100 protein-coding genes and 1 riboswitch (1 of these 101 cut by a window edge) are annotated in these 114,562 nt (G+C 72.9%); of the genes, 28 read left to right on the plus strand and 72 right to left on the minus strand.

All coding sequences use genetic code 11. From position 1 onward, the window contains the following. Positions 1–276: 276 nt before the first annotated feature. The 3 genes from ACIF6F_RS28245 to thyX form a co-directional block, all read right to left on the minus strand. Positions 277–1,962, minus strand: coding sequence for a ribonuclease J (locus ACIF6F_RS28245; RefSeq protein WP_399952621.1), 1,686 nt, complete (start codon positions 1,960–1,962; stop codon positions 277–279). A 107-nt stretch (positions 1,963–2,069) separates the two neighbouring features. Then, positions 2,070–2,969 carry a 4-hydroxy-tetrahydrodipicolinate synthase gene (gene dapA, locus ACIF6F_RS28250; RefSeq protein WP_399952624.1) on the minus strand — a complete coding sequence of 300 codons (900 nt, stop codon included), beginning with the start codon at positions 2,967–2,969 and terminating at the stop codon, positions 2,070–2,072. A 202-nt stretch (positions 2,970–3,171) separates the two neighbouring features. Next, positions 3,172–3,930: an FAD-dependent thymidylate synthase gene (gene thyX / locus ACIF6F_RS28255; protein ID WP_399952627.1), complete on the minus strand. Its 759-nt coding sequence runs from the start codon at positions 3,928–3,930 to the stop codon at positions 3,172–3,174. Positions 3,931–4,124: 194 nt separating this feature from the next. Here thyX and ACIF6F_RS28260 point away from each other — a divergent pair, with 194 nt between their 5' ends. Then, positions 4,125–4,361, plus strand: a complete 237-nt coding sequence (locus ACIF6F_RS28260) for a hypothetical protein (RefSeq protein WP_399952630.1) — start codon at positions 4,125–4,127, stop codon at positions 4,359–4,361. Between the two features lie 95 nt (positions 4,362–4,456). Beyond that, the gene (locus tag ACIF6F_RS28265) at positions 4,457–5,020 is read left to right on the plus strand and encodes a hypothetical protein (RefSeq protein ID WP_399952633.1); all 564 of its coding nucleotides are present in this window, start codon (positions 4,457–4,459) and stop codon (positions 5,018–5,020) included. A 35-nt stretch (positions 5,021–5,055) separates the two neighbouring features. Here the strand turns inward: ACIF6F_RS28265 and ACIF6F_RS28270 are convergent, their stop codons facing one another. From ACIF6F_RS28270 to eccD, 6 genes are all read right to left on the minus strand, one after another. Continuing rightward, positions 5,056–5,508: a hypothetical protein gene (locus ACIF6F_RS28270; RefSeq protein WP_399952636.1), complete on the minus strand. Its 453-nt coding sequence runs from the start codon at positions 5,506–5,508 to the stop codon at positions 5,056–5,058. A gap of 7 nt (positions 5,509–5,515) precedes the next feature. After that, positions 5,516–6,265, minus strand: coding sequence for a 4-hydroxy-tetrahydrodipicolinate reductase (gene dapB / locus ACIF6F_RS28275; protein WP_399952639.1), 750 nt, complete (start codon positions 6,263–6,265; stop codon positions 5,516–5,518). A gap of 78 nt (positions 6,266–6,343) precedes the next feature. Beyond that, complete coding sequence (locus tag ACIF6F_RS28280; protein WP_399952642.1) at positions 6,344–7,723, minus strand: M16 family metallopeptidase; 1,380 nt, start codon at positions 7,721–7,723, stop codon at positions 6,344–6,346. Beyond that, positions 7,720–9,987: a polyribonucleotide nucleotidyltransferase gene (locus ACIF6F_RS28285; protein ID WP_399953045.1), complete on the minus strand. Its 2,268-nt coding sequence runs from the start codon at positions 9,985–9,987 to the stop codon at positions 7,720–7,722. The genes ACIF6F_RS28280 and ACIF6F_RS28285 overlap by 4 nt, the downstream gene beginning before the upstream one ends. 283 nt (positions 9,988–10,270) lie before the next feature. Further along, complete coding sequence (rpsO, locus tag ACIF6F_RS28290) at positions 10,271–10,558, minus strand: 30S ribosomal protein S15 (RefSeq protein WP_360628148.1); 288 nt, start codon at positions 10,556–10,558, stop codon at positions 10,271–10,273. 169 nt (positions 10,559–10,727) lie between these two features. After that, positions 10,728–12,206, minus strand: a complete 1,479-nt coding sequence (eccD, locus tag ACIF6F_RS28295) for a type VII secretion integral membrane protein EccD (protein ID WP_399952647.1) — start codon at positions 12,204–12,206, stop codon at positions 10,728–10,730. Between the two features lie 191 nt (positions 12,207–12,397). Between eccD and eccCa the strand changes: the two genes are divergently transcribed. Next, the gene (gene eccCa, locus ACIF6F_RS28300) at positions 12,398–16,351 is read left to right on the plus strand and encodes a type VII secretion protein EccCa (RefSeq protein ID WP_399952651.1); all 3,954 of its coding nucleotides are present in this window, start codon (positions 12,398–12,400) and stop codon (positions 16,349–16,351) included. A 129-nt stretch (positions 16,352–16,480) separates the two neighbouring features. Continuing rightward, positions 16,481–16,720: a DUF397 domain-containing protein gene (locus ACIF6F_RS28305; RefSeq protein WP_399952654.1), complete on the plus strand. Its 240-nt coding sequence runs from the start codon at positions 16,481–16,483 to the stop codon at positions 16,718–16,720. A gap of 92 nt (positions 16,721–16,812) precedes the next feature. On the opposite strand, the gene ACIF6F_RS28310 is transcribed toward ACIF6F_RS28305, so the two are convergent. From ACIF6F_RS28310 to eccB, 4 genes are all read right to left on the minus strand, one after another. Beyond that, positions 16,813–17,103, minus strand: coding sequence for a WXG100 family type VII secretion target (locus tag ACIF6F_RS28310; RefSeq protein WP_399952657.1), 291 nt, complete (start codon positions 17,101–17,103; stop codon positions 16,813–16,815). 55 nt (positions 17,104–17,158) lie between these two features. Continuing rightward, positions 17,159–17,497 carry a WXG100 family type VII secretion target gene (locus tag ACIF6F_RS28315; protein ID WP_399952660.1) on the minus strand — a complete coding sequence of 113 codons (339 nt, stop codon included), beginning with the start codon at positions 17,495–17,497 and terminating at the stop codon, positions 17,159–17,161. Between the two features lie 141 nt (positions 17,498–17,638). Continuing rightward, on the minus strand, positions 17,639–18,958 hold the full coding sequence (mycP, locus tag ACIF6F_RS28320) for a type VII secretion-associated serine protease mycosin (RefSeq protein WP_399953048.1): 1,320 nt from the start codon (positions 18,956–18,958) through the stop codon (positions 17,639–17,641). Positions 18,959–18,971: 13 nt separating this feature from the next. Further along, on the minus strand, positions 18,972–20,540 hold the full coding sequence (gene eccB, locus ACIF6F_RS28325; RefSeq protein ID WP_399952664.1) for a type VII secretion protein EccB: 1,569 nt from the start codon (positions 20,538–20,540) through the stop codon (positions 18,972–18,974). A 230-nt stretch (positions 20,541–20,770) separates the two neighbouring features. Between eccB and eccE the strand changes: the two genes are divergently transcribed. The 3 genes from eccE to ACIF6F_RS28340 all read left to right on the plus strand — a co-directional run bounded on the left by eccE (position 20,771) and on the right by ACIF6F_RS28340 (position 26,532). Beyond that, entirely contained in the window at positions 20,771–22,063 is a 1,293-nt protein-coding gene (eccE, locus tag ACIF6F_RS28330; protein WP_399952668.1) for a type VII secretion protein EccE, read from the plus strand. Beyond that, on the plus strand, positions 22,063–22,779 hold the full coding sequence (locus tag ACIF6F_RS28335; protein ID WP_399952671.1) for a hypothetical protein: 717 nt from the start codon (positions 22,063–22,065) through the stop codon (positions 22,777–22,779). The genes eccE and ACIF6F_RS28335 overlap by 1 nt, the downstream gene beginning before the upstream one ends. A 522-nt stretch (positions 22,780–23,301) precedes the next feature. Beyond that, a complete protein-coding gene (locus ACIF6F_RS28340) occupies positions 23,302–26,532 on the plus strand; it encodes an SCO5717 family growth-regulating ATPase (protein WP_399952674.1) in 3,231 nt (1,076 codons plus the stop codon). A 75-nt stretch (positions 26,533–26,607) separates the two neighbouring features. Here ACIF6F_RS28340 and ACIF6F_RS28345 read toward each other — a convergent pair whose 3' ends face one another. The 9 genes from ACIF6F_RS28345 to rimP all read right to left on the minus strand — a co-directional run bounded on the left by ACIF6F_RS28345 (position 26,608) and on the right by rimP (position 38,025). Then, positions 26,608–27,564: a bifunctional riboflavin kinase/FAD synthetase gene (locus tag ACIF6F_RS28345; protein WP_399952677.1), complete on the minus strand. Its 957-nt coding sequence runs from the start codon at positions 27,562–27,564 to the stop codon at positions 26,608–26,610. Between the two features lie 146 nt (positions 27,565–27,710). Further along, positions 27,711–30,635, minus strand: a complete 2,925-nt coding sequence (locus ACIF6F_RS28350) for a serine protease (protein WP_399952682.1) — start codon at positions 30,633–30,635, stop codon at positions 27,711–27,713. Between the two features lie 407 nt (positions 30,636–31,042). Then, the gene (truB, locus tag ACIF6F_RS28355) at positions 31,043–31,948 is read right to left on the minus strand and encodes a tRNA pseudouridine(55) synthase TruB (protein ID WP_399952684.1); all 906 of its coding nucleotides are present in this window, start codon (positions 31,946–31,948) and stop codon (positions 31,043–31,045) included. Then, complete coding sequence (gene rbfA / locus ACIF6F_RS28360; RefSeq protein WP_399952687.1) at positions 31,945–32,385, minus strand: 30S ribosome-binding factor RbfA; 441 nt, start codon at positions 32,383–32,385, stop codon at positions 31,945–31,947. The genes truB and rbfA overlap by 4 nt, the downstream gene beginning before the upstream one ends. A 36-nt stretch (positions 32,386–32,421) precedes the next feature. Beyond that, positions 32,422–32,715 carry a DUF503 domain-containing protein gene (locus tag ACIF6F_RS28365; RefSeq protein WP_399952690.1) on the minus strand — a complete coding sequence of 98 codons (294 nt, stop codon included), beginning with the start codon at positions 32,713–32,715 and terminating at the stop codon, positions 32,422–32,424. 178 nt (positions 32,716–32,893) lie between these two features. After that, entirely contained in the window at positions 32,894–35,983 is a 3,090-nt protein-coding gene (gene infB / locus ACIF6F_RS28370) for a translation initiation factor IF-2 (RefSeq protein WP_399952693.1), read from the minus strand. Positions 35,984–36,133: 150 nt separating this feature from the next. Continuing rightward, the gene (locus ACIF6F_RS28375) at positions 36,134–36,409 is read right to left on the minus strand and encodes a YlxR family protein (RefSeq protein WP_399952697.1); all 276 of its coding nucleotides are present in this window, start codon (positions 36,407–36,409) and stop codon (positions 36,134–36,136) included. A 132-nt stretch (positions 36,410–36,541) separates the two neighbouring features. Then, positions 36,542–37,525, minus strand: a complete 984-nt coding sequence (gene nusA / locus ACIF6F_RS28380; RefSeq protein ID WP_399952701.1) for a transcription termination factor NusA — start codon at positions 37,523–37,525, stop codon at positions 36,542–36,544. Positions 37,526–37,527: 2 nt separating this feature from the next. Continuing rightward, on the minus strand, positions 37,528–38,025 hold the full coding sequence (gene rimP / locus ACIF6F_RS28385) for a ribosome maturation factor RimP (RefSeq protein WP_399952704.1): 498 nt from the start codon (positions 38,023–38,025) through the stop codon (positions 37,528–37,530). 159 nt (positions 38,026–38,184) lie between these two features. On the opposite strand from rimP, the gene ACIF6F_RS28390 reads away from it, so the two are divergent. From ACIF6F_RS28390 to ACIF6F_RS28405, 4 genes are read left to right on the plus strand one after another with little or no spacing between them, the layout of a single operon-like run. Next, positions 38,185–38,820: a hypothetical protein gene (locus ACIF6F_RS28390; RefSeq protein WP_399952707.1), complete on the plus strand. Its 636-nt coding sequence runs from the start codon at positions 38,185–38,187 to the stop codon at positions 38,818–38,820. Continuing rightward, positions 38,817–39,275 carry a ferritin-like domain-containing protein gene (locus ACIF6F_RS28395; protein WP_399952710.1) on the plus strand — a complete coding sequence of 153 codons (459 nt, stop codon included), beginning with the start codon at positions 38,817–38,819 and terminating at the stop codon, positions 39,273–39,275. The genes ACIF6F_RS28390 and ACIF6F_RS28395 overlap by 4 nt, the downstream gene beginning before the upstream one ends. A gap of 16 nt (positions 39,276–39,291) precedes the next feature. Continuing rightward, positions 39,292–40,185 (plus strand): aminoglycoside phosphotransferase family protein, encoded by an 894-nt coding sequence (locus ACIF6F_RS28400; RefSeq protein ID WP_399952713.1) that lies wholly within the window; start codon positions 39,292–39,294, stop codon positions 40,183–40,185. Between the two features lie 57 nt (positions 40,186–40,242). After that, positions 40,243–41,331 carry an SPFH domain-containing protein gene (locus tag ACIF6F_RS28405; protein WP_399952717.1) on the plus strand — a complete coding sequence of 363 codons (1,089 nt, stop codon included), beginning with the start codon at positions 40,243–40,245 and terminating at the stop codon, positions 41,329–41,331. A gap of 375 nt (positions 41,332–41,706) precedes the next feature. On the opposite strand, the gene ACIF6F_RS28410 is transcribed toward ACIF6F_RS28405, so the two are convergent. The 11 genes from ACIF6F_RS28410 to ACIF6F_RS28460 form a co-directional block, all read right to left on the minus strand. After that, positions 41,707–43,404 (minus strand): proline--tRNA ligase, encoded by a 1,698-nt coding sequence (locus ACIF6F_RS28410; protein WP_399952720.1) that lies wholly within the window; start codon positions 43,402–43,404, stop codon positions 41,707–41,709. Between the two features lie 81 nt (positions 43,405–43,485). Then, a complete protein-coding gene (locus ACIF6F_RS28415; RefSeq protein ID WP_399952723.1) occupies positions 43,486–44,076 on the minus strand; it encodes a GNAT family N-acetyltransferase in 591 nt (196 codons plus the stop codon). 96 nt (positions 44,077–44,172) lie between these two features. Continuing rightward, entirely contained in the window at positions 44,173–45,015 is an 843-nt protein-coding gene (locus ACIF6F_RS28420) for a GNAT family N-acetyltransferase (protein WP_399952726.1), read from the minus strand. A gap of 168 nt (positions 45,016–45,183) precedes the next feature. After that, positions 45,184–46,341, minus strand: a complete 1,158-nt coding sequence (ispG, locus tag ACIF6F_RS28425) for a flavodoxin-dependent (E)-4-hydroxy-3-methylbut-2-enyl-diphosphate synthase (RefSeq protein ID WP_399952730.1) — start codon at positions 46,339–46,341, stop codon at positions 45,184–45,186. Between the two features lie 178 nt (positions 46,342–46,519). Then, positions 46,520–47,821, minus strand: coding sequence for a M50 family metallopeptidase (locus ACIF6F_RS28430; protein ID WP_399952733.1), 1,302 nt, complete (start codon positions 47,819–47,821; stop codon positions 46,520–46,522). Next, the gene (gene dxr / locus ACIF6F_RS28435; protein WP_399952736.1) at positions 47,818–49,068 is read right to left on the minus strand and encodes a 1-deoxy-D-xylulose-5-phosphate reductoisomerase; all 1,251 of its coding nucleotides are present in this window, start codon (positions 49,066–49,068) and stop codon (positions 47,818–47,820) included. Before dxr ends, ACIF6F_RS28430 begins: the two co-directional genes overlap by 4 nt. A gap of 21 nt (positions 49,069–49,089) precedes the next feature. Further along, complete coding sequence (locus tag ACIF6F_RS28440) at positions 49,090–50,667, minus strand: hypothetical protein (RefSeq protein WP_399952739.1); 1,578 nt, start codon at positions 50,665–50,667, stop codon at positions 49,090–49,092. Between the two features lie 72 nt (positions 50,668–50,739). Further along, positions 50,740–52,683: an acyl-CoA dehydrogenase family protein gene (locus ACIF6F_RS28445; RefSeq protein ID WP_399952744.1), complete on the minus strand. Its 1,944-nt coding sequence runs from the start codon at positions 52,681–52,683 to the stop codon at positions 50,740–50,742. 263 nt (positions 52,684–52,946) lie between these two features. Beyond that, positions 52,947–54,392 carry an aldehyde dehydrogenase family protein gene (locus ACIF6F_RS28450; protein ID WP_399952747.1) on the minus strand — a complete coding sequence of 482 codons (1,446 nt, stop codon included), beginning with the start codon at positions 54,390–54,392 and terminating at the stop codon, positions 52,947–52,949. 210 nt (positions 54,393–54,602) lie between these two features. Next, complete coding sequence (locus ACIF6F_RS28455; protein WP_399952751.1) at positions 54,603–56,183, minus strand: PucR family transcriptional regulator; 1,581 nt, start codon at positions 56,181–56,183, stop codon at positions 54,603–54,605. A gap of 140 nt (positions 56,184–56,323) precedes the next feature. Further along, entirely contained in the window at positions 56,324–58,687 is a 2,364-nt protein-coding gene (locus ACIF6F_RS28460) for an ATP/GTP-binding protein (RefSeq protein WP_399952754.1), read from the minus strand. Positions 58,688–58,908: 221 nt separating this feature from the next. On the opposite strand from ACIF6F_RS28460, the gene gabT reads away from it, so the two are divergent. Beyond that, complete coding sequence (gene gabT, locus ACIF6F_RS28465) at positions 58,909–60,243, plus strand: 4-aminobutyrate--2-oxoglutarate transaminase (protein ID WP_399952759.1); 1,335 nt, start codon at positions 58,909–58,911, stop codon at positions 60,241–60,243. A gap of 425 nt (positions 60,244–60,668) precedes the next feature. Further along, the gene (locus ACIF6F_RS28470) at positions 60,669–61,199 is read left to right on the plus strand and encodes a phosphatase PAP2 family protein (RefSeq protein ID WP_399952762.1); all 531 of its coding nucleotides are present in this window, start codon (positions 60,669–60,671) and stop codon (positions 61,197–61,199) included. Here ACIF6F_RS28470 and ACIF6F_RS28475 read toward each other — a convergent pair. The 8 genes from ACIF6F_RS28475 to ACIF6F_RS28510 all read right to left on the minus strand — a co-directional run bounded on the left by ACIF6F_RS28475 (position 61,168) and on the right by ACIF6F_RS28510 (position 70,915). Next, positions 61,168–63,057, minus strand: a complete 1,890-nt coding sequence (locus ACIF6F_RS28475; protein WP_399952765.1) for a chitinase — start codon at positions 63,055–63,057, stop codon at positions 61,168–61,170. The two genes, ACIF6F_RS28470 and ACIF6F_RS28475, sit on opposite strands and share 32 nt — an antisense overlap. 20 nt (positions 63,058–63,077) lie before the next feature. Next, a complete protein-coding gene (locus tag ACIF6F_RS28480) occupies positions 63,078–63,551 on the minus strand; it encodes a hypothetical protein (protein ID WP_399952768.1) in 474 nt (157 codons plus the stop codon). A gap of 164 nt (positions 63,552–63,715) precedes the next feature. Next, entirely contained in the window at positions 63,716–65,134 is a 1,419-nt protein-coding gene (locus ACIF6F_RS28485) for an NAD(P)/FAD-dependent oxidoreductase (protein WP_399952771.1), read from the minus strand. 51 nt (positions 65,135–65,185) lie between these two features. Further along, positions 65,186–65,980, minus strand: coding sequence for an ABC transporter permease (locus ACIF6F_RS28490; RefSeq protein WP_399952774.1), 795 nt, complete (start codon positions 65,978–65,980; stop codon positions 65,186–65,188). Beyond that, complete coding sequence (locus ACIF6F_RS28495) at positions 65,980–66,909, minus strand: ABC transporter permease (protein ID WP_399952780.1); 930 nt, start codon at positions 66,907–66,909, stop codon at positions 65,980–65,982. The genes ACIF6F_RS28490 and ACIF6F_RS28495 overlap by 1 nt, the downstream gene beginning before the upstream one ends. Beyond that, positions 66,906–68,057 (minus strand): ABC transporter ATP-binding protein, encoded by a 1,152-nt coding sequence (locus tag ACIF6F_RS28500; protein WP_399952783.1) that lies wholly within the window; start codon positions 68,055–68,057, stop codon positions 66,906–66,908. The genes ACIF6F_RS28495 and ACIF6F_RS28500 overlap by 4 nt, the downstream gene beginning before the upstream one ends. 43 nt (positions 68,058–68,100) lie before the next feature. Beyond that, positions 68,101–69,348, minus strand: a complete 1,248-nt coding sequence (locus tag ACIF6F_RS28505) for a spermidine/putrescine ABC transporter substrate-binding protein (protein ID WP_399952788.1) — start codon at positions 69,346–69,348, stop codon at positions 68,101–68,103. Positions 69,349–69,400: 52 nt separating this feature from the next. After that, on the minus strand, positions 69,401–70,915 hold the full coding sequence (locus ACIF6F_RS28510; protein ID WP_399952791.1) for a gamma-aminobutyraldehyde dehydrogenase: 1,515 nt from the start codon (positions 70,913–70,915) through the stop codon (positions 69,401–69,403). A gap of 174 nt (positions 70,916–71,089) precedes the next feature. On the opposite strand from ACIF6F_RS28510, the gene ACIF6F_RS28515 reads away from it, so the two are divergent. Both ACIF6F_RS28515 and ACIF6F_RS28520 read left to right on the plus strand, forming a co-directional pair. Beyond that, positions 71,090–71,641, plus strand: coding sequence for an NADAR family protein (locus ACIF6F_RS28515; protein ID WP_399952793.1), 552 nt, complete (start codon positions 71,090–71,092; stop codon positions 71,639–71,641). A gap of 376 nt (positions 71,642–72,017) precedes the next feature. After that, positions 72,018–73,628 carry a TROVE domain-containing protein gene (locus tag ACIF6F_RS28520; RefSeq protein ID WP_399953052.1) on the plus strand — a complete coding sequence of 537 codons (1,611 nt, stop codon included), beginning with the start codon at positions 72,018–72,020 and terminating at the stop codon, positions 73,626–73,628. Here ACIF6F_RS28520 and ACIF6F_RS28525 read toward each other — a convergent pair. After that, a complete protein-coding gene (locus ACIF6F_RS28525) occupies positions 73,577–74,269 on the minus strand; it encodes a DUF4190 domain-containing protein (protein ID WP_399952797.1) in 693 nt (230 codons plus the stop codon). The two genes, ACIF6F_RS28520 and ACIF6F_RS28525, sit on opposite strands and share 52 nt — an antisense overlap. Positions 74,270–74,379: 110 nt before the next feature. Here ACIF6F_RS28525 and ACIF6F_RS28530 point away from each other — a divergent pair, with 110 nt between their 5' ends. The 5 genes from ACIF6F_RS28530 (at position 74,380) to ACIF6F_RS28550 (ending at position 79,449) form a co-directional block, all read left to right on the plus strand. After that, a complete protein-coding gene (locus tag ACIF6F_RS28530; RefSeq protein ID WP_399953055.1) occupies positions 74,380–75,405 on the plus strand; it encodes an adenosine deaminase in 1,026 nt (341 codons plus the stop codon). Positions 75,406–75,426: 21 nt separating this feature from the next. After that, entirely contained in the window at positions 75,427–76,167 is a 741-nt protein-coding gene (locus tag ACIF6F_RS28535) for a glycerophosphodiester phosphodiesterase (protein WP_399952799.1), read from the plus strand. Positions 76,168–76,220: 53 nt separating this feature from the next. Next, positions 76,221–77,414, plus strand: a complete 1,194-nt coding sequence (locus ACIF6F_RS28540; RefSeq protein WP_399952802.1) for a sensor histidine kinase — start codon at positions 76,221–76,223, stop codon at positions 77,412–77,414. Beyond that, positions 77,411–78,094, plus strand: coding sequence for a response regulator (locus ACIF6F_RS28545; RefSeq protein WP_399952805.1), 684 nt, complete (start codon positions 77,411–77,413; stop codon positions 78,092–78,094). The genes ACIF6F_RS28540 and ACIF6F_RS28545 overlap by 4 nt, the downstream gene beginning before the upstream one ends. A gap of 170 nt (positions 78,095–78,264) precedes the next feature. Then, positions 78,265–79,449 carry a serine hydrolase domain-containing protein gene (locus tag ACIF6F_RS28550; RefSeq protein ID WP_399952808.1) on the plus strand — a complete coding sequence of 395 codons (1,185 nt, stop codon included), beginning with the start codon at positions 78,265–78,267 and terminating at the stop codon, positions 79,447–79,449. 9 nt (positions 79,450–79,458) lie between these two features. Here ACIF6F_RS28550 and ACIF6F_RS28555 read toward each other — a convergent pair whose 3' ends face one another. Further along, positions 79,459–80,637 carry a PotD/PotF family extracellular solute-binding protein gene (locus ACIF6F_RS28555; protein ID WP_399952811.1) on the minus strand — a complete coding sequence of 393 codons (1,179 nt, stop codon included), beginning with the start codon at positions 80,635–80,637 and terminating at the stop codon, positions 79,459–79,461. Positions 80,638–80,742: 105 nt separating this feature from the next. Continuing rightward, positions 80,743–82,182 carry a gamma-aminobutyraldehyde dehydrogenase gene (locus ACIF6F_RS28560; protein WP_399952814.1) on the minus strand — a complete coding sequence of 480 codons (1,440 nt, stop codon included), beginning with the start codon at positions 82,180–82,182 and terminating at the stop codon, positions 80,743–80,745. 169 nt (positions 82,183–82,351) lie between these two features. Here ACIF6F_RS28560 and ACIF6F_RS28565 point away from each other — a divergent pair, with 169 nt between their 5' ends. From ACIF6F_RS28565 to ACIF6F_RS28590, 6 genes are all read left to right on the plus strand, one after another. Then, on the plus strand, positions 82,352–82,855 hold the full coding sequence (locus ACIF6F_RS28565; protein WP_399952817.1) for an Lrp/AsnC family transcriptional regulator: 504 nt from the start codon (positions 82,352–82,354) through the stop codon (positions 82,853–82,855). Then, entirely contained in the window at positions 82,840–84,219 is a 1,380-nt protein-coding gene (locus tag ACIF6F_RS28570; protein WP_399952820.1) for an aspartate aminotransferase family protein, read from the plus strand. Before ACIF6F_RS28565 ends, ACIF6F_RS28570 begins: the two co-directional genes overlap by 16 nt. A gap of 251 nt (positions 84,220–84,470) precedes the next feature. Beyond that, positions 84,471–85,256 carry an ABC transporter ATP-binding protein gene (locus ACIF6F_RS28575; RefSeq protein WP_399952823.1) on the plus strand — a complete coding sequence of 262 codons (786 nt, stop codon included), beginning with the start codon at positions 84,471–84,473 and terminating at the stop codon, positions 85,254–85,256. Beyond that, a complete protein-coding gene (locus ACIF6F_RS28580) occupies positions 85,238–86,305 on the plus strand; it encodes a hypothetical protein (RefSeq protein ID WP_399952826.1) in 1,068 nt (355 codons plus the stop codon). The genes ACIF6F_RS28575 and ACIF6F_RS28580 overlap by 19 nt, the downstream gene beginning before the upstream one ends. A gap of 24 nt (positions 86,306–86,329) precedes the next feature. Next, complete coding sequence (locus tag ACIF6F_RS28585; RefSeq protein ID WP_399952828.1) at positions 86,330–87,421, plus strand: LOG family protein; 1,092 nt, start codon at positions 86,330–86,332, stop codon at positions 87,419–87,421. A gap of 92 nt (positions 87,422–87,513) precedes the next feature. Further along, positions 87,514–88,425, plus strand: coding sequence for a hypothetical protein (locus ACIF6F_RS28590; protein WP_399952831.1), 912 nt, complete (start codon positions 87,514–87,516; stop codon positions 88,423–88,425). 48 nt (positions 88,426–88,473) lie between these two features. Here ACIF6F_RS28590 and ACIF6F_RS28595 read toward each other — a convergent pair whose 3' ends face one another. From ACIF6F_RS28595 to rpsB, 9 genes are all read right to left on the minus strand, one after another. Next, positions 88,474–89,502 (minus strand): ABC transporter ATP-binding protein, encoded by a 1,029-nt coding sequence (locus ACIF6F_RS28595; RefSeq protein WP_399952834.1) that lies wholly within the window; start codon positions 89,500–89,502, stop codon positions 88,474–88,476. After that, the gene (locus tag ACIF6F_RS28600) at positions 89,502–91,109 is read right to left on the minus strand and encodes an ABC transporter permease (RefSeq protein ID WP_399953058.1); all 1,608 of its coding nucleotides are present in this window, start codon (positions 91,107–91,109) and stop codon (positions 89,502–89,504) included. The genes ACIF6F_RS28595 and ACIF6F_RS28600 overlap by 1 nt, the downstream gene beginning before the upstream one ends. 68 nt (positions 91,110–91,177) lie before the next feature. Next, on the minus strand, positions 91,178–92,278 hold the full coding sequence (locus ACIF6F_RS28605) for a thiamine ABC transporter substrate binding subunit (protein ID WP_399952837.1): 1,101 nt from the start codon (positions 92,276–92,278) through the stop codon (positions 91,178–91,180). An 84-nt stretch (positions 92,279–92,362) separates the two neighbouring features. Next, positions 92,363–92,473: riboswitch (TPP riboswitch) on the minus strand. 19 nt (positions 92,474–92,492) lie between these two features. Further along, positions 92,493–93,605: a 23S rRNA (adenine(2503)-C(2))-methyltransferase RlmN gene (gene rlmN, locus ACIF6F_RS28610; protein WP_399952840.1), complete on the minus strand. Its 1,113-nt coding sequence runs from the start codon at positions 93,603–93,605 to the stop codon at positions 92,493–92,495. A gap of 174 nt (positions 93,606–93,779) precedes the next feature. After that, positions 93,780–94,847, minus strand: a complete 1,068-nt coding sequence (locus tag ACIF6F_RS28615; RefSeq protein WP_399952843.1) for a phosphatidate cytidylyltransferase — start codon at positions 94,845–94,847, stop codon at positions 93,780–93,782. Next, the gene (gene frr, locus ACIF6F_RS28620; RefSeq protein ID WP_399953061.1) at positions 94,847–95,404 is read right to left on the minus strand and encodes a ribosome recycling factor; all 558 of its coding nucleotides are present in this window, start codon (positions 95,402–95,404) and stop codon (positions 94,847–94,849) included. Before frr ends, ACIF6F_RS28615 begins: the two co-directional genes overlap by 1 nt. Before the next feature lie 49 nt (positions 95,405–95,453). Continuing rightward, positions 95,454–96,233 (minus strand): UMP kinase, encoded by a 780-nt coding sequence (gene pyrH, locus ACIF6F_RS28625; protein ID WP_399952846.1) that lies wholly within the window; start codon positions 96,231–96,233, stop codon positions 95,454–95,456. 156 nt (positions 96,234–96,389) lie between these two features. Continuing rightward, positions 96,390–97,226 (minus strand): translation elongation factor Ts, encoded by an 837-nt coding sequence (tsf, locus tag ACIF6F_RS28630; RefSeq protein WP_399952848.1) that lies wholly within the window; start codon positions 97,224–97,226, stop codon positions 96,390–96,392. A gap of 135 nt (positions 97,227–97,361) precedes the next feature. Beyond that, positions 97,362–98,231 carry a 30S ribosomal protein S2 gene (gene rpsB / locus ACIF6F_RS28635; protein WP_399952851.1) on the minus strand — a complete coding sequence of 290 codons (870 nt, stop codon included), beginning with the start codon at positions 98,229–98,231 and terminating at the stop codon, positions 97,362–97,364. A 269-nt stretch (positions 98,232–98,500) separates the two neighbouring features. On the opposite strand from rpsB, the gene ACIF6F_RS28640 reads away from it, so the two are divergent. Continuing rightward, positions 98,501–99,115, plus strand: coding sequence for a murein hydrolase activator EnvC family protein (locus tag ACIF6F_RS28640; RefSeq protein WP_399952854.1), 615 nt, complete (start codon positions 98,501–98,503; stop codon positions 99,113–99,115). Here the strand turns inward: ACIF6F_RS28640 and ACIF6F_RS28645 are convergent. The 18 genes from ACIF6F_RS28645 to proS form a co-directional block, all read right to left on the minus strand. Continuing rightward, a complete protein-coding gene (locus ACIF6F_RS28645; protein WP_399953064.1) occupies positions 99,069–99,626 on the minus strand; it encodes a TetR/AcrR family transcriptional regulator in 558 nt (185 codons plus the stop codon). The genes ACIF6F_RS28640 and ACIF6F_RS28645 overlap by 47 nt on opposite strands. Before the next feature lie 51 nt (positions 99,627–99,677). Further along, the gene (whiG, locus tag ACIF6F_RS28650) at positions 99,678–100,514 is read right to left on the minus strand and encodes an RNA polymerase sigma factor WhiG (protein ID WP_399952857.1); all 837 of its coding nucleotides are present in this window, start codon (positions 100,512–100,514) and stop codon (positions 99,678–99,680) included. Between the two features lie 215 nt (positions 100,515–100,729). Next, complete coding sequence (gene dprA, locus ACIF6F_RS28655) at positions 100,730–101,890, minus strand: DNA-processing protein DprA (protein WP_399952860.1); 1,161 nt, start codon at positions 101,888–101,890, stop codon at positions 100,730–100,732. 55 nt (positions 101,891–101,945) lie between these two features. Next, a complete protein-coding gene (locus ACIF6F_RS28660; RefSeq protein ID WP_399952862.1) occupies positions 101,946–103,556 on the minus strand; it encodes a YifB family Mg chelatase-like AAA ATPase in 1,611 nt (536 codons plus the stop codon). Next, positions 103,556–103,954, minus strand: a complete 399-nt coding sequence (locus ACIF6F_RS28665) for a YraN family protein (protein ID WP_399952865.1) — start codon at positions 103,952–103,954, stop codon at positions 103,556–103,558. Before ACIF6F_RS28665 ends, ACIF6F_RS28660 begins: the two co-directional genes overlap by 1 nt. A gap of 199 nt (positions 103,955–104,153) precedes the next feature. Further along, positions 104,154–104,462 carry a DUF2469 domain-containing protein gene (locus ACIF6F_RS28670; protein WP_006139554.1) on the minus strand — a complete coding sequence of 103 codons (309 nt, stop codon included), beginning with the start codon at positions 104,460–104,462 and terminating at the stop codon, positions 104,154–104,156. A gap of 55 nt (positions 104,463–104,517) precedes the next feature. Next, positions 104,518–105,051 carry an NUDIX hydrolase gene (locus ACIF6F_RS28675; protein ID WP_399953066.1) on the minus strand — a complete coding sequence of 178 codons (534 nt, stop codon included), beginning with the start codon at positions 105,049–105,051 and terminating at the stop codon, positions 104,518–104,520. Between the two features lie 19 nt (positions 105,052–105,070). Next, on the minus strand, positions 105,071–105,835 hold the full coding sequence (gene lepB / locus ACIF6F_RS28680) for a signal peptidase I (protein ID WP_399952868.1): 765 nt from the start codon (positions 105,833–105,835) through the stop codon (positions 105,071–105,073). A 45-nt stretch (positions 105,836–105,880) separates the two neighbouring features. Further along, complete coding sequence (gene lepB / locus ACIF6F_RS28685) at positions 105,881–106,753, minus strand: signal peptidase I (protein WP_399953069.1); 873 nt, start codon at positions 106,751–106,753, stop codon at positions 105,881–105,883. Between the two features lie 183 nt (positions 106,754–106,936). Continuing rightward, entirely contained in the window at positions 106,937–107,743 is an 807-nt protein-coding gene (gene lepB, locus ACIF6F_RS28690; RefSeq protein WP_399952872.1) for a signal peptidase I, read from the minus strand. Positions 107,744–107,828: 85 nt separating this feature from the next. Further along, the gene (gene lepB, locus ACIF6F_RS28695; RefSeq protein WP_399952875.1) at positions 107,829–108,572 is read right to left on the minus strand and encodes a signal peptidase I; all 744 of its coding nucleotides are present in this window, start codon (positions 108,570–108,572) and stop codon (positions 107,829–107,831) included. Positions 108,573–108,616: 44 nt separating this feature from the next. Then, positions 108,617–108,967, minus strand: coding sequence for a 50S ribosomal protein L19 (gene rplS, locus ACIF6F_RS28700; protein WP_388522843.1), 351 nt, complete (start codon positions 108,965–108,967; stop codon positions 108,617–108,619). A gap of 133 nt (positions 108,968–109,100) precedes the next feature. Continuing rightward, on the minus strand, positions 109,101–109,922 hold the full coding sequence (gene trmD, locus ACIF6F_RS28705) for a tRNA (guanosine(37)-N1)-methyltransferase TrmD (RefSeq protein WP_399952879.1): 822 nt from the start codon (positions 109,920–109,922) through the stop codon (positions 109,101–109,103). Then, a complete protein-coding gene (rimM, locus tag ACIF6F_RS28710; RefSeq protein WP_399952882.1) occupies positions 109,922–110,467 on the minus strand; it encodes a ribosome maturation factor RimM in 546 nt (181 codons plus the stop codon). Before rimM ends, trmD begins: the two co-directional genes overlap by 1 nt. Before the next feature lie 81 nt (positions 110,468–110,548). Beyond that, positions 110,549–110,788 (minus strand): RNA-binding protein, encoded by a 240-nt coding sequence (locus tag ACIF6F_RS28715; RefSeq protein WP_007266827.1) that lies wholly within the window; start codon positions 110,786–110,788, stop codon positions 110,549–110,551. A gap of 2 nt (positions 110,789–110,790) precedes the next feature. Beyond that, the gene (rpsP, locus tag ACIF6F_RS28720; RefSeq protein ID WP_399952887.1) at positions 110,791–111,231 is read right to left on the minus strand and encodes a 30S ribosomal protein S16; all 441 of its coding nucleotides are present in this window, start codon (positions 111,229–111,231) and stop codon (positions 110,791–110,793) included. Between the two features lie 226 nt (positions 111,232–111,457). Further along, positions 111,458–112,054 carry a hypothetical protein gene (locus tag ACIF6F_RS28725; protein WP_399952890.1) on the minus strand — a complete coding sequence of 199 codons (597 nt, stop codon included), beginning with the start codon at positions 112,052–112,054 and terminating at the stop codon, positions 111,458–111,460. A gap of 182 nt (positions 112,055–112,236) precedes the next feature. Next, on the minus strand, positions 112,237–113,649 hold the full coding sequence (gene proS, locus ACIF6F_RS28730) for a proline--tRNA ligase (RefSeq protein ID WP_399952893.1): 1,413 nt from the start codon (positions 113,647–113,649) through the stop codon (positions 112,237–112,239). A 133-nt stretch (positions 113,650–113,782) separates the two neighbouring features. Here proS and ACIF6F_RS28735 point away from each other — a divergent pair, with 133 nt between their 5' ends. Further along, positions 113,783–114,466 (plus strand): methyltransferase type 11, encoded by a 684-nt coding sequence (locus ACIF6F_RS28735; protein ID WP_399952896.1) that lies wholly within the window; start codon positions 113,783–113,785, stop codon positions 114,464–114,466. A 7-nt stretch (positions 114,467–114,473) separates the two neighbouring features. On the opposite strand, the gene ftsH is transcribed toward ACIF6F_RS28735, so the two are convergent. After that, positions 114,474–114,562, minus strand: partial view of an ATP-dependent zinc metalloprotease FtsH gene (gene ftsH / locus ACIF6F_RS28740; protein WP_399952899.1) — the 3' portion only. 1,873 nt of this gene lie beyond the right edge of the window; 89 of the gene's 1,962 nt are visible here — the last part of the coding sequence; the start codon falls outside the window, past its right edge — the gene reads right to left on this strand; the stop codon is at positions 114,474–114,476.

A 114,562-nucleotide genomic window follows, 5' to 3' on the forward strand; every position in this document is an offset into this window, starting at 1 on the left:
GCCCTCCGGGCGCTTCCTTCGTTTCCGACTCTATCAGATCTTTCCGACCCGATTTCCTCGGCGCTTTCCGGTTCCAGCGGCGTTTCCGTCGCTTTTCCCTTTCGGCGGTTTCAGACTCTAGCAGGTTTCCCCGGTCTGAATTCCCACCCCCAGCAGAGCGGTTCGGGCACAGGTGTGTGCCCGGGTCTTTCTGGGGTGAGGCCGTAAACGTACTGGAGCGGGGCCCCCGGATGCAAATCCGGTTGCCCCGCTCCGGTGCGGAGGGGTACGAGGGCGTCAGACCTCGACCACGACCGGGAGGATCATCGGGCGGCGGCGGTAGCCGTCGGAGACCCATTTGCCCAGCGTGCGGCGGATGAGCTGCTGCAGCTGGTGGGGCTCGACGACGCCGTCGGCGGCCTGCCTGGCGATCGCCTCCTCGATCTTCGGGACGACGGCCGCGAAGGCCGAGTCCTCGATGCCGGAGCCGCGGGCGTGGATGTTCGGGCCGCCCACGACCTTGCCGGTGGTGCTGTCCACCACGACGAAGACCGAGATGATGCCCTCGTCGCCGAGGATGCGGCGGTCCTTCAGCGAGGACTCCGTGACGTCGCCGACCGAGAGGCCGTCGACGTACACGTAGCCGGCCTGGACCTTGCCGGTGATCCGGGCCCGGCCGTCGATCAGGTCGACGACCACGCCGTCCTCGGCGATGACGATGTGGTCCTTCGGGACACCCGTCATCGCGCCGAGCTCGGCGTTGGCGCGCAGGTGGCGCCACTCTCCGTGGACCGGCATCAGGTTGCGCGGCTTGCAGATGTTGTAGAAGTACAGCAGCTCGCCGGCCGAGGCGTGGCCCGAGACGTGGACCTTGGCGTTGCCCTTGTGGACGACGTTGGCGCCCCAGCGGGTCAGGCCGTTGATCACGCGGTAGACCGCGTTCTCGTTGCCCGGGATCAGGGACGAGGCCAGGATCACGGTGTCGCCCTGGACGATCCGGATCTGGTGGTCGCGGTTGGCCATCCGGGAGAGGGCGGCCATCGGTTCGCCCTGGGAGCCGGTGCAGACCAGTACGACCTCGTGGTCGGGCAGGTCGTCGAGGGTCTTCACGTCGACGACGAGGCCGGCCGGGACCCGCAGGTAGCCCAGGTCACGGGCGATGCCCATGTTCCGGACCATGGAGCGGCCGACGAAGGCGACCCGGCGGCCGTACTCGTGGGCGGCGTCCAGGACCTGCTGGATCCGGTGGACGTGGCTGGCGAACGAAGCGACGATGATCCGCTTCTGGGCGCCCGCGAAGACTCCGCGGATGACGTTGGAGATGTCGCGCTCGGGCGGGACGAAGCCCGGGACCTCGGCGTTCGTGGAGTCCGAGAGGAGGAGGTCGATGCCCTCCTCGCTCAGGCGCGCGAACGCGTGCAGGTCGGTCAGCCGGTTGTCCATCGGGAGCTGGTCCATCTTGAAGTCGCCGGTGGCGACGACCAGGCCCGCGGGCGTGCGGATGGCCACCGCGAGGGCGTCCGGGATGGAGTGGTTCACCGCGATGAACTCGCAGTCGAAGGGGCCGAGGTTCTCCCGGTCGCCCTCCTTCACCTCAAGGGTGTACGGACGGATGCGGTGCTCCTGGAGCTTCGCCTCGATGAGGGCGAGCGTCAGCTTGGAGCCGATCAGCGGGATGTCCGCCTTCTCCCGGAGGAGGTAGGGGACGGCGCCGATGTGGTCCTCGTGGCCGTGCGTGAGGACGATGCCCTCGATGTCGTCGAGGCGGTCCCGGATGGACGTGAAGTCCGGCAGGATCAGGTCGATGCCGGGCTGCTCCTCCTCGGGGAAGAGGACGCCGCAGTCGACGATCAGCAGACGGCCGTCGAACTCGAAGACGGTCATGTTCCGGCCGATCTCGCCGAGGCCACCGAGCGGGGTGACGCGCAGGCCGCCCTTGGGCAGCTTCGGCGGGGGGCCGAGTTCCGGATGCGGATGGCTCAAAAGTCTCTCCTCACCACGCGCGCCACGTACCCCTGAGGCACGTGGCGCGCATGACATTCGTGCACTTGCTGTGTGTGTTTGTGGTTATTCAGTTGTGAAGTCCGTGGTCAGAGCTCTACCCCGCCGGCGGCGAGGTCGAGCTTGAGCTGTGCGGTCTCCTCGTCCGTGAGCCCGATCATCGGCAGCCGGAGGGGGCCGCCGGGCAGGCCCTGGAGGGCGAGCGCGGCCTTGGTGGTCATGACGCCCTGCGTGCGGAACATGCCGGTGAAGACCGGGAGCAGCTTCTGGTGGATCTCCGTGGCCTTCTGCACGTCGCCGCTGGTGTGGGCGTCGAGCATGGCGCGCAGGTCGGGGGCCACGACGTGGCCGACGACCGAGACGAAGCCGACGGCGCCGACGGAGAGCAGCGGGAGGTTGAGCATGTCGTCGCCGGAGTACCAGGCGAGGCCGCTGCGGGCGATCGCCCAGCTGGCGCGGCCGAGGTCGCCCTTGGCGTCCTTGTTGGCGACGATGCGCGGGTGCTCGGCCAGGCGGACGAGGGTCTCGGTGTTGATGGGGACGCCGCTGCGGCCGGGGATGTCGTAGAGCATGACGGGCAGCTCGGTGGCGTCGGCGATGGCCGTGAAGTGCCGGACCAGGCCCTCCTGCGGGGGCTTGTTGTAGTACGGCGTGACGGCGAGCAGGCCGTGGGCGCCGGTCGCGGCGGCCTCGCGGGCCAGCTCGATGCTGTGGTGGGTGTCGTTGGTTCCGATTCCGGCCACGACGTGGGCCCGGTCTCCGACGGCCTCCAGTACGGCTCGTACGAGGTCCTTTTTCTCCGCGTCGGTGGTGGTGGGCGACTCGCCGGTGGTGCCGTTGATGATCAGGCCGTCGTTGCCGGCGTCCACGAGGTGGGTGGCGAGGCGCTGGGCGCCGTCGAGGTCAAGCGCGCCGTCAGCCGTGAAGGGCGTGACCATGGCGGTGAGGACCCGGCCGAAGGGGGTCTGCGGAGTGGAGATCGGAGCCATGGGTAACACGCTACTCGCTGCTCTGCCCGCGGTGTCCCCTTGGGGGGACGTGTGAACCTACCGGCCTTGGCCGGGGGTGTTTGGAGCCCGGCACTGCCTGCTCGGGGGTTCAAGCAGTGCCGGGTCCGTTTGATCAGCCTAGATGAACTTCACGAAACGTCGCAATACGGACACTTCGGCGGAGTTTCCGAACATCAGTGCGCTAGGGCGCCACGCGTCCGTTCTTGTTGAACGCGGCGTACGTGAGGGGCATGAGCCTGGCCCAGTGCTCCTCCATCTTCTCGCCGACCATCTCGATCTCCCGCTGCGGGAAGGACGGCACCGCGGCCAGCTCGTGCTGGGTCCGCAGGCCGAGGAAGTGCATGAGCGAGCGGGCGTTGCAGGTGGCGTACATCGAGGAGTACAGGCCCACCGGGAGCACCGAGCGGGCCACCTCGCGGGCGACGCCGGCGCGCAGCATCTCCTGGTACGACTCGTACGCCTGGCGGTACGAGTCCTCCATGACGCGGCCGGTCAGCTCGTGCTGCGCCTGGGTGCCCTCGACGAAGACGTACTTGCCCGGGCGGCCCTCCTGGACCAGCTTGCGGGACTCGTCCGGGACGTAGAAGACCGGCTGGAGCTCCCTGTAGCGGCCGGATTCCTCGTTGTACGACCAGCCGACCCGGTGCCGCATGAACTCGCGGAACACGAAGATCGGGGCGCTGATGAAGAAGGTCATCGAGTTGTGCTCGAAGGGGCTGCCGTGGCGGTCCCGCATGAGGTAGTTGATGAGCCCCTTGGAGCGCTCGGGGTCCTTCTGGAGCTCGTCCAGGGACTGCTCACCGGCCGTCGACACACGGGCGGCCCACAGCACGTCGGAGTCGGTCGCGGCGTGCTTGACCAGCTCCACGGTGACTTCGCTGCGGAAGCTGGGCTTCGGGTCGGCTTCGGGGGTCTCGCTCACCGGCGGGGGTCCTTCCATTCGCATCGCACGGGCGGCGCCCACTCTACGGCGCCGCGCCGACAACACCGCACAGCCGGCCCAGGGGCACGAACTTCGGCGAATTCGCCGAAACAGGGCACCCATCCGGCCCGCCGTGCGTCTGACATCACGACAGCACCACACACCGTCCGCCCCCGTGACCCGGAGGGTCCCAGCCTTGAGGAGGCGCCCCCATGTTCCGCCGGCGCGAGTCCGTCCCGTTCGCCTTCGTCGCCGAGGCCGACCGTTTCCGCAGTAACGTCACTCCCCCGCCGCGCGAGAGTCTGAGCAGGACTCAGATCGCCGCCCGTAGTCTGGTCGGGCTCACGGTGGTGGCCGGACTCGTCGGCTCCCTGCTCTTCGGCATGCCGGCGCTGCAGCCCCGGAAGCCCGGCGCGGCGCCGCAGTCCGCGGCCTCCGAGGGGCGCTGACACCATCCGGACCCCCTGGGGTGGAAGGCCGACCACGGGCTGGATAGCCTCACCGGCACAGCCCAACCGAATGTGCATGTGAGTGAGGACCAGCCGTGCCCCTGCCCTTCCTGACGGCGGACAGCGCATTCGACGCGCACGAAGACACCCAACTGCCGCTGCCCCACGAGGACCACGACCGCTGGCGGCGGCCCTACCGGCCCGGCCCCTGGCGCGTGGCCTTCGGAGCGGTGCTGCTGCTCGTCGGCTCGTTCATGCTGCTCGCGACCATGACGGTCGCCTTCGTCGGCGAGGCCGTCGGCGCGCTGATCTGCCTGGGTGCCGCCTCGCTGGTGATCGGCTCCGCGCTGCGGCTGCTGCGCGCAGGCGTCTGGGTGAGCCGCGCCGGACTGCGCCGGGTGTCGTTCCTCGGCACCCGTACGGTCGCCTGGCAGGACCTGGGCGAGGTGCGCACGGTGCAGCAGCCGGTCCGCTGGCTGGGTCTGCCGCGTACCGTGCAGGGCCAGGCCCTGACGGCCGCGACGCGTTCCGGCGGTGAACTGCCGGTGCTGCTGACCGACCACAACGCCGACTTCCTGTCCCGTACCGAGGCCTTCGACCGGGCCGCCGACGCCGTGGAGGCGTGGGCGGCCGAGTACCGGCCGGCCGGGGCGGCGTAACGGCCCCGAGGAACCCCCGGAAGCCCGTACGCGCCTCAGGCGCGTACGGGCTTTCCGTCGTGCAGCGCGATGGCCCGCTGCATCGCCTTGCGCGCCCGGGGGGTGTCCCGGGCGTCGTGGTAGGCGACGGCGAGGCGGAACCAGCTGCGCCAGTCGTCCGGGGCGTCCTCGGTCTCGGCCTTGCGGCGCGCGAAGACCTCGTCGGCCGAATCGCGCAGGATCCGGCCGTACTGGTCACGGGCCAGCTCGTCGACCGGCAGGCCGCCCTCGGCCTCAAGCTCGGCCGCGAGGCCGTTGGCCCGGCTGACGAACTGGGTGTTCTTCCACAGGAACCAGATGCCGATGACCGGCAGGATCAGCACGGCCACACCGAAGGCGACAGTGAGGGCGGTGCCCTGCCGGATCAGCATCAGGCCGCGGCTGCCGGCCAGGACGAAGTAGACGACCAGGACGGCGGCCGTGATGAAGTACGTGATCTTCGCGCGCATGGTGGGCCTAGAGGTCGAGGAAGTTTTCCAGGCCGAAGGTGAGGCCCGGGGTGTCCACCACGCGGCGCGCGCCGAGCAGGATGCCCGGCATGAAGCTGCTGTGGTGCAGGGAGTCGTGACGGATGGTCAGGGTCTCGCCCTCGCCGCCGAGCAGTACCTCCTGGTGGGCCAGCAGGCCCCGCAGGCGGACCGCGTGCACCGGGACGCCGTCGACGTCCGCCCCGCGGGCGCCGTCGAGCGCCGTGGCGGTGGCGTCGGGCTGCGGGGCGCAGCCGGCCTCGGCGCGGGCCGCGGCGATCAGCTGGGCGGTGCGGGTGGCCGTGCCGGAGGGGGCGTCGACCTTGTTGGGGTGGTGCAGCTCGACGACCTCGACCGATTCGAAGTAACGGGCGGCCTGGGCGGCGAACTTCATGGTGAGGACGGCGCCGATGGAGAAGTTCGGCGCGATGAGCACTCCGGTCTCCGGGGAGGCGGCGAGCCAGGTGTTCAGCTGCGCGAGGCGGTCCTCGTTCCACCCGGTGGTGCCGACGACGGCGTGGATGCCGTGGCGGACGCAGTAGTCGAGGTTCTCCATCACCGAGGCGGGGGTGGTCAGCTCGACGACGACCTGGGCGCCGGTCTCGGCCAGCGTGTCCAGACCGTCGCCGCGGCCGAGCGCCGCGACCAGTTCCATGTCCTCGGCGGCCTCGACCGCCCGTACGGCCTCGGAGCCGATCCGGCCCTTGGCACCGAGGACCGCCACGCGCAGCTTGCTCATTGCTCTTCCTTCTACGAGGTACGGAGTGCGAGGGGATTTCTGCGGGAGGTGCTGCGGGGGAGGTCTCCCCCGCGGTGCTTACGCGACCGCTTCGTCCAGCCGGGCGGCCTGCTTCTCCTTGAGCGGGCCGATGACCGAGAGCGAGGGGCGCTGGGCGAGGACGTCCCGGGCCACCGCGCGGACGTCGTCCGGGGTGACGGCGGCGATGCTGGTGAGCATGTCGTCGACCGACATCTGGGTCCCCCAGCAGAGCTCGCTCTTGCCGATCCGGTTCATCAGGGCGCCGGTGTCCTCCAGGCCGAGGACGGTGGAGCCGGAGAGCTGACCGATGGCGCGGCCGATCTCCTCGTCCGTGAGCCCCTCGGAGGCGACCTTGTCGAGCTCGTCGCGGCAGATCCGCAGCACGTCGTGCACCTGGTTGGGGCGGCAGCCCGCGTACACGCCGAAGAGGCCGCAGTCGGCGAAGCCGGACGTGTACGAGTACACGCTGTAGGCCAGGCCGCGCTTCTCCCGGACTTCCTGGAAGAGGCGGGAGGACATGCCGCCGCCGAGGGCGGTGTTCAGCACGCCCAGGGCCCAGCGGCGCTCGTCGGTGCGGGCCAGGCCCGGCATGCCGAGGACCACGTGGGCCTGCTCGGTGCGGCGGCCGAGCAGCTCGACCTTGCCGGCGGTGCGGATGCGGCGCTCGCCGGCGCGCGGGCCGATGGGCTCGGCGTCGGTGCGGGTGAGGGCGCCGGCCTTCTCGAAGGCGGCGCGGACCTGGCGTACGACCTTGGCGTGGTCGACGTTGCCCGCGGCGGCGACGACCAGGTGGGTGGGGTCGTAGTGCTTCTTGTAGAAGCGGGCGATCTGGTCGCGGCCGAGCGCGTTGATCGTGTCGACCGTGCCGAGGACGGGGCGGCCCAGCGGGCTGTCGCCGAGCATGGTGTGGGCGAAGAGGTCGTGGACCATGTCGCCCGGGTCGTCCTCGGTCATCGCGATCTCTTCGAGGATGACGCCGCGCTCCGCGTCGACGTCGGATTCGAGGATCAGCGAGCCGGTGAGCATGTCGCAGACGACGTCGATCGCCAGCGGCAGGTCGGTGTCGAGCACCCGTGCGTAGTAGCAGGTGTACTCCTTCGCCGTGAAGGCGTTCATCTCGCCGCCGACCGCGTCGATGGCGGAGGAGATGTCGAGGGCGGACCGCCTGGCGGTGCCCTTGAAGAGGAGGTGCTCCAGGTAGTGGGTGGCGCCGTTGAGGGTGGGCGTCTCGTCACGCGAGCCCACGTGGGCCCAGATGCCGAAGGTCGCCGACCGGACCGAGGGGAGCGTCTCGGTCACGACGCGCAGGCCGCCGGGGAGGGTGGTGCGCCGGACGGTGCCGATGCCGTTCTCGCCCTTGAGCAGGGTTTGGGTACGGGCGACGGCCCGCCCCTCCGAAGAGGTGCGGGCCGTCACACGGGAACTACGCGACGTCACTTGTCGGAGCCCCCGGCGGAGCCGGTGTCGGAGGCGGTCTTGTCAGCCTCGGCGCCCGCGGCGGAGCCGCCGGTGGACTCGGTCTCGCCCTCGATCACGGGGATCAGGGAGAGCTTGCCGCGCTGGTCGATCTCGGCGATCTCGACCTGGACCTTGGAGCCGACCGCGAGCACGTCCTCGACGTTCTCCACGCGCTTGCCACCGGCGAGCTTGCGGATCTGCGAGATGTGCAGCAGGCCGTCCTTGCCCGGGAGCAGGGAGACGAAGGCACCGAAGGTGGTGGTCTTGACGACCGTACCCAGGTAGCGCTCGCCGACCTCCGGCATGGTCGGGTTGGCGATGCTGTTGATCGTGGCGCGGGCGGCCTCGGCGGCCGGGCCGTCGGAGGCACCGATGTAGATGGTGCCGTCGTCCTCGATCGTGATCTCGGCGCCGGTGTCCTCCTGGATCTGGTTGATCATCTTGCCCTTGGGGCCGATGACCTCACCGATCTTGTCCACCGGGATCTTGACGGTGATGATCCGCGGGGCGAACGGGGACATCGCGTCCGGCGTGTCGATCGCTTCCATCATCACGTCGAGGATGTGGAGGCGGGCGTCGCGGGCCTGCTTGAGGGCCGCGGCCAGGACGGAGGCCGGGATGCCGTCCAGCTTGGTGTCCAGCTGGAGGGCGGTGACGAACTCCTTGGTGCCGGCGACCTTGAAGTCCATGTCGCCGAAGGCGTCCTCCGCACCGAGGATGTCGGTGAGGGCGACGTAGTGCGTCTGGCCGTCGATCTCCTGGGAGATCAGGCCCATGGCGATGCCGGCGACGGGGGCCTTGAGGGGCACACCGGCGTTCAGCAGCGACATGGTGGAGGCGCAGACGGAGCCCATGGAGGTGGAGCCGTTGGAGCCGAGGGCCTCGGACACCTGGCGGATCGCGTAGGGGAACTCCTCGCGGGTCGGGAGGACCGGCACGATGGCGCGCTCGGCGAGCGCGCCGTGGCCGATCTCGCGACGCTTCGGGGAGCCGACGCGGCCGGTCTCGCCGACGGAGTACGGCGGGAAGTTGTAGTTGTGCATGTAGCGCTTGCGGGTCACCGGGGAGAGGGTGTCCAGCTGCTGCTCCATGCGGAGCATGTTGAGGGTGGTGACGCCCAGGATCTGGGTCTCGCCACGCTCGAACAGCGCCGAGCCGTGCACGCGCGGGATGGCCTCGACCTCGGCGGCGAGGGTACGGATGTCCGTGATCCCGCGGCCGTCGATGCGGACCTTGTCCTTGATGACGCGCTCGCGGACCAGGGCCTTGGTCAGGCTGCGGTAGGCGGCGGAGATCTCCTTCTCGCGGCCCTCGAAGGCCGGGAGGAGCTTCTCGGCGGCGAGCTCCTTGACGCGGTCGAGCTCGGCCTCGCGCTCCTGCTTGCCCGCGATGGTCAGCGCCTGGGCGAGCTCGCCCTTGACCGCGGCGGCCAGCGCCTCGTACACGTCGTCCTGGTAGTCCAGGAAGACCGGGAACTCGCCGGTGGGCTTGGCGGCCTTGGCGGCCAGGTCGGCCTGGGCCTTGCAGAGGACCTTGATGAACGGCTTCGCGGCCTCGAGGCCCGCGGCGACGACCTCCTCGGTCGGCGCCTCGGCGCCGCCCTTGACGAGCTGGATGGTCTTCTCGGTGGCCTCGGCCTCGACCATCATGATCGCGACGTCGCCGTCCTCCAGGGTGCGGCCCGCGACGACCATGTCGAAGACGGCGTCCTCGAGCTCGGTGTGCGTCGGGAAGGCGACCCACTGGCCCTTGATCAGCGCGACGCGCACGCCGCCGATGGGGCCGGAGAAGGGCAGGCCGGCCAGCTGGGTGGACGCGGACGCGGCGTTGATCGCGACGACGTCGTACAGGTGGTCCGGGTTGAGCGCCATGACCGTGGCGACGACCTGGATCTCGTTGCGCAGGCCCTTCTTGAAGGACGGGCGCAGCGGGCGGTCGATCAGGCGGCAGGTGAGGACGGCGTCCTCGGAGGGGCGGCCCTCACGGCGGAAGAAGGAGCCGGGGATCTTGCCCGCGGCGTACATGCGCTCCTCGACGTCCACCGTCAGGGGGAAGAAGTCGAGCTGGTCCTTGGGCTTCTTCGACGCGGTGGTCGCGGAGAGGACCATCGTGTCGTCGTCCAGGTACGCCACGGCGGAGCCGGCGGCCTGGCGGGCCAGGCGGCCCGTCTCGAAGCGGATGGTGCGGGTGCCGAAGGAGCCGTTGTCGATGACGGCCTCGGCGTAGTGGGTCTCGTTCTCCACTAGCGTTTTCTCCATTTTTCGTCGTCTCCGTCCTCCACCCGTGTGGCGGGGGACGGTTTTGGAGAAGCGCTCCTGGGTGCGGGCCGGTCTTCGATCGAAGCACCCGGTGCGGGGCCCCGCGGGCTCTCCGGATGCCACTACCGAGGACCGGCGTGCGTGTGGAGGGCGCTCCTCCTCTTCAGTTGTCCGTGTTGCGACCAGACTACAAAGCGTCCGGTACGTCCCGCACGTACAGCAAAGGGAGCGGTCCCCTAAGAGTGGGAACCGCTCCCTTCACAGCGTCTTACTTGGCGCCGGCCGCACCGCGGCGGATGCCGAGACGGTCGACCAGCGTACGGAAGCGCTGGATGTCCTTCTTGGCCAGGTACTGCAGCAGGCGGCGGCGCTGGCCGACCAGGATGAGCAGACCACGGCGGGAGTGGTGGTCGTGCTTGTGGGCCTTCAGGTGCTCGGTGAGGTCCGAGATGCGGCGCGAGAGCATCGCGACCTGGACCTCGGGGGAGCCGGTGTCGCCCTCCTTGGTACCGAACTCGGCGATGATCTGCTTCTTCGTGGCGGTGTCGAGCGACACGTGCACTCCTCTGTGGTGTCTGAGATTGCCGCCGAGTGCCCCAGGTCTACATCTCTGGGGAGCTTCCGTGACTCGGGAGGCGGGGTCCGCCGGGCGCTGCTCCCGGAAAACCGGGAACGCGTACACAGACGGCCGTCACACAGCGTACCAGGCGTGCGCCCGGACGGTCTCAGCTGGTGAGCGAGCGGGCCCGGGAGTACACGTCCAGGACGGCCAGGCAGAGCGGCACCAGGCTGAGCAGCACCGCCGCCTCGGTGAGGTCGAGCAGGCGCCCCCAGAAGGGTGACAGACCCTTGCGGGGGATGACCAGTGAAATTCCGGTGAGCAGGGCCGCGCCGGCGGCGACGCAGGCGGAGAGCCAGATGGTGCGGAGGTCCAGGGGGCCCCGGTCGCCGTACTGGACCAGCTCGCGGAGCAGGTCGTACGGGGGGTTCAGGGCCATGCCGAGGATCAGCAGGGCGACTGCGGCGAGGCCGGCCGCCAGGGCGCAGGCGACCTGGGAGGTGTAGCGGAAGAGGCGGGCGCGCAGGAGCATCGCGAGGCCGGCGGCCAGGGCGAGGAGCTTGCCCCAGGTGTTGTCGGAGAAGCCGAGGACGGCGGCGGAGCCGACGACAACGGCGGCGGAGCCCGCGACGAGGCCCAGCAGCATCTCGTGGCCGCGGCGGGCCTGGGCGGCGATGCGCTCGGCGTCGACCGGGGTGGTGTCGGCGCGGTCGGCGCGGTCGTCGGCGTCGGGCGCGTCGTAGGCGTCGGCGGCGCTGCGCGGGGCGGCGTACCCGATGGGGAGCCGGGCGAAGCGGGCGGACAGGCCGGGCAGGAAGGCCACCAGGCCGATGGCGACCGGGGCGCAGACGGCGGCGGTGGCGGTGGCGGAGGCCTCGGTGAGGATGGCCGCGAAGGTGGCGAGGGTGCCGGTGGCGGCCAGGAAGGTGGCCGCGACGAAGGGGGCGTCGCCGCTGGGGGTGAGCGCGACCAGGGCGACCGAGGCGGTCAGCACGCAGACGCAGCCGAGCAGGAACTGGAGGCGGCCGGGGCCGTCGCCCGCGGCGGGGGCGATGATCCCGGACCCGGCGATGAGCAGGTGGGGCAGGGCGCCGAGGCCGAGGGCGACGGCGGAGCCGCGGTCGTCGTAGACGCGGGCGCGGACGCCGGCGCAGGCGGTCAGCAGGATGCCTGCGGCGCCGGCGACGATGCCGGGCAGGCCGTGCATGTCGTGGCGGACCGGGTCGGCGTACCAGAGCACGAAGCCCAGGAGGACGAGGAGCAGGACGGCTCCGGCGAGGCCGGCGCCGCGCAGCATGTCGTCGCTCCAGCGGTGCCGGTCGCGGACGACGGCGGAGGCGACGGCGTCGGAGACGTCGTCGAAGACGGCCGGGGGCAGCGACTCGGCGAAGGGCCGCAGGCTGAGCAGCTCGCCGTCGAGCACCTGCTGGGCGGCGAGGGTGCGGGCGCCGTCGAGGACGGTGCCGTCGCGGCGGACCAGGTGGTAGCCGGCCGGTGAGCCGGCGGGCTGGGTCTGGCCGGTCAGCCGGAGGAGCTCCGGGTAGACGTCGGCGACGGCGATGTCCTCGGGGAGCGCTACGTCGATGCGGCTGTCCGGAGCCACGACGGTGACCCTGCAGAAACCGGTCGATGCGGCCGTACTCACCTGGTTGACCCCCTGATTCGCGGTTGCGCACGCTGCGCCGGTGGTGCGCGGCGCCACCCTACCGGGCGGTGGTCGGACGGTCGGCAAGTAGGATCACCGGCTGCGGCGGGATCCCCCTGGAGCCCGCGCGCAAGGAGGGCCATGGGGGCGCCGGATGACGTCCCGTCCGTTTTCAAGGGATTGATGCTCCGGTGAGCCAGATCGTCGTCAAACGCCCGCCGCGGTCCCTGCCGCCCGAGGTCCCGTCGGACGAGCTGAGGCTGGAGGCTCCACCGGAACTCCCGCGCGGGCAGCAGGAAGGCATGCTGATGCAGCTCCTGCCGATGCTGGGCATGGGCTCGTCGGTGGTGTTCTTCTTCATGCCGAACGCGCACCCCTTCATGCGCATCATGGGCGTCCTGATGCTGGTGTCCACGGGCGCGATGGTGGTGGCCCAGATCGTCCGCCACCGGCGCGGTGCGCAGGGGCAAATGGCGGACGTGCGCCGGGACTACCTCAAGTACCTGGCGCAGACGCGCCGGCAGGTGCGGCGTACGGCGCGGGCGCAGCGCGACGCGCAGCTGTACCTGCACCCGGCGCCGGAGCAGCTGTGGTCGGTGGTGGCCGAGGGCTCGCGGGTGTGGGAACGCCGGGTGGGCGACGGGGACTTCGGGCAGGCCCGGCTGGGGCTGGGCGCGCAGCGGCTGGCCACTCCGCTGGTGGCGCCGGAGACGGCGCCGGTCGACGAGCTGGAGCCGCTGACCGCGGGCGCGATGCAGCGGTTCCTGGCGGTGCACGCGTACCTGGACGGCCTGCCGGTGGCGGTGTCGATGCGGGCGTTCTACCACGTGACGGTGTCCGGGGAGCCGGAGTCGGTGCGGGGTACGGCGCGTTCGCTGGTGGCCCAGCTGGTGACGCTGCACTCCCCCGAGGACCTGATGGTGGCCGTGGTGGCGGCTCCGGGTGCGGTGCCGGCGTGGGACTGGGTGAAGTGGCTGCCGCACACGCAGGTGCCGGGTCAGGTGGACGGTGCGGGCACGAAGCGGCTGTTCGGGGACGACGTCACGGAGTTGGAGGGGCTGCTGGCCTCGCGGCTGGACGGCCGGCCGCGGTTCAGCAGGGACGTGCAGCCGGTGCTGGACCAGCCGCACGTGGTGGTGGTGCTGGACGGCGCGACGGTGCCGCCGGACTCGGTGTTCGCGGCGGCCGAGGGGCTGCAGGGCGTGACCATCGTCGAGGTGGTGCCGGGCGAGCTGGACGAGTTGCGGGGCGGGCTGTCCGTACAGGTGCGGCCGGGCCGGCTGCGGCTGGAGTCGGGTGCGGGTGTCGCGTACGAGGGCGTGCCGGACGTCCTGTCGCTGCCTGCGGCGGAGGCGCTGGCGCGGCAGCTGGCGCCGCTGCGCACGGGCGGTGGCGACGAGGACGAGCCGCTGTTGGCGAACCTGGACTTCACCGATCTGCTGAACCTGGGCGACGCCGCGTCGATCGACGTGGCCCGCACGTGGCGGCCGCGGTCGGCGGGTGAACGGCTGCGCGTGCCGATCGGCGTCGGCGAGGACGGCGCGCCGGTGATGCTGGACCTCAAGGAGGCGGCCCAGGAGGGCATGGGACCGCACGGCCTGTGCGTGGGTGCGACGGGTTCCGGCAAGTCGGAGCTGCTGCGGACGCTGGTGCTGGGCCTGGCGGTGACGCACACCTCGGAGACGCTGAACTTCGTCCTGGCGGACTTCAAGGGCGGTGCGACGTTCACCGGGATGTCGCAGATGCCGCACGTGGCGGCGGTCATCACGAACCTGGCGGACGACCTGACGCTGGTCGACCGGATGGGCGACTCGATCCGCGGCGAGCTCCAGCGGCGCCAGGAGCTGCTGCGTTCGGCGGGCAACTACGCGAACATCCACGACTACGAGAAGGCGCGCGCCGCGGGTGCCCCGCTGGAGCCGCTGGCCTCGCTGGTCCTGGTCATCGACGAGTTCAGCGAGCTGCTGACGGCGAAGCCCGACTTCATCGACATGTTCATCCAGATCGGCCGGATCGGCCGGTCGCTGGGCGTGCACCTGCTGCTGGCCTCGCAGCGCCTGGAGGAGGGCAAGCTGCGCGGTCTGGACACGTACCTGTCGTACCGGATCGGTCTGCGGACGTTCTCCGCGGCGGAGTCCCGGACGGCGATCGGCGTGCCGGACGCGTACCACCTGCCGTCGGTGCCGGGTTCCGGCTATCTGAAGTTCGGCACGGACGAGATGACGCGCTTCAAGGCGGCGTACGTGTCGGGTACGTACCGCTCGGGCGGCCGGGAGCTGTCGGTCGGGCAGTTCCCGGTGGAGCGGCGGCCCGCGGTGTTCACGGCCGCTCCGGTGCCGGTGGTGTACGCGGCGCCGGACCCGGCGTACCTGGCGGCGGCCTCCCGGCGGGAGGACGACGCGCTGGCGGACACCGTGCTGGACGTGATCGTGGCGCGGCTGGAGGGGCAGGGCGTGCCGGCCCACCAGGTGTGGCTGCCGCCGCTGGACGACGCGCCGCCGCTGGACCAGCTGCTGCCGGCGCTGGCGGGCTCGGCGGAGCGGGGGCTGCACGCGGAGGGGTACACGCGGCCGGGTGGTCTGGTCGTACCGCTGGGTCTGATCGACAAGCCGTTCGAACAGCGGCGCGAGGTGCTGTACCGGGACTTCTCGGGGGCGGCCGGCCACCTGCTGGTGGTGGGCGGCCCGCAGTCGGGCAAGTCGACGCTGCTGCGGACGCTGGTGTCGGCCTTCGCGGTCACGCACACGCCGCGCGAGGTGCAGTTCTACGGGCTGGACTTCGGCGGTGGCGGCCTCGCGGCGGTGCAGGACCTGCCGCACGTGGGCGGGGTGGCCTCGCGCCTGGACCCGGAGCGGGTGCGGCGTACGGTCGCCGAGGTGGCCGGCGTGCTGAACCGGCGGGAGGAGTTCTTCCGGGCCAACGCGGTCGACTCGATGGCGACCTACCGGCGCCGCCGGGCGGCGGGTGAGCTGCCGGGCGAGGTGTTCGGCGACGTGTTCCTGCTGGTCGACGGCTGGGGGGCGTTCCGCAACGACTACGAGCACCTGGAGCCGGTGGTCGCGGACATCGCGGCGCGCGGTCTGGGCTACGGCATCCACGTGGTGCTGACGGCGTCCCGCTACATGGAGGTGCGGGCGGCGCTGAAGGACCAGATCCTGGGCCGGCTGGAGCTGCGCCTCGGCGACGTCATGGACTCGGAGTTCGACCGCAAGGTCGCGGCGAACGTGCCCCAGGGTGCGCCGGGCCGGGGCCAGGTGCCGGAGAAGCTGCACTTCATGGCGGCGCTGCCGCGGACCGACGGGCGGACCGGCGCGGACTCGCTGCCGGAGGCGACGGCCGCGTTCGTGGAGTCGGTACGGACCTCCTGGGCCGGTCCGGCGGCGCCCGCGGTGCGGCTGCTGCCGCGCAAGCTGCCGGCGGACCGGCTGCCGAAGGGCTTCGAGTTCCCGCAGCACGGCATCGCGATCGGCATCGACGAGACGGACCTGGAGCCGGTGTTCGTCGACTTCGAGACCGATCCGTTCTTCCTGGTGTTCGGTGAGAGCGAGTCGGGCAAGACGGCGCTGCTGCGGCTGATCGCGAAGCAGATCGCCGAGCGCTACACGCCGGACCAGGCGCGGATCGTGGTGGGAGACTACCGGCGGACGCTGCTGGAGGCGGTGCCGGAGGGGCACCTGCTGGAGTACGCCCCGATGGCGTCGTCCATGCAGATGCACATGGAGGCCGTGGCCACGGTGATGGCCAAGCGGGCGCCGAAGGCCGACATCACGCCGCAGCAGCTGCGCGACCGCAGCTGGTGGTCGGGCCCGCAGCTGTTCGTGGTCGTGGACGACTACGAACTGGTCTCGTCCGGCACCGGGAACCCGATGGCCGGGCTGGTGGAGCACCTGCCGTTCGCGCGGGACGTGGGCATCCGCTTCATCGTCGCGCGGAGCTCCGCGGGCGCCTCGCGGGCGGCGTACGAGCCGTTCATCCAGCGGGTGAAGGAGCTGGGCGCGCAGGGTGTGGTCCTGTCCGGCGACCGGAACGAGGGCGACATCCTCGGCGGTGTGCGGGCCCGCCCGCTGCCTCCCGGCCGGGGCACCTTCATCTCCCGCAAGCGCGGCAACTCGCTGGTGCAGCTTGGCTGGCTGCCGGACCGGTGATCCGCGCGGGCCGCGCCCCCGGGTGCCGGGGGCGGCTGATCGCGTACCGCTGACGCGGCCGGCGGGGCGGAAGTACGATGCCGGACGAGGCTGTTCGTACTACCCGCTCCGCCGAAGGGAACCGCGCCGATGGCCGACGCACGTGAGAAGGACGAGCTGTACGCCCTGGACATCTCGGGGGTGGAGTGGCTCAGCGCGCCCGGGACGGAGGAGCACGAGGAGCGGGTCGAGATCGCGCACCTGCCGGGCGGGGCCGTGGCGATGCGGTCCTCGCTCGACCCGGAGACCGTGCTGCGGTACACGGAGGCCGAGTGGCGCGCGTTCGTACTCGGGGCCCGCGATGGGGAGTTCGACCTGAGGCGGCCGTGAGCCGCGGCCCGGGCCGTCCGGGCACACGAGAGGGGCACGCGCCCGGTGCGCGTGCCCCTCTCGTGTGTGCGGGGCCCGGGGCCCGGCGCGGGTCAGATCATGCGGAAGCGGGCCGCGTTGCCCTTGTCGGTGTCCTGGTAGCCCACGAGGGAGCTGTCGAGCAGGTTGGCGATGTTGCCGAGCTTGGCGTTCATGCCCGCCATCTCGGTCGAGACGACCTGCTGGATCTCCAGGTACGAGGTCTTCGCCTCACCCTCCCAGGACTCGGCGACGGTGCGGACCTGGGCCATGAGGGCGTCCAGCTCCTCCGTCAGCTTGTGGCTGGTGGTGCGGACGTCACCGGCGGCGGTGGAGACGGTGTCGTAGTTGACTGCGAAGGACATGTCGGTCTTCTCCCGTTGGAATGCGGTGGTGGCGGCTGCGGATCTGCGGCACGGATCACATGTCGAGGATGGCGCTGCGGCCGCCGCCCGCTCCCTGGTCCGCGTTCACCCTGCGGATGTCCGCGATGCGCTGCTGCTCCTCGGCCGTGAAGCCCTTGACGCTCATCCGCATGGCGTCCTCAAGCTCGATGAGCTTGGCCTTGATCTTGTTGAGGTGCTCGTTCACACCCCGCTGGAGGGAGTCGTACTCCTGGCTCGCGGCGCCCTGCCACCCCGCCTGGATCCGGTCGACGACGTCGTTGAGCCGGCCGATCCGGGTCGAGAGCTCCGTGTGGTAGCTGAAGATCTCGTCGGCAAGCTTTTGCTTCTTGACGTCGTCGACTGCGAGGTTCATCGCCATGGTCCGTGCTCTCCCGTCATCACACTTGTGAAGTCGCCTGCCACTTTAGCCACTTCATACGACAGGCCCAACAAACACCCCAGACGCCCGTGACGGGGGCTGCGGTTCCCCGTCTGCAAAGCAGCGCAGGGGAGTTCAGGTGCCGGTGACGGTGCTCCGGTGACGCTTGCGGCGCAGGTCGCGCAGGACCGTCGCGCTGCCCGCGATCACGGCGATCAGCACCGCACCGATGCCCAGGGCGTAGGTGGCGTAGCGCTCGTCGCGCTCCTGCGCGGTCTCGGCCGTGGAGAGGTGCGCGGCGTCGGGGGCGACGGCCGGGGGCGGGCCCGGGTCGGGGGTGGGTGCCTCCTTGGGCACCTGGTCCTCGGTGAGGGCGCGTACGGGGTCGACGACGCCCCAGCCGACGAAGTTGTCGTGGCCGTTCACGGAGCGCTCCGCGGTCTGCTCGATCTGCGCGATGACCTGGCGCGGGGTCCAGGTGGGGTGCTTGGCCATGAGGAGGGCGGCGACGCCGGCGACGTAGGGGGCGCTGAAGCTGGTGCCGTTGTCGACGCACTGGCCGTTGCCGGGGACGGTGGAGACGATGTCGACGCCGGGTGCGGCCACGCCGACGAAGGCGCCGGACTGGGAGAAGGCGGCCCGCTCGTTGTTGCGGTCGGAGGCGGCGACGGCCAGCACGCCGTCGAAGGCGGCCGGGTAGGTCTTCTTCTGGTCGCCGTCCAGCCCGTCGTTGCCCGCCGAGGCGACGATCAGGACGTTCTTGTCGACGGCCCGCTTCACGGCCTGCGCGAGCTCGGAGGCGGGCGGCAGCGGCTTGTCGGTGTCCTGGGAGATGTTGATGATCCGGGCGCCCTGGGCGACGGCGTGGTCGATGGCCTCGGCCATGGTGGCCGCGTTCCCGCTGTTCCGGTCGTCGTTCTGCCGGATCGGGATGATGGTGGCCTCGGGGGCCAGGCCGACGAAGCCGGTGCCCTCGCGGGGGCGGGCGGCGATCAGTCCGGCGACCTTGGTGCCGTGGCCCACCTCGTCGTCCGTGCCGTCCTTGCCCTTGTCGAGGAAGTCCCGGCCGGCGGCCGTGTCGAGGGCGTCGCGGAGCTGGGGGTTGACCCGGTCGACGCCGGTGTCGATGACGGCGACGCGGACGCCCTTGCCCCTGGTGTCCTGCCAGAGTTCGTCGAGCAGGACGCGCTGGAGGGCCCAGGGGCGGCCGGCGATCTGCTTCTTCATCGGGAAGCTGCACTCGCCGGCCCCGTCGAGGGCGGGGCGGGGGGTGGCGACGGGCCCGGTGGCCGGGGTCCCGGAGGGGGCGGGTGCGGCGGGTGCGGACTTCGGTACGGCCGCGGGCGCGGCCGGTACGGCGGCCTGCGCGGCCGGTGCCGTGGTGAGGACGGCCGGTGCCGCGGTGAGCGCGAGGGCGGCCGCCGCCGACGCGGCGCGCCGGGAGGTCGTACGGATCACGTCGGCCTCCCTACGAACCCTGCGGCTGGCGCGCGCTGTTGGTGTCCAGGCGCGGGCCCTTCGAGAGGAACTCCGACCAGGCCATGGGCACCAGGACCGGCACGACCTTCTCGTAACCCAGCCGGATCTGCGCCTGGCTGGGCTCCGGGCGGCCTTCCTCGTCCTTGCCCTTGTTCTCGCCCGCGCCGATCTCCGAGAGGTCCGCGTCGCTGTCGCCGTTCGCCTGCATCGCGTACCGCAGTCCGGTGTCGGTGAGCAGGAACAGCGAGCCGTCGGGACGCGACTGGGTGCCCCGGACCTGCGTGTACAGCAGGCCGGTGCCGGGCGTGACGTACGTGCTGGTGCCGGTGGCGGTGATGTCCACCGGGAAGCCGGTGCCCGCCCAGGTGCTGAGGGTGGGCCGGCCCTTGGAGTCGACCTCGCGCAGCACGTTGCACACGGTGTCGCGCAGCTCGGAGCGGGAGGTGTCCGAACCCGCGGCGGCCTTCGTACGGTTGACCTGCTCGGCCTTGCGCTGCGGCCAGCGGGCGTCGCCGGCGAAGGCGGAGCGGCCCGGGTCGATGGACTGGAGGTCGACGTCGCGGGCCCGGCCCGCCATGTCGAGGCGGTCGGTGGCCGGGGAGTTGATGAGCAGCCAGGCGGTGAACTCCGAGACCGGCGACACCTTGCCGGGCAGCACCACGTAGTGCTGCGGGCCCGAGCCGGTCTGGGCGCGGAGCACCATGCCGACGCGGTTGTCGGCGGTGGCGAGGCCGGGGACCTTCGCGTCCTCGCCCGGTCGGCCGGGCAGGGCCGGGAACTCGACGGGCGTGCCGGAGCGCAGGGTGTCCAGCCACTCGGCGGTGACCTGCTGGGGGCGGCCGTCGCCGACCAGGGCGCGCGTGAGGGTCTCGCGGTCCTCCTTCGGACCGCCTATGGCGTACCGGGTGCCGGCCGCGTCCACCAGGTGGCGGACCTTGTCGGGCCCCTGCACGTAGAGGACCTGCCCACCGGTCAGCCGCCGGGGCCCCTCGGTGAGGCCCGCCTCGCGGTCGGCGAGGACGAAGGCGGCGGTCTGCGTGCCGTGGCCGTTGCCGCCGGGCTGCTGGCAGACCGCCCAGCGCTTGGCCGTGCCCGCGTCCTTGGCGGTGGGCAGCCGGTCGGGGGCGTACGGGATGCCGAGGATCGGCCCGCGGGGCGGCTTGCTGGCGTCGAGGATCTCGTCGCTGACCTGGATGACCTCGAACTGCTGGGGCGTCAGCAGCAGGCGTGCGGAGGCGAGGTTGAGCACCGGGTGCAGCAGGGTCTTCCGGTGCTTGCCGCTGCCGGTGGTGAGCACCACGTACCGGGTGGTGGAGTCCTTGCCGACTATGACCCTGGTGCCCGGGGTGTCCCAGCCCTTGGGCGCGTTGGGCTTGAACATGCCCCAGGCGCCGAACCCGGCGAGCACCAGCGCGCCGACGACCATGCCCGGCACGATCGCGCGCAGCGGGCGCGGGGCGCCCTCCTCGGTCCCGGTGGCCGAGGGCTGGAGGAACGCGGCCACCGTCCGCCTCTTCGCAAAGGTGTACGCGTTGAGCTCGTCCCGCCGTGATGCCATGACCGCTCGCTTCTCCCCGCTTCTCCCGGCACGGCCCGCTCGGCGGGAACGCTCCCCGGGCCTGGACTGCCGGACCGGCCCCCTACTATGCCTGTTGATCGACGGCGCCCGGGTGGCGGGTAGGGTGAGGCCGCCGCCCCGTCCCTTCCGTACCGGGGCGGTCAGGTTTCATTGGGGCGGATTGGGTGATTCCGGAGTGCGCGGCTCTCACCCGGGGAGGGGCGCGAGAGATGGCCACCGCGACGGAACCACGGGTCGGGGGCACGGAGCCGCGCGTTGCCGAAGCCGGTTCGGCTCGGGGCGCGGTGACGCCGCGTCCGAAGTCGACTCCGGGGCGTTTCGGCCCGTTCCGATTGCAACAGGTCGTGCTGCTGGAGGTCGCCGCGGCGCTGCTGGTGGTGGCCTGGGTGGTCGACCCCATGCTGCTCGTGCCGGCCGGTGCGGTCGCGGCCGCGCTGCTGCTGCTCGCCCTGGTGCGCCGTCACCAGCGGTCGCTGCCGGAGTGGCTGGGGACCGCGATGGCGCTGCGCGCCCGGCGTCGCAGGGCGGCCTCGTTCACGGTGCCCGCGGGGACCGAGCCGGGGCTGGCGCCGGTGGTGGAGGCCGATCCGGCCCTGCGCACGTACACGTTCAGCGACCGGGACCGGCGGCCGGTGGGCATCATCGGCGACGGAACCTTCCTGACCGCCGTGGTGCAGGTCGACCTGGAGGCCACCGCGCTGCGGCCGGACCGCTCGGCGCGGCCACTGCCGCTCGGCATCGTCCGCGACGTGCTGGAGACCGACGGCATCCGCCTGGAGTCGGCGCAGCTGGTGCAGCACACCCAGCCCGCACCCGCGCCGCACCTGCCCCAGCAGTCGATGGCCGCCCGCAACTACGCACCCCTGCAGGCGCAGACGGGCACCCCGGCGGTCCGGCTCACCTGGATCGCCCTCAAGCTCGACCCCGAGCTGTGCCCCGAGGCGGTCGCCGCGCGCGGCGGCGGGCTCGCGGGGGCGCAGCGGTGCGTCGTACGCGCCGTGGACCAGCTCGCCAGCCGGCTGACCGGCGCCGGGTTCCGCGCGACGGTGCTGACGGAGCAGGAGCTGACGGCCGCGCTGGCCACGTCGACCTGCGCCAACCCGATGGCCATCACCCAGGCAGGGCGCTCCGGGACGCCGGGCCGGCGTACGGAGGAGAGCCCGCGCAGCTGGCGCTGCGACGACCGCCGGCACACCACGTACTGGGTGTCGCGCTGGCCCCAGCTGGGCGGCGGCGCCGCGCCGCTGCCGCAGTTCGTGGCGCTGCTGACGTCGGTCCCGGCGCTGGCGACGAACTTCAGCCTGACACTGGCCGCGAGCGAGCGGCAGGAGGTGACGGTGACCGGCCACGTGCGCATCACCGGACGCAGTGACGCGGAACTGGTGGCCGCCCGGCGGGAGCTGGAGCGGATCGCCCGCGGCGTGAAGACCGCGCTGGTACGGCTCGACCGCGAGCAGCTGCCGGGTGTGCTGGCCTCGCTGCCGCTGGGAGGTGCGCGCTGATGGGCCGCGGTCTTCGGCAGCGGGTGGGGTACGGGCTGGTGGGACCCCGCCGGGAGCGGCACGCGGTGTCGTTCGAGGAACTGGACGCGCTGGCGGTGCCGGTGGCGGACGACGGTGTCGTCATCGGGGTGGATTCGGGGGGCCGGCCCGCGGTGCTCGGGCTGAACCGGCCCACGCCGTATGACGTCACGCTGGTGGGCGGTCTGTGGACGGCCCAGGTGCTGGCGCTGCGGGCGGCCGCGACCGGGGCGCGGGTCGCCGTGGAGACCGGGCGCGCGGCCGTGTGGACGGCGCTGGCCCAGTCCGCGGGCGGCGGCCAGCCGTGCGTCACGCTGCACGACGTGGGCCGGGTGCCTCCGCAGGGCGCGTCCGCGGGCAGCCCCGTGCTGGTGGTGCGCGACTGCGGGATGCGGCCGCCGCGCGGACGCGTGGTGGCCGGGCCCTGGCAGTCGGTGCTGACGCTGCTGCCCTACCTGAGCCCGGCCGCGGCGCGCCTGCTGGAGCAGTCGGCGCTGGTGGGCGTCCAGCGGGTGTCCCCCGACGAGGCGGAGCAGGTGGGCCGGCTGATGGGCCTGCCGCGGTCCGCGGTGGACGCGCTGCCGACGCTGGGCGAGGGGGTGACCCTGTGGTGCACCGGGCGGGACCGGCAGTTCGTGATGACGCAGGGCACGGAGGCGGAGAGCGGGCTGCTGGGTGCGGCGCGGCGGATCGACTGACGAGCGGCCGGGGGGCGGCTGGGTGGCGTGGTGCCGGGCGGTGCGGTGCGGGGGGCGTGGTGCCGGGCGATGCGGGGTGGCGTGGTGCCGGGCGGTGCGGGGTGGCGTGTTGCTGCCCGGTGCTGCCCGCTGTGGTCTACCCGTTCGGATGACGGTGGTCGGCGGCCGTCGGCCCGTGCCGGTGGGTGCCGGGGCCCGGTGACGCCCGTCGGCCGGTCCCGGCAGGTGCTTGCGGGCCGACGGGGCCGGGTCCCGGGCGCGCGGCGCGATTAGGCTGAACGTGGGCGCGGGGGCCGGGCCGGTGCCGGGCCGCCGTGACCGGCGGGTCCGGTGGCCGAGGAGGTCCCGGGGTGACCCGTGGAGGCCGCCGAGGGGCAGCCCGGGGGTGTGCGGGGCCGGTAACGGTTCGGTGCCGATGCTCCCGGCCCGGGGCGGTTTCGGAGACGGTTCAGTGGCAAGGCCTGTGCCGGGCGCGCCCATACGAGTACCGAGTGCCGGTGCTCGGACAGAGCAGGAGGATTTGTGAACAGCGATCGGAACGAGAGCCGCGGCGGGTCGCGTGACGTCCCGACGGACGATCAGTCCGACGCGGAGCCCGAGCTGACGGGCGAGTTCACCATCGACTACACGCCGCCGGCCTGGTACACGCAGAACGCCGCGCCGGGTCCGGTGCCGGGGGTTCCGGTGCCCGGTCTGCCGCCGGGCAGCGGATTCGAGCCGAACTGGGCCCCGCGGGACGCGGGTACGGGTGCACCGGCTGCGGGGGCTGCGCCGGATGCCGGCCCCGCGCCGGTGCCGGGTGGCTACGCGCCGGGTGCGGGGGCCGACGGCGTGCCGGGTGCCGGTCCGGTGCCGGGTGGCTACGCGCCGGGTGCCGGGGCCGACGGCGTGCCGGGTGCCGGTCCGGTGCCGGGTGGCTACGCGCCAGGTGCCGCGGTTCCGCCGAGCGCCGGCCAGGCATCCGTACCGGGTGCCGCGGCCGACGGTGTGCCGGGTGGCTACGCGTACCCCGGTTCCGCGCCCGCACCGGCCGCGGCCGGTGCCGGTACCGGGCAGCCGTACGGAGCCGCCGCGCCGCCGCAGGGCTCCGGGCCCGTCCCCGTACCGCCGTCTCCCGCGCAGCCGGCCGACGGCTGGTCCGCCGGTCCCTACGCGCCGAACCCCTGGGCCGCGCAGCAGCCGCCCGCCGTGCCCGTGGGCCAGGACGCCTCCGCGATGCCGCCGTTCCCCGGTCCCGCCGACGCCGTACCGGCACCCGCACCCGCACCCGCACCCGCCGGGCCCATCGACGCGGTTCCGGCCGGCTACGCCGCGCCCGAGCCCGCCCCCCACGCCCCCGCGGACGCGGCCCAGGCCGCACCCGTCCAGGCCTCCGGCGAGCTGGCGGCGGCCGCCCCCGGGGACACCCCGCCCGCCGCTCCCGAGCCCGCGGACGCCGTTCCCGTGCCGTACGCGGACGCCGAACCGGCGCCCGACCCCGCCGACTTCGCGGTGCCCGCGGTGTTCTACGAGCCCGACCGCCCGGCACCGGAAGCGGCCGAGGAATCCGAGCCGGACTCCTCCGTGAGCCCCGTCATGCCGGATGTGACGACCGGCGTCGCGGCCGAGGGCGACTCGCCGGAGCCCGCCGACGCCGTTCCGCCCGCCGACGCGGAGCCGGTGAGCGGACCCGCGCTGCCCGCGCCCGAAGCCCCCGACGGCGCGGACGAGGAGCTGGCCCCGCCGAACGCCGCCGACGGCCCGCTGCCCGACCCGGGCACCGACCCGGACCTGCCGGCGCTCGCCACCGACCCGGCCGACGCCGTACCCCGCCCTCCGGCCGCCCCGGCGGCCGCCCCGGCCCACCCGGCCGACGCCGGCACCTCGCCCTTCGGGCCCGAGGACGCCCCGGCGCTGCCGTTCGGCCCCGACACTGCCGCCGTCCCGGCCGGTCAGGCCGACGCCTCCGTGGCGCCCGCGCATCCCGCCGGGCCCGGGACGCCGGCCGTACCGCCGGCGCCCGGCGACCCGTCCGCCGACCTGGCGTCGCCGCCCACGATGCGGATCGCCCCGCCCGTACGGCCCGGCAGCCCGGCCTCGGGCGCCCCCGCGCCCGTACCGCCCGCCGACCTGTCCGGAGCCGGTCTTCCCCCGGCTCCGCCGCAGCCGCAGGCACCCCAGCCGCCGCAGGGTTACGGCTTCCCGCCGCCCCAGCAGCACGCCCCGCAGGGGTACGGGTTCCCCCCGCCCCAGCAGCAGCCCCCGCACGGCCACGGCTTCCCGGCTCCGGGCCCGGCACCGGTACCTCCGACGCCGCCCGCCCCGGCACCCGCGCCGGCGCCGACCCCGGCACCCGCACCCGCCCCCGGCCCCGGCCCGGCCCCGCAGCCGCCCCACGCCGCCGACCCGCGCGCCGGGGCCCAGTGGCCCACGCCGGTCGCGCACGACCCGCGCCATCGCTCCGTACCGGGCGCCCCCCTCGGGTACACGGCGGCGGTGGAGCTGTCCTCCGAGCGGCTGCTGCGCAACAGGCAGAAGCCGCGCAGCAACCCCGGCGGCTCACGCTTCCGCTTCGGCGGCAAGGCAGCCGAGGCCGAGCGCCAGCGCAAGCTGGAGCTGATCCGCACCCCGGTGATGTCCTGCTACCGGATCGCGGTCATCAGCCTGAAGGGCGGCGTCGGCAAGACCACGACCACCACCGCCCTCGGGGCGACCCTGGCCAGCGAGCGCCAGGACAAGATCCTCGCCATCGACGCCAACCCGGACGCCGGCACGCTCGGCCGCCGTGTGCGGCGCGAGACCGGGGCGACGATCCGCGACCTCGTCCAGGCGATCCCGTACCTGAACTCCTACATGGACATCAGGCGGTTCACCTCCCAGGCGCCTTCCGGCCTGGAGATCATCGCCAACGACGTGGATCCGGCGGTCTCGACGACGTTCAACGACGAGGACTACCGCCGCGCGATCGACACCCTCGGCAAGCAGTACCCGATCATCCTCACGGACTCCGGCACCGGCCTGCTGTACTCCGCCATGCGCGGGGTCCTGGACCTGGCCGACCAGCTGATCATCATCTCGACGCCCTCGGTGGACGGCGCGAGCAGCGCGAGCACCACGCTCGACTGGCTCTCGGCCCACGGGTACGCCGACCTCGTCTCCCGCTCCCTCACGGTGATCTCGGGGGTCCGCGAGACCGGCAAGATGATCAAGGTCGACGACATCGTGCAGCACTTCGAGACCCGCTGCCGCGGGGTGGTCGTGGTGCCGTTCGACGAGCACCTGGCGGCCGGCGCCGAGGTGGACCTGGACATGATGCGGCCGAAGACCCGCGAGGCGTACTTCCACCTCGCGACCCTCGTGGCCGAGGACTTCGCCCGCGCGCAGCAGGCCCAGGGCGTGTGGGGACAGCCGGGTCACCCCGGCATGCCCCCGCAGGGCTACCCCGGCCAGCCGGTCCCCCAGCCCCACGCCCAGCCCCAGCCGCCGTACGGTCAGCCCGCCCCCGGCCCCGGCGGCCACCCGCACCAGCCGCCGCATCCGGGCCAGCCGGGTCCGTACCCGGGCCAGCCCTACCCCGGCCAGCAGCCGGGCCCCGGGCAGCCCCAGCAGGCCGCACCCCCGCAGCAGTGGCCCACCACCCCGCCGCAGCCCGGCCAGGGCTGGCCCCAGCAGCCCCAGCAGCCCCAGGCCCCCCAACAGCCGCAGCAGCCCCAGCCGCCCCAGGGTCCGCCGCAGCCGGGTCAGGCCCAGCCGCAGCCGCCGGCCCGGCAGTGAGGAACGGGTGAGGGCCCGTACCACCCCGTCAGGGGGGTACGGGCCCTCACCCGTATCGCCGCGGAGGCACTCGGCCTAGCGCTGCGCGTCGTACGCCTCGGTCAGCTCCCGCGCCTTCTTCACGTCGTCGGCGATGGCGTCGAGCAGCACCTCGATCGACTCGAACTTCGCCATCCCGCGCACGTACGCCAGGAAGTCCACGGTCACGTGCAGCCCGTACAGGTCCAGGCCCACCCGGTCGATCGCGTACGCCTCGACCGTCCGCTCCGTGCCGTCGAACTGCGGGTTGGTGCCGACCGAGATGGCCGCGGGCATCCGCTCGCCGTCGGCCGTCAGCCAGCCCGCGTACACGCCGTCGGCCGGGATCGCGGTGTGCGGCAGCGTCTCGACGTTCGCCGTCGGGTAGCCGAGCTCGCGCCCGCGCTGCGCACCGCGCACCACGACGCCCTCGACGCGGTGCGGGCGGCCCAGGATCTCCGCCGCGCCGGTCATGTCGCCCTCGGCGACCAGACGGCGGGTGAGGGTCGAGGAGAACGGCTCGCCGCCGCCCGCCTCGCCGCTCACGTAGAGGTCGACGACCTCGACCTCGTAGTCGTACGTGGCGCCCAGCTCGGCCAGGTACGCGGTGTTGCCCGCGGCCCGGTGGCCGAAGCGGAAGTTCGGGCCCTCGATGACGGCCTTGGCGTGCAGGGCCTCGACGAGCACCTTCACGATGAAGTCGGCCGGGGACAGCTGCGAGAACTCCGCCGTGAACGGCAGGATCAGCAGCGCGTCGACGCCGAGTTCGGCCATCAGCTCGGCACGGCGGTGGTGCGGGGCGAGCAGGGGCGGGTGGCTGCCGGGGCGGACCACCTCGCTGGGGTGCGGGTCGAAGGTGACCACGACGGAGGGCACGCCGAGCTCGCGCGCCCGGGCCACCGCCCGTCCGATGATCAGCTGATGTCCCCGGTGGACGCCGTCGTAGGAGCCGATGGTGACGACGCTGCGTCCCCAGTCCTGGGGGATGTCCTCCAAGCCACGCCAGCGCTGCACTGTGACCGCTCCTCGCCCGAACCCTGTAGTGATTGCCGATGTGCCAGCGGCGCCGTTCGCTCGTGCGTCTGACGCCATATGCAGGTCTAAGACTGCCATGCCCGCGCCACTCGGCCGTCATCGGTATCGGCGGGATGTCACCACCGTCACGGACGCCGCCGCGCCACGCCCCCGCCGGGGGAGGCGGAGGGCACGGCCGGTGCCAGGGCCAGCCGGGCCAGGGCCGTGCCGTGCGCGCCGGTCTCCTCCGGGCGGGTGAGCAGGGCCCGGGCCGCATAGCCCAGCAGGGCGCGGTCGGCCGGTGTGACCGCGTACGGGGCGGTCGCGAGGCCGTACGCAGCGGCGGCCACCCGGCGCTCGGGGCGGGCGTCGTGGGCCCATCGGTCGACGGCCCGGCAGAGGGCGGACGGCTCCTCCTCGGCCAGGGCGGCAAGGAGTTCGTCGGCGCGTGGGTGGGCCCGCTCGACCAGTGCCTCCGCGAGGTCGTCCACAGCGAGGCACCGGTGGGTGTGCAGCAGGGCTTGAGCGGCGGTGGCCACGGTCGCGCCGGGGGTGGCGGCGAGCGGGGTCTCGTCGGTGAACCAGCCGCAGAGCAGCGGCTGTACGGTCCGCGGATCGGCGGTCAGCCGGCGGGCTACGGCGTCGAGGTAGCGGTCGGGGGCGCCGGGCGGTCCGTCGCCCGGCACGAGCCCGCGCAGGAGCTCCAGCCGGTACGCCTCGGGGAGCTGGAGCCGCTCCCAGAACCGGCCGCCGAGGCCGGGGCACGGTACGCGGGCCAGCGCACGCAGCACCTCGTCGTAGGGGGCGAGGTCGGCCAGCCGGGGCAGGGTCTCCCGCAACAGCCGCACGGCCCACCAGCGGGCCTCCCCCGCGGTGCCGTCGCGCACCTGCCCGGCCAGGGTGGCCAGCAGCGGTACGAGCCTCTCGCCGCGCAGCGCGAGGAGGCCCTCCACCAGCACCCCGAGCCGGTCGGGCACCACACCGGCGCTGCCGGGCCCGGCGTCCCGGATCATGCGCAGCGCGGCGGGTACGTCGAGGTGGGCGCCCTGGAGCCAGTCGGCCAGGGCCTCGTGGGCGAACCGGTGGCCCGCGCCGGCCGGGACGATCAGCCCCTCGGCGAGCACGGCGTCGGCCCAGCCGGTGTCGCGGGGGAACAGCGCCTCGAAGGCGGCGCGGTCGAGCGCGCCCCGCCCGGGCCCGAGGCACCGCCGGGCGGCCTCGTGCACCTGGGCCGCCACCTGAGCGGCCAGCCGCCGGGACCCCGCGGCCCGCGCCCCGCGCTCCCCACCAGGCGTGCCGTACGCAGGCCCCGGCACGCCGTACTCCCCCGCACCCGCGGCACCCTGCCGGCCGCCCCGCGTCGGTCCCCCGCCCGTCGTCCCGGTGCGCGGCCACCCACCGGGCCCGCCCGGCCCGGAGCGTGCCCCCGGCCCCGCGGGCGTGTCGGCGCCCCGTGGCTCGCGGCCGCCCGCGGCATCGTCGCCGCCGGCCCCGGCCGGCCCCCCTGATCCGCAGGCCGCGGAAGGTCCCGGGACCGGATCGGATCCTCCTGCCGGACCGCCCGGGTCCGTGTGCCACTCGTACGGGTCGCGGTCCCGGGCGCTCCCCGTGCCGGTGTCGCGCACCTCCCGGGCCGGGCCCGCCGGCCCCGCGCGATGACCGGCACCCCTGTCGTCGCCCCGGTCCGCCAGGCGGGCCGCGATGCGCAGGCACACCAGGTCGAGGTAGGCGGCGAAGACCTCGTCCCGCCCCGGACAGCCCGCGGTGACTCCGGCCGCCCGCACCTCGCCCAGCAGCCGCAGCGTGAGCGGATGCGCCGCGTCGCGGGCGGCCACGGCACCGTCGGGCACCCCGTACAGCCGCCGGGCGCGCTCCGCCTCCCCCGCGGCGAGGTCGCCCAGCCCCACCACCACGGCCTCGGGGAAGCCGACCCGCTCCCAGAACTCCGGGCGGCAGCCCACCGCCAGCCGGGCCCCGGTGTCCCGCAGCCAGCCGACGGTCCCGTCCCACCACGTGTCCAGGGCCCGGCCCAGCGCCCCCGGCATCTCCTCGGGTGCGTCCAGCACCACGAGCAGCGGCCGCCCCGCCCCCGCGGCCAGGCGGGCCACCCGCTCCGCGAGCCCCTCCCCCTCCCCGTCTCCGGAGCCCGCGTCCGCCAGGATCCGCTCCGCCTCCCCCAGGGCCCGCGCCACCGCGTCGCCCACCGAACGGTCGCCCACCAGCAGGTCCGCACCCCGCAGCCAGACCGTCGGCGCGGGCGACCCGCTCCGCACGCGCCGCCCGGCCCAGGCCGCCAGCTCGGTCGTGCGCCCGGTACCGGGCCGGCCCACCAGCGCGCACACCGGTGCCGTGCCCGCCTCGAAGCAGGCCAGCTCCGTCACGATCGCCGCGCGTTCCACCACGGCACCGGATTCCGCGCCCCACAGCGCCCCGCCGACGGCCCCCAGCGTGATCCCGGTGAGCCGCAGCGCACCCGCAAGGTTGAGCTCCGTGCCGTGGGCCGGCACGGTCGCCGCGTTCCGCGCGAGCAGCTCCGCCAGTTCCCCGGCCCGGTCCGGCTGCACCGCGCGCAGCGGCACCGCCCGGGGGCCGCCGTCCAGCACCGCGAGCACCGCCCCGGTCTCCGCGTCCAGCACCGGGCCGCCGCGGGTCTCCCCGCCCAGCAGCAGCGCGTCCCGGCCGTCCGTGCCGATGGCCAGGTCCAGCTCCGGGCCCGCCCGGAGGACCCGCGCCTGGCGCCAGCCGCGGGCGGCGAGCCGTACGTACGTCCCCGGGGCGATCCGCTCCCGCGCGGCGACCGGCAGCGGCGGCAGCCCGAGGTCCGCGCCCCCGGTGCGTACGAGCGCGAGCCCGCTCGCGCCCAGCACGGTGACCGCTCCCGGGTCCACCTCGCAGACCCGTCCGGCGCCGTGCAGCACCAGCGGGTCGATGCCGGTGACGGCGGCGCGGCTGGTCAGGACGGTGCCCCGGTCGTCGGCCACGAACCCGCTGCCCCACGGCCGTCCGGCCCGGTCCCGGATCCGCACGAGCATCCCCTCGGGCTCGTCCGCCGTGGCCCCCGTAGCCCGCATCGCTAGCGACCTCCCCGTCTCCCCGTGCGGACGACGTTAGGCCGGTGAAGATCGACGGAACAGGACGCGCACGTAAAGCGCCCCCTCACGCTCCCTCCATTCACTCCGAGCGCCTCCTCGGACGGGTGAATAGCGGGTGTCGGATGGATAGAGACCGAGCGGGGGGAAGTGAGGGGGACGCGGAGCGGTGAGCGGCACAGGGGGGTGCGCTCACCGCTCCGCGGCGTACGGGAAGGCCCCAAGAGGCCCGGGACCCGAACGGGACGCCCGGCCCGGACCCCGGACCGGGCGTCCCACCCGCCAACGCGAGGAGGCCGGTCCGTACCAGGTACGGACCGGCCTCCTCGCGCACGGTGGCGGACTGCCCCGCCCCGGACGGCGCCGGGGGCGGAGCGGGCCTCGGGTCGTCAGACGAAGACCGCCAGGGACTTCGCCTTGCCGCCCTTGCTCTCGACCAGCGCGAGCAGCTTCCCGTCGGGCCCGAACACCGCGACGGGCTTCCCCGGCGGGTACTCGTCCGGCATCTCCAGCCGGACGCCGTTGCCGAGCAGGCGCGCCCGCCTCTCGTCGAGGTCCCAGCGCGGGAAGGCCGCCTGGGCGGCGTCCGCGACGGGCATGACGGTCAGCTCCTCCTGGAGCTGGTCCAGGGTGCGCGCCCGGTCGATCTTGTACGGGCCGACCCGCGTGCGCCGCAGCGCCGTGAGGTGCCCGCCGACGCCGAGGTCGGCGCCGAGGTCGCGGGCGAGCGCACGGATGTACGTACCGCTGGAGCAGACGACCGAGACGATGAGGTCGACGACCTTGGTGCCGTCCTCGGCCTCCGCCCCGCTCATGTCGTAGACCCGGAACGAGGACACGGTCACCGGGCGGGCCGGGATCTCGAACTCCTCGCCCTCGCGGACGCGGGTGTACGAGCGCTTGCCGTCGATCTTGATGGCGCTGACCTTCGACGGCACCTGCATGATGTCGCCGGTCAGCTTCGCGACGCCCGCGTCCACCGCGTCCTGGGTCACGCCCGAGGCGTCGGCGGACGAGGTGATCTCGCCCTCGGCGTCGTCCGTGACCGTGTTCTGGCCCAGGCGGATGGTGCCGAGGTACTCCTTCTCGGTCAGCGCGAGGTGGCCGAGGAGCTTGGTCGCCTTCTCGACACCGAGCACGAGCACGCCCGTGGCCATGGGGTCGAGCGTGCCGGCGTGGCCGACGCGGCGGGTCTTGGCGATCCCGCGCATCTTGGCCACGACGTCGTGCGAAGTGAAGCCGGACGGCTTGTCGACGATGACGAGGCCGTCCGGTGTCGGGGTGTGCTTGCTCATTCCGCGGCTTCGTCCTCGCCCGGCTTCTTGTAGGGGTCGGCCTCGCCCGCGTACGTGGCGTTGGAGGAGGCCTCCCGCACCTGGGCGTCCGAGGCGCGTGCCTTGTCGAGGAGGTCCTCGATGGTCTTGGCGTTCTCCGGGAGGGCGTCCGCCACGAACGTCAGGGTGGGCGTGAACTTGGTGCCCGCCGCGCGGCCGACCGCGGAGCGCAGGATGCCCTTGGCGCTCTCCAGGCCCGCCGCGGCGCTCGCGCGCTCCTCGTCGTCACCGTAGACCGTGTAGAAGACCGTGGCCTCCCGCAGGTCGCCGGTGACGCGGGTGTCCGTGATGGTCACGTGCGTACCGAGCCGCGGGTCCTTGATGCCACGCTGCAGCTTCTCGGCGACCACCTCCCGGATGAGGTCCGCCAGCTTCTTCGCCCGCGCGTTGTCGGCCACTGGTCCGTCTCCTTCTTTTCTTGCAAGTCAAGCAGTTCAGTCTTCATCACCGTGGAGGCGTCGGCGCACCGACAGCAGCTCCACTTCAGGACGTGCCGCGACCAGCCGCTCACAGCGGTCGAGCACATCCGACAGGTGCCCCACGTCCCCCGACACCATGGCGACCCCCAGATGGGCCCGGCGATGGAGGTTCTGGTCGCCGACCTCGGCCGCGCTCACGGAGAACTTCCGCTGGAGCTCGGAAACGATGGGCCTGACGATGGAGCGCTTCTCCTTCAGCGAACGTACGTCGCCGAGGAGCAGGTCGAAGGACAGAGTCCCCACGTACATGCAGATCCGGATGTCCCGCCGGTTCGGGTTCGGTGGTCCGCCCAGCCGTCGCTTGGCAGGAACATCCAAACCGTACACGCAACGGCCGGGGCCGATCGACGGAAATTCCGCCGACCGGCCCCGGTCACGACATCCCCCGGCTCACGCCGGGAAGTGCCCCAGTACGAACAGCCGGGCGTCAGCCGCGCGGCTTCTCGCGCATCTCGTACGTCGCGATGACGTCGTCGATCTTGATGTCGTTGAAGTTTCCGAGGTTGATACCACCCTCGAAGCCCTCGCGGATCTCGGTGACGTCGTCCTTGAAGCGGCGCAGACCGGAGATGGTGAGGTTCTCGGCGATGACCTTGCCGTCGCGGAGGAGGCGCGCCTTGGTGTTGCGCTTGACCTCGCCCGACCGGACCAGGACACCGGCGATGTTGCCCAGCTTGGACGAGCGGAAGACCTCGCGGATCTCCGCCGTGCCGAGCTCGACCTCTTCGTACTCCGGCTTGAGCAGACCCTTGAGGGCCGCCTCGATCTCCTCGATGGCCTGGTAGATCACCGAGTAGTAGCGGACGTCGACGCCCTCGCGCTCCGCCATCTGCGCGGCACGGCCGGCCGCACGGACGTTGTAGCCGATGACGATGGCGTCGGAGCCCATCGCCAGGTCGATGTCGGACTCGGTGACCGCACCCACACCACGGTGCAGGACGCGGATGTCCACCTCCTCGCCGACGTCGAGCTGGAGCAGCGAGCTCTCCAGGGCCTCGACCGCACCGGACGCGTCGCCCTTGATGATGAGGTTGAGTTCCTGGACCAGACCGGCCTTGAGCACCGAGTCGAGGTCCTCGAGGGACACCCGGCGGGTGCGCTTGGCGAAGTTGGCGTTGCGCTCGCGCGCCGCGCGCTTCTCGGCGATCTGGCGGGCCGTACGGTCCTCGTCCACGACGAGGAAGTTGTCGCCGGCGCCGGGGACGTTGGTGAGACCCAGGACCAGGACGGGGGTCGACGGACCCGCTTCCTCGACGTTGTTGCCCTTGTCGTCGAGCATCGCCCGGACGCGGCCGTACGCGTCGCCGACGACCATGGTGTCGCCGATGCGCAGCGTTCCGCGCTGGACCAGGACGGTCGAGACGGCACCGCGGCCGCGGTCGAGGTGGGACTCGATCGCAATACCCTGCGCGTCCTGCTCCGGGTTGGCCCGCAGGTCGAGCGAGGCGTCCGCGGTGAGGACCACGGCCTCCAGCAGGGAGTCGATGTGCAGACCCTGCTTGGCGGAGATGTCGACGAACATGGTGTCGCCGCCGTACTCCTCGGCCACCAGGCCGTACTCGGTCAGCTGACCGCGCACCTTGACCGGGTCGGCGCCCTCGACGTCGATCTTGTTGACCGCGACCACGATCGGCACGTCGGCCGCCTTGGCGTGGTTCAGGGCCTCGATCGTCTGCGGCATGACACCGTCGTTGGCCGCCACCACGAGGATCGCGATGTCGGTCGACTTGGCACCACGGGCACGCATGGCGGTGAACGCCTCGTGACCCGGGGTGTCGATGAAGGTGATCTTGCGGTCTTCGTCGTTGACCTGGGTGGAGACCTGGTAGGCACCGATGTGCTGGGTGATGCCGCCGGCCTCGCCCGCGACCACGTTGGTCTTGCGGATCGCGTCGAGGAGTCGGGTCTTTCCGTGGTCGACGTGACCCATGACGGTCACGACCGGCGGACGCGCGACGAGGAACTCCTCGCCGCCCTCGTCCTCGCCGAACTCGATGTCGAAGGACTCGAGCAGCTCGCGGTCCTCCTCCTCCGGGCTGACGATCTGAACTTCGTAGTTCATCTCGCCCGCGAGGAGCTGGAGGGTCGCGTCGGAGACGGACTGCGTGGCAGTGACCATCTCGCCGAGGTTCATCATGACCGCGACCAGCGACGCCGGGTTGGCGTTGATCTTCTCCGCGAAGTCGGTGAGGGACGCACCGCGCGACAGGCGAACGGTCTCGCCGTTGCCGCGGGGCAGCATCACGCCGCCCACGGACGGGGCCTGCATGGCCTCGTACTCCTGGCGCCTCTGACGCTTCGACTTGCGGCCGCGACGGGCCGGACCGCCGGGACGGCCGAAGGCACCCTGCGTGCCGCCACGGGCACCCGGGCCGCCGGGACGGCCGCCGAAGCCGGGACGACCGCCGAAGCCGCCGCCACCGCCGGGAGCACCGCCACCGCCGCCGGGACGACCGCCGAAGCCGCCGCCACCGCCGCCGGGACGACCGCCGCCGCCGGGACCGGCCGGACGGCCGGCGAAGCCGGGACGACCGCCGCCGCCACCGCCGGGACCGGCCGGACGGCCGCCGGGGCCACCGGGACCACGGCCGCCGGGGCCCGGACGCGGGCCGGCAGCGGGACGCTGCGGCATCATGCCCGGGTTCGGACGGTTACCGCCGGGAGCGCCGCCCGGACGCGGGGCGCCGCCCTGCGGACGGGGCATGCCACCGGGGGTGGGACGGGGACCCTGCGGACGCGGGGCACCGCCGGGACCGCCCTGCGGGCGCGGACCGGGAGCACCGGCGCCGGGGGCACCGGGGCGCGGCGCGCCGCCCGGACGGGGCGCCTGCGGGCGCGCCATGCCGGTGGAGCCGCCGGAGGTGAAGGGGTTGTTGCCCGGACGCGGACCCGCGGGACGGGCACCACCGGGACGCGGGGCCTGGGCGCCACCCGGACGGGGGGCCTGACCACCGGGGGTCGCACCGGCCGGACGCGCGGCGCCCGGACGGGCACCACCCTGGCCGGAGGCGGCCGGACGCTGACCGGTCGGGCGCGGGCCCGGGGTCGCGGACGGACGGGAGGCGGCCGGAGCCGCCGGAGGCGCCTGGAACTCCGCGGCGACCGGGGCCGGAGCGGCCGGAGCCGGCTTCGGGGCCGGAGCCTTCGGACCGGGACGCGGGCCGGAGGCGGCCGGGGTCACCGGAGCGCCGCCCGCGGGGGCCTCGGCAGCGGCCGGCTTGGGGGCCGGGGCGCCGGGCTTCGGGGCAGCAGGACGTGCCGCGGCAGCCGGGGACGGCGCGGGGGCCGCCGGCTTCGCGGGGGAGGGCGCCGTCTTGCGGGGCGCACCGGGCTTCGCAGGGGTCTTGCCGGCGCCGCCGGGACCCTGCAGAGCGTCGGTCAGTTTGCGTACAACGGGCGCCTCGATCGTCGAGGACGCCGAACGGACGAATTCACCGAGTTCTTGGAGCTTGGCCATGACGACCTTGCTCTCAACCCCGAACTCCTTGGCGAGTTCGTATACCCGGACCTTAGCCACTTCGCTCCTTTTAGGTCCGGGTTACCGCCGGACCGTCGCTACTTCATGGGCGTACTCATCGCGTACTCATCGAGTGCTCATCGCAATCTCGACCTACTTCCAACTCGCGAGGTACCTGACCGCACGGGGGTGTCCGTGCCGTACTTCTTCCTACGGTGTCGCCTCAACGGCCTTGCGCAGTTCCGCCGTGTCGAGCGCCCTCTGGACCCGCAGGGCCCTGGGGAACGCCCGGCGGCGGACCGCCAGGTCGAGGCAGACCACGGCGGGATGCAGATACGCACCCCGGCCGGGCAGCGTACCGCGGCGGTCGGGGACACACTCGTCCCCGCTCACCACGATCCGCAGCAGATCGTTCTTGGCCGCTCGCTCCCGGCACCCCACGCAGGTGCGCTCAGGGCATGCGCGGGCATGCGTCCGGCCAGACACTCTTAAGTCTACCTCCCCGTACCGACCTCACCCCTTTGGGCGAGAAATCGAACGGATGTTGTCGATGGACAGCACCCGGCACCGCCGGGTGACACCTGTCTACCGGCCGGGGAACCCCGGCCGGTAGCGGTTTTATTCCGCCGGCTCGGTGTCGGGCCGGATGTCGATGCGCCAGCCGGTGAGCCGCGCGGCGAGGCGGGCGTTCTGGCCCTCCTTGCCGATGGCCAGCGACAGCTGGTAGTCGGGGACGGTCACGCGGGCCGACCGCGAGCCCAGGTCGACGATCTCGACCTTGCTCACCCGGGCGGGTGACAGCGCGTTCGCGACCATCTCCGCCGGGTCGTCCGACCAGTCGACGATGTCGATCTTCTCGCCGTGCAGCTCGGCCATCACGTTGCGCACCCGGCCGCCCATCGGGCCGATGCAGGCGCCCTTGGGGTTCAGGCCCGAACGGGTGGAACGCACCGCGATCTTGGTGCGGTGACCGGCCTCACGGGCGATCGCGGCGATCTCGACGCTGCCGTCGGCGATCTCCGGGACCTCCAGCGCGAACAGCTTCTTCACCAGGTTCGGGTGGGTGCGCGACAGCGTCACGGACGGACCGCGGACACCCTTGGCCACGCGGACCACGTAGGTGCGCAGGCGCAGGCCGTGCGTGTACTCCTCGCCGGGGACCTGCTCCTGCACGGGCAGGATGGCCTCCAGCTTGCCGATGTCGACGAGGACGTTCTTGGGGTCCTTGCCCTGCTGGACGACGCCGGTGATGACGTCGCCCTCGCGGCCCGCGAACTCGCCGAAGGTCAGGTCGTCCTCGGCGTCGCGCAGACGCTGGAGGATGACCTGCTTGGCGGTGGTGGCGGCGATCCGGCCGAAGCCCGACGGGGTGTCGTCGAACTCCTGCGCCTCCTGCCCCTCCTCCAGGTCCTGCGGGTCCTCCTTCGCCCACACGGTCACGTGGCCGTTGGTGCGGTCCAGCTCGACGCGGGCGCGGCGGCGGCTTCCCTCGGTGCGGTGGTACGCGATGAGGAGGGCCGACTCGATCGCCTCGACCAGCAGATCGAAGGAGATCTCCTTCTCCCTGACCAGACCCCGCAGGGCACTCATGTCGATGTCCACGGCTACGCCTCCTCTTCCTTCTTGTCCTTGCGGTTGAACTCGATCTCGACACGCGCCTTGGCGATCTCCGTGAAGGCGATCCGGCGGGCGGTGGGCTTGCGCCCCTTCACGCCCGGCACCTCCAGGTCGAGGCCCTCGTCGTCCACGTCGACGATCCGCGCGACCAGGTCTCCGCCCTCGGCGAGCTGGAACTTCACGAGGCGGCCGACGGCCCGCACGTAGTGGCGGTGCTCCTTCAGCGGGCGGTCCGCACCAGGGGAGCTGACCTCCAGCTGGTACTCGTCCTCGCCCATCACGTCGGTCTCGTCGAGCTTGTCGGAGATCTCACGGCTCAGCTCGGCGCACAGGTCCAGGTCGAGGCCCTCGTCGGAGTCGACCACGATCCGCAGCATCCGCCGACGGCCCGCCCTGGAGAGTTCGATGTCCTCGAGGTCCAGTCCCTTGGCGTCGACGAGCGGCTCCAGCAGCCCGCGCAGCCTGTCGCTCTGGGTGGTGCTCATCCGGGTGACTCCTCGGCCGCGTGTGCTGTTGTGGTTTCCGTCGCGTGTCAGACCAAAGGGTATCCGGTCCCAGGGGGTGTTGCCGTCCGCCCCGTGGCCGGACGCCACCGGTACGGTGATCAGCGTTCCGCCGCCCCCTGTCACCCCGAGGACGTCACCGTGCCGCTCCCCCCGCCCTCGCGCCCCTCGCGAAGAAGCCTGCTCGCCGCCGGTACCGGGGCCGCGGGCGCCGCCCTGCTCGCCGGGTGCTCGGACGGTGGCGGCACCGCCGGGGGGCGACGGCCCGAGCGGGTACCACCCGAACGGCGGATCAGGGAATCGGCCGTCCGGGAGACCCGCGCCCTGCTGGAACGTTACGACGCCACGCTCGCCGCCCACCCGGCCCTGGCCCCGCGCCTCGCGCCCCTGCGGGCCTCGGTCGCCGCGCACGCCGGCGCCCTCGCCCCGGCCGGCGCCTCTCCCGCCGCGACCCCCTCCCCGTCCGGATCGCGGGTCGCGGCCGCGCCGCCGGCCGGCACGGCCTCCTCCGCACCCGCCTCCCCCGGCCCCGCCTCCCCCGGCCCCGCCTCCCCTGCGCCGTCCGCGGCCACGCCGTCGGCGGCGGCGGTGCCCGCGCGGCCCGAGGCCGCCCTCGCGGCGCTGGCCGACGCGGAACGCCGTACCGCGGCCGCGCACACCGCCGCCCTGGCGGGGGCGCCCGGCGAGCTGGCCCGGCTGCTGGCCTCGGTCGCCGCCTGCGGCGGCGTCCACGCGTACCTCCTCACCACCGCGCCCACCGGATCGGAGCCGTCATGACCGACAAGCCGGAGACCGGACCCGGCGTGCTGGCCGCGGCCCAGGCGGCGCTCGCCGCCGAGCACGCCGCGGTGTACGGCTACGGGGTGGTCGGCGCACGCACCGGGGAGTCCCGTACCGCCGAGGCCCGGCGGGCGTACGCCGCCCACCACGCCCGGCGCGACGAACTGGCCCGCACCGTGCGGGAGCTGGGCGGCACCCCGCGCCCGTCGGAGGCCGCGTACGCGCTCCCGGCACCCGTACGGACCCCTGCCGACGCGGAGCTGCTGGCGGCCGGGATCGAGGACCGGATCGCGGGCGCGTACTCGGATCTGGTGCGGGCCGCGGAGGGTCCCCTGCGCCTGCGGGCGGCGGCCGCGCTGAGCGAGGCGGCCCTGCGCGCGGCACGCTGGCGGGGAGGCGGCGTAGCCTTCCCTGGGCTCGTGGAACGATCACAACGAGCCGGGAACAGCTGAAAGGGACCTTGCACGTATGGCTTTCGAACCGCCCGAGCGGCTTGTCCGGGCGCTCGGCGAGAGGTCCGAAGACGCACCGGCGCAGTGGCTCCGGGAGCTCCCCGCGCTGGCCCGCGAGGCGCTCGACCGCCGGGGGCTGACCGCGCAGCGCGTGCAGGCCCCGGGCGGCCGGAGCAGCCTGGTCGTCCTCGTCCGGTACTCCGACGGCACGCCGGCCACGCTGAAGCTGGCCCCGCCGTCCGCGACCCCCGGGGACGAGCTGGCGGCACTGGCGCACTGGGGCGGGTTCGGCGCCGTACGGGTCCTCGACACCCGGCACGACGACGACGCCCTGCTGCTGGAACGGCTCCAGCCGGAGGTGTCGCTCCGCTCCCTGCCGGAGGCGAAGGCGCTGCTGGAGGCCTGCGGGACGATCCGCCGGCTGTGGGTGGCGCCGCCTCCGGGGCACTCCTTCGAGACGGTGGCCGAGCGCACGGCACGGCAGGCCGAGCCCATGTCCAAGGCCCCGGACGAGGCGCAGCCGCTGGTCCGGCAGGCGCTGGCGGTCCGCGACGAGCTGACGGTCCTCCCGCCGGAGGAGCTGCTGCTGCACGGAGCGTTCCGGCAGGGGAAGGTGCTGGCGGGCGACCGGGCGCCGTGGCTGACGGTCGGACCCGAACCGCTGGTCGGCGAGCGGGCGTACGACCTGGCGCGGCTGGTCAGGGACCGGCTGGAGGACCAGCTGGCGGCGAGCACGGGCGCGGCGGGCGCCAAGCGGCGGGTGAACCGGCTGGCCGACTCGCTGGAGGTGGACCGGGACCGGCTGCGGGGCTGGACCCTCTTCCGCGCGGTGGAGTCCGGCACCCGGGCGCTGGCCGCGGGGCGCCGGCGGGACGCCGAGATGCTGCTGGAGTTCGGCTCCTGGCTCTAGGTGGCGCCAAAGCTGGGCATACCGTGATTGAGCGGACAAGTCTGGCAAGGGGCCGTCATGGTCGAAGAACTGCTGGCAGCGGGTGTGGCGGCGGCCGTGGGCGTCACGGTCTACGTGGCCACGGCGGCGCGCATCGTGAAGCAGTACGAGCGGGGCCTGGTGTTCCGGCTCGGCCGGCTCCGCGCGGGTGTGCGGCCGCCCGGGTTCACGATGATCGTGCCCGTGGTCGACCGCCTGCGGAAGGTCAACATGCAGATCGTGACACTGCCGGTACCGGCCCAGGAGGGCATCACCCGGGACAACGTCACGGTGCGGGTGGACGCGGTCGTGTACTTCCGGGTGATCGACCCGGCGAACGCGATCATCGAGGTGGAGGACTACCGGTTCGCGGTCTCGCAGATGGCGCAGACCTCGCTGCGGTCGATCATCGGCAAGTCCGACCTCGACGACCTGCTGTCCAACCGGGAGAAGCTGAACCAGGGCCTGGAGCTGATGATCGACAGCCCGGCGGTGGGCTGGGGCGTGCAGATCGACCGCGTGGAGATCAAGGACGTCTCGCTGCCGGAGACGATGAAGCGGTCGATGGCCCGGCAGGCGGAGGCGGACCGCGAGCGGCGGGCCCGGGTCATCAACGCGGACGCGGAGCTCCAGGCCTCGCGGAAGCTGGCGGAGGCGGCCGGGGTGATGGCCGACCAGCCGGCGGCGTTGCAGCTCCGGCTGCTGCAGACGGTGGTCGCGGTGGCGGCGGAGAAGAACTCGACGCTGGTCCTCCCCTTCCCGGTGGAACTGCTCCGCTTCCTGGAACGGGCGGCCGAGGCCCAGCCGGTGCCGCACGACCGGGAGGGCGGTGCGCGGGCCGCGGAGCGTTCGCCGGCCGCTGCGCCGGGCGTGAAGCCGGAAGCGTCGGAGTCTGCGCCCCAGCCGGAGCCGGCCCCCTCGGGCACCGAGCCCGACGCCCTGGATGCTGCGCCTCTGCCGGACGCGGAGCGCGCCGCGGTCGAGGCAGCGCCGGACACCGTGGTCGGGGCCTCGGCGGTGCCGGAACTGCCGGACGTGGTACCGGAGTCCGGGACGTGGCCGGCGGCCGGGGCGGCGCCTGCGGCGGGCCGGTCTCGGGCGGACCCGGCGGAGGAGCCGTTGCCGTAGTGCCGCTGCGCGGAGCCGTTTCCCCACCCCGCCCCTTTCCCGAAACCGGGGCTCCGCCCCGGACCCCGCGCCTCAAACGCCGGCGAGGCTGGATTTCACTGCGCGAACCCAGCTCCGCCGGCACGTTCCAGCCCCTCCGGCGTTTGAGGAGCTGGGGGTACCCCCAGCGGTAGCTGGGGGAGGGTGCGGGGGCGGAGCCCCCGAAGGGTCCGGGGCGGAGCCCGGGGAAACGGAGAAAGGGCGGGTTGGGGGCACCTCCCAGCGGTAGCTGGGGGAGGGACCAGCCCCGCAGGGCAACCACCCGCACCCGGCAACGACCCGCACCCGGCACGGGACCGGCACGGCAGGCCCGCAGGGCGGACCGTACGGGAGGGGTCAGCCCGCGACGCGCGGCACCGCTTCCGACAGCGGGAGCTCCGCGCGGGTGCCCGCACGGCGGTCCTGGAGCTCCACGACACCCTCCGCGGCCCGTCGCCCCGCGACGACCACGCAGGGCACCCCGATCAGCTCGGCATCGGTCAGCTTCACGCCCGGCGACAGCCCCGGCCGGTCGTCCAGCAGGACCCGCAGGCCCCGCGCCGCCAGCGCCGTCGCCGCCTCCTCGGCCAGCGCCTGCTGCACCGCCTTGCCCGCGGCCACCACGTGGACGTCCGCCGGGGCGACCTCGGCCGGCCAGCACAGGCCCCGCTCGTCCGCGGTCTGCTCCGCCAGGGCCGCGACCACGCGCGACACCCCGATGCCGTACGAGCCCATGGTCACCCGGACCGGCTTGCCCTCCCGGCCCAGCACGTCCAGGCCGAAGGCGTCGGCGTACTTGCGGCCCAGCTGGAAGATGTGGCCCACCTCGATGGCCCGGTCGAGCCGCAGCCCCGCCCCGCAGGCCGGACACGGGTCGCCGTCGCGGACCACGACCACGTCCAGGTACCGGTCCACCTCGAAGTCCCGGCCGCACACCACGTTCCGCGCGTGGGTGTCGGCGCGGTTCGCGCCCGTCACCCACGACGTGCCCGGCGCGATCCGCGGGTCGGCGAGGTAGCGCACCTTCTCCAGGCCCTGCGGGCCGACGTAGCCGCGTACCAGGTCGGGCCGGTCCGCGAAGTCCGCCTCCGTCACGAGCTCCACGACCGCGGGCGCCAGGTGCTCGCCGAGCTTGCCGAGGTCGACCTCCCGGTCCCCGGGCACGCCGACGGCCACGATCTCCCCGTCCACCTTGACCAGCAGGTTCTTCAGGGTGGCCGAGGCCGGCACGCCCAGGTGCGCGGCGAGGCTCTCGATGGTCGGGGTGTCCGGGGTGGCCAGCTCCTCCACCGGCCCCGCCGCCTCGGCGGGCGCCGGTGCGAGCGGGAAGGTAACCGCCTCGGTGTTGGCCGCGTACCCGCAGGACGGGCAGTCCGCGAAGGTGTCCTCGCCCGCCGCCGCCGGGGCGAGGAACTCCTCGGAGGCCGAGCCGCCCATCGCGCCGGACACCGCCGAGACGATCCGGAAGTCCAGCCCGAGCCGGGTGAAGATCCGCCGGTACGCCTCGCGCTGGACCGCGTACGAGGCCGCCAGGCCCTCGTCCGTCGTGTCGAAGGAGTACGCGTCCTTCATCTGGAACTCGCGCCCGCGCAGCACCCCCGAGCGCGGCCTGGCCTCGTCCCGGCACTTCGTCTGGATCTGATAGAGCGTCACCGGCAGGTCCTTGTAGGACGTGCACTGGTCCTTCACCACCTGGGTGAAGATCTCCTCGTGCGTGGGCCCGAGCAGATACTCCGCGCCCTTGCGGTCCTTCAGCCGGAAGAGCAGGTCGCCGTACTCGTCCCAGCGCCCGCTCACGTCGTACGGCTCCCGGGGCAGCAGCGCGGGCAGCAGCACCTCCTGCGCCCCGGCGGCGTCCATCTCCTCGCGGACGACGCGCGTGACGTTGTCCAGCACCTTCTTGCCGAGCGGCAGCCAGCTCCAGACGCCGGCCGAGGTGCGCCGCACGTAGCCCGCGCGGACCAGCAGCCGGTGGCTGAGCGTCTCCGCGTCCGCCGGGTCCTCCCGGAGGGTCTTCACCATCAGCCGGGACAACCGCTGGACGGGCTGGGACATCACGCGCTCCTGCTCACGAAAGGGGTGGTGTTGCGCAGGAGGCTAGCCGAGCGGGCCGGGGACGCCGTACCGGTTTACCGGCTACACGCTGCGCAGGTGCACGCGCCTGGGCAGCGGCAGCGGAGCGCCCATCACGGCGTACGGCTGGGCCGCGCTCGGGAAGTACACCCGCCGCGCGAGGTCGTGGTACCCCAGCGAGCGGTAGAGGCCCCGCGCGGGGGACTCGATGTCGATGGCCGAGAGGATCGAGCGGGTCTCCTCGGCGGTGTCGGTGATCCGGGTGATCAGCTCGCGGCCCACGCCCCGGCCCTGGAAGCCCGGGTGGACGTGCAGTTCGGTGATGACGAAGGAGCCGTCGAGCCAGCCCTCCGCTCCCCCGGCCCGCAGGTACGGCTCGACGACGGTGGACCACCAGTGCGTACGGTCGTTGGGCATCCCGTACACGAAGCCGACCAGCCGCCCGTCGTCCTCGGTGAAGGCGCCCAGCGCCCGCGCGCCGGGCAGCTTCATGTGCCGCTGCACGATGTGGCGCCGGATGCCCACCTCTTCGTCGCTCAGCCCGAAGGCGACGGCCTGGACCTCCAGCGCCTCGTCCACGCGCTCGGCCAGGTCCAGCGGGCGGATCACGACACCGGCGGGGAGGCGGGGGTCGGCCCCGGGCGTATGCAGCATGCGGGAACCCTACTCGGCGGTCACGGAGCCGTCACCGGGTCCCCGGGGACCGGCCACCGTCACCCGGACGGAGGGCCGGAACGGCACCCTCGCGCATCAGAACAGCACGCTCATGAAGGCGCCGACCTCACGGAAGCCCACCCGCCGGTACGCGGCCCTGGCGGCGGTGTTGAAGTCGTTGACGTACAGGCTGACCACCGGCGCGACGTCCCGCAGCGCGAACTCGACCACGGCGGCCATGCCGGTCTCGGAGTGGCCCCGGCCGCGGAACTCGGGGGCGACCCAGACCCCTTGGACCTGGCACGCCCGGGCGGTGGCGGCGCCGATCTCGGCCTTGAAGACCACCCGGCCGTCCTCGACCCGGGCGAAGGACCGCCCGGAGCCCACGAGTTCGGCCACCCGCGCCTGGTAGAGCAGCCCGCCGTCGCCGGCCATCGGGGAGACGCCGACCTCCTCCGTGAACATGGCCACGCACGCCGGCATGATCAGGTCCATCTCGTTCTTGCGGATGCGGCGGACCAGCGGGTCGGGGCCGACCTCGGCCGAAGGCTGCTCGGTGACCATCAGGGGCTGGTGACCGCGCACGTCGCGGGCGGGCCCCCAGTGGGGCTCCAGCAGCCGCCACAGGGCCGCCGTGGGCTCGGCGGGGCCCACGATGGAGGAGCAGCGGCGGCCGGTCCTGCGGGCCCGGTCGGCGAAGGCGCGTACGGCCTCGGGGGTGGCGCAGACCGGGACGAGGTTGGCGCCCGCATAGCAGAGGGAGCGCAGCTCGCCGCCCTCGTAGTAGCCCCACATCTCCCCGCCGAGGCGCCAGGGGTCGAGTCCGGCGACCTGGACCCGGGAGGTGACGAAGGCGTTGGCGACCGGATCGCGGTCGAGTACCTCGAGCGCGGCTTCGAGGTCGCTGGGCTCGAGCACCCTGGTGGTGGTCTGCGTCAACACTGTGGGGGCCTCACCGTGCAAGTCTGCTGATCTCCGCACTGTAACCCGTCGGGGCACCCGGACGCGCCCCGCGGGGGCCGTGGAACGGGCCCGCGAGCGCCGTGGAACGCGGCCGGCCCCGCCCCCGCGAGCTGCGGGAACGGGGCCGGGGCGGTCCGGTGGGCGTCAGACGCCGATGGCGACGGTGGGCTCGCCGCTCATCACGCCGTCCTTCTCCATCTGCTCGGCGATCTTCATCGCCTCCTCGATCAGGGTCTCGACGATCTTCGACTCGGGGACGGTCTTGATGACCTCGCCCTTGACGAAGATCTGGCCCTTGCCGTTGCCGGAGGCGACGCCGAGGTCGGCCTCGCGGGCCTCGCCCGGGCCGTTGACGACGCAGCCCATGACGGCGACGCGGAGGGGCACCTCCATGCCGGTGAGGCCCGCGGTGACCTCCTCGGCCAGCTTGTAGACGTCGACCTGGGCGCGGCCGCAGGACGGGCAGGAGACGATCTCCAGGCGGCGCTGGCGGAGGTTGAGCGACTCCAGGATCTGGATGCCGACCTTGATCTCCTCGGCCGGCGGCGCGGAGAGGGAGACGCGGATGGTGTCGCCGATGCCCTGGGAGAGGAGCGCGCCGAAGGCGACGGCCGACTTGATGGTGCCCTGGAAGGCGGGGCCGGCCTCGGTCACGCCGAGGTGCAGCGGGTAGTCGCACTGGGCGGCGAGCTGGCGGTAGGCCTCGACCATGACGACCGGGTCGTTGTGCTTGACCGAGATCTTGATGTCGCGGAAGTCGTGCTCCTCGAAGAGGGAGGCCTCCCACAGCGCCGACTCGACGAGCGCCTCGGGGGTGGCCTTGCCGTACTTCTTCAGGAGGCGGGCGTCGAGGGAGCCGGCGTTGACGCCGATGCGGATGGGAGTGCCCGCGTCCTTCGCCGCCCGGGCGATCTCCTTGACCTTGTCGTCGAACTGCTTGATGTTGCCCGGGTTCACGCGGACGGCGGCGCAGCCGGCGTCGATGGCCGCGAACACGTACTTGGGCTGGAAGTGGATGTCGGCGATCACCGGGATCTGCGACTTCTTCGCGATGGTCGCGAGCGCGTCGGCGTCGTCCTGGGTGGGGCAGGCCACGCGGACGATCTGGCAGCCGGAGGCGGTCAGCTCGGCGATCTGCTGGAGCGTGGCGCCGATGTCGGAGGTCCGCGTGGTGGTCATCGACTGCACCGAGACGGGTGCGTCGCCGCCGACGGCGACGGAGCCGACCTGGATCTTGCGGCTGACCCGTCGGTCGGCGAGCTTCGTCGGCACGGACGGCATTCCGAGAGAGATGGCAGTCATCTGCTGTGCAACCCCAAGGTGTGGATCAAGGTCCCGATATCGGCGGGCTCCAGGCCTCCGAGATTACGCCACACGGCGCGCGCGACGCGCACGAGGAGGAGCGCGCCACCCGAACGTAGGGGGCCGGGCACACAGTGTGCCCGGCCCGCCTCGTACATCCGCTCGACCGCGGTCTCCGTCAGGAGATCTTGACCGGGTTCACCACGTCGGCCACGAGCACCAGCAGCGTGAAGCAGACGAAGACGCCGGCCACGACGTAGGCGAAGGGCATCAGCTTCGCGACGTCGAACGGGCCCGGGTCGGGCCGCTTGAAGAGCCGGGCGAAGCTGCGGCGCACGGACTCCCAGAGGGCGCCCGCGATGTGCCCGCCGTCCAGCGGCAGCAGCGGCAGCATGTTGAACAGGAACAGCGACAGGTTGAAGAACCCGATGAGCTGGAGGAAGAACACCATCCGGTCGGTGGCGGGGATGTCCAGGTTGGCGATCTCGCCGCTGATCCGGGCGGCGCCCACGATGCCCATCGGGGAGTCCTGCTCGCGCGGGCCGTCGCCGAAGGCGGCGTCCCACAGGGCGGGGATCTTCGAGGGCAGCTTGATCAGGCCCTGCACACCGGCCTCGACCATCTCGCCCATGTGGTCCACGGACTGGCCGAAGGTCAGCTGGACCTTCTCGGTCTTGGGCGTGAAGCCGAGGAAGCCGGCGACGATGTACTGGTCGGGCACGTAGCCGCCGCGGCCGTCCGACTTGGCGACCTTGTTCTCGATCAGGTTCGCCTTGAGGACGACCTCGCGGCCGTCGCGCTGCACGGTGACGGTGGCGGGGCCGACGGTGTCGCGGATCCGCTGCTGGAGGGTGGACCAGTCGTCCGTCTTCCGGCCGTTGAAGGCGACGATGCGGTCGCCGGGCCTGAGGCCGGCGGCCTCGGCCGGGGTGATCTGGTCGCCCGGCTTGCAGGTGTCGCGCTTCTCGCTCGCCTGGATGACGCAGTGGCTGACCGAGCGGACGGCGGTGGTCTGCATGTTGACGCCGAAGGTCATCCAGACGCCGAAGAACACCGCGAGTGCCAGGACCAGGTTCATGAAGGGCCCGGCGAACATGACGATGACGCGCTTCCACGGCTTGCGCGTGTAGAACAGCCGCTTCTCGTCGCCCGGCTCCAGCTCCTCGTACGCGGCGGACCGGGCGTCCTCGATCATCGTGCGCCAGGGCGAGGTGGAGCGGGCCGTGATCCGGCCGTCCTCGCCCGGCGGGAACATGCCGATCATGCGGATGTAGCCGCCGGCGGGGATGGCTTTGATGCCGTACTCGGTCTCCCCCTTCTTGCGCGACCAGATGGTCGGGCCGAAGCCGACCATGTACTGCGGCACCCGGATGCCGAACAGCTTGGCCGTGGAGAGGTGTCCCAGCTCGTGCCACGCGATCGAGACCAGCAGCCCGAAGACGAAGACGAGTATCCCGAGCACCGTCATCAGAAGGATCATGCGCGCGCCTCCACTGCGGCCTTGGCCGCCATCTCCCTGGCCCGGGCGCGGGCCCAGGCCTCCGCCTCGAGGACGTCGCCGACGGTGAGCGAAGTTCCCGTCCGCGGTGTTCCGTGGTCCTCGACCACAGCGGTGACCGTATCCATGATTGCCGTGAACGGCAGCCGACCGGCCAGGAACGCGTCGACGCACTCCTCGTTCGCCGCATTGAACACGGCGGGCGCCGTTCCGCCCAGCCCGCCCACGTGCCGGGCCAGCCCCACCGAGGGGAAGGCCTCGGTGTCGAGGGGGAAGAACTCCCAGGTGGAGGCCTTGGTCCAGTCGAAGGAGCGGGACGCGTCCGGGACCCGCTCGGGCCAGCCGAGACCGATCGCGATGGGGCCGCGCATGTCCGGCGGGGTGGCCTGGGCGAGCGTGGAGCCGTCGGTGAACTCCACCATCGAGTGAACGTAGGACTGCGGGTGGACCACGACCTCGATGCGCTCGAAGGGGATGTCGTAGAGCAGGTGGGCCTCGATCACCTCCAGGCCCTTGTTGACCAGGGTGGCGCTGTTGACCGTGATCACCGGTCCCATGGCCCAGGTGGGGTGGGCCAGCGCGTCCTCGACGGTGACCTCGGCCAGTTCGGCCCGGGTGCGGCCGCGGAAGGGGCCGCCGGAGGCGGTCACGACCAGCTTGCGGACGTCGGCGCGGGTGCCGGCGGCCAGGGCCTGGAACAGCGCGGCGTGCTCGGAGTCGACCGGGATGATCTGGCCGGGCTTCGCGAGGGCCTTCACCAGCGGGCCGCCGACGATCAGCGACTCCTTGTTGGCCAGGGCGAGGGTGCGGCCCGCCTCCAGCGCGGCGAGGGTCGGCGCGAGGCCGATGGAGCCGGTGATGCCGTTGAGGACCGTGTGGCACTCGGAGGCGGCGATCTGGGTGGCGGCGTCCGGCCCGGCCAGGATCTCCGGCTGCGGCTCGCTGCCGTACTGGGCGCTCAGCGCCTCCTTGAGGGCCGGTACGACGTCCTCGCGGGCCACCGCCACGGTGTGCACCCGCAGCTGCCGGGCCTGCTCGGCGAGCAGACCGACGCGGCCGCCGGCCGCCGAGAGGGCGGTGACGCGGAACCGGTCGGGGTTGCGCAGGACCAGGTCGATGGCCTGCGTGCCGATGGACCCGGTGGAGCCGAGGACGACGATGTCCCGGCGGCCGACCGCGGGGTCGAAGAGGAGGTGCGGGTCGGCGAGGGGGGCTGGGCTGTCGCTCATGCCCCCCATTGTTGCCGCAACTCAGCCGCGCCCGGGCACGGAGTCCCCCTGTACGACGCCTGCAACGAGTTCGGGCAGGGTGCCGGGGAAGCCGGGCAGCGCGAGGGCGGTGCGCCACCAGGCGCCGGCGTCGGCGCGGAGGGCCCCGCCGAGCAGCCGGTCCGCCTCGGCCCGGGCGGCGAGGAGGGCCCGGGCGCGGGCCCGCGCGGACACGTCCGTCCACCGGTCCTCGTCCAGGAGGGTTCGGGTGAGGTCGACCTCGCCGAGCCAGTGGTCCTCGTCGAGGGCCCAGGCGGCGGGGGCCTTGTGCCGGATCACGTCCGTGCCGGTGAGCAGGGAGCGGGCCAGGCAGGCCCGTACCCAGCGGATGTCCTCGGCGATGTCGCCCATGGCGTTGGGCACGCCCAGCGCCGCGAGGGCGAGCTCGCGCTCCGGGCCGCCCGGTGCCGCCGGCGGGTGCGCGGCGAGGGCGGTGACGGCTTCGCCGAGCGCCTCGGCCAAGGGGGCGGTCCCTCTCGGTCCTGCGGGGCCGCTCCCCTCCCCGTCCGGCCCCCGGCGCCGCTCGGGCGGGGTACCGGGTGGCAGGCCGCCGGCCGGCTCCGGCACGGTGCCGGCGGCCACGGCGGCGACCAGCTCCGGGAGGGTGCCGGGGAAGGCGGGGGCGTGGCGGAGGAGTTCGGCCCAGAGGCGGGGGTCCTCGCCCAGGGCGGGGCCGAGGGCGCGGTGCAGTGCGGAGCGGTACGCGGCCTGCTCGGGCAGGGACCACCGGAGCCCCGAGCGGACGCGCAGGTCGCCGAGGAGCAGGGTGCGGTGGGCGGGGGCGACGTACGCGACGAGCTCGTCGCAGGTCAGCAGGCCCATCCGGACGGCGCGTACGGCGGGCCGGTGCCACTCCCTGCCGTACGAGGCCGCCGTACGCGTGTCGAGCAGCGCGGCGCAGGCCTCGCGGGGCAGTCCGCCGGTGAGCAGCAGGGCCTCCACGGAGCCGGGCGGCAGCGGCCGGCGGGCGTGCTCCCGCAGCAGCGGCTCCGCCTCCGGCACCCCGCCGGCCAGCGCCAGCAGGTCCAGCGGCACCCGCGGCCGCCGGGCGCCGTGCCGCCGCAGCAGCCCCACCAGCCGGGCTGTGGTGAGCCCGGGCGCTTCGGGCCGGGCCTCGGCGTCGCCGGGAGCGGGTTCCGGGCCGGCGGCCGGGATCGGGGCCTCCGACGCGGTGCCGGCCGGGGCTCCGGGGCCGGGCCGGTGCGGCCCGGGCCGGCCGTCCGGCTCGGCCTGCGCGGCTTCGGCGAGTTCCGCCGCGACGGTGCGGCGGAGTTCCGGTGAGGGGGCGCGGCGGGAGGCGTAGCGGCGGGCGCCTGGGAGGCCCGGGAGGGGGCGGCCGAGGACGTACGGGTTGGCGGCGACCAAGCGGCGGTCCTCGGCGGTGCCGTGCCGCAGCAGCAGGGTGACGGCCGAGGGGGCCAGGGGTTCGTCCCGGCACAGGTACTTCCGGGCGGCCGGGTCCAGGCGGTCCAGGAGTCCGGTCACCACCGGGTCCGGTGCGTGGCGCAGCAGGAGCGCCACGCACCGGGCCAGCCGTCTGCTCTCCAGGTCGGCCGTCATGTCCGTCCCGCTCCGTTCGCCGCTCTGCCGCGCCGTGCGGCGCTCGGGCGAATCCTCGCAGGTCGGTCCGCGTCAGCGGATGGGGCGGTGCACGTTCTTGTGCGCGGAGGGGCCGGGGGCGGCGTCGGCGATCCAGGGACCGTCGCCCGAGGGGTCGAGGACGCCCTCCTCCAGCCAGGTGTAGGTGCCCGAGAGCACCCCGGCGACCACCTTGCGGTCCAGGTCGTCGGTGTTGGCCCAGAGCCGCCCGAACAGTTCCTCCACCCGCAGCCGGGACTGCCGGCAGAACGCGTCCGCGAGCTGGTACGCCTCGCGCCCGTGGTCGCCGGAGGCCCGCAGGTGCTCGGCCCGCACGCAGGCCGCGCTCATGGCGAAGAGTTCGGCGCCGATGTCGACGATCCGGCCCAGGAAGCCCTGCTTGGTCTCCATCTTCCCCTGCCAGCGGGACATGGCGTAGAAGGTGGAGCGGGCCAGCCTGCGGGCGCCGCGTTCGACGTACCGCAGGTGCGCGGAGAGGTCGGCGTGGCCGCGCGGGTGGAACTCGCGGTAGCTGCCGGGGACGTGCCCGGGGCCGGTGGCCAGCTTCGGCAGCCAGCGGGCGTAGAAGCCGGCGGCCCTGGCGCCCGCCCTGGCCTTGTCGCCGAGTGCCTTCTCGGGGTCGATGAGGTCGCCGGCGACGGACAGGTGGGCGTCGACGGCCTCGCGGGCGATCAGCAGGTGCATGATCTCCGTGGAGCCCTCGAAGATGCGGTTGATCCGCAGGTCGCGCAGGAGCTGTTCGGCCGGGACCGCGCGCTCGCCGCGGGCGGCGAGGGACTCCGCGGTCTCGAAGCCGCGGCCGCCGCGGATCTGGACCAGTTCGTCGGCCATCAGGCAGGCCATCTCGCTGCCGTAGAGCTTGGCGAGTGCGGCCTCGATGCGGATGTCGTTGCGGTCCTCGTCGGCCATCTGGGAGGACAGGTCGACCACGGCCTCCAGGGCGAAGGTGGTGGCCGCGATGAAGGAGATCTTGGCGCCCACGGCCTCGTGCTTCGCGACCGGGCGGCCCCACTGCTCGCGCACGCCCGCCCACTCCCGGGCGATCTTCAGGCACCACTTCCCGGCACCGACGCACATCGCGGGCAGCGAGAGGCGGCCGGTGTTGAGGGTGGTGAGGGCGATCTTGAGGCCGGCGCCCTCGGGCCCGATGCGCTGGTCGGCGGGGACGCGGACCCGGTGGAAGCGGGTGACGCCGTTCTCCAGGCCGCGCAGCCCCATGAAGGCGTTGCGGTGTTCGACGGTGACGCCGGGCGAGTCCGCCTCGACGACGAAGGCGGTGATGCCGCCCTTGTGGCCGTCGGAACGCGGCACGCGGGCCATGACGACGAGCAGGTCGGCCACGACGCCGTTGGTGGTCCAGAGCTTGACGCCGTCGAGCACGTACGCGTCGTCGCCGTCCGGGGTGGCGGTGGTGGCCAGCCGCGCCGGGTCGGAGCCGACGTCGGGCTCGGTGAGCAGGAAGGCGCTGATGTCGGTGGTGGCGCAGCGCGGCAGGTAGGTGTCCTTCTGCTGCTGCGTGCCGAAGATCTTCAGCGGCTGGGGCACGCCGATGGACTGGTGGGCGGAGAGCAGCGCGCCGATGGCGGGGCTGACGGAGCCGACCAGGGCGAGGGCCTTGTTGTAGTAGACCTGGGTGAGGCCGAGGCCGCCGTACTTGGGGTCGATCTTCATGCCGAGGGCGCCGAGCTGCTTGAGGCCGCGGACGGTCTCGTCGGGGATCCGGGCCTCGCGCTCGATGCGGGGGCCGTCGATCTCGGTCTCGCAGAACTCGCGCAGCCGGGCGAGGAAGGCTTCGCCGCGCCGGACGTCCTCGTCGGCGGGCAGCGGGTGCGGGTGGATCAGGTCGAGCCGGAACCTGCCGAGGAAGAGTTCCTTGGCGAAGCTGGGTTTGCGCCAGTCCTGCTCCCGGGCCGCTTCTGCGACCTGCCGGGCTTCACGCTCGGTCACCTTGGGCTGTGCGGGCTGTGTTGCGGACATGAGGGGGCTCACCTCGCCGCCGGAGTCGGGGGACGTACCGATCAGGGGTCGTACCGATTACCAGTCGGTGCTACCTGTGAGTCGTACCCCTTGGCGCGGCGCGGGAAAAGCCGGGCTGGGCCGGGTGGCGGTAAGCCGCTTCCGGCCGGCCCCCGCTGGGCCGGACGGGTGGGCGGGGCCGCCGGCCGGGGCGGCGGGGAAAAGGGGACGGCCGGAGCCCCCGCACAGTAGGCTCCGGCCGTCGGCTCATGGGCCGTACGCGATCAGATGTCCAGGCCGGTGAGGACCAGGACCCGCTCGTACGTGTAGTCGTCCATGGCGTAGCGGACGCCCTCGCGGCCGACACCCGACTGCTTGACGCCGCCGTACGGCATCTGGTCGGCGCGGTAGGACGGCGCGTCGCCGATGATCACGCCGCCGACCTCGAGCTCGCGGTGGGCGCGGAAGGCGATCTGGATGTCGCGGGTGAAGACGCCGGTCTGGAGGCCGAACTTCGAGTCGTTGACCTTGGCGAAGGCCTCGTCGGTGTTCTCCGCCTTGTGGATGGTCAGGACCGGGCCGAAGACCTCTTCGCAGGCCAGCTTGACGCCGTCCGGGACCTCGGCGAGCACGGTCGGCTCGACCGACGCGCCCTCGCGCTTGCCGCCGGTGAGCAGCTTGGCGCCGGCGGCCACGGCCTCGTCCACCCAGGCCTCGACGCGCTTGGCGGCGTCCTCGGAGACGAGCGGGCCGACGTCCGTGGCGTCGTCCGACGGGTCGCCGGTGACCTGGGCCTGGACCTTGGCGACGACCTTCTCGACCAGGCGGTCGTAGACGGAGGCGTCGGCGATCACGCGCTGCACGGAGATGCAGGACTGGCCGGCCTGGTAGTTGGAGAAGGTGGCGATGCGGGTGGCGGCCCAGTCGAGGTCGGCCTCGGAGGACCAGTCGGCGAGGACCACGGCCGCGGCGTTGCCGCCGAGCTCCAGGGTGCAGTGCTTGTGGGGTACCGACTGCTGGATGGCGTAGCCGACGGTGTCGGAGCCGGTGAAGGAGATGACGGGCAGGCGCTCGTCCTTGACCAGGGCCGGCATCTTGTCGTTGGCGACCGGGAGGACGGACCAGGAGCCGGCCGGCAGGTCGGTCTCGGCGAGCAGCTCGCCGAGGATCAGGCCGGAGAGCGGCGTGGCCGGGGCCGGCTTGAGGATGATGGGGGCGCCGACGGCGATGGCCGGGGCGACCTTGTGGGCGCACAGGTTCAGCGGGAAGTTGAACGGCGCGATGCCGAGGACCGGGCCCTTGACGAAGCGGCGGGTCAGGGCCAGACGGCCGACGCCGCCGGCGTCGGTGTCGAGGCGCTGGGCCTCCCCGCCGTTGAAGCGGCGGGCCTCTTCGGCGGCGAAGCGGAAGACGGACACCGCGCGGCCGACCTCACCGCGGGCCCACTTGATGGGCTTGCCGTTCTCGGCGGAGATCAGCTGGGCGATCTCCTCGGTGCGCTCGACGAGCCGCTTGGACACGTGGTCCAGGGCCGCGGCGCGGACGTGGGCGGGGGTGGCGGAGAACTCCGCCGTCACGGCGTACGCCGCTGCCACGGCCTCCTCGACCTGGGCGTCGGTCGGCACGCTGACGGTGCCGACGAGACGGCCGTCCCACGGGTTGTGGACGTCGAAGCTGTCCTCGCCGGTGGCCTGGCGGCCGGCGAGCCAGAAGGCGTGGGTGGAAGTCATGGCGAATCCCGGCCCTTCGGAAGTTGTGCGGTGTCCTTGGTCCCTCCCACCGTAGGACCGACCGGCCGCTCCGTCGTTTATCCGGGTTGGAGTGGGCGGCGGCGGTGTCGCGCCGCTTTGTCAGTGTCCTTTCCGGAAGTCACCGATCCGGCCGGGTGCCGGCGGGCCGGTACGGGCGCCCCGCACGGCCGACGGCCGCGCGGGGCGGGATCACTCGGCGGCGGGCGGGCTGGCCTTGAGGGCCAGCCACAGCTCCATGCGGACGTCCGGGTCGTCCAGGGACCGCCCGAGGATCTCCTCCACACGCCGCATCCGGTAGCGCAGGGTGTGCCGGTGGACGCCCAGGTCGGCGGCTGCGGCGTCCCACTGGCCGTGCCGGGAGAGCCAGGCGTGCAGGGAGGCCACGAGGTCGCCGCGGCCGGTGGCGTCGTGTTCCCGGAGGGCGCGCAGCGTGCCGTCGGCGAAGGCCCGTACCGCGTCGTCGGCGAGCAGCGGCAGGACGGAGCCGGCGGCCAGGTCCTCGTGCTCGACGAGGGCGCGGCCGCGGCGGCGGGCCACGGCCAGGGCCTGGTCGGCCTGTTTGTAGGCGGCGGCGGCCGTGGCGGGGCCGGCCGGCGCGGACAGGCCGACGACGAGGTCGTCGGTGGCCGGTACGGGTCCGTTGGCGGTCTCGGCACCGCCGCGGCGGGCCTCCAGCGCCTCGGCGTGGTCGGCGCAGGCGGTGACGGCCGCGCCGCCGTCGCCGGCGAGGACGACGAGCCGGCCGGGCTCCGGTACGACGAGCAGCGCCTCGCCCGCGCGGCCCGCGGCGGCCTCCACCGTGTCGCCGAGGGCGGTCAGCTCCTCGGGGAGGGTGGCCTCGGCGATGAACAGCCGGAACGGCGAGTCGAGGAGCCCGCCGTAGAGGGGGCCGGCGACGGAGCGGGCGTGTTCTGCCTCCCCTGCGAGCAGCATCCGCAGTACGGCGGCACCCAGCCGGGACTCGGCCTCGTGCAGGGAGCGGGAGCGTTCCGTCGTGAGGGTGAGCAGGGCGACCGCGGAGTGGACGGCGTACCGCTCGGCGGTGCCGAGGGGAGCGCCGGTGCCGACGGCGAGGGCGCCCCGGGCGCGGCGGCCGGTGCCGAGGGACTGGAGCTCGACCCGGTCCTCGGTGCCGCCGACCACGGCGCTGGCGGGCGCGGGCCGCTCGCGCAGCCGCTCCACGTCGGCGGTGAGGCGGGCGGCGCGGCGGGCGGCCCATTCGGGCGCGGCGGCGACGACGGCGCCGGAGGTGTCGTAGAGGGCGGCCCAGCCCTGGACGTGCGCGGCGAGCTTGCCGAGGAGCTCTGCCGGGCCGTCGGCGGAGAGGGCGGCCCGGGTGAGTTCGCGCTGGGCCTCGAAACCGGCGGTGACGGCCCGGTACTGGTCGGCGGCGAGGGCGGCGGACACCGCCTTGGAGATGGCCAGGAACGGGGTGCGGCGGGGCACCTCCAGCAGCGGCAGGTCCTCTGCGCGGGCGGCCTCGACGAGGGCCTCGGGCACCGCGTCGTAGTTGACGCCGACGGCGAAGCCGATGCCCACGACGCCCGCGGCGGCGAGGCGGCGCACGTAGCGGCGCATCTCCTCCGGGTCGTCGGCGTCCAGCTTCATGGCGGTGATCAGCAGCAGCTCGCCGCCCTCCATATAGGGGACGGGATCGGCGAGCTCGCTGACGTGTGCCCAGCGCACGGGCGTGTCGAGCCGGTCCTCGCCCGCCCGGACGCTGAGTTTGAGCGCCGAGTGCTGGACGAGCGAGGCGAGGGTGAGCGGCATGGGGACCGTGCGCTTTCGGGGGGCGGAGGCGGGGGGAGCCGGCGGGGAATTTCGCCGTGGCGTATGAACGGCTCAGATCGATTCTGCCACCTCGTAGAGGTCGGTTCAGCTCGTTCGCCCCAGCCCTCCGGCCGTTCGCCTCAGCCCTCCAGGTCGACGAGGAGCGGGGCCGCGCGCTCGCCCCGTACCGAGGTCAGCGAGAGGACTGCGTGGCCGGGCGGGACGGAGTGCGCGAGGTCCGAAGCGGACCAGCGCGCCCGCTCGACCTGCCGGACGGTGACGGCGTCGGTGGTGACGGCCTTGCCGGTCACCAGCTTCCGGAAGGAGTGGACGGCCCGGGTGAGCGGCTGGTCGGCGAAGACGGTACGGCTGGTCACGTCCCGGGTCTCGACCCACTCGGTGCCCCAGGCCTCGGCGAAGCGGCCGCCGTCCCAGGTGGTGACGCCGGAGAACGCCATCCGGCAGCCGACCGCGCCGAGCAGCGGGGTGCGCAGCGCCTCGGGTACGTCGTCCAGCGTGCGCAGCGTGAGGACCACGCCGGCGTGCGCGGAGCGCAGCCGCTGGATGCCGCGGACGGTCTCCGGGGTGAGGGCGTGGGCGGCGTCGTCGAGGACCAGGCAGGCGAAGAGCGAGCGGTCGGAGCGGGCGGCGGCACCGGCGGTGAACTGGGCCAGGACCAGCCGGGCCAGCATCCGGGAGGCGTCGGCGTGGCCGCGCTCGGGGAGGTCGATGCGGACGCGGAGGGGGTGTTCCAGGGAGCGCAGCGAGAAGGGGCGGCCGGCGCCGGTGGTGTCGAAGAACCCGGCGAAGGCGGGCCGGTCGAGCAGGGCCACCCGGTCGGCGAGCAGGGGTGCCGGGTCGCCGTGGGCGCCGGTGGCGCGGGCCCGGGCGTCGAGTTCGCGGAGCATCGGGTGCTGTCCCGCCCCGGCGAGTTCGGCGCGCAGGGCGTCGACGGCCGCGGGGACGGCGTCGAGCAGCTCGCGCAGCTCCGGGACGCCGGGGAAGCGCCCGTACGCCGCCCGGAAGGGGCCGAGCAACTGGGCGAGCGCGGTGGCGGCGCGGCGTACGTCGGTGCCGGGGACGTCTCCCGCGAGGGCCTCGGCGAGCAGGCCGGCGGCCTCGTCGGCGTCGGTGGTGCCGCCGTAGAGGTCGAGGTCGTAGCGGGAGGCGGGGTCGCCGACGCGGACCACGACGTCGTAGGCGTCGTCGGGGCCGAGCCGGGTGCCGGCGGCTCCGACGGCGACGACGGCGGCCTGGCCGGCCAGGGCCTGGAGGGCGAGGGACTCGACGACGGGCCGGACGAGGCGGGCGGTCTTGCCCGCGCCGGAGGGGCCGACGGCGAGGAGCGAGGTGCCGAGGAGCCCGGTGTCGAGGGCGACGCCGGTGCCGCGGCGGGCGTAGGGGTTGCGCTCGCCGGGGTCGGCGCGGCCGATGCGGACCTGGCCGGTGACGAGGTCGTGCCGGGCGGCGCGGACCGGCAGGTCCCGCACGCCGGAGGGGTGCACGCAGGCGCCGGCGCCCTTGTCGCGCACGGCCTGCGCGAAGGCCCGCAGGCGCGAGGGGTCGGCCTGCACGGACCGCCAGGCGCGCCGGATCCGGGCGTAGTCGACGTCGTTCATCCGCCCGCCCGCGACCTCCCCGCGCAACAGATCGGCCACCTCCCCCAACCCGGCCCCCCGCACCTCACCCCACTCGACGGGGTCCTCGGCCGGCTCGGCCGGCGGCGCGGCGTGCCCGGCCGGCTCCGCGCGGCGGTTTCGGCCGCGCAGCAGTCCGAAGAGCCCGCCGGCCCAGGTCAGCAGGAGCACCACCGCCAGGTTGATCACGGCGTTGGCGGTCTCGGTCATCTCCTTGTTGTGCTGCTGGGCGCCGGGCGAGGAGAAGTCGTACGGGACGGCCAGATACGCCAGAGGCCGGACCGGTACGGCCTCGCCCCCGATCAGCGCGAGGGCGAGCAGCATGACGGCAACCACGCCCGCCACCTGCGCCCAGACGCCCCGCGCCACGACCAGCCGCTGCCAGGCGCCCCGCCAGTTGCCGAGCCGGCCGAACCCGTACAGCAGCGCGGCGTCGATCAGCAGTTCGTACCACCACAGGGCGGTGCGCGCCCCGGTCCCGTCGACCGGCTCGCCGCCGAAGGCCGACCACCAGCTGTCGGGGGTGAAGAGCTTCAGCGGGAGCGTCCAGTACGGGATCAGGCCGTTGCGCAGCAGGGACCAGACGAGGACGCAGGCGAGGAAGGAGATCACGGCGCTGGTGAGCAGCGCCCGGTCGGGCACCTCGTCCGCGGCGCGCTCCGCACGCGGGACGTGGCCCGGGCGCCAGGTGCCCGGGGCGGCCTGGGGGCGGGGGGTGCGGAGCCAGTCGGCCAGGGGTGGGGTGGTGGCGGGGGCGTGGGCCGGTGGCGGGGGGACCTGCGGGGCGCCGGCCTGCGCGGGGAGGCCGGCCCCCTTGGTGCCGTACGCGCCGCCGCCCGCCGCCTCGTGCGTGCCTTCGGTGTCCATGACCCCTGCCCCCTGACCGCTCACAGTGCTGCGCCGCTCAATCTAGTGGCCGTGCGCGCCCCACGAGCTGCGTCCCGGCATGATCCACGAGACACTCCCTATGGCCGCAGCGGACAAGGACACGCGGAGACCACTCCCGAACGGAGCATGCCCCGCCCCCCTCGCCGGGCCTAGCCTGCGGACAAAGACACAGTTGCGTCCGAAACACCCCAGGAGCCCCCATGACCGCTGTTCCGCAGGAGCGCAAGCTCGTCACCGCGATCCCCGGCCCCAAGTCGCAGGAGCTGCAGGCCCGCCGCCTCGGCACCGTGGCCGGCGGCGTGGGCTCGGTGCTCCCCGTCTTCACGGCCCGTGCGGGCGGCGGCATCATCGAGGACATCGACGGCAACCGCCTGATCGACTTCGGCTCCGGCATCGCCGTGACCTCCGTCGGCGCCTCCGCCGAGGCCGTCGTGCGCCGCGCCTCCGCGCAGCTGGCCGACTTCACCCACACCTGCTTCATGGTCACCCCCTACGAGGGCTACGTGGAGGTCTGCGAGGCGCTCGCCGAGCTGACCCCGGGCGACCACGCCAAGAAGTCGGCGCTGTTCAACTCCGGCGCCGAGGCCGTCGAGAACGCCGTCAAGATCGCCCGTGCGTACACCAAGCGCCAGGCCGTCGTCGTCTTCGACCACGGCTACCACGGCCGCACCAACCTCACGATGGCGCTGACGGCGAAGAACATGCCGTACAAGCAGGGCTTCGGTCCGTTCGCCCCCGAGGTCTACCGCGTTCCGGTCGCCTACGGCTACCGCTGGCCCACCGGCCCGGAGAACTGCGGCCCCGAGGCCGCCGCCCAGGCCATCGACCAGATCAGCAAGCAGATCGGCGCCGAGAACGTCGCCGCGATCATCATCGAGCCGGTCCTCGGCGAGGGCGGCTTCATCGAGCCGGCCAAGGGCTTCCTGCCGGCCATCGTGAAGTTCGCCAACGACAACGGCATCGTCTTCGTCGCCGACGAGATCCAGTCCGGCTTCTGCCGCACCGGCCAGTGGTTCGCGTGTGAGGACGAGGGCATCGTCCCGGACCTGATCACCACCGCCAAGGGCATCGCCGGCGGTCTGCCGCTGGCCGCCGTCACCGGCCGCGCCGAGATCATGGACGCCCCGCACGCGGGCGGCCTGGGCGGCACCTACGGCGGCAACCCGGTGGCCTGCGCCGGTGCGCTGGGCTCCATCGAGACCATGAAGGAGCTCGACCTCAACGGCAAGGCCAAGCGCATCGAGGAGGTCATGAAGACCCGCCTCTCCGCGATGGCCGAGAAGTACGAGGTCATCGGCGACATCCGCGGCCGCGGCGCCATGATCGCCATCGAACTGGTCACGGACCGCGCCACCAAGGAGCCGAACGCGGCCGCCGCCGCCGCGCTGGCCAAGGCCTGCCACGCCGAGGGCGTGCTGGTCCTCACCTGTGGCACGTACGGCAACGTGCTGCGCTTCCTGCCGCCGCTGGTGATCGGCGAGGACCTGCTGAACGAGGGCCTGGACGTCATCGAGGCCGCGTTCTCGGCCATCTGAACGGCCAGGTCTTGAACACCCTTTCGCAGTACCGCCGGTAACCCGTCGGGCACTGTGAAGAAGGTGTGGGGGGCCGATGGCGGGACCGCGTTCCCGCTGTCGGTCCCCTTTTCGGTGCCGTACGGTTTCTGCAGATGAGTGAAACACCCCGCCCGCGGGAGACCGCGGACGAAGCCGGCACCGAGCTTCCCCAGCTCCCTGACGGTCGTGTCTTCACCCACCCCGCCGGAGCCCCTGGCCCCGGCACTCCTCACCGATCGGACGGCCGCCCGCTCCAAACCCCCCGGAGCGCGCGGCGACCCGATCCGGGCGGCCGCCCCGGAACCATCCCCCCTGTTCCGGGGCGGCCGGCCTTCTCGGCAGCGCGAGGGGCGGCGTTCTGCGCCGCCCTCTGCGCCCTGCTCTTCTCCCTGATCACCTGGCAGGTGCTGGTCCGGGGACCCCTGCTGGGTCCGGACGAGCGGCTGAGCCGTGCCCTCGTGCGGGCCGTGCCCGACTCCGTCACCGAGCGGCTGGCCGACCTCGGCAACATCCCGGTGGCCGTGCCCGTGCTGGTGCTCGCCATGGCGTACGCGGCGCGCCGCTCGCGGCGCTGGGGGCCGGCGCTGACCGCCGGCCTGTCGATGGCCCTGGTACCCGCGGTGATCGTGCCGCTCAAGGCGTGGACGGCCCGGCCCGGCCCGCTGGAGCCCTGGGCCGCCGGGTACTACCCCTCGGGCCACACGGCCACCGCCGCGGTCGCGTACACCGCCGCGGCCCTGCTCGTACGCCCCTACGCGCGCCGGAACTGGCCGGTGCCGCTCGCCCTCGCCCTGGTGGTCCTCACGGCCGCGGGGCTGGTGCTGCGCGGCTGGCACTGGCCGCTGGACGTGCTGGCCAGTGCCTGCCTGAGCTTCCTGCTGGTGCTGCCGGTGGCGCGGGCGGTCAGCCGAAGTACGCGTCGAAGTTCCGGCTGAACTCCCAGCCCCCGAACCGGTCCCAGTTGACCGACCAGGTCATCAGCCCGCGCAGGCCGGGCCAGGTCCCGTGGGTGGCGTACGTACCGCAGCCGGTCTTCTTCGTGAGGCAGTCCAGCGCCTTGTTCACCTCGGCGGGCGGGGTGTGGCCGTTGCCCGCGTTCGTCGTGGCGGGCAGGCCGATCGCCACCTGCTCCGGCCGCAGCGGCGGGAAGACCCGGGCGGTGTTGCCGGCCACGGGGAAGCCGGTGAGCAGCATGTCGGTCATGGCGATGTGGAAGTCGGCGCCGCCCATCGAGTGGTACTGGTTGTCGAGGCCCATGACCGGCCCGGAGTTGTAGTCCTGGACGTGCAGGAGGGTGAGGTCGTCGCGCAGGGCGTGGATGACGGGCAGATAGGCGCCGGCCCGCGGGTCCTGGCCGCCCCACTGTCCGGAGCCGTAGAACTGGTAGCCGAGCTGCACGAAGAAGGTCTCGGGCGCCATGGTGAGCACGAAGTCCGGGCCGTAGCGGGCCTTCAGGGTCTTCAGGGCCGAGACCAGGTTGACGATCACGGGCGTGGTGGGACTGCGGAAGTCGGTGTCGCCGGCGGCCAGGGAGAGGGAGTGGCCCTCGAAGTCGATGTCCAGTCCGTTGAGCCCGTACTCGTCGATGATCTTCGAGACGGAGGAGACGAAGGCGTCGCGGGCGGCGGCGGTCGCGAGCTGCACCTGGCCGTTCTGGCCGCCTATGGAGATCAGGACCTTCTTGCCCGCCGCCTGCTTCGCCCTGATCGCGGCCTTGAACTCGGCGGCCGTCTCGACGTTCGGACACTCGGAGGCGGGGCAGAGCCGGAAGCGGATGTCGCCGGAGGTGACGGAGGTCGGCTCGCCGAAGGCCAGGTTGATCACGTCCCAGGAGGCGGGCACGTCGGCCATCCGGACGTAGCCGGAGCCGTTGGCGAAGCTCGTGTGCAGGTAGCCGACCAGGGCGTGCGCGGGCAGCCCGCCGCCGGGGTTGCCCCCGCCGCCGGTCGTGGTGGCGGGCACGCCCGCGCTCCTGGCCGACTCCCCCGCGCTGCTGGTGGCGCTGACCTGGAAGGTGTAGGTGGTGGAGGGGGCCAGTCCGGTGACGGTGGCGGTGGTGCCGGTCGTGGTGAGCACCTGGGTGCCGTCGCGGTGGACGCGGTAGCCGGTGGCGCCGGCCACGGCGTTCCAGGACAGGGCGACGCTGTCGGCGGTGACGGCGCCCGCGGTGAGCCCTGCGGGGGTGGCCGGCGGCTGCTGCTGGCCGCCGTCGGGGGCGGGGCCGACGAGCGTGAGGTCGTCGACGTGGTGCGCGGGCTGGCCGTACCAGCCGTGGGTGTACACGGTGACCTGGGTGGTGGCGGCGCCGGTGGTGAAGCTGGTGGAGAGCCTGGTCCAGCCGCCGGCGGACTGGGTCCAGGTGGACGGGTCGGTGGTGCCGGTGCCGGTGGCGCCGAGGTAGACGTACGCACCCTGGACCCAGGCCGAGAGGGTGTACGTGGAGCCCGGCCGAACGGTGACGGTCTGTGCGCAGCGCGCGTTGTCCTGGCCGGCCGGGGTGGCCTTGAGGGCGGCGCCGCCGCCGTGGACGGGACTGCCGACGGTGGTTCCGCTGCCGGCGGTGCAGGTCCAGCCGTCGAGGCCGGACTCGAAGCCGCCGTTGCGTGCGAGGTCGGCATCGGCCGCGGCGGCCGGCGGGACCGCCGCGGCGAGTCCGGCCGCGGCGAGGGCCGCGGCGACCGGACCGGAGAGGAAGCGCGTGGGGGTGCGCAGCACAACTGCCTCCGCACGTGGGGGAGTTCGGCACGCAACGGATCGGCGCGTGCCGGGGAGGAGCCGGATCGCGCACAACATGGTCCAGACCAATCAGGTTGTCAAGACCCCTCGCTCCCCTCGCGCGCCACCACGGCCGCGGCCTCGTGCATCGCCAGTTCCAGGACGGCCGGGTCGGTCAGGACGCCGGAGCCGTCCGGCGGCACCAGCCAGCGCACCCCGCCGGTGGCCCGGCCGGGGTACGGGACCACGATCCAGGTGCCGCGGCCGGCGCCCCGTACCCCCGTGCCCAGCCAGCGCGTGGCGGTGCCCGCGGGGACGAAGAAGCCCAGCCGGGAGTCGCCGAAGTCGGCGAGCACCGGGCCGGGCCGGGCGACCAGGCGGGCGAGCACGCCGAGGGTCGGGTGCCCGAGGTCGCCGGGCAGGATCAGGACGTCCCAGCTCCGGCCCGCGGGGAGGAGCGTGACCCCGAGGGGGCTGCGCTCCCACTCCCAGCGGCAGGCGTCGGGATCCGGCGCCACCGAAACCAGCCATTCCACCGCGGCCTTGGCCGACGGCGCCTCCGAGCGCGACATGGGCTGCTCTCCCTCCGTGTTGACGGCACGTCTTACCCGGGGAGAGCGCGGTACGGCCCCGCGATGACGCGGGTTGGGCCGTCGGACCGTGGTGAAGGGGGTCACGTCCCGATCATGGGTGTGCGCCCCCGGGTCCCGGGGGCGCACGACCGTCGATCATGGGATCAGCTGTCGAAGCCGAGGCCGAAGCGGTCCAGCGTCTTCAGCCAGAGGTTGCGGTGCCCGCTGCGCTCGTCGGCCCGGGCCAGCGACCACTTGGTCAGCGCGATGCCGGTCCACTTGAACGGCTCGGGCGGGAAGGGCATCGGCTTCGTGCGGACCATCTTCAGCTCGGTCCGCTCCGTCCGCTCCCCCGCCAGCAGGTCCAGCATCACGTCCGCGCCGAAGCGCGTGGAGCCGACGCCGAGGCCGGTGTAGCCGGCGGCGTAGGCGACCTTGCCGGAGTACGCCTTGCCGAAGAACGCCGAGAAGCGGGAGCAGGTGTCGATGGCCCCGCCCCACGCGTGGCTGAAGCGGATCCCCTCCAGCTGCGGGAAGCAGGTGAAGAAGTGCCCGGCCAGCTTGAGGTAGGTCTCCGGCCGGTGGTCGTACTCGGAGTCGAGCTTGCCGCCGTAGGGGTAGATGGCGTCGTAGCCGCCCCAGAGGATGCGGTTGTCGGCGGTGATCCGGAAGTAGTGGAACTGGTTGGCGCTGTCGCCCAGGCCCTGCCGGTTCTTCCAGCCGACGGCCGCGAGCTGCTCGGGCGTGAGCGGCTCGGTCATCAGCGCGTAGTCGTAGACCGGGACGGTGTACGGGCGGATGCGCTTGACCAGCGACGGGAAGATGTTGGTGCCCAGCGCCACCCGGCGCGCCTGCACCCGGCCGTACGGGGTGCGGACGGCCATCCCGGCGCCGGAGGAGGTGAGCTCCAGGCCGCGGGTGTTCTCGTAGATCCTCACGCCGAGCCCGAGGCAGGCCTCCTTGAGGCCCCACGCGAGCCTGGCGGGGTGCAGCATGGCGACGCCGTCGCGGTCCCACACGCCGCCGAGGAAGGTGGGCGAGTCGACCTCGGCGCGCACCTCGTCCTGGTCGAGGAAGACCGAGCCGTCGCCCAGGCCCAGGCGCTCGGCCTCGGCGTGCAGCTCCTTGAGCTCCTCCACCTGGTGCGGCTCGGTGGCGACGTCGATCTCGCCGGTGCGCTCGAAGTCGCACTCGATGCCGTAGCGGGCGACGGCCGCCTCGATGGCGTCGAGGTTGCGGGCGCCCAGCTCCTCCAGCCTCGGCAGTTCCGCGGGCCAGCGGGCGATGCCGTTGGCCAGGCCGTGCGTGAGGGAGGCGGCGCAGAAGCCGCCGTTCCGGCCGGAGGCGGCCCAGCCCGCCTCCTTGCTCTCGATCAGTACGACGTCCCGCCCGGGGTCGCGCTCCTTGGCCAGGAGCGCGGTCCACAGACCGGTGTAGCCACCGCCGATGACGAGCAGGTCGCAGTGCTCGTCGCCGGTGAGGGCCGGCTGCGGGGCGGGCCTGCCGGGGTCGTCCAGCCAGTACGAGACCGGCAGCGCGTCGGAAAGGGATTGTGCAACGGTACGCATGGCGACTGGGGCCATGGCTTCCAACTCCTTACGGAACTGCTTGGTTCTGCGCGCTGAGTCCTGTGCTCAGTTCCGCGCCTGTTTCCTGCGCCGGCTGCTGACCGTCTGGCCGGCGAGCACCACCAGCACCGCGATGACGAACATCGCCGTACCGATGACGTTGATCTGCACGGGCGTGCCGCGCTGGGCCGATCCCCACACGAACATGGGGAAGGTGACCGTGTTGCCCGAGTTGAAGTTCGTGATGATGAAGTCGTCGAACGACAGGGCGAAGGAGAGCAGGGCACCGGCCGCGATGCCGGGGGCGGCGATCGGGAGGGTGACCCGGAGGAAGGTCTGCACCGGGCTCGCATAGAGGTCCCGGGCGGCCTCCTCCAGCCTCGGGTCCATCGAGAGCACGCGCGCCTTGACGGCGGCCACGACGAAGCTGAGGCAGAACATGATGTGGGCGATCAGGATGGTCCAGAAGCCCAGCTCGATGCCCATGTTGAGGAAGAGGGCGAGCAGCGAGGCCGCCATCACGATCTCGGGCATCGCCATCGGCAGGAAGATCAGCGAGTTGACCGCGCCGCGCGCCCGGAAGCGGTACCGGACCAGGGCGAAGGCGATCATCGTGCCCAGGACGGTCGCGCCGATGGTCGACCAGAGGGCGATCTGGAGGGACAGCGAGAGGGAGCCGCACATGTCGGCGACGCCGCACGGGTCCTTCCAGGCCTCCAGCGAGAACTCCTGCCAGGCGTAGTTGAACCGCCCGGCGGGGTTGTTGAAGGAGAAGACCGTCACCACGACGTTCGGCAGGATCAGGTACGCGAGCGTGCCGAGGCCGGCGATGACGACGAAGTTGCGTCGGAGCCACTGCATCAGACCAGGTCCTCCGTTCCGGCGCGGCGGATGTAGACGGTGACCATGATCAGCACGATGGCCATCAGGATGAGCGACAGCGCGGCCGCCGTGGGGTAGTCCAGGATCCGCAGGTACTGCGACTGGATGACGTTGCCGATCATGCGGGTGTCCGTCGAGCCGAGCAGCTCGGCGTTGACGTAGTCGCCGCTCGCCGGGATGAAGGTGAGCAGCGTGCCCGAGACCACGCCCGGCATCGACAGCGGGAAGGTCACCTTGCGGAAGGTGGTGGCCGGGGTGGCGTACAGGTCGCCGGCCGCCTCGTGCAGACGGGTGTCGATGCGCTCCAGCGAGGTGTAGAGCGGCAGGATCATGAAGGGCAGGAAGTTGTACGTCAGACCGCAGACCACCGCCAGGGGCGTGGCCAGCACGCGGTCGCCCTCGGTCATCCCCAGCCAGCTGGTGACGTCCAGGAGGTGCAGGGTGTTGAGCACGTCCACCACGACGCTGTCGTCCGCGAGGATCGTCTTCCAGGCGAGCGTGCGGATCAGGAAGCTGGTGAAGAACGGCGCGATCACCAGGATCAGCAGCAGGTTGCGCCAGCGGCCGGCCCGGAAGGCGATCAGGTACGCGAGCGGGTAGCCGAGCAGCAGGCAGAGCACGGTCGCGGTGCCGGCGTACAGCAGCGAGCGCAGGAACTGCGGGAGGTACTCGGTGAAGGCGTCCCAGTAGGTCTGGAAGTGCCAGGTGACCTCGAAGCCCTGCTCCAGGGAGCCGGTCTGCACGGAGGTCGAGGCCTGGTAGACCATCGGCAGGACGAAGAAGACCAGCAGCCACAGGATGCCGGGGAGCAGCAGCCAGTACGGGACCAGCTTGCGCCGTACGGAGGGCCTGTGGACCGGCGGCTCCGCCTGCGGCGGGGCGGGGGGCGCTTCGGTGGCGGTCGTCATGCGCTCTCCCCGACCGTCTCGACGCCCGCGTCGATGTCCTGGGAGGCATCGAGGCCGAAGGTGTGCGCCGGGTTCCAGTGGAGGACGACCTCGGTGCCGGGGGTCAGGCGCGCGTCCCGCTCGATGTTCTGGACGTACACCTCCAGCTCCGGGCAGACCGGGCTGTCGATGACGAACTGGGTCGAGACGCCGATGAAGGAGGAGTTCACGATCCGGCCGGTGACCTTGTTGCGGCCGTCGGGGACGGTGTGCTCCTCGTCCGCCGGGACCAGGGAGATCTTCTCGGGGCGGACGCCGACCAGCAGCCGGCCGCCTGCCCGGGGGGTCGTGGAACATCGGTCCGCCGGCAGGCGAAGCTTGGCGCCGGCCGCGGAGACGACCACGTCGCCGGAGCCCGCCTCCTCGACCGAGGTCTCGATCAGGTTCGAGGTGCCGAGGAAGTTGGCCACGAAGGTGGTGCGCGGGTTCTCGTAGAGCTCCGCGGGGGCGCCGAGCTGCTCGACGCGGCCGCCGTTCATCACCGCGACCGTGTCGGCCATGGTCATGGCCTCCTCCTGGTCGTGGGTGACGTGCACGAAGGTGATGCCGACCTCGGTCTGGATGCGCTTGAGCTCCAGCTGCATCTGGCGGCGCAGCTTGAGGTCGAGGGCGCCGAGGGGCTCGTCAAGGAGGAGCACCTGCGGGTGGTTGATCAGGGCGCGGGCGACGGCGACGCGCTGCTGCTGGCCACCGGAGAGCTGGTGGGGCTTCTTGCGGGCGTGCTCGCCGAGCTGGACGAGCTCGATCATCTCGTCCACCTGCTTCTTGACCGACTTGACGCCGCGGCGGCGCAGTCCGAAGGCGATGTTCTCGAAGATGTCCATGTGCGGGAAGAGCGCGTAGCTCTGGAACACCGTGTTCACCGGGCGCTTGTACGGCGCCAGGCCGGTGACGTCACGGTCGCCGAGGTGGACCGTGCCGGTGGACGGGTCCTCCAGGCCGGCGATCATGCGCAGCGTGGTGGTCTTGCCGCAGCCGGAGGCGCCCAGCAGGGCGAAGAAGGACCCCTGGGGGATGGTCAGGTCGAGCGGGTGCACGGCGGTGAAGGAGCCGTAGTGCTTGCTGATCCCGGTGAGGCGGACGTCGCCGCCCGCGGTCTTTTCAGTCATGGGTCGCGGTCCCGTGGTGTGGAATTCGGAAAGGGGGGCGGGCTCAGGCGCCGATGAGCTTGGCGAACTTCTCCTCGTAGTCCCGCTCCTCGGCGACGGTGAGGGAACGGAACGCGTGGGACTTCGCGGCCATGGCCTTGTCCGGGATGATCAGGGGGTTGTCGGCCAGCGCGGGGTCGATCTTGGCGAGCTCGGGCTTGACGCCCTCGACCGGGCAGACGTAGTTGATGTACGCGGCGAGCTGGGCGGCGACCGGGGGCTCGTAGTAGTAGTCGATGAGCCGCTCGGCGTTGGTCTTGTGCCGTGCCTTGGCCGGGACCAGCAGGTTGTCCGTGGAGGTCATGTAGCCGGCGGCCGGGATGGCGTACTGGATGTCCGGGTTGTCGGCCTGGAGCTGGATGATGTCGCCGGCCCAGGCCAGACAGGCAGCGAGGTCGCCCTTGTCCAGGTCCGAGGTGTAGTCGTTGCCGGTGAAGCGGCGGATCTGCTTCTTGTCGACGCCCTTCTGCAGGCGGGCGATCGCGGCGTCGTAGTCCGGGGTGGTGAAGGTGGCCGGGTCCTTGCCCATGTCGAGCAGGGTCATGCCGACCGTGTCGCGCATCTCCGTCAGGAAGCCGACGCGGCCCTTCAGGGTCGGGTCGTCGAGCATCTGGGTGACGGAGTCGACCTTCTTGCCGCCGGTGGCCTTCGTGTTGTACGCGATGACCGTCGAGATGCCGGTCCACGGGTAGGAGAAGGCGCGGCCCGGGTCCCAGTCGGGCATCCGGAACTGCTGCGAGAGATTGGCGAAGGCGTGCGGCAGGTGGGCCGGGTCGAGCTGCTGCACCCAGCCGAGCTTGATCATGCGCGCGGCCAGCCAGTCGGTGACGACGATGAGGTCGCGGCCGGTCTCCTGACCCGCGGCGAGCTGCGGCCTGATCTTCCCGAAGAACTCGACGTTGTCGTTGATGTCCTCGGTGTACTTGACCTTGATCCCGGTGCGTTTGGTGAACTCCTCCAGGGTCGGCCGGTGCTTCTCGTCCTCGCTGGTGTCCATGTACTCGGTCCAGTTGGAGAAGTTGATCACCTTCTCCTGGGCCGAATGGTCGTCGTCGGCGGGGGCGGAGCCGTCGTTCCGCTTCGCCGGCGGGATGCCGCACGCGCTCAGGGTGCCGAGGCCGCCCAGAGTCAGTGCGCCGATCCCGGACGCGCGCAGCAGCGAGCGGCGCGTCAGGGCGCCGCGCCCGCTGGTGAGACTGCGTCGCATCGCCGCGACTTCCGCCGAGGAGAGCTCGGGCTCGTGGTGCTCCATGCGCTGGGCCCTTTCCAATGTGTCGTGTTCCGCTGGTCGGGCGGAGCGCTGTTTATCGGTCCCCGAAGATCGTGCGGTGCCAGTCCTTGCGCGGCACCCCGGTGTTGTCGTACATCACGTGCTTGACCTGCGTGTACTCCTCGAAGGAGTACGTCGACATGTCCTTTCCGTAGCCGCTGGCCTTGTAGCCGCCGTGCGGCATCTCGCTGATGATCGGGATGTGGTCGTTGACCCAGACGCAGCCCGCCTTGATCTCGCGGGTGGCGCGGTTGGCCCGGTACACGTCGCGGCTCCAGGCGGAGGCGGCGAGCCCGTACGGGGTGTCGTTGGCGAGCTCGATGCCCTCGTCGTCGGTGTCGAAGGGCAGCACGGCGAGGACCGGCCCGAAGATCTCGGACTGGACGACCTCGCTGTCCTGGGCCGCGTCCGCGATCAGCGTGGGCAGATAGTACGCGCCGTCCGCGAGCTCCCCTCCGGGCGCCTCGCCGCCGGTCACGACGGTGGCGTACCCGCGGGCGCGCTCGACGAAGGCGGCGACCCGGTCGCGCTGGACATGGGAGACGAGCGGGCCGAGGTCGGTGCCGGGGGCGAAGGGGTCGCCGACGCGGACGGACGCCATCAGCTCCGCGACGCGGGCGACGAAGGCGTCGTGGAGGGGGCGCTGGACGTACGCGCGGGTGGCGGCGGTGCAGTCCTGGCCGGTGTTGATGAGGGAGGCGGCGACCGCGCCGTTGGCGGCGGCCTCCAGGTCGGCGTCGTCGAAGACCACGAAGGGGGCCTTGCCGCCGAGCTCCAGGTGGAGCCGCTTCACGGTGGCGGTGGCGATCTCGGCGACCCGCTTGCCGACCGCCGTGGAGCCGGTGAAGGAGGTCATGGCCACGTCGGGGTGGCCCACGAGGTGCTCGCCCGCCTCGCGGCCGGCGCCCGTGACGATGTTGATCACGCCGTCGGGGATGCCCGCCTCCTTCGCCGCCTGGGCGAACATCAGGGAGGTCAGGGGCGTCAGCTCGGCCGGCTTGAGAACGATCGTGTTGCCCGCGGCCACGGCCGGGAGGATCTTCCAGGCGGCCATCTGGAGCGGGTAGTTCCAGGGGGCGATGGAGCCGACCACGCCGATCGGCTCCCGGCGTACGTACGAGGTGTGGTCGCCGGAGTACTCGCCGGCGGCCTGGCCCTGGAGGTGGCGGGCCGCACCGGCGAAGAAGGCGGTGTTGTCGATCGTGCCCGGCACGTCGAACTCGGTGCTCAGCTTGAGCGGCTTGCCGCACTGCAGGGACTCGGCGTACGCGAAGTCGTCGGCCTGCTCGGCGAGGACCGCGGCGAGGCGGTGCAGGGCGTCGGAGCGCTCGCCGGGAGTGGCGGCGGCCCAGCCCGGGAAGGCCGCCTTGGCGGCGGCCACGGCCTCGTCCACGTCGGCGGTCGAGGCGAGGGCGTAGGTGAGGACCTCCTCGCCGGTGGCGGGGTTCACCACGGTGTGTGATTGTCCGGAGGTTCCGGTCCTCAGCTTTCCGTCGATGAATTGTGCGCCGTCCGCGAAGCGGTCCTTAACCTGGAAGCGGTTGCCCATCACGCTCTCCGTAGCTCCAGCTCGAATTGAGTGCCGATCCTGACAGAGGCCTTCTCCTCCAACAAGTGATTCCGTTGTTGCCTTTTGGTTACGCGACGGAATCGGTCGACCATGTGTCGCGTGGGAGGAGAAATCCCGTACGAAGTGTCAGTGGCGACTGCCAGACTCGCGTGCATGGCGAAGATCGACAAGTTGATCGAGCAGGTCAACCGGGGTGAGCGAGTCAAGTACCTGCCCTTCTGGGGGCACCGGCCGCGGGCCGACGGGACGCTCGGACCGAGCTGTCTCTCACAGTGGTGGCCCTCTCCGTTCACTGTGGGTGACGTGGAGTACGCGACGGCCGAGCACTGGATGATGGCCGGCAAGGCGCGGCTCTTCGGGGACGAGGAGGCGCTGGCCACCGCCCTGGCCGCGGCGACACCGGCCGAGGCCAAGAAGGCCGGGCGGCTGGTGCGCGGGTTCGACGACGCGGTGTGGGAGCGCGAGCGGTACGCCATCGTGGTCGAGGGCAGCGTGCACAAGTTCGGCTCCGACCCGGCCCTGCGCTCCTTCCTGCTGGGGACGGGCGAGCGGGTCCTGGTGGAGGCGAGCCCGCTGGACCGGATCTGGGGCATCGGGCTGGCCGCCGACTCGCCGGACGCGCTGGTGCCGCAGCGGTGGCGCGGGCTGAACCTGCTGGGCTTCGCGCTGATGGACGCCCGGGAGCGGCTGCGGGCGGGCGAGTAGGAGCGCCGACCGACGATCCGGGGGCGGAGCCGGAGCCCGGCGGAGCCGGAGCCGGGGCCGGCGGCGGGCCGGGCGTTAATCCGGTGGCGGCGGCGCGGGGCCCGGCCTAGGCTCCACGTCGTTGCCACGCGCCTCCCGGTGCGCGGGCTGCGGCTACTTCCTTTTCTGACACAAGTGACGCCGCCGCCCCTTTCCGATCTCGGGAGGCCGCCGTGCGCGGCCCGCGGCCCGGCGGCCGGTCAGACCGCCCGCCGGGCCCGGCTCCGCCTTCGCCGACACTGAATCCGGGGGGATTCGCCTGCCTCGCTTCCACCGCCGCGAGTCCAAGACGTGGTCCACCATGCTCGTGTCGCCGTCCGTGGCGGCGGCCGCCCGGATGCCCGCCCTGCTGAGGGAGGGCGGCGGCATGTGGCGGGGGGCCTACACCGACCAGGGCGGCAAGGGGTACGTCCGTGACCCGCGGTCCGAGCTGTTCGTCCTCGCCGTCGCCCTCTTCGCGGGTGAGGAGACCTCCGCCGAGACCGCTGCCGCCCGCGAGCACCGCTACACCCTCCTCGTCCGGCGGCTCGCGGTCGAGGACCCGGAGTGGACGGCCGGGCTCCTGTCCTGGCTGCGCGGCAGCGCCCACGTGCGCCGGGCGTCCCTCGTCGGCGCGGCCGCCTACGTCAAGGCCCGCCTGGACGCCGGAGCCACCGGGGGCCCCGCCAACCGCGGCGTCGTCGACTCCGTACTCCAGCGGGCCGACGAGCCCGGGGCGCTGCTGGCCCACTGGACGGCAACGTACGGGCGGGCCCTGCCCAAGCCCGTCAAACGCGGCGTCGCCGACGCCGTGCGGCGGCTCTACCACGGGCGGTCCCTGCTCAAGTACGACACCGCCGCGCAGGAGTTCCGCTTCGGCGACGTCCTCAACCTCACGCACGCCACGCCCGACCCGGCCAAGCCCTGGCAGGGCGACCTGTTCCGGCACGCCCTGGACCGCCGGCACCGTCCCGCCCGGGCCGTCCCGCCCGCCTCGGTGCCGGTGCTCGGCGCGCACCGGGAGCTGATGGAGCTCCCGGTTGCGGCTCGACGGCCGGCCGTGACGGCTGCCGGCGGCGCGGAGCGGCTGGCACGGGCCGGGCTGACCTGGGAGGCGCTGGCCGGCTGGCTCCAGGGGCCGCTGGACGCCGCCGCCTGGGAGGCGATCATCCCGTCCATGGGCCCGATGGCGCTCGTGCGAAACCTGCGCAACTTCGACGGGGCGGGCGTCTCCGACGAGGTGGCCGCCCGGGTGGCCGAGAGGATCTCGGACCCGGAGGCGGTGGCCGCCTCGCGGCAGTTCCCCTTCCGCTACCTGGCCGCGTACCGCCACGCTCCCTCGGCTCGCTGGGCGGAGCCGCTGGAACGGGCGCTGGGCCACTCATTGGCGAACGTACCCGCCCTGCCGGGACGGACCCTGGTGCTGGTGGACCGCTCCGGGTCGATGTGGGAACCGCTGTCGGAGCGCTCGCAGCTGAACCGGGCCGACGCGGCCGCCGTGTTCGGCACGGCACTGGCGCTGCGGGCCGAGGCGGCGGACCTGGTGCAGTTCGGCTCGTACAGCCACCGCGTGCGGTACGAGCGGGGTGAGGGCGTGCTCCGGGTCCTGGAGCGCTTCCGGGAACTCGGCGGCACCGAGACGACCGCCGCCGTGGTCAGGCACTACGACCGGCACGACCGGGTCCTGATCATCACGGACGAGCAGGCCGCCCCGCACGGCCGCCTGGGCCACCCGGCCTCCCGGATCCCCTCCCGCGTCCCCGTCTACACGTGGAACCTGGGGGGCCACCGGGTCGGCCACCTGCCCACGGACCTGCCGACCCGTCACACCTTCGGCGGACTCGGCGACGCGGCCTTCCGCATGGTGCCGCTGCTGGAGGCCGGACTCCGGGGTGCCTGGCCCTGGCTCGCCGACGACTACCGCTCGACGACCAGGCTGGTCGAGAACGCCGGCGGGTCCTCGTCGTAGTCGTACTCGCCGCTGCCGCCCCCGCTCTCGAATATCGCGCCCGCGACGATCAGCCCGAACATCACCGCGCCCAGCACGATGCCCACGGCCCCGAGAATGATGCCGGCCAGTGCCTGGCCTGCGTTGTCCGCCTCGCCCCGCTTGGCGCGGGACCGGCCGAGCACTCCGAAGACCACGGCCGTGACGCCGATGAGCACCGCGAAGATGCTGGCGCAGAAGAGCACGACCGCGAGGATGCCCAGCACCAGCGCCGTCACGCCGAAGCCGTTCCTCGGCTGGGGGCCGCCCCAGCCCTGGTTGTAGCCCGGGTATCCGGGGTATCCGGGGTAACCGGGGTAGCCCGGATACCCGGGGTACTGCTGCGCCGGGCCGCCCGGATAGCCGTAGCCCTGCTCCGGACCCGGCGCGCCGTACGCCGGTACGGCCGGCTGGGCGTAGGCGGGCGTGCCGGGACCCGGCACCGGTGGCCCGCCGTAGGCCGGGGTCTGCCCGGCACCCGGCAGGCCCCCGGCCACGGTCGGCTGGTCGTGGACCCCCTGCCGCGGCGGCTCCGCCGCCGGCTTCTTCTCCAGCGGCACGCTCGGGCTCTCCGGCGGCGCCCACGGATCCCGCGCCCCCGCCCCCGGGTTCTCTTCGGACATTCCGGCGCCCCCCTCTCTCGTACGGCCATGCTAAGCGCTGCCCCTGACACCCCGGTGGCCTGCCTACGATGAGGCGACCTGCCCGCACCGCCGTCATCCCGGAGGACCCCGTGCCCGATCTCCATTCCTTCATCGCTGGGCTGCCCAAGGCGGAACTCCACGTGCACCACGTCGGCTCCGCCTCTCCGCGCATCGTGGCCGAACTGGCCGCGCGGCACCCCGACTCGAAGGTGCCGACGGACCCCGAGGCGCTGGCGGACTACTTCACCTTCACCGACTTCGCGCACTTCATCGAGGTCTACCTCTCCGTCGTCGACCTCATCCGCACCCCTGAGGACGTCCGGCTGCTGACCTACGAGGTCGCCCGCGACATGGCCCGCCAGAACATCCGGTACGCCGAGCTGACCATCACCCCGTACAGCTCCACCCGCCGCGGCATCGACGAGCGCGCCTTCATGGATGCGATCGAGGACGCGCGGAAGGCGGCCGAGGCAGAGCTCGGCGTCATCCTGCGCTGGTGCTTCGACATCCCTGGCGAGGCCGGGCTGGCGGCGGCCGAGGAGACCGCGCGGCTCGCCGTCGACCTGCGCCCGGAGGGCCTGGTCTCGTTCGGCCTCGGCGGCCCCGAGATCGGCGTCCCGCGCCCGCAGTTCAAGCCGTACTTCGACCGCGCCATCGCCGCCGGCCTGCACAGCGTGCCGCACGCGGGCGAGACCACCGGCCCGGAGACCATCTGGGACGCCCTGCGCGTCCTGGGTGCCGAGCGGATCGGCCACGGCACGAGCGCCCCGATGGACGCGGAGCTGCTCGCGTACCTGGCCGAGCACCGGATCGCGCTGGAGGTCTGCCCGACCTCGAACATCGCCACCCGCGCGGTCACCGATCTGGACCGGCACCCGGTGAAGGAGATGGTCAAGGCCGGCGTACTGGTCACCATCAACAGCGACGACCCGCCGATGTTCGGCACCGACCTCAACAACGAGTACGCGGTGGCCGCGCGCCTGCTGGAGCTGGACGAGAAGGGTCTCGCCGCCCTCGCGAAGAACGCCGTCGAGGCCTCCTTCCTGGACCCGGCGGGCAAGGCGCGGCTGGCCGAGGAGATCGACACGTACACGAACGCCTGGCTGGCCCCCTGACCTGGGCCGAGAATGGGGCGCATGCGCACCGACCACGCCCCCGTCGCGTACCCCGCCGCCCGCACCGTCCACGCCGTCGGCCACCGCGGTGACCCGTACCTCGTCCGCGAGAACACGCTGGCCTCGCTGCGCTCCGCCGTGGCGCGGGGCGCGGACGCGGTGGAGATCGACGTCCGGCTGACCAGCGACGGGGTGCCGGTGCTGCTGCACGACGAGTCGTTCCGGCGGCTGTGGAGCGACGCCCGTCCGGTGGTGTCGCTGACCGCGGCCGAGGTGCACGAACTGTCGGACGGCGGGGTGCCGACGCTGCGGGAGGCACTGGAGGCGACCGGGCCGGCGCGGGTGATGATCGACCTGCCGGGAGCGATGGCCGGGACGGTGCGCGAGGTGGTGGGCGTGGTGCGGGAGTGCGGGGCGCGCGAGCGCGCGTACTACTGCGCCGGGGCCACCACGATGCTGGCCGTGCGGGCCGCCGATCCGGGCGCGGAGATCGCGATGACCTGGACCTCGGTGTGCCCGCCGAGCCGGTCGCTGGTGGAGGCGGTGGCGCCGCGCTGGCTGAACTACCGCTTCGGGGTGCTCAGCCGGGAGCTGGTGGAGGCGCTGCACGCGGACGGGTTCCTGGTCTCGGCCTGGACGGCCGACACGAAGCGGACGATGCGGAAGCTGATCGCCATGGGGGTGGACTCGGTAACCACGAACCGGGTGGCCGCGCTGGTCGAGGTGCGGGCCGCGGCCGGCGCCGTGGGGCTGCCGCGGTGATAGCCGGCGGTACGCGCTTCCGGGAGGGGTTCCGACTGGTCGGGTTCCGGCGGGTGGGGTTCCGGCAGCTGGGGTTCCGGCGGGTCGGGCGGGAGCGGCCCTGGGTGCTGGACCTGGGGCTGACGGTGCTGGTGCAGCTGGCGGTGACGATGCCGTTCGTGCTGCCGCGGGAGGCCGGGCTGCCGCCGGTGACCTGGGGCGCGTACGCCCTGACCTCGCTCGGCGTGGCGCCGCTGGTGTGGCGGCGGCGGTGGCCGGTGGCGGTGCTGGTCGCGGTGCTCGCGGCGGGCGGGGTCTACCGGCTGGCGCTCGACGGTCCCGGCCAGCCGCTGCCGTACGCGGGCCTGATCGCCTTCTACACGGTGGCGCTGCAGTGCGCGGCGCGGGTGCGGGCGGCGGTGGGCGGCCTCACCGTGGTGGTGCTGGCGCTGTCGGTGTACTGGAACACCGGGACGGCGCGCGAGCTGTTCTTCACCGGGTTCTGCGCGGCGGCCGCGTACGTCCTGGGTCGCCTGCAGTTCACGCGGCACGCCTACACGGCGGCGGTCGAGGAGCGGGCCGCGCAGTTGGAGCGGGCGAACAGGATCGAGGCGGAGCAGGCCGCCGCCCGGGAACGCGCCCGCATCGCGCGGGAGATGCACGACATCCTGTCGCACGCCGTGAGCATCATGATCGTGCAGGCGGAGGCCGGCCCGGTGGCGGTGCGGCGGGCCCCGGAGCGAGCGGAGGCGGCGTTCGACGCGATCGCCGAGACCGGCCGGGACGCGATGGCGCAGCTGCGGCGGATGCTGGGCGTCCTGCGCGAGGAGGGGGCCGGGGGTGCGGTGCCCGCGCCGCGGGAGCCGCAGCCGGGGGTGGCGGTGCTGCCCGGGCTGCTGGAGCGGGTGCGGCTCGGGGGCCTGGACGTGGTGTACGAGGAGCGCGGCGCGGCACGGCCGCTGCCGGCGGCGGTGGACACCACGGTGTACCGGATCGTGCAGGAGGCGCTGACGAACGTGGTGAAGCACGCGAGTGCCAGGCGCGTGGTGGTGGCTCTGGGGTTTGAGGCGGACGGCGTGTCCCTCACCGTCACGGATGACGGGCGGGGTCCCGCTGGGGAGGGACCGGGGGGAGGCCGCCACGGTCTGATCGGAATCCGGGAGCGGGCGGCGGCGCACGGGGGTACCGCTGTGGCGGGACGGGGTCCCTCCGGAGGGTTCAGGGTGGCGGTGCGGCTTGTAACCTCGCCGCTGGAGGTGGGGAGTTGACGATCCGTGTGGTGGTGGCGGACGACCAGGAGCTGGTGCGCAGCGGGTTCGCGATGATCCTCGACGTCCAGGAGGACATCGAGGTGGTGGCCGAGGCGGGCGACGGCGCGGCGGCCGTGGCGGCGGTCCGCCGGCACTCCCCCGACGTGGCGCTGCTGGACGTGCGGATGCCGGGGACGGACGGGATCGAGGCCTGCCGGGTGATCTCGGCGGAGTCGGCGTGCCGGACGGTGATGCTGACGACCTTCGATTCGGACGAGTACGTCTACGAGGCGCTGCACGCGGGGGCCAGCGGGTTCCTGCTCAAGGACGTGCGGCGGGACGACCTGGTGCACGCCGTGCGGGTGGTGGCTGCCGGGGAGTCGCTGCTGGCGCCGTCGGTGGCGCGCCGGCTGATCGAGGAGTACACGGCGGCGACGGCCCGCCCGGCGGCGTCGGTGCCGGCGGGTGCGGCGGCGCGGCTGGACGTGCTGACGGCGCGGGAGCGGGAGACGCTGCTGCACCTGGGGCGGGGGCTGTCGAACGCCGAGATCGCCGGCGCCCTGGTGGTGAGCGAGCACACCGTGAAGACCCACGTGGGCAACGTGCTGTCCAAGCTGGGCCTGCGGGACCGGATCCAGGCGGTCATCTGCGCGTACGAGACGGGGCTGATCGCCGCAGGTACTCCCTCCGGGGAGTGAGGCGGGGGTGGGCGGCCTCGCTCGCGCGGGGGATTTGTCGTACCGCTGAAGACCACTCTGCACGGTGATTCGCCGGAAGGCCCAGGTCAGCAGGATGGTCCGTGTCGCCGAGAACGGCTGACGGTCACGCGGTCCGGCTGGTCCGGGCCCGGTCACACGGGGAGTCCACCATGAAGGCACGTACGCGCACCCTGCTCGCCGCCGCCCTGGTCCTGGGGGTCGCGGCGGGGCCGGTCGCACCGGCCGCGGTCGCCGCGGTGCCCGCCCGGACGGCGGTGCGGGAGGCTCCGGTCTTCCCGGCCCCGCCGGACGCGGCGGCGCTGCGGGAGGCGCTGGCCGGGCTGCCGAGCGGTTCGGCGACGGCCGCGCTGGTCCGGGTCGGGGGCAGCAGCGGGAGCTGGGCCGGTGCGGCCGGGGTGGCGGACCTCCGTACGGGCCGCGGGGCCATGGCGCACGCCCGGTTCCGGGCGGGCTCGGTGACCAAGGTGTTCACCGCGGCGGTGGTGCTCCGGCTCGCGGCCGAGGGAAAGCTGGAGCTGGACCGTCCGGTGCAGGAGTACCTGCCGGGGCTGCTGCCCGGCACCTTCGAGCCGGTGACGGTCCGGCAGCTGCTGAACCACACGAGCGGCATCGGGGCGGCGGACGGTCCCGGCGACGCGTTCGAGGCCCAGTGGGCGGCCCGGTTCGACCGCACGGACCCGCGGGAGCAGATCGCGAACGCCGTCGCGAAGGGGCCGGAGTTCCGGCCGGGCACGGCTCAGCACTACCTCAACATCAACTACACCGTGCTGGGCGTGCTCACAGAGGCGGTGACGGGACGTCCGTACGAGGAGGTCGTGGCGGCCCGGATCCTGAGGCCGCTGGGCCTGCGCCAGACCTCGTACCCCGGCTCCGATCCGCGCATACACGGGCCGCACCACCACGGCTACCAGGCGGTGGAGCGGGCCGACGGCTCCACGGAGCTGCGGGACGTGACGGTCTGGGAGTCCACCAGCCGCTGGGCGGCGGGGGACATCATCTCCACCACGGCGGACCTGGAGCGCTTCACGGTGGCGCTGTTCCGCGGTCAGGTGGTGCCGGAGCCGCAGCTGGCGGAGATGTTCACGGTGCCGCAGGTGAGGGACTTCGTGTCGGGCAAGCCCGCCCAGCTGACGGCGGGGATGTCGCGGCTGGTCCTGCCGGACGGCACGGTGGCGTGGGGCAAGACGGGCGGGCGCTTCGGCTACAGCACGGCGATGGGCGCCACCCGCGACCTCTCCCGGACGCTGGTCTACTCGGTCAACTCCACGGACGCCAAGGGCCAGGACATGAACCCGGTGGCCCTGTCGGTCACGCTTGCGGCGTTCAGGAGGTGATCCCGTCGGTCAGAGGCCCACGAGGGAGTTCCAGCGGCGGGCCAGTTCGGGACGCTCGTCCGGGGCGATGTCGCGGGCGACGGTGAGGCGCTTGCGCATCTCGCGGTCGGGGAAGATCAGCGGGTCCTCGGCGAGGGCCGCCGTCTCCGCGTCGTCGGAGTCCGCCAGGACGGCCTGTGCGGCCGGGACCGGGCAGACGTAGTTGACGTACGCGGCCAGCTCGGCGGCGACCTCCGGCCGGTAGTAGTGGTCGACGAGGGACTCGGCGTTGGCCTTGTGGGGCGCGAGGTTGGGCACGATCAGGCTCTCCGACCAGAGCTCGCCGCCCTCCTCGGGGACCACGAACTCGATGTCCGGGTTGTCGGCCTGCAGCTGGATGGCGTCGCCGGAGTAGGCCTGGCAGGCCAGCACGTCGCCCTTGCTCAGGTCGGAGGTGTAGTCGTTGCCGGTGAAGCGGCGGATGTGGCCCTTGCGGACCATGCGTTCGACCCGGTCACAGGCGCGGTGGAAGTCGCCCGTGGTCCAGCGGGCGGTGTCGACGCCTTCGCCCTGCATCAGCAGCGCGATCGACTCGTCGAGGCCGGAGAAGAGCGTCACCTTGCCGGCGAGGTCGGGGTGCCAGAGGTCCGACACGGACTTCAGCTCCCGGCCCAGGGCGCGCCGGTTGTAGGCGATGCCGGTGATGCCGCTCTGCCAGGGCACGGTGTGGGCGCGGCCCTCGTCGAAGGCGGGCGAGCGCAGCTGGGGGTCGAGGTGGCGGGCCACGTGCGGCTGGGCGGTGCGGTCCATCTTCTGGGCCCAGCCCAGGCGGACGAACCGGGCGGCCATCCAGTCGCTGACGACGACCAGGTCGTGGCCGGTCTCCTGGCGGTTCGTCAGGGCAGGGCTGACCTTGCCGAAGAACTCGTCGTTGTCGTTGATCTCCTCGGTGTACCGCACGGAGATCCCGGTGCTCCGGGAGAAGGACTCCAGCGTGGGCCGGCGGGTCTCGTCCTCCTCGTCGACGTCGATGTAGAGCGGCCAGTTGGAGAAGCTGACGCTCTTGTCGCGGGCGGAGCGGTCGGCGGCGGAGCGCTGGTCCTCCGCGACGTAGGCGGCGGGCACGCCGCAGCCGGTGAGGGCGGCCAGCAGGCCCGTCGCGCCGAGCCCGCGCAGTGCGGTGCGCCGGGAGAAACCGAGTTCAGGCATGGGCCAAGACTCGCCGCACGCGGAAGGGGCGGGCAATAGACAAGGTGTCTACCGCCCGCCCCTTCAGGGCTCAGAGATGATCAGTACGACGCGGGGCCGTACGGATCAGCCGTCGAGCGAAGTCATCACGTGCTTGATACGCGTGTAGTCCTCGAAGCCGTACGCGGAGAGGTCCTTGCCGTAGCCGGACTTCTTGTAGCCGCCGTGGGGCATCTCGGCGACGAGCGGGATGTGGGTGTTGATCCACACGCAGCCGAAGTCGAGGTTCTTGGACATGCGCATGGCGCGGGCGTGGTCCTTGGTCCACACGGAGGACGCGAGGGCGTACTCGACGTCGTTCGCGTACTCCAGGGCCTGGGCCTCGTCCGAGAAGGACTGGACGGTGATGACCGGGCCGAAGACCTCGTTCTGGATGATCTCGTCGTCCTGCTTGAGGCCCGAGACGACGGTCGGGGCGTAGAAGTAGCCCTTGTCGCCGACCTGGTGGCCGCCCGCCTCGACCTTGGCGTGGGCGGGGAGGCGCTCGATGAAGCCCGCGACCTGCTTGAGCTGGTTCGGGTTGTTCAGCGGGCCGTACAGCACGTCCTCGTCGTCCGGCTGGCCGGTCTTGGTGTCGGCGGCCTGCTTGGCGAGCGCGGTCACGAACTCGTCGTGGATCGACTGGTGGACGAGCACGCGGGTCGCGGCCGTGCAGTCCTGGCCGGCGTTGAAGTAGCCCGCCACCGCGATGTCCTCGACGGCCTTGGCGATGTCGGCGTCCTCGAAGACGACGACCGGGGCCTTGCCGCCGAGCTCCAGGTGGACGCGCTTGACGTCCTTGGAGGCGCTCTCGGCGACCTGCATGCCGGCGCGCACCGAGCCGGTGATGGAGGCCATCGCCGGTACGGAGTGCTCGACCATGGCCTTGCCGGTCTCGCGGTCACCGCAGATGACGTTGAAGACGCCCTTGGGCAGCAGGTCGCCGAAGATCTCCGCCATCAGGATGGTGGAGGCCGGGGTGGTGTCCGAGGGCTTGAGGACCACGGTGTTGCCGGCGGCGATGGCCGGAGCGAACTTCCACACGGCCATCATCATCGGGTAGTTCCAGGGCGCGACCTGGGCGCAGACGCCGACCGGCTCGCGGCGGATGATGGAGGTCATGCCGTCCATGTACTCGCCGGCCGAGCGGCCCTCCAGCATGCGCGCGGCACCCGCGAAGAACCGGATCTGGTCGACCATCGGCGGCAGCTCCTCGCTGGCCGTCAGGCCCAGCGGCTTGCCGGTGTTCTCGGACTCGGCGGCGACGAGCTCGTCGGCGCGGGCCTCGATCGCGTCCGCGATCTTCAGCAGGGCCTTCTGGCGCTCGGCCGGAGTGGTGTCGCGCCAGCCCGGGAAGGCGGCAGCGGCAGCGGCCATGGCGGCGTCGACGTCGGCCTGGCCCGAGAGCGGCGCCGTCGCGAAGACCTCGCCGGTGGCGGGGTTGACCACCTCGGTGGTCCGCCCGTCGGCGGCGTCCTTGAACTCCCCGCCGATGTAGTTGCGCAGACGACGCAGTTCGGTGGTCACTACAGCCACACTCCTGATCACATGTCCAATGGTTGAGACGGTTCCCTAGCCTAGCTCCTGTGGTGACGCTTTCGACAGAGCCGAAGGCCACCAACTACGAAATCAGTGAGATCTCGTCGCCCGAACAACGAATTTCATCGATTCCGGGTTGCGGAACTGTCGACTCCTCGTGCACAGTGAGGTCGTGGTCAGTCGAAGCACAGATTCCAGGAACCGGCACCCGTCCCCGTCGGTCGATGCTGTATCCCTGGCGATCATCGAGCAACTGCAGGAGGACGGACGCCGTCCCTACGCAGCCATCGGCAAGGCCGTCGGCCTGTCCGAGGCCGCCGTGCGCCAGCGAGTGCAGAAACTCCTGGACCAGGGCGTCATGCAGATCGTCGCCGTCACGGACCCGCTCACCGTGGGGCTGCGGCGCCAGGCGATGGTCGGCATCAACGTCGAGGGCGACCTCGACCCCGTGGCCGACGCGCTGACCGCGATGGCCGAGTGCGAGTACGTCGTGATGACCGCCGGCTCGTTCGACCTGATGGTGGAAATCGTCTGCGAGGACGACGACCACCTGCTGGAAACCATCAACAAGCGGATCCGCACGCTCCCCGGCGTGCGGTCCACCGAAAGCTTCGTCTACCTGAAGCTGAAGAAGCAGACCTACATGTGGGGAACTCGATAACCGTGACCCAGGACCTGTCCAAGACCGCGTACGACCACCTGTGGATGCACTTCACCCGCATGTCCTCGTACGAGAAGAACCCCGTCCCCACCATCGTGCGTGGTGAGGGCGCCTACATCTACGACGACAAGGGCAAGCGCTACCTGGACGGTCTCGCCGGACTGTTCGTGGTCAACGCCGGACACGGCCGCAAGGAGCTGGCCGAGGTCGCCTACAAGCAGGCCCAGGAGCTCGCGTTCTTCCCCGTGTGGTCGTACGCGCACCCCAAGGCCGTCGAGCTGGCCGAGCGCCTGGCGAACTACGCCCCGGGCGACCTGAACAAGGTCTTCTTCACCACCGGCGGCGGCGAGGCGGTCGAGACCGCCTGGAAGCTCGCCAAGCAGTACTTCAAGCTCAAGGGCAAGCCGACCAAGTACAAGGTCATCTCCCGCGCGGTCGCCTACCACGGCACCCCGCAGGGCGCCCTGTCCATCACCGGCCTGCCGGCCCTGAAGGCCCCCTTCGAGCCGCTGGTCCCGGGCGCCCACAAGGTCCCGAACACCAACATCTACCGCGCCCCGATCCACGGTGACGACCCGGAGGCCTTCGGCCGCTGGGCCGCCGACCAGATCGAGCAGCAGATCCTCTTCGAGGGCCCCGACACCGTCGCCGCGGTCTTCCTGGAGCCGGTGCAGAACGCCGGTGGCTGCTTCCCGCCGCCGCCCAGCTACTTCCAGCGCGTGCGCGAGATCTGCGACACGTACGACGTGCTGCTCGTCTCCGACGAGGTCATCTGCGCCTTCGGCCGCCTCGGCACGATGTTCGGCTGCGAGAAGTTCGGCTACGTGCCGGACATGATCACCTGCGCCAAGGGCATGACCTCGGGCTACTCCCCGATCGGTGCCTGCATCGTCTCGGACCGCGTCGCGGAGCCGTTCTACAAGGGTGACAACACCTTCCTGCACGGCTACACCTTCGGCGGCCACCCGGTGTCGTCGGCGGTGGCCCTGGCCAACCTCGACATCTTCGACAAGGAAGGCCTCAACCAGCACGTGCTGGACAACGAGTCCGCCTTCCTGAAGACGCTGCAGAAGCTGCACGACCTGCCGATCGTCGGCGACGTCCGCGGCAACGGCTACTTCTACGGCATCGAGCTCGTGAAGGACAAGCACACCAAGGAGTCCTTCAACGACGACGAGATCGAGCGCGTGCTCTACGGCTTCCTCTCGAAGGCGCTGTACGACGCCGGCCTCTACTGCCGCGCCGACGACCGCGGTGACCCGGTCGTCCAGCTGGCCCCGCCGCTGATCGCCACGCAGCAGCAGTTCGACGAGATCGAGCAGATCCTGCGTTCGGTGTTCACCGAGGCCTGGACCAAGCTGTAAGGAAGCCTGCCGAGGTTCGTCCAGGCACCCGTCCCGCCTGACGAACCCATGCGGACACACGGCCCGGCTCCTCCGTTCGAGTGAGAACGCGAGGGTCCGGGCCGTGTGCTGTCCGGACTCGGCCGTCCCCCCTGCCTACGGTCGTCACGGTGCCCAGTGACCGATCGGCCCGCTGCTTCGTTCCCCCGGACGGGGGAAACGCACAAGAGCGGCCGTCCGATCCGCAGTCGAAGTGAACCGAGGTGTACGTGATGGTGGCCCCGCCGGACAACGACGTGCTCTGGGCACGGTCCCTGCACCACACCCACCGGGGGTCCTCCCGGACGGAGCCCGCAGGAGCGGGCGCCCCCGCCCTCGCCGGGGTCTCGGTCGGCGTGCGCGAGGGCGAGATCCTCGCCGTGACCGGCCCCCGTGGCAGCGGCAAGACCACCCTGCTGCGCTGCCTCTCCGGACAGCTCAGGCCCGACGAGGGCGAGGTCTGGTTCAACAGCGTCCCGGTGCACACGATGACCCCCCTCGTCCGCGAGCGCCTGCGCCGCGACCGCTTCGGCTGGATCGGCCCCGAACCCCGGCTCGTCCCCGAACTCAACGTCTGGGAGAACGCCGCCCTCCCCCTCCTGATCGCCGGCACCCCCCACCGCGCCGCCAAGCGCGCCGCCTCCGAATGGCTCGACCGGCTGGACCTGGACGGCTGCGCAAGGCGCCGGCCGGCCGCGCTCAGCCATGCCGAGGCCCAGCGCGTCGCCCTCGCCCGCGCCCTGGTCAACCAGCCCGCCGTGGTCTTCGCCGACGAGCCCACCGCCCCGCTGCACCTCGCCGACCGCGCCCTGCTCCTGCGCACGCTGACCACGGCCGCCCGCTCGCACGACATCACCGTCGTCCTGGCCACCCACGACACCGAGACCGCCACCCAGGCCGACCGCACGGTCGTCCTCTGCGACGGCCGCCTCGCCGGAGCCGTCCCGCACACCACGGCCGGCTCCTCCGCCGGCCCCGGCGATGCGGAGGGCCGCGCCGCATGCTCACTCTCCGCCTAGCCCGGGGCTCCCGCCCCCTCGTCCAGGTGCGCCGGCTGCTGGTGGCCGCCGCCTCCGCCGGCACCGGCTTCCTGCTGCTCTTCATCCTGGCCTGCGCCGTCGCCCGCCCCGAGGGACAGCTGCCGCGGCTGTTGTGGTGCCTGGTCCCGCTGGCGCTCACCGTGCAGTTCGCCGTGGCCGTGGCCCGTACCGACCCGGCGACCCGGCCGCGCGAGGGGCTGTCCGCCGTCGGTCTCGGCCCCGTGCGGCTGACCGTCGTCGCCGCCGTCTCGACCGCCATCGCCTGCACCCTCGGCAGCGCCCTGGCACTGCTCCTCTTCCTCCACCTGCGGGGCGACCTGTCGGGCCTGCCGTTCGACGGAGCCGCTGCGGCGGCACTCCGGGCCGACCAGCCGTTCCCCGTCGCCGCCGGGCTGACGCTCCTCGCCGTGGTGCCGCTCGCCGCGGCCGGCGGGGCCGCGCTCGTCCCGCACACCCGGACCACGCGCCCCCCGCAGGAAAGCCTGCCCTGGGGGGTGGCCGCCTTCGCCGGCGGCCTCGCCGTCCTCGCTTCCGCCGGCGGCGGGACCGCCGGCGGACTGCCCGGCTGGGTCCTGGTCGCGGCCGGCCTGGCCCTGGCCGGTCCCGCGCTGACCCACGGTTGCGGGGCGCTGGTGCAACTGGTGCGGCCCGGCGCCGTACGGTTGCTCGCCGGGCGGGCGCTCCAGGAGGAGGCCGGCCGGATCGGGCGCCCGCTCGGGGTGCTGTGCGCCGTCGCCTCCGGCGCCCTGGTCTCCCTGACCGGCGGCCCCCTGACCCTGCTGCCGCTGGGTCCGCTCACGCCGGTCGCCGCGGCCCTGGTCGGAGCGTGCGCCGCCGCGACCCTGCTGACCGCGGCCGTCGAGTCGTACCAGGAGCGGGAGGCCACCCGGGCCGCGCTGCTGGAGCTCGGCACCCCGGCCCGGGTGCTGCGGTCCGCGGCGCTGCTGCGGTCCGGCGCCCTCGCCGCGCTGTGCGTGCCGGTGGTCTGGGGTGTGGCGGAGCTGACGCGGCTGGCGCTCACCCGTTAGGGGAACCGCCCGTAGGGTTGCCGGATGGCCGGTGCAGACATCGAGATCGAGACCCTCGCCGAATTCGACCGGGTCGTCGCCCGGGGCTCGCTGAGCGGCTACCGCGTCCAGTCGGTCAACCTGCTGGAGCGCACCTTCGCGCTGCTGTCGGCGGACACCTCCTCGGCGGTGTTCCTCGGGTGCCCGATGGAGCCGGACGCCGCGGCCAAGGTGCGGGCCGACGGTGCGCTGGTCTTCCCGCCCGTCCCCGACCTGCCCTTCAACCCGTACCGCGGGCTGCTCTACACGCCCGGCGAACTGTACGAGGGCCTGCCCGAGGGGTACGAGGCGACGTCCGACGCCCTCTCGTACGCCTGGTTCCGGCAGACCGAGGCCGACGGCGACGTCCTCTCCTCCCTGCTCCGGTCCCTCCACGACGACGCCGTCTCCGACGCCCTGGACGAGCACCTGGCCGGCGCCCGCGTGGCCGGGGTGATGGGCGGGCACGCGATGGCCCGCGGCGGGTCGGCGTACGCGGGTGCCGCCCGGCTCGGCCGCACGCTCGCCCGCACCGGACTGACCGTGGCCACCGGCGGCGGTCCCGGCGCGATGGAGGCGGCCAACCTCGGCGCGTACCTCGCCCCCTTCGAGGACGGCGTCCTCGACCTCGCGCTCGACCTGCTGGCCAGGGCCCCCTCCTTCGAACCGTCGGTCACCGACTGGGCACGGGCCGCCTTCGCCGTGCGGGAGCGGTGGCCCGCGGGCGGCGACTCGATCGGCATCCCGACCTGGTTCTACGGCCACGAGCCGCCGAACGCCTTCGCCGGGCACATCGCGAAGTACTTCGCCAACGCCACCCGCGAGGACGGGCTGCTGGCCCGGTGCACCGCCGGCGTGGTGTTCCTCCCGGGCGCCGCGGGCACGCTCCAGGAGATCTTCGACAACGCGACCCCGAACTACTACGCGTCGCGCGGCGAGCCCACCCCGATGGTGCTGGTCGACCGCCGCCACTGGACCGAGCACCTGCCCGCCTGGCCGCTGCTGCAGTCGCTGGCCCGCGGCCGCGCGATGGAGTCGCGGATCGCGCTGGTGGAGTCGGTCGACGAGGTCCCGGAGGCCCTGGCCCGCCTGTCCTGACCTGCGCTCCGGCCGGCGGAGGCAACCCCGAGGCCGAATGACACGTCTGGCAGTCGTACCGCAAAACCTGCCAGACGCGAACGGAGCCTCCCGTGCTCATAGGCCTGCTGACCGCTGTGGCGGCGTCGATCTGCTACGGCACGGGATCCGTGCTGCAAGCCGTGGGCTCCCGGCGGGCCGCCCGGGCCGAGCCGGGCGCCGGCCTGACCCAGCACGGCGGCCCCAACCTGTCCTCCACCGCGAAGGCCGCCCTGACCTGGGAGTTCATCGTCGGCACGATCCTGGACTTCGTGGGCTTCGGGCTGGGCGCGCTGGCCGCGAGGCTCCTCCCGCTCTTCCTCTCCCAGACGGTGATCAGCGCGAACCTGGTGATCACCGCGGTGCTGAGCGTCAAGCTGCTGGGCATCCGGCTGAGCCGCAAGGAGTGGGCGTCCATCGGCGTCGTGTGCGGGGCGCTGGTGCTGCTGGCGACCGCCGCGGGCCACGAGGGCGGACACCACGCGGAGCGGTCGACGCACTGGTGGCTGCTGGCCGTCACCGTCCTGCTGATGCTGGGCGGCACCGTCGCCGTACGCCTCCTCGGCGGCCGGGCCGCGATCCTGGCCGGCCTGCTGTCGGGCCTGGGCTTCGGCGCGCTGGGCGTCGGCGTGCGGATCCTGGACGGCATCGACCCGTTCGACCCCCTGGCCCTGCTGGCCGACCCGGCCCTGTACGCCATCGTGATCGCCGGCGTCGGCGGCATGTACCTGCACACGGTGGCCCTGCAGATCGGCTCGGTGAACGGCGCCACCGCGGCGCTGGTCGTCGGCGAGACCGTGCTCCCGGGCGCGATCGGCGTCCTCTGGCTCGGTGACGCCTCCCGCCCCGGCTTCGCCTGGCTCGCGGCCGTGGGCTTCGCCCTGGCCGTGGCGGGCGCGGTGGCCGTCGCCTGGTACGGCGACCACGACACCCCGGCACCCGCACAGGCCCCGGCCGACCTCAGGGTCCCGGTACCGGCGCCGTAGGACGCGGCCCGGGATCCGCAGGGCCCGGCCTGGTCCGAAAGCCACGGCCTAAGCGTCCGGGAGGACGACCACCTCGGACGGGGCGAAGGCGACGCCCACCCGGGCGCCGGGGTCCGCCGCGGACGCCAGGTCGCACTCGGCCTCCAGCTCCGGTCCCCCGCACTCGGGCCGCAGGGTCAGCGCGACGTGCGTGCCGCGGAACGTACGGGAGACCACGGAGCAGGGCAGGCCCTCGTCAGGGCGTACCAGCCGCACTCCCGCGGGCCGCACCAGCAGCCGGCCGGCCCCTTCGGGGGAGCCCTCCGGCACCGGGACCTTGCCCCAGGGGGTGTCGGCGGCAGGGCCGGTCACGGTGGCCGGCACCACGTTGTCGAAGCCGAGGAAGCGGGCCACGAACTCCGAGGCGGGCCGCTGCCAGACCTCCAGCGGCGTCCCCGCCTGGGCGATCCGCCCGTCCCGCATCACGACCACCCGGTCGGCGAGCGCGAAGGCCTCGCCCTGGTCGTGCGTCACGGCCAGTACGGTCGTGCCGAGCCGGGAGAACAACCCCCGCAGCTCGACCACCAGCCGCTCGCGCAGCCCGCGGTCCAGCTGGCCCAGCGGCTCGTCCAGCATCAGCAGCCGCGGCCGCGGTGCCAGCGCCCGGGCCAGGGCCACCCGCTGCTGCTCGCCCCCGGACAGCGAGGCGACGGCCCGGCGCCCCGCACCCGGCAGCCCCACCAGCTCCAGCAGCTCGGCCACCCGCGCCTCCCGCTCGGCCCGCCCGACCCCGCGCATCCGCAGCCCGAAGGCGACGTTGCCGCCCACGTCGCGCTGCGGGAACAACTGGTGGTCCTGGAACATCAGGCCGACCCCGCGCCGGTGCACGGGCACCCCGCTCTGGTCGGCCCCGCCCAGCAGCACGCGCCCGGCGGCGGGCTGGAGCCCCGCGACCACCCGCAGCAGCGTGGACTTGCCGCTCCCGCTCGGACCCAGCACACAGACGGTCTCGTGCTCGGCCACCGCCAGGTCCACGGCGTCCAGCACCGTCCGCGTCCCGAAGCGGACCGACACCGCGTCCAGTTCCAGCAACGTCATCAGAACTCCCCGGACCGCTCGGGCCGCAGCCGCTCCAGCACCAGCAGGGACACCGCGCACACCCCCATCAGAATCGTGCTCAGCGCCATCGCCTGCCCGTAGTTCAGCTCACCCGCGCGCCCCAGCAGCCGCGCCACGGCCACCGGCAGCGTCGGACGGTCGGGCCGCGCGATGAACACGGTGGCCCCGAACTCGCCGAGGGACACCGCGAAGGCGAACCCGGCGGCGATCAGCAGCGCCCGCCGCACCATCGGCAGGTCCACCTCCCGCCAGGCCCGCAGCGGCGAGGCGCCGAGCATCGCCGCCGCCTCCCGCAGCCGCCCGTCCACGGCACGCAGCACGGGCAGCATCGTCCGCACCACGAAGGGCACCCCGACCAGTGCCTGCGCCAGCGGCACCAGGATCCAGGACGTGCGCAGGTCGAGCGGCGGCTCGTCCAGCGTGATCAGGAACCCGAAGCCCACCGTCACCGCGGACACGCCCAGCGGCAGCATCAGCAGGGCGTCGAAGCCCCGCACCAGGCGGCCGGCGCGCCGCGTGAGCGCCGCCGCGGCCAGGCCGCCGATCAGCAGCGCGATGCCGGTGGCGGCCAGCGCGTACTGGAGGGAGTTCCAGACCGCCTCCAGCGGCGGGACCAGGAAGGTGCCGCCGTCGGAGGACTGGAGTGCCCGGTAGAAGCCGGTGCCGTAGCCGCCGGGCGCGTCGAAGGAGCGTTCCACCAGGACGCCCAGGGGCAGCACGATCAGCAGCAGGACCGTCAGGAGCACCCCGCCGAGCAGCGCCCACTGCCCGAAGCCGGCCGGCCGGTGGGCGGTGCGGGCGGGATCGACCAGCCGGAGTGCGGTCTCGCGCCGGCGCACCGTCACGGCGTGCACGGCCAGGATCGCACCCACGGCGGCGAACTGCACCAGCGTGAGCACGGCGGCGGTCGGCAGGTCCAGCAGCTGGGCGGTCTGCCGGTAGACCTCCACCTCCAGCGTGGCGTAAGCCGGTCCGCCGAGGATCTGCACGACGCCGAAGGAGGTGAAGGTGAAGAGGAAGACCATCAGGGCGGCGGCGGCCACGGCAGGCGCGAGGGCGGGCAGCGTCACGCGCCGCCAGGCGCCGAACCGGCCGGCGCCCAGCACCCGGGCGGCCTCCTCCTGGCGCGGGTCCAGCTGGGACCACAGGCCGCCGACGGTGCGTACGACCACGGCGTAGTTGAAGAAGACGTGCGCGAGGAGGATCGCCCACGCGGTGGTGTCGAGCCGTACGCCCCACAGCTCGTCCAGCATCCCGCCCCGGCCGAGCAGGGCCAGGAAGGCGGTGCCCACCACGACGGTGGGCAGCACGAAGGGGACGGTGACCACGGCCCGCAGCAGCTGCTTGCCCGGGAACTCGAAGCGCGCGAAGACGTATGCGCCGGGGAGCGCGATCAGCAGCGTGAGCGCCGTGGAGGCGAGCGCCTGCCAGGTGGTGAACCACAGCACCCCGGCGATGTCGGGCCGGCCGAGCACCTCGCCGATCCGGCCGAACTGCCAGCCGGTGTCGGTCCTGATCCCGCGGCCCACGATCGCGGCCACGGGCCAGGCGAAGAAGATCGCGAAGAAGGCGAGCGGCAGGGCCATCAGGCCCAGCCGCACCGCCGTGCCGCGCCGGGAGGAGCCCGCGGGCACCTCCCGGACCGCGTCCTGCGCTACTTCAGCACGAGCGAGGTCCATGCCCCGACCCACTGCTCACGGTTCTTGGCGATCGCGTCCGGAGTCACGGTCTCCGGCTTCTCGATCACCACGCCGTGCCTGGTGAAGATCTCCGGCAGCTTCGCGTCCTTGACCACCGGGTTCACGAACATCTGGAGCGGCATGTCCTCCTGGAACTTCGTGCTGATCAGGAAGTCCAGCAGGGCCTTGCCGCCCGCCTCGTTCTTCGCGCCCTGGAGCAGGCCCGCGAACTCGGTCTGGCGGAAGCAGGTGCCGGTGGAGACGCCGGTCGGCGCCACGGCCGGCTGCGGCTCGCCGTACAGCACCTCGACCGGCGGGCTGGAGGCGTAGGAGACGACCAGCGGACGGTCGCCCTTGGCCTTCTTGCCGCCCGCGGAGCCGGAGAAGCGCTCGTTGTAGGCCTGCTCCCAGCCGTCGACGACCTCGACGCCGTTGGCCTTGAGCTTGGTCCAGTAGTCCTTCCAGCCGTCCTCGCCGTACTTGCCCACGGTCGCGAGGAGGAAGCCGAGGCCGGGCGACGAGGTCGAGGCGTTCTCGGTGACCAGGAGGTTCTTGTACTCGGGCTTGACCAGGTCGTCGAGGGTGACCGGCGGGGCCAGCTTCCTGTCGGCGAAGTACTTCTTGTCGTAGTTGACGCAGATGTCGCCGGAGTCGATCGGGGTGACGCGGTGCTCGGCCTTGTCGAGCTGGTACTGCTCGGGGACCTCCGCCAGGCCCTTGGCCTCGTACGGGATGAAGATGCCGTTGTCGAGGGCGCGGGAGAGCAGGGTGTTGTCGACGCCGAAGAAGACGTCGCCGCGCGGGGAGCCCTTGGTGAGGATCTCCTGGTTGAGGGCCGCGCCCGCGTCACCGCTCTTGAGGACCTTGACCGTGTAGCCGGTCTGCTTCTCGAACTCCTTCAGCACGGCCGGGGTGGCGTTGAAGGAGTCGTGGCTGACGAGCGTGACCGTCTTCGACTCGGGCTTGCCGCTCGGCGCCGCCCCGTCCTTCTCGTCGCCGTTGCCGCAGCCTGCGAGCGCGGCCGCGCCCAGGGCGGTGGCCAGCACGGCGCCCGCCATCTTCTTGGTGGTGCTCACGGAACATTCCTCCTGGAGTGACCAGGAGAAGACGCGGCCCCGCCCCGGCGCTCTGGGAGCGGACGCCGGGGCAGGGCGCAACAGCTTGAGTGATGACCGAACTTCCTACCCGGAATGACCCGGGCGAGGTTCAGAGGGTCTGCGGCGTGACGGTGCCCGCACTCTCAGCGCTGTGGCGCTCCCCTGTCGGAATATGCAGATGTACGGGGCCAGGTTACCGCTCGCTGGCGGCGAGCTGTCCGCACGCTCCGTCGATCTCCTGGCCACGGGTGTCGCGGACGGTGACCGGCACGCCGTGGCCGGCGATGGCCTGGACGAAGGCCCGCTCGTCCTCGGGGCGGGAGGCCGTCCACTTGGACCCCGGGGTCGGGTTGAGCGGGATCAGGTTGACGTGCACCCGCTTGCCCTTGAGCAGGCGTCCCAGCAGGTCACCGCGCCAGGCCTGGTCGTTGATGTCGCGGATCAGCGCGTACTCGATGGAGATGCGGCGGCCGGACTTCTCGGCGTACTCCCAGGCCGCGTCGAGGACCTCGCGGACCTTCCAGCGGGTGTTCACGGGGACGAGGGTGTCGCGCAGCTCGTCGTCGGGGGCGTGCAGGGAGACGGCGAGACGGCACTTGAAGCCCTCGTCGGCGAACCGCAGCATGGCCGGGACCAGGCCGACGGTGGAGACGGTGATACCGCGCTGCGACAGGCCGAGGCCGTCGGGCTCGGGGTCGGTCAGGCGGCGGATGGCGCCGACGACCCGCTTGTAGTTGGCCAGCGGTTCGCCCATGCCCATGAAGACGATGTTCGACAGGCGGGCCGGGCCGCCCGGGACCTCGCCGTCGCGCAGGGCCCGCATGCCGTCGACGATCTGGTGGACGATCTCGGCGGTGGACAGGTTGCGGTCGAGGCCCGCCTGGCCGGTGGCGCAGAACGGGCAGTTCATGCCGCAGCCGGCCTGCGAGGAGATGCACATGGTGACCCGGTCCGGGTACCGCATCAGGACGGACTCGACCAGCGTGCCGTCGTGCAGCCGCCAGAGGGTCTTGCGGGTGGTGTCGTCGTCACAGCTGATGTGCCGGACCACGCTCATCAGGTCCGGGAGCAGTTCCTGCCGGAGCTTCTCGCGCGCGCCGGCCGGGATGTCGGTCCACTCGGCCGGGTCGTGCGCGTAGCGGGCGAAGTAGTGCTGCGAGAGCTGCTTCGCGCGGAACGGCTTCTCACCGATCGCGGCCACGGCCTCGCGCCGCTCGGCGGGCGAGAGGTCGGCGAGGTGCCGGGGCGGCTTCTTGGCCCCCTTGGGCGCGACGAAGGTCAGTTCTCCCGGAAGGGGGCGGGCCATGATCGGTTTCTCCTCAGTACGACGAGGCCTGGCCGGCCTCCGTGGTAAACGGAGCCGATGGCATTGGCGCGACCGGCGCCAGGAGACCTCACAGGGCGTCCCCCCGCGGCTCGCGGGGGACGAGAAAGGCGCGCCACTCGGGAGTGGCGCGCCTTCCAGGATACCCGGGACGGCTCAGCCGGTGCCCACGAAGAGCGCCAGCAGCAGCCACACCACCGGCGCGGTGGGCAGCAGAGAGTCCAGCCGGTCCATGATCCCGCCGTGACCGGGCAGCAGGGTGCCCATGTCCTTGATGCCGAGGTCCCTCTTGATCATCGACTCACCGAGGTCGCCCAGGGTGGCGCTGACCGCGACCGCGAGACCCAGCAGCAGGCCCTGCCACCAGCTGCCCCCGTCGATCAGGAACTCCATGCACAGCGCACCGGCCGCCATCGCGAAGGCCACGGCACCGAAGAGTCCCTCGCGGGTCTTCCCGGGGCTGATCCGCGGGGCGAGCTTGTGCTTGCCGAAGCGCCAGCCCACCGCGTACGCCCCGGTGTCGCTGACCACCGTGAGGACCAGGAAGGTGAGCACCCGCTGCGGACCGTCGTCGGCGGTCAGCAGCATCGCCACGAAGGTCGCGAGGAACGGCACGTAGAACGCGGCGAAGACGCCGGCCGTGACGTCCTTCAGGTAACCCTCGGGAGGCTCCGTCATCCGCCACACGAGCACGGCGAGCGCGGTCAGGGCCATCGCGACCCAGGCGCCCTCGGCCCCGCGCACGTACCCGGCGACGACCATCGCGGCGCCGCCGACGGCGAGCGGGACCAGGGGCGCGTTGATGCCCTTGCGCTCCTGGAGGCGGGAGGTCAGCTCCCACAGCCCGACGACCACCGCGACCGCGATGACGCCGACGAAGACCGCCTTCACGATGAACAGCGAGGCGAAGATCACGGCGCCGAGGCCGACGCCGACCCCTATGGCGGCGCGCAGGTCCCGCCCCGCACGCTTCTTCGGCGGCGGGGAGGAGGCCTCCTGCGGGGCCTGGGGCGGGGGCGTGGGCATGGGCTCCTGCGGCGGCGTCTCGTCGCGGAACAGGGGGCCGCTCGGCTGAGCCGCCCCCCGGTCGCGTGGTTCCCGGTCTTCGAAGTCTCGACCGGCGGCGTCGGGCACGATGGGCATGGGCCGAGTCTGCGGCCCTCCGAGCACATCGTATGCGGGACCCGCCGGTACCGGCTCCGCCGCCCAGGAAGAGTCGTTCATCAGACCTCGAGGAGCTCGGCTTCCTTGTGCTTGAGCAGCTCGTCCACCTGCGCGACGTACTTCGCGGTGGTGTCGTCGAGCTCCTTCTCGGCGCGGCGCACCTCGTCCTCGCCGGACTCCTTGTCCTTCACGAGCTTGTCGAGGGCGTCCTTGGCCTTGCGGCGCACGGAGCGGATGGAGACCTTCGAGTCCTCGGCCTTGCCGCGGGCGACCTTGATGTAGTCGCGGCGGCGCTCCTCGGTGAGCTCCGGGAAGTTGACCCGGATGATGCGGCCGTCGTTGCTCGGGTTGACACCGAGGTCCGAGTCGCGGATGGCCTGCTCGATGTTGCGCAGCGCGCTCGCGTCGAACGGGGTCACCACGGCCATGCGCGGCTCGGGCACCGAGAAGGACGCGAGCTGGTTGATGGGGGTCAGCGCGCCGTAGTAGTCGGCCACGATCTTGTTGAACATCGCCGGGTGCGCACGGCCGGTGCGGATCGCGGCGAAGTCCTCCTTGGCGACCACGACGGCCTTCTCCATCTTCTCCTCGGCCTCGAGGAGGATTTCTTCGATCACCACGTGCTCCTGCATGTCTTGAGTGGATGGTTCGGGCGGGGTGGGTCGCTCAGGCCCGGGTGCCCTGGTCGCTCACGAGCGTGCCGATCTTCTCACCCTTGACGGCGCGCGCGATATTCCCCTCCGCGAGCAGCTCGAAGACGAGGATCGGCAGCTTGTTGTCGCGGCACAGCGTGATGGCGGTGGCGTCGGCGACCTTGAGGTCGCGGGCCAGCACCTCGCCGTACTCGAGGGCGTCGAACTTGACCGCGTCGGGGTTTGCCTTGGGGTCGGAGTCGTAGACGCCGTCGACACCGTTCTTGCCCATGAGCAGGGCCTCGGCGTCGATCTCCAGGGCTCGCTGGGCGGCCGTGGTGTCGGTGGAGAAGTACGGCATGCCCATGCCGGCGCCGAAGATGACGACGCGGCCCTTCTCCAGGTGGCGCACGGCGCGCAGCGGGATGTACGGCTCCGCGACCTGGCCCATGGTGATGGCGGTCTGCACGCGGGAGTCGATGCCCTCCTTCTCCAGGAAGTCCTGGAGGGCGAGGCAGTTCATCACGGTGCCGAGCATGCCCATGTAGTCGGAGCGGGCCCGGTCCATGCCGCGCTGCTGGAGCTCGGCGCCGCGGAAGAAGTTGCCGCCGCCGATGACGACGGCGATCTCGGCGCCGTCGCGGACGACAGCCGCGATCTCACGCGCGATCGCGTGCACGACGTCGGGGTCGACGCCCAGTCCCCCGCCGCCTGAGAAGGCCTCGCCGGACAGCTTCAGCATGAAGCGGCGGCCCTTCTTGTCGTGGTCGCTCTTGTCGTCGGAAGCGGTGTGGGGGTCCACGCCCTGATTCATGGAGATCTCCTCGTGCACATACGAAGAAGGCCATTGCCGGGGTCCTTGCGGTTCCCTGTACGGCAATGGCCTCCTCGTCAGATCTGCGGTCGTCCGGCGCGAACGCGGACGACTGCCTCAGACCCTACCGGGGTCCGCTGTCCGTCGCGTACGGACTCAGATGCCGACCTTGATGCGGGTGAAGCGCTTCAGGGTGACACCGGCCTCGTCCAGGATCTGCTGGACGGACTTCTTGTTGTCCAGCGCGTAGGGCTGGCCCAGGAGCGTGGCGTCCTTGAAGAAGCCGTTGAGGCGACCCTCGACGATCTTCGGCAGGGCGGCCTCGGGCTTGCCCTCGGCGCGGGTGGTCTCCTCGGCGACGCGGCGCTCGGACTCGACGACCTCGGCCGGGACGTCTTCCTTGGCCAGGTACTTCGGGGCGAACGCGGCGATGTGCTGCGCGACGCCCTTGGCGAGGTTGGCGTCGGCCTTGTCCAGCTCGACCAGGACACCGATCTGCGGGGGCAGGTCGGGCATGGTGCGGTGCATGTAGGAGTAGACGAAACCGTCGCCGTACTGCGCGAAGCGGTCCAGGACGATCTTCTCGCCGAGGTTGGCGTTGGCCTCGTCCACGAACGCCTGGACGGTCTTGCCGGGCTCGATCTCGGAGGCGAGCAGCGCCGCGATGTCCGCCGGGGAGGTGGCGGCCACGTGCTTGGCGATGTCGGCGGCGACGGCCTGGAACTTGTCACCCTTGGCGACGAAGTCGGTCTCGCACTTCAGCTCGACGAGCACACCGGAGGTGTTGTCGTCGGCGAGCAGGGAGACGACGGCGCCGTTCTCGGCGGAGCGGCCCTCGCGCTTGGCGACGCCCTTCTGGCCCTTGATGCGCAGGGCCTCGACGGCCTTGTCGACGTTGCCGTCGGACTCGTCCAGGGCCTTCTTGCAGTCCATCATGCCGGCGCCGGTGAGCTCGCGGAGCTTCTTGACGTCAGCGGCGGTGTAGTTCGCCATGAGTCTGTGATTCTCTCTCGAAGTCGTAGATCTACGGGTGAACGGCGGGGGCCGGTGCCTTGTGAGCACCGTCCCCCGTCGTCATCGTCCGTGCTGGGAGTGCCCGGCAGGTGAACGCCGGGCTCTCTCAGTGGGTCAGGCCTGCTCGGCGTCCGCGGCCGGAGCCTCGGCGGCGGGGGCCTCGGCAGCGGGGGCCTCGGCGGCGGCCGGGGCCTCGTCGGCCTTCTTCTCGCCCTCGAGCAGGTCGCGCTCCCACTCGGCCAGCGGCTCGCCGACGGTCTTGTCGCCCGGCTTCGAGTCACCGGCGGCAACGCCGGAGCGGGCGATGAGGCCCTCGGCGACGGCGTCGGCGATCACGCGGGTGAGCAGGGTGACGGAGCGGATCGCGTCGTCGTTGCCCGGGATCTTGTAGTCGACCTCGTCGGGGTCGCAGTTGGTGTCGAGGATCGCGACGACCGGGATGTGGAGCTTGCGCGCCTCACCGACGGCGATGTGCTCCTTCTTGGTGTCGACGATCCAGACGGCGCTCGGCACCTTCTGCATCTCGCGGATACCACCGAGGGTCTTCTCCAGCTTGGCCTTCTCGCGGGAGAGGACCAGGAGCTCCTTCTTGGTGAGGCCGGAGGCGGCCACGTCCTCGAAGTCGATCTGCTCAAGCTCCTTGAGGCGCTGCAGACGCTTGTAGACGGTGGAGAAGTTGGTGAGCATGCCACCCAGCCAGCGCTGGTTGACGTACGGCATGCCGACGCGGGTCGCCTGCTCGGCGATGGCCTCCTGGGCCTGCTTCTTCGTGCCGACGAACATGATGGAGCCGCCGTGCGCGACGGTCTCCTTGACGAACTCGTAGGCGCGGTCGATGTACGACAGCGACTGGAGCAGGTCGATGATGTAGATGCCGTTGCGCTCGGTGAAGATGAAGCGCTTCATCTTCGGGTTCCAGCGACGGGTCTGGTGACCGAAGTGGACGCCGCTCTCCAGCAGCTCCCGCATCGTGACGACGGCCATGGCCGTACTCCTTGATTGCTCGGTTACCGCGACCACCGGACGGCGGTCGCGCCTGACGCCCCGACGCGCCGTGCCACGAGGGACCGAGGAGCGCGGCCACCGGTCGTGATCGACCAGGTGGCGGGGCGTGCGAAGTCGACCCGGTGACCCGGATCGCCACAAGAAGTGTACGGGACCCGGGGCCGTGCCGGGTGACGCGCCTGTCCACAGGAGGCCGCCCGTCCACAGGCCCGCCCGCGCCGCCGGTCCCCGGCGGGATGCTGCGGGACATGACTCCCCTGCTGCTCGGCCTGGTCCTGACCCTGCTCGCGCCGTTCTCCGCGTACGGCGCACCCGCCGCCGCGTCCGCCGGGTACGGGCTCCCGCGCGCCGCCCCGGCGACGCCGACCGCCGTCCTCCCGGGAGCCCCGGCGGTGCGGCCGCTGCCGGCGCCGCTGCGGCTGCTGCGCGGCTGGCTGCCGCCGCCGACCCCGTACGCGGCGGGGCACCGCGGGGTGGACCTGGCCGCGGCGCCGGGCACGGAGGTGCGCGCGGTGGCCGCCGGGCGGGTGCACCACGCCGGGCCGGTGGCGGGGCGCGGGGTGCTCTCGCTGACGGTCGCGGGCACGCCGCTGCGCACCACGTACGAGCCCGTGCGCCCGCTGGTCGCCGAGGGCGAGGCGGTGGCCCGGGGGCAGGTGGTGGCGGTCACGACCGCCGGCGGGCACTGCGGCGAGCCCTGCCTGCACTGGGGGCTGCTCTCGGGCGAGGCCTATCTGGACCCGCTGTCCCTGCTGCCGCGTGCGGCGCCGCGGCTGCTGCCCCTGTCCGGCAGCCCGGTCCCCGGAACCGGGCGGGTCAGCCCCGCACGCCCCGCATGGCCATCGCCACCGCCACGTCCGTGATCGCGGAGGGGTCCTCGGCGGCCCCGAGTTCGATGCGGCGGACGGCGGCGTCGACGATGCCCTGGAGCAGGGTCGCGGCCAGCCTGGGCTGCTCGTGGCCCAGCGCCGCGAGCGCCTCGACGATCATCGCGACCAGTCCGCCGTGCGCGGCGCGGATCTTCTCGCGGGCCCCGGCGTCCAGTTCGCTGGCGGAGATCGCCACGACCGCGCGGTGCCGCCGGTCGCCGACGAGGGCCAGCTGGCTCCGCACGTAGGCCTCGATCTTGGCCTCGGGGGTCTGGGCCGCCTGCATGGCGTCCTCGATCTCCGCGGCCCAGACCGGGAAGTCGACGGCGCAGAGCTCTTCGACGACCGCGGCGCGGGAGCGGAAGTACTCGTACACGGAGGAGCGGGCCAGGCCCGTCCGCTCGGCGAGGGCGGGGAAGGTCAGCGCTTCCGTACCGCCTTCGGACAACAGGGAACGCGCGGCATCCAGCAGGGCGGCGCGCTGCATCGTCCGGTGCTCGGCCACGGAGGCCGCTCGAATCCTTGGCACGCTTCCACTCTACGGAGGGGCGCAAGGTCAGCGGCCGACGTCCGCCAGTTTGGCGCGCAGCTGGAGCACGGACTTGGTGTGGATCTGGCTCACCCGGCTCTCGGTCACCCCGAGGACGTTGCCGATCTCGGCCAGCGTGAGGCCCTCGTAGTAGTACAGGGTGACCACGGTCTTCTCGCGCTCCGGCAGGGTGTTGATGGCCCGTGCCAGCAGCCTGCGCAGCTCGCGGTCCTCGGCCACCTCGACCGGGTTGTCCGCGGCGGTGTCCTCCAGGGTGTCCATGAGCGACAGGCGGTCGCCGCCCTCGCCGCCCACGTGCAGCAGCTCTTCCAGGGCCACCACGTTCGCGAGGGACAACTGGCTGAATACCGCGTGGAGTTCCTCCACGCCGATGCCCATTTCCGAGGCGACCTCGGTCTCGGTGGGGGTGCGCCGCAGCTGGGCCTCCAGCGTGGCGTAGGCCCGTTCGACGGCCCGGGCCTTCTGCCGCACCGAGCGCGGGATCCAGTCCAGGGCCCGCAGTTCGTCGATCATCGCGCCGCGGATCCGGGTGATCGCGTACGTCTCGAACTTGATCGAGCGGTCGATGTCGAACTTCTCGATGGCGTCGATCAGCCCGAAGACGCCGGAGGAGACGAAGTCGGCCTGCTCGACGTTGGGCGGGAGGCCGACGCTCACCCGGCCGGCCACGTACTTCACCAGGGGCGAGTAGTGCAGGATCAGCTGCTCGCGCAGGCGCTCGTCGGCGGTCTCCTTGTACGACCGCCACAGCTCGTCCAGGGAGGAGGGTGCGGGGGCCCGGACGCCCTCTCGGGCGGCGGGGGGTGCCGCGGCGCGGTCAGACCCGGAGGTGTGCTGGGGCATGCGTCGCCTTGAGCCGTTCTGCAGTCGGGATCCTTGGGAGCGTAGCGTGACTGGAGTGTCGCGGTGCGCGAAGAGTACGGGATCGCGCGCGGGTACAGGGGCGTCCGCGGTGACGCCGACGGCCCCGGGCCCGCGCCTCGCGCACGGGCCCCGAGGATGCCACCGGGAAGACGGCGTATCTCATCGCCTTCACCCTTTCACCGGATCGCCCCAGGTCAAGGACCGCCTCGCCGGGGGCCGGCGGATTGCCCGGCGGCGTCATCCGCCGGAGTGGTCAACCGCCAGTCATCGCCCTGCCGTTCGACGAACCCCAGAGAGTGAAGTTCGTACAGTCTGCCGATGACTTCATCGGTGCTGGTGCCCGCTCCGAGAGCGAGTTCCCGCACCCCCGCCGGCCGCCCGGCGGGCAGGGCTTCGAGGACCCGCGCCGCGGCGGGGTGCAGCAGGTCCCGGGCGACGACGGGGCCGCGGCGGCCGGGGGCCAGCTCGCCCATGGCCCCGACCTGTTCGACCACTTCCGCCGCGTCCGTGACCAGCACCGCGCCGCCCCTGACCAGCTCGTGCACCCCGGCCGACAGTGCGCTCGTGGCAGGCCCCGGCACGCCCATGGTGTGCCGCCCCAGCCGTTGCGCGGCGCGGGCGGTGACCAGCGAACCGCTGCGGTAGGCGGCCTCGACCACCACCGTGCCGCGGGTCAGGGCCGCGATGACGCGGTTGCGCAGGACGAACCTGCTGGGCGTGGGATGGCTGCCGGGCGGCAGCTCCCCGAGGACCAGCCCCTGCGCCGCGATCCGCCGCAGGAGCCCGTCGTGGCCGCGGGGATAGCTGGTGTCGACCCCGCAGGCCAGCACCGCCGCCGTGGCCCCCTCGGCCGCGAGCACGCCCCGGTGCACGGCGGCGTCGATCCCGTACGCCGCACCCGAGACGACGACCCAGCCGCGCTCGGCCAGGCCGGCGGCGAGAGCGGTCGCCATGTGTGCCCCGTACGGAGTACACGCCCGTGCGCCGACGAGTGCCACCGACCGCAGTGCCCAGGTGCGGAGGTCGTGCGGGCCGCGCAGCCAGAGCCCCACCGGCCGGGCGTCGCCGAGGTCGTCCAGCTGGCTGGGCCACTCCTGACCGCCGGGGGTGACGAACCGTCCGCCGACCGCCGCGACCGCTTCCAGGTCCCGCCCGGGCTCGGCCGCCGCGGCCCTTCTGCGGTACCCGGCGAGCCGGTCGGGCCCCACGCCCGTCAGGGCTCCGTCGGCCGCGCCCGGGTCCCGCAGGAGGCGCACCAGCTCCACCGCGCCGAACCGCCGCAGCCAGCGCCCCCCGTGCTCCTCTCCGGGCTCCAGTACGCGGGTCAGCGCGGCCCGCGCCGTCAGCTCGTCCACCGCGCCACCCCTCTCCACCCCCGCCGTCGGCGCACGCGGCACGCCTTCCGCGCGCTCACACCGGCTCCCCCACGGCCCGGGGCGTCCCGCGGGCCACGCCGGTGCGCAGCTCCAGGGCGACGGCCACGTCCAGCGCCTCCGGGCGGTCCCGCCCGCGCAGGTCGGCCACGGTCCAGGCGACCCGCAGCACCCGGTCCAGTCCGCGGGCCGTCAGGAGCCCCCGGTCGAGGTCACGTTCGGCCGGACCGAGAGCGCCAGGCGCCACCTGCCAGCGCGTGCGCAGCTCGTGCCCCGGCACCTCGGCGTTGACCGCCCAGGGGGTGCCGGCCAGCCGGGTGGCGGCTCGTGCCCTGGCCTCGCGCACCCGGGCGGCGACGGCCTCGGTGGGCTCGCCGCCGCCCCGGCCCAGGAGGTCGGCGCGGCTGACGGGCTCGGCCTCGACGCGGAGGTCGACGCGGTCCAGCAGCGGCCCCGAGAGCCGTGCCTGATAGCGGCGGATCGCGGACGGGGGGCACTCGCATCCGATGCCGTGCCGCGAGAACCGCCCGCACGGGCAGGGGTTGGCGGCCAGCACCATCAGGAACCGGGCGGGCAGCCGGACCACCCCCGCGGCCCGCGCGATGACCACCTGGCCGGACTCCAGGGGCTGGCGCAGCGCGTCCAGCACCTTGGGGCTGAACTCGGGAGCCTCGTCCAGGAAGAGCACCCCGCAGTGGGCCAGGGAGACGGCGCCCGGCCTCGGCATGCCGTTCCCCCCGCCGACCAGGGACTGCATGGTGGCCGAGTGGTGGGGCGCGCAGTAGGGCGCGCGGGCCACCATGGGCTCCCCCGGCGGCAGGATCCCGGCGACGGAGTGGACGGCGGTCACCTCCAGGGACTGCCTGCGGGTGAGCGCCGGCAGGATCGCGGGGATCCGCTCCGCGAGCATCGTCTTCCCCGCACCGGGCGGTCCGCTCAGGAAGAGGTGGTGGCCCCCGGCCGCGGCCACCTCCAGGGCTCTCCGGGCCACCGGCTGGCCCGCGACGTCCGCGAGGTCGGGCTGCACCCCGTCCGCTCCCGCCGCCCCGGTGCCCGCTCCAGCGCCGGGCACGAGCAGTCCCGCCAGCATCGGGTCGGGCCGCCCGGGCTCCTCCGGCGCCTCCTCGGGCACCTCACCGTCGGTCAGCACGGCGATCAGCTGCCGCAGGCTGCGCACCCCGAGCACCGACACCTCGGGCACCAGGGAGGCCTCGGCGGCGGACTGCTCGGCGACCACCACCTGGCGGTATCCGGCCTCGGCCGCGGCGAGCACCGCCGGCAGCACCCCGCGCACCGGCCGCACGCGGCCGTCCAGTCCCAGTTCGCCGATCAGCACCAGGTCCTCGATCGCCCGCGGGTCCACCCGCTCCGCCGCCGCGAGCACCGCGGCGGCCACGGCCAGGTCGAAACCGGAGCCCGACTTGGGCACGGCGGCCGGGCTGAGCCCCACGGTGAGCTTCTTCTGCGGCCAGTCGGCACCGGAGTTCACCACGGCGGCCCTGACCCGGTCCCGGCTCTCGACCAGCGTCTTGTCGGGCAGCCCCACCAGCGTGAACGCGGCCACTCCGGGCTCCAGGTCGGCCTGGACCTCCACCACCACACCGTCGACCCCGACGAGCGCCACCGAACAGGTCCGTGCGAACCCCATCAGGCCACGCCCCTGACGTGCTCCACGACGGGAGCCCCGCGGCGCGGCAGCACCACCCCGACCAGGTCGATCCGCACCCCGCCGCCCGGTGGCCCCCCGTGGTCGGCCAGCCAGCGGCCGGCGAGCCTGCGCAGCCGGGCGGCCTTGGCGGGGCGGACCGCCGCCATGGGGTGCTCGAAGGCGCCCTCCCGGCGGGTCTTCACCTCGCAGACCACCAGGGCGTCGCCCTCCCGGGCCACGATGTCGATCTCCCCGCCCCGGCACCGCCAGTTCCGCGCGATCACCGTCATCCCGGCCTCGGCCAGCCGCCGCGCGGCCAGCTCCTCGCCGTACCGTCCCAGCGCCCGCCGTGCCCGGTCCCCCTGCGGGTCGGGCCCCCCGGCCTCGTGTGCGTACATCCGGCACCACCTCCGGCACCGAATCTCCCGCACCCGCCCCCACAAAGTGGATCTTGGTGGACAGTCCGCCCGATGTGGACAACCCCGTCACCCACACGGGTGAAAGACCCCGCAGTCGGGACCCGGACGCGAGCGGCCGCCGGCCCCCCGACCCCACGGCTTGAGCCGCCGCCGGACCCCCGGCCCGGCGGCCCCGCGATCAGCTCCCCGGAAGTTCGAGGTCGCTCTTGTTGAGCTCCTCGATGTTCACGTCCTTGAAGGTCAGCACCCGCACCTGCTTCACGAACCGCGCCGGCCGGTACATGTCCCACACCCAGGCGTCGGCCATCGTGACCTCGAAGAACACCTCGCCCTGGACCGAGTGCACCTGCATCTCGTAGTCGTTCGTCAGGTAGAAGCGCCGCTCGGTCTCGATGACGTATTTGAACAGCCCGACGACGTCGCGGTACTCCCGGTAGAGCTTCAGCTCCATCTCGGTCTCGTACTTCTCGAGGTCCTCGGCGCTCATGGCATGTTCCCCTTCAGCCGTGCGTCCCCCTATTGTGCGCCAGCAGAGTGGGCCCCTAAACGATTTCCGGGGCCAGCACCACCGGCACATCCGGAGGACCCTCGACGAGCAGCGTGCGCAGCAGCTCGGCGAGCCTGGTCGGGTACACCGTCTCACGGGCCGCCGACAGTTCCTCGGAGGTCCACCACCTCGCCCCGGCCACGCTGCGCCGCTCCAGCTCCGTCAGCCCGCCCATCACGGTCGCGGTCTGGTCGGTACGTGCCAGGAAGTACCACTCGTCCTGCTCCCAGCGGCGCCCGTCGAAGGGGAACTCGCAGTAGCGCCGCCACAGCACGGGCCCCAGTTCGACCCGGGTGATCCCGGTCTCCTCGGCCAGCTCCCGCAGGGCGGCCTCCTCGCGGGACTCACCCTCCTCCAGCCCGCCGCCGGGGGTGAACCACCAGTCGTCCGACGGATCCGCCGGCTCGAAGCCGTGCAGCAGCAGGATCCGGTCCTCGGGATCCAGCAGGATCACCCGCGACACCAGACGCGGCGCCGGAGCGCCCGGCCCGGCCGACACCGGCCCGCCCCCGCCGCCCTCAGCGGACACCGGCCCGCCCCCGCCGCCCTCAGCGGACACCGGCCCGCTCCCGCCGCCCGGCACCCTGTCCCGCACGCGACCCCGCGCGCCCGGCGGACCGCTTCGCCAGCGGCCCGTACGCCGCCCCGCCGAGCACCAGCAGCGCACCCCCCGCGATCGCGCCCAGCACCGGCTTCACCGGCCCGGCGGCCGAGATTCCGCCCGGCAGCGCCCGGAAGGCCCCCGGCCGCTCCAGCATCTGCGGCGACGGCCACGCCACCGCGTCCACCCGGGCCGTCACGGCGGACCGGGACACGGTCCCCTGCCCGGCCTCCTGGAGGTGCGCCCGGGAGTCCACCGAGGCCCCGCGCCGGTCGCCCAGCAGGAAGAGCTTGCCGTCGGGCACCTTCACCTCGAAGGGGATCTCGGAGGCCATGCCCCGCGCGGTGTCCAGGTACGGCTCGTCGACCTGTACGCCGTTCACCGTGAGCCGTCCGCCCTGACCGCAGCACTTCACGGTGTCCCCGCCGACCCCGACGACCCGCTTGACCATCGGCGCGTTGCTCCACATGGCGTCGGTGAAGATCACGACGTCCCCGCGCCGCACCTCGTCACCGTCGATCCGCTCGGCCAGCACCCGGTCGCCCGGCTTGACCGTGGGCATCATCGAGTCCGTGGGCACCGTGTAGGGCTGGTAGAGCATCGCCCCCCACACGAAACCGCCGAGGAAGAGCACAAAGCCGACGGCCACGGCCAGCCCGGACAACGTGTTGCCCAGGCGGCCGCGGCCGTCCTTGCGTGCTGTTCCGCCCATCCCAGCGCCCCCCACCTTCGGAGTCCGTCGATCTGGGACGGCAATCTACCCGCCGGTACCCACCCGCGTAAGCCGCCTCCGGCGCCACAGCACCAGCGGCACCGCGCCCGCGACGCCCAGACCCACCGGAGCGGCGCCCAGGGCGGCCGCCAGACCCGGCTGGTCGAAGGTGTCCGGGATCGGCAGGGTCGACCAGCGGGTGACCGGCCAGGCGATGACCACGGCCCGGCCGACGACCTTGCTGTTCGGCACGAAGCCCTTGGTCTCGTCGTCCATGTGGTAGCGCGAGTCGTACGAGTTCTGGCGGTGGTCGCCCATCACCCAGATCTTGCCCTCGGGCACCTTCACGTTGAACGGCATGTCGTCGCACGGGGTGTTGCCGGGGTAGATGTACGGCTCGTCCAGCGCCTTGCCGTTGACCTTGACCGGTCCGCCCTTCTCGCAGGACACCGTGTCGCCGCCGACCCCGATCACGCGCTTGATCAGGTCCTTGTCCTCCGCGGAGGGCATGAGGCCGATGAAGCTCAGGAAGTTCTGGATCGCGTTGGGCTTGGCCACCGGCTCGCCCGCGAGCCACTTGTTCGGGTCGTGGAAGACCACGACCTCGCCCCGCTCGGGCTCCGAGCCGAACCACGGCGTCAGCTTGTCCACGAGCACCCGGTCGCCGCGCTGCAGGGTGTTCTGCATCGAGTCCGAGGGGATCGAGAAGGCCTGTACCAGGAAGGTCTTGATCAGCAGCGCGAGCAGCAGGGCGATGCCGATGAGGAGGGGCAGCTCCTTCCAGAAGGAGCGCTGCCTGCGTACGGCGCCTTCGCTCTCGTCACCCTCGTCCGCCCGGTCGGTCCCGCCGTCCACGTCCACGGCACCCTCCCGCCGCTCGTCGGGTTCTTCGCGTCCGGTCTGTGCGCCGACCGCCACATCCCCCACGTCCACTCCTCACTCAGTGCTGCCGCTCCGGGCCGGGAAGCCGGGAGCCTCCACTCCCCTAACGAGCGGGAGTTCCGCAGGGGTCGGGAGGTGAAGTGTTTCCTCAGGGATCATGCCGTACGGGCACGTAAGGATCCCGTGCGGATCATGCCGTACGGATCCCGGGGAGCAACACTATGCGACGGGCCGGGTACGGCGGCGCCCGCGCCGCGCGGGTTCCGGCACGGATCGGAAAGTCGCCGGGACCTCCAGCTTGCGCCAGTGGCCGAAGGGCCAGGCGATCACGACGGCCCGCCCCACCACGCCCTCCTCGGAGATCGTGCCGTCGAAGGGCTCGTCCAGGTGGAACCGCGAGTCCGCGGAGTTCGAGCGGTGGTCGCCCATCACGAACAGCCGCCCCTCGGGCACCTTCACCTCGAAGGTCACCTCGGAGGGCGCGTTGCCCGGGTTCACGTAGGGCTCGTCGAGCCCCTCGCCGTTGACGCTGACCCGGCCCCGCGCGTCGCAGCACTTCACCGTGTCGCCGCCGACCGCGACGACCCGCTTGATCAGGTCCTGCTCGTCCGCCGAGGGGAGCAGGCCGATGAAGGTCAGCACCTGCTTGACCTGTTTGACGCCCACCGGGTCGGGTTCCACCCGGCGGGTCTCCCCCTGGAGCCAGCCGCCCGGGTCCTTGAACACCACGACCTCGCCCCTCTCCGGCTTCGCGCCGAACCACGGGGACAGCTTGTCGACCAGCACCCGGTCGCCGATCCGGATCGTCTGCTCCATCGAGCCCGACGGGATCACGAAGGCCTGCACCAGGAACGTCTTGAGCACCAGGGCTATCAGCAGCGCCACCACGATCAGCAGCGGCACCTCGCCGGCCGTGCGGGTACGGCGGCGCCGTCTGACCCGCCGGGCCAGCCGCCGCCGCTCCGCCCGTCCGGGCGCGGCCGGTGCCGCCGGCCTCCCGGCCCGCGGGGAGTCGTCCGTACGCACGTCGGCGTCGGTACGGGCCCGTGCGGCCGTACGCGCCCCCGTGCCCGGTCCCGGCTCGCGCGCCGCGCCCCGCGGGCGCCCGCGGCTACCCATGCCCCGCCCCGGTTCCCGGCGCGCCCCAGCGGGTCGCCGGCCAGCCGATCCAGTCGGCCCGCCCGATCACCTTCTCCACCGGCACCATCCCCCCGCCCGGCTCTCCCAGGTGGTCCCGGGAATCTCGCGACTGCGACCGGTGGTCGCCCATGACGAACAGGGTCCCCAGGGGGACGACGACCCGGAAGGGCACCCGGGACGCGGTGTCACCGGGGAAGAGGTAGTCCTCCTCGACGGGCACACCGTTCACCTTGATCCGGCCGCCGGCGTCGCAGCAGACGACGTCGTCGCCGCCCACGCCCACGACCCGCTTCACGAAGTCCGTCTCGGCCGGCTCCGCCAGCCCGAGCGCGGCACCCGCGCCCCGCAGCGCCTCACCCAGGGCGTCGCCGTCGGGACGCTCCCGGACGAAGGACCCGGTGCCGTCGAAGACCACCACGTCACCCCGCTCCGGCCGGTCGCCGAAACGGTACGCCAGCTTGTTCACGAGCACTCGGTCGCCGACCTTCAGCGTCGGCTCCATCGAGTGGCTCGGGATCAGGAAGGGCTGGACGACGTACTGGGAGAACAGCAGCAGGAAGGCCGTGCAGGCCACCCCGATCAGCGCGGCACGGCGTACGGTCAGCCCCCGCAAGGCGCTCCGGGAAAACGCAGAGCGCGGCCGCTCCCCCTCCGGCCCGTCGCCGGGTTCGGAGGAGGAGCTGCCGCGCTGCGTGATTCGTGCTTCGGTGTCCATCGGGGGCGAGCCTATCCGGCCACCCCCGGACGCCGGAGCCGAGATCAGTTGTCGCGCTTCTCCTTGATCTTCGCGGCCTTGCCGCGGAGCTCACGGAGGTAGTACAGCTTCGCGCGGCGCACGTCACCGCGGGTGACGAGCTCGATCTTCTCGAAGATCGGGGAGTGCACCGGGAAGGTACGCTCCACGCCGACGCTGAAGGAGACCTTGCGAACGGTGAAGGTCTCGGAGACGCCAGAGCCCTGGCGACGGATGACAACGCCCTTGAACTGCTGGATACGGGAGCGGTTGCCCTCGATCACGCGGACGTGCACGTTGACGGTGTCACCCGGGCGGAAGGCCGGGACGTCCGAGCGCAGGGAGGCGGCGTTGACGCCATCGAGCAGGTGAGACATGTTCTTCGTCTGCTTTCTTCGCACGACGCCACAGGTCGCCGGGCGGGAGTTCGTAGAGAGTTCGAAGCCGTTCCGCCCGGTCCGCGACGGTCCCCCTGTGGCAGGGGCGCGAAGCCGGGCGTACAGCAGCCGCCTATTCTTCCACGGCGGCGGGCCTGCGCCAAAATCGGCCGTCGGGCGTCGGTGCCCAGCCCAGGATGCTGAGCGTCTCGCGGTCCTTCTTGTCGAAGGCCGACGCGGGGGTGCGCTCGATCAGGTCCGGACGGTTCTGCGCGGTACGGGCGAAGGCCTCGTCGCGGCGCCACCGGGCGATCCTGCCGTGGTGGCCGCTGAGCAGCACGTCGGGGATGCCGCGGCCGCGCCACTCCGGGGGCTTGGTGTAGACGGGACCCTCCAGCAGGTTCGCCATCTCGCCGGGCGCGAACGAGTCGTCCCGGTGCGACTCGGCGTTGCCGAGTACGCCGGGCAGCAGGCGGGCCACCGCCTCCGTGACGACCAGGACCGCGGCCTCGCCGCCGGCCAGCACGTAATCGCCGATGGAGACCTCGTAGACCGGCATCCGGGTGGCGTACTCGTCCGTCACCCGGCGGTCGATGCCCTCGTACCGGGCCGGGGTGAAGATCAGCCAGGGGCGCCGGGAGAGCTCGACGGCGAGCTCCTGGGTGAACGGGCGCCCGCTGGGGGTGGGGACGACGATGGCCGGGCCGTGGGCGCCGGACTCGTAGCCGTCGGCCAGCACCTGGTCCAGGCAGTCACCCCAGGGCTCGGTCTTCATGACCATGCCGGGGCCGCCGCCGTACGGGGTGTCGTCGACCGTGTTGTGCCGGTCGTACGTCCAGTCCCGCAGGTCGTGGACGTGGACGCCGAGCTGCCCGCGGGCGCGGGCCTTCCCGACCAGCGAGACGTTCAGCGGCTCCAGGTACTCCGGGAAGATCGTGACGACGTCGAGCCGCATCAGGACTCCCCGTCCCGGGCGGAGGCGATCTCCGCGCGGTCGTCGATCAGCCCCGGCGGCGGGGTGATCACGGCGCGCTGGTTCTCCAGGTCGATCTCGGTGACGATCTCCTCGACGAAGGGGATCATCACCTCGGTGCCGTCCGGCCGCTCGACGATGAAGAGGTCCTGCGAGGGCAGGTGGGAGATCTCCGTGATCCGGCCGACCTCGGTGCCGTCGGCGAGGACCACGTCGAGGTCCATGAGCTGGTGGTCGTAGAACTCGTCCTCCTCCTCCGGGAGCTCGGACGGGTCGACCTCGGCGATCAGCAGGATGTTGCGCAGGGCCTCCGCGGCGGTGCGGTCCCTGACGCCCTCGAAGCGCAGCAGCAGGCGGCCGCTGTGCACGCGGCCGGTCTCGATGGTGAGCGGTCCGGCCGAGGCGGGCTCGGTGTGGAGCACGGCACCGGGGCTGAGCCGGAGTTCGGGCTCGTCGGTGCGTACCTCGACGGTGACCTCACCCTTGATGCCGTGGGCGCGGCCGATCCGCGCGACTACGAGCTGCACGCTGTTTCTCTCCTGTCGGGACGACGACGGGCCGGGGCGGGCACGTGTGCCCTCCCCGGCCCGTGCCGGTGATTCAACTTCTCAGCGGACCTGGTCCACGTCGACGAGGTCGACGCGGATGCCCCGGCCGCCGATGGCGCCCACGACGGTGCGCAGGGCGCGCGCGGTGCGGCCGTTACGGCCGATCACCTTGCCGAGGTCGTCCGGGTGGACCCGGACCTCGAGGACCTGCCCGCGGCGCAGGTTGCGCGAGGCGACCTGCACGTCGTCGGGGTTGTCGACGATGCCCTTCACGAGGTGCTCGAGAGCCTCCTCGAGCATGATCAGGCCTCGGTCGACTCGGTGGACGCGGCCTCGGCCTCGTCCGCCTTCTTCTCGGTCTTCTTGGCCTTCTGGGTGATGGCCTCGCCCTTGGCGTCGCCACCCTCCAGGGTCTTGGCGAACTCCTCGAAGGAACGACGCTTGTCTTCCTTCGTCGCCGGCTGCAGCAGCGGCGCCGGGGCCGGCAGGCCCTTGTGCTTCTGCCAGTCGCCGGTGAGCTTCAGGATGGCGAGGACCGGCTCGGTCGGCTGGGCGCCGACGGACAGCCAGTACTGCGCACGCTCGGAGTTGACCTCGATCTTCGAGGGGTTGTACGTCGGCTGGTAGATGCCCAGCTCCTCGATGGCCCGGCCGTCACGGCGGGTACGGGAGTCGGCGACGACGATGCGGTAGTGAGGCGAACGGATCTTGCCCAGACGCTTCAGCTTGATCTTGACTGCCACTGGAGTGGTGTCTCCTGGTCTTGACGTGGTTGGGCACAACGGGATGCCACGTGGGGTTGCGGTACTCGGGTGCCCGATGGACGCGTCAGCCGGAGGAGAGAGGGGTCCTGTGCGACTGTCGAGTACAGCTAGCCATTGTGCCATACGTCCAGGACACGGCCACGCGCGCGTGGGCGGCCAGGGCCGACGGCGTGGCCGTGCCCGCCCGGTGCGCCCGCGGGAGGCGTCAGGACGCCGCGGCGACCGCGGCCTCGGGGATGCGGAAGGGCTTCATGCACCCGCCGCACACGATCGGCGCCTGGGCCAGCACGGAGGGGACCACCCGGACGTTCCGCCCGCACTCGCAGACCGCCTTGACACGTACGCCGCCACCGGAGGAGCCGTGCCGGGCGGCCGGCCCGCGGAAGGAGCGCTTGGTGTCGGCCGCGGTGGCCGCGGTGTGCGCCTTGAGGGCGCGCTGGAGCCGCTCGATGGTCGGGCGGTAGCGCTTCTTGGCCTCGGGATTGAGCGTGACCAGGGAGAAGCCGCTGCTCGCGTGCGGCTCGTCGGAGTGGTCGAGGCCCATCTCCTCGGCGATCGCGAGGAATCTGCGGTTGTGGTAGCGCCCCGCTCGCGAGGTGTCGCGCACGCCTCGGGCGGCGGCGATGCCGTGGACTGCCTCGTGCAGCAGTCGCTCGAAGGAGAGCTCGGCGCCGCAGGCGGACGAGGACTCTCCGATCAGGGACTCGGGCGCGGCAAGGTCAGGCAGCTCGGGGTGGTACCGCTGAATGTCGGCCCACGCCTGCGCCAGCTCTGCGGCGAGAACAGGTGGTGTCGTGCTCACGTCGTGACAACGAGCCTGGGGGCCCAGGTGTTCCGATTCCGGGCCATTCCAAATTTTTTGCACGTACCAGTCAGTTCACTCTGATGCGTCCCGACGAGGACGGGTACGCAGAACTCCGGAGGAGTCGGTACGTAAGGGGGTCCCCCCGGCCGGAAAAGCTGCCGGGGGGACCCTCCTGACGATCAGTAGGAGCGCGCCACGATCGCGAGCGTACCGGGGGCGTCGTCGGCCTGCGGGACCGAGCCGTCCTCGGCGACGAGGCACCGCACGGACACGGCCTGCTCGCCGAGCTTGGCCTCGCCCTCCGGGCCGAGCACGTCCCACGGGATGCGCGCCCAGCCGCCGGCGACGGCGGCCTCGGCGGCCTCCTCGATGGTGGCCACGTCGGTGGTACGGGACTCACGGCGCTCGCGGGACTCGCGCAGCAGCTGCGCCTGGTCCTCGTCCAGCACCTTGGGCAGCAGGTCGACCAGCGAGTCGATGGAGACCGACTCCTTGCCGCCCGGGATGCGGCGGGCCAGCATCGCGGTGCCGTTCTCCAGGTCGCGCGGGCCGACCTCGATGCGCACCGGCACGCCCTTGAGCTCCCAGTCCACGGCGCGGCGGCCGAAGGGGGTGTCGACGCGGTCATCGACGAAGACGCGGATGCCGGCGGCCTTGAGGCGGTCGCCCAGCTCGCGGACCTTGGCCACGGCCTCGTCGCCCTTGATCGCCATGACGACGACCTGGACGTGCGCCAGCCGCGGCGGCACGCGCAGGCCGTTGTCGTCGCCGTGGGACATGATCAGGCCGCCGACCATGCGGGTCGAGACGCCCCACGAGGTCTGCCAGACCAGCTCCTGCTTGCTGTCCTTGGACAGGTAGGAGGTGTTGAAGGCCTTGGCGAAGTTCTGGCCCAGCTCGTGGCTGGTGCCCATCTGGAGGGCCTTGCCGTCGCCCATCATGCCCTCGAGGGTGAGGGTGTTGATGGCGCCCGCGAAGCGCTCCTTCGGGGTCTTGCGGCCGAGCACCACGTCGATGCCCAGCACGTTGGTCATGAAGTCGCCGTACACCTCGCGGTGGATGTGCGCGGCGTACTCGCGGGCGTCCTCGTAGGTGGCGTGGGCGGTGTGGCCCTCCTGCCAGAGGAACTCGCTCGTACGGAGGAACACGCGGGGGCGCATCTCCCAGCGGACCACGTTGGCCCACTGGTTGATCAGCAGGGGCAGGTCGCGGTAGCTCTGCACCCACTTGGAGAAGTAGTCGTTGATGATCGTCTCGGAGGTGGGCCGGACGACGACCGGCTCCTCCAGCTCCTTGCCGCCGCCGTGCGTGACGACCGCGAGCTCGGGGGCGAAGCCCTCGACGTGCTCGGCTTCCCTCGTCAGGTACGACTGGGGGATGAACAGCGGGAAGTAGGCGTTCTGCGCGCCCGCCTCCTTGATGCGCGCGTCCATCTCCTGCTGCATCCGCTCCCACAGGCCGTAGCCGTACGGCCGGATGACCATGGTGCCGCGCACCGGGCCGTTGTCGGCCAGCTCGGCCTTGTTGATCAGGTCCTGGTACCAGCGGGGGAAGTCCTCCGCCTGCGGGGTGAGAACGGGTGCCTTTGCCATGGCGCGAATGGTACGGCGCCGGGGAGGCTGAGCGTGAATCGGGTCCATCCGTCCTATGGACGGGATGGCCGAGGAGCAGTTCCCTTGTCAACGGGGGCAGAGCGGGGGCACGGGAGGACGGGAGCGCTTTCCTATGACACCGACGCTGGTCGCCCGTGACTGGGCGGAGATCCAGGAACGGATGCTGGTGCCGCTGTACGAGGCGGTGTACGACCGGCTCGAAGTGGGCCCGGGCACACGGCTGCTCGGCCTCGACTGCGGCGCCGGACTCGCCCTGCTGCTGGCCGCGGGCCGGGGCGCACGGGTCCGCGGCGCCGAGCCGGATCCGGGGCGGCGCGCGCTGGCCCGGGAGCGGGCGCTGGCCGCCGACGCTTCGCCGCGGGCCGCGGACCGCCCGTACGACGTGGTGACGGCCTTCGCGCCGGACGGCAGCCCGGACCTGGCGGGCGCGCTGCCGCTGCTCCGCCGGGGCGGCGCGGTGGTGCTGGCCGGGTGGGGCCCGCCGGAGCGGTGCGCCACGGCGGCCGTGCTGGGCGAGGCCTGGCGGCCCGTACCGCGGGACGCGCTGGAGAACACCGCGCACCGGTTCGGGCTGGTGCCGGACGGGTCGGGGCGGGTGTTCTGCCCGTTCGGGTACGCCGACACCGAGAGCGCCGTACGGGGGCTGCTGTCGGCGGGGCTGTACGGGCCCGCCGACCCCGCGGACGCGGACCAGGCGGAGAAGGAGCTGACCGAGGCACTGCACCCGTACGTGCACGCGGACGGCACGGTCTGGCTGCCGAACCTGTTCCGCTACCTGATCGCCCGGGTGCCGTAGGCCGGGTTCAGTCGGAGGGCTTGGCCAGGCGCGGGATGCCGGCGGCCGCGTAGGCGGCCTCCTCGTCCAGGCTCTCCTTCTCCATCAGGGCGTCGG

The sequence above is a fragment of the Streptomyces sp. NPDC086023 genome (assembly GCF_044540325.1).
Lineage (GTDB): Bacteria > Actinomycetota > Actinomycetes > Streptomycetales > Streptomycetaceae > Streptomyces.

Excerpts from the sequence above, each read along its gene's own strand:
- ACIF6F_RS28410 (WP_399952720.1), bottom strand. The coding sequence starts at position 43,404 with ATGTCCCAGCCCGTCCAGCGGTTGTCCCGGCTGATGGTGAAGACCCTC.
- ACIF6F_RS28430 (WP_399952733.1), bottom strand. The coding sequence starts at position 47,821 with ATGATCCTTCTGATGACGGTGCTCGGGATACTCGTCTTCGTCTTCGGG.
- eccE (WP_399952668.1), top strand. The coding sequence starts at position 20,771 with ATGGCCACCGCGACGGAACCACGGGTCGGGGGCACGGAGCCGCGCGTT.
- thyX (WP_399952627.1), bottom strand. The coding sequence starts at position 3,930 with ATGGAAGGACCCCCGCCGGTGAGCGAGACCCCCGAAGCCGACCCGAAG.
- dxr (WP_399952736.1), bottom strand. The coding sequence starts at position 49,068 with ATGAGCGACAGCCCAGCCCCCCTCGCCGACCCGCACCTCCTCTTCGAC.
- ACIF6F_RS28715 (WP_007266827.1), bottom strand. The coding sequence starts at position 110,788 with ATGCTCGAGGAGGCTCTCGAGCACCTCGTGAAGGGCATCGTCGACAAC.
- rpsB (WP_399952851.1), bottom strand. The coding sequence starts at position 98,231 with ATGGCCGTCGTCACGATGCGGGAGCTGCTGGAGAGCGGCGTCCACTTC.
- ACIF6F_RS28440 (WP_399952739.1), bottom strand. The coding sequence starts at position 50,667 with ATGACGGCCGACCTGGAGAGCAGACGGCTGGCCCGGTGCGTGGCGCTC.
- rimP (WP_399952704.1), bottom strand. The coding sequence starts at position 38,025 with ATGAGCACCACCCAGAGCGACAGGCTGCGCGGGCTGCTGGAGCCGCTC.
- ACIF6F_RS28535 (WP_399952799.1), top strand. The coding sequence starts at position 75,427 with ATGCGCACCGACCACGCCCCCGTCGCGTACCCCGCCGCCCGCACCGTC.
- ACIF6F_RS28555 (WP_399952811.1), bottom strand. The coding sequence starts at position 80,637 with ATGCCTGAACTCGGTTTCTCCCGGCGCACCGCACTGCGCGGGCTCGGC.
- ACIF6F_RS28315 (WP_399952660.1), bottom strand. The coding sequence starts at position 17,497 with ATGAACCTCGCAGTCGACGACGTCAAGAAGCAAAAGCTTGCCGACGAG.
- trmD (WP_399952879.1), bottom strand. The coding sequence starts at position 109,922 with ATGCGGCTCGACGTCGTCACGATCTTCCCGGAGTACCTGGAGCCGCTG.
- ACIF6F_RS28480 (WP_399952768.1), bottom strand. The coding sequence starts at position 63,551 with ATGTCGCGCTCGGAGGCGCCGTCGGCCAAGGCCGCGGTGGAATGGCTG.
- rlmN (WP_399952840.1), bottom strand. The coding sequence starts at position 93,605 with ATGGCCCGCCCCCTTCCGGGAGAACTGACCTTCGTCGCGCCCAAGGGG.
- ACIF6F_RS28585 (WP_399952828.1), top strand. The coding sequence starts at position 86,330 with ATGGCCGGTGCAGACATCGAGATCGAGACCCTCGCCGAATTCGACCGG.
- ACIF6F_RS28660 (WP_399952862.1), bottom strand. The coding sequence starts at position 103,556 with ATGGGGTTCGCACGGACCTGTTCGGTGGCGCTCGTCGGGGTCGACGGT.
- ACIF6F_RS28520 (WP_399953052.1), top strand. The coding sequence starts at position 72,018 with ATGCCCGCCCTGCTGAGGGAGGGCGGCGGCATGTGGCGGGGGGCCTAC.
- ACIF6F_RS28445 (WP_399952744.1), bottom strand. The coding sequence starts at position 52,683 with ATGTCCGCAACACAGCCCGCACAGCCCAAGGTGACCGAGCGTGAAGCC.
- ACIF6F_RS28350 (WP_399952682.1), bottom strand. The coding sequence starts at position 30,635 with ATGCGGGCTACGGGGGCCACGGCGGACGAGCCCGAGGGGATGCTCGTG.
- ACIF6F_RS28525 (WP_399952797.1), bottom strand. The coding sequence starts at position 74,269 with ATGTCCGAAGAGAACCCGGGGGCGGGGGCGCGGGATCCGTGGGCGCCG.
- truB (WP_399952684.1), bottom strand. The coding sequence starts at position 31,948 with ATGAGCAAGCACACCCCGACACCGGACGGCCTCGTCATCGTCGACAAG.
- ACIF6F_RS28335 (WP_399952671.1), top strand. The coding sequence starts at position 22,063 with ATGGGCCGCGGTCTTCGGCAGCGGGTGGGGTACGGGCTGGTGGGACCC.
- lepB (WP_399952868.1), bottom strand. The coding sequence starts at position 105,835 with ATGGGCGGAACAGCACGCAAGGACGGCCGCGGCCGCCTGGGCAACACG.
- ACIF6F_RS28665 (WP_399952865.1), bottom strand. The coding sequence starts at position 103,954 with ATGTACGCACACGAGGCCGGGGGGCCCGACCCGCAGGGGGACCGGGCA.
- ACIF6F_RS28670 (WP_006139554.1), bottom strand. The coding sequence starts at position 104,462 with ATGAGCGCCGAGGACCTCGAGAAGTACGAGACCGAGATGGAGCTGAAG.
- ACIF6F_RS28490 (WP_399952774.1), bottom strand. The coding sequence starts at position 65,980 with ATGCAGTGGCTCCGACGCAACTTCGTCGTCATCGCCGGCCTCGGCACG.
- ACIF6F_RS28485 (WP_399952771.1), bottom strand. The coding sequence starts at position 65,134 with ATGGCCCCAGTCGCCATGCGTACCGTTGCACAATCCCTTTCCGACGCG.
- ACIF6F_RS28305 (WP_399952654.1), top strand. The coding sequence starts at position 16,481 with ATGGCCGACGCACGTGAGAAGGACGAGCTGTACGCCCTGGACATCTCG.
- ACIF6F_RS28450 (WP_399952747.1), bottom strand. The coding sequence starts at position 54,392 with ATGACTTCCACCCACGCCTTCTGGCTCGCCGGCCGCCAGGCCACCGGC.
- ACIF6F_RS28600 (WP_399953058.1), bottom strand. The coding sequence starts at position 91,109 with ATGGCCCTGCCGCTCGCCTTCTTCGCGATCTTCTTCGCCTGGCCCGTG.
- ACIF6F_RS28270 (WP_399952636.1), bottom strand. The coding sequence starts at position 5,508 with ATGCGCGCGAAGATCACGTACTTCATCACGGCCGCCGTCCTGGTCGTC.
- ACIF6F_RS28500 (WP_399952783.1), bottom strand. The coding sequence starts at position 68,057 with ATGACTGAAAAGACCGCGGGCGGCGACGTCCGCCTCACCGGGATCAGC.
- ACIF6F_RS28575 (WP_399952823.1), top strand. The coding sequence starts at position 84,471 with ATGGTGGCCCCGCCGGACAACGACGTGCTCTGGGCACGGTCCCTGCAC.
- ACIF6F_RS28415 (WP_399952723.1), bottom strand. The coding sequence starts at position 44,076 with ATGCTGCATACGCCCGGGGCCGACCCCCGCCTCCCCGCCGGTGTCGTG.
- ACIF6F_RS28640 (WP_399952854.1), top strand. The coding sequence starts at position 98,501 with ATGACTCCCCTGCTGCTCGGCCTGGTCCTGACCCTGCTCGCGCCGTTC.
- rplS (WP_388522843.1), bottom strand. The coding sequence starts at position 108,967 with ATGTCTCACCTGCTCGATGGCGTCAACGCCGCCTCCCTGCGCTCGGAC.
- ACIF6F_RS28310 (WP_399952657.1), bottom strand. The coding sequence starts at position 17,103 with ATGTCCTTCGCAGTCAACTACGACACCGTCTCCACCGCCGCCGGTGAC.
- ACIF6F_RS28580 (WP_399952826.1), top strand. The coding sequence starts at position 85,238 with ATGCTCACTCTCCGCCTAGCCCGGGGCTCCCGCCCCCTCGTCCAGGTG.
- ACIF6F_RS28515 (WP_399952793.1), top strand. The coding sequence starts at position 71,090 with ATGGCGAAGATCGACAAGTTGATCGAGCAGGTCAACCGGGGTGAGCGA.
- ACIF6F_RS28455 (WP_399952751.1), bottom strand. The coding sequence starts at position 56,183 with ATGCCGCTCACCCTCGCCTCGCTCGTCCAGCACTCGGCGCTCAAACTC.
- proS (WP_399952893.1), bottom strand. The coding sequence starts at position 113,649 with ATGGCAAAGGCACCCGTTCTCACCCCGCAGGCGGAGGACTTCCCCCGC.
- ACIF6F_RS28400 (WP_399952713.1), top strand. The coding sequence starts at position 39,292 with ATGGCTTTCGAACCGCCCGAGCGGCTTGTCCGGGCGCTCGGCGAGAGG.
- pyrH (WP_399952846.1), bottom strand. The coding sequence starts at position 96,233 with ATGAATCAGGGCGTGGACCCCCACACCGCTTCCGACGACAAGAGCGAC.
- ACIF6F_RS28405 (WP_399952717.1), top strand. The coding sequence starts at position 40,243 with ATGGTCGAAGAACTGCTGGCAGCGGGTGTGGCGGCGGCCGTGGGCGTC.
- ACIF6F_RS28550 (WP_399952808.1), top strand. The coding sequence starts at position 78,265 with ATGAAGGCACGTACGCGCACCCTGCTCGCCGCCGCCCTGGTCCTGGGG.
- eccB (WP_399952664.1), bottom strand. The coding sequence starts at position 20,540 with ATGGCATCACGGCGGGACGAGCTCAACGCGTACACCTTTGCGAAGAGG.
- ACIF6F_RS28735 (WP_399952896.1), top strand. The coding sequence starts at position 113,783 with ATGACACCGACGCTGGTCGCCCGTGACTGGGCGGAGATCCAGGAACGG.
- ACIF6F_RS28510 (WP_399952791.1), bottom strand. The coding sequence starts at position 70,915 with ATGGGCAACCGCTTCCAGGTTAAGGACCGCTTCGCGGACGGCGCACAA.
- ACIF6F_RS28260 (WP_399952630.1), top strand. The coding sequence starts at position 4,125 with ATGTTCCGCCGGCGCGAGTCCGTCCCGTTCGCCTTCGTCGCCGAGGCC.
- ACIF6F_RS28395 (WP_399952710.1), top strand. The coding sequence starts at position 38,817 with ATGACCGACAAGCCGGAGACCGGACCCGGCGTGCTGGCCGCGGCCCAG.
- ACIF6F_RS28615 (WP_399952843.1), bottom strand. The coding sequence starts at position 94,847 with ATGAACGACTCTTCCTGGGCGGCGGAGCCGGTACCGGCGGGTCCCGCA.
- dapB (WP_399952639.1), bottom strand. The coding sequence starts at position 6,265 with ATGAGCAAGCTGCGCGTGGCGGTCCTCGGTGCCAAGGGCCGGATCGGC.
- whiG (WP_399952857.1), bottom strand. The coding sequence starts at position 100,514 with ATGCCCCAGCACACCTCCGGGTCTGACCGCGCCGCGGCACCCCCCGCC.
- lepB (WP_399952875.1), bottom strand. The coding sequence starts at position 108,572 with ATGGACACCGAAGCACGAATCACGCAGCGCGGCAGCTCCTCCTCCGAA.
- ispG (WP_399952730.1), bottom strand. The coding sequence starts at position 46,341 with ATGACTGCCATCTCTCTCGGAATGCCGTCCGTGCCGACGAAGCTCGCC.
- gabT (WP_399952759.1), top strand. The coding sequence starts at position 58,909 with ATGACCGCTGTTCCGCAGGAGCGCAAGCTCGTCACCGCGATCCCCGGC.
- ACIF6F_RS28475 (WP_399952765.1), bottom strand. The coding sequence starts at position 63,057 with ATGTTGTGCGCGATCCGGCTCCTCCCCGGCACGCGCCGATCCGTTGCG.
- tsf (WP_399952848.1), bottom strand. The coding sequence starts at position 97,226 with ATGGCGAACTACACCGCCGCTGACGTCAAGAAGCTCCGCGAGCTCACC.
- ACIF6F_RS28595 (WP_399952834.1), bottom strand. The coding sequence starts at position 89,502 with ATGACGTTGCTGGAACTGGACGCGGTGTCGGTCCGCTTCGGGACGCGG.
- ACIF6F_RS28460 (WP_399952754.1), bottom strand. The coding sequence starts at position 58,687 with ATGGACACCGAAGGCACGCACGAGGCGGCGGGCGGCGGCGCGTACGGC.
- ACIF6F_RS28505 (WP_399952788.1), bottom strand. The coding sequence starts at position 69,348 with ATGGAGCACCACGAGCCCGAGCTCTCCTCGGCGGAAGTCGCGGCGATG.
- dapA (WP_399952624.1), bottom strand. The coding sequence starts at position 2,969 with ATGGCTCCGATCTCCACTCCGCAGACCCCCTTCGGCCGGGTCCTCACC.
- ACIF6F_RS28365 (WP_399952690.1), bottom strand. The coding sequence starts at position 32,715 with ATGTACGTGGGGACTCTGTCCTTCGACCTGCTCCTCGGCGACGTACGT.
- ACIF6F_RS28495 (WP_399952780.1), bottom strand. The coding sequence starts at position 66,909 with ATGACGACCGCCACCGAAGCGCCCCCCGCCCCGCCGCAGGCGGAGCCG.